This window comes from Streptomyces sp. NPDC043685 (assembly GCF_056436585.1).
Genome location: NZ_JBWKCH010000005.1, coordinates 341,531 through 456,873 on the forward strand (window position 1 = coordinate 341,531; position 115,343 = coordinate 456,873).

93 protein-coding genes and 3 pseudogenes (2 of these 96 running past the window's edge) are annotated in these 115,343 nt (G+C 72.0%); 58 read left to right on the forward strand and 38 right to left on the reverse strand.

The genetic code is table 11. The annotated features are described in order from the left end of the window. Window positions 1–298, forward strand: the 3' portion of a protein-coding gene (locus AC0665_RS18510) for a VOC family protein (protein ID WP_478610388.1). Its footprint begins 95 nt before the window's first position; 298 of the gene's 393 nt are visible here — the last part of the coding sequence; its start codon lies beyond the left edge, outside the window; its stop codon occupies window positions 296–298. On the opposite strand, the gene AC0665_RS18515 is transcribed toward AC0665_RS18510, so the two are convergent. Next, window positions 280–420, reverse strand: a complete 141-nt coding sequence (locus AC0665_RS18515) for a hypothetical protein (RefSeq protein ID WP_478610389.1) — start codon at window positions 418–420, stop codon at window positions 280–282. The two genes, AC0665_RS18510 and AC0665_RS18515, sit on opposite strands and share 19 nt — an antisense overlap. A gap of 337 nt (window positions 421–757) precedes the next feature. On the opposite strand from AC0665_RS18515, the gene AC0665_RS18520 reads away from it, so the two are divergent. Then, a complete protein-coding gene (locus AC0665_RS18520; RefSeq protein WP_478610390.1) occupies window positions 758–1,519 on the forward strand; it encodes a VOC family protein in 762 nt (253 codons plus the stop codon). An 87-nt stretch (window positions 1,520–1,606) separates the two neighbouring features. Next, window positions 1,607–2,659, forward strand: a complete 1,053-nt coding sequence (locus AC0665_RS18525; protein ID WP_478610391.1) for an aldo/keto reductase — start codon at window positions 1,607–1,609, stop codon at window positions 2,657–2,659. A gap of 11 nt (window positions 2,660–2,670) precedes the next feature. On the opposite strand, the gene AC0665_RS18530 is transcribed toward AC0665_RS18525, so the two are convergent. Together AC0665_RS18530 and AC0665_RS18535 are read right to left on the reverse strand one after the other, a co-directional pair. Further along, window positions 2,671–3,132 carry a MarR family winged helix-turn-helix transcriptional regulator gene (locus tag AC0665_RS18530; RefSeq protein WP_363117760.1) on the reverse strand — a complete coding sequence of 154 codons (462 nt, stop codon included), beginning with the start codon at window positions 3,130–3,132 and terminating at the stop codon, window positions 2,671–2,673. A gap of 764 nt (window positions 3,133–3,896) precedes the next feature. Next, complete coding sequence (locus AC0665_RS18535) at window positions 3,897–5,567, reverse strand: FUSC family protein (RefSeq protein ID WP_478705357.1); 1,671 nt, start codon at window positions 5,565–5,567, stop codon at window positions 3,897–3,899. Window positions 5,568–5,713: 146 nt separating this feature from the next. Here AC0665_RS18535 and AC0665_RS18540 point away from each other — a divergent pair, with 146 nt between their 5' ends. The 5 genes from AC0665_RS18540 to AC0665_RS18560 all read left to right on the forward strand — a co-directional run bounded on the left by AC0665_RS18540 (window position 5,714) and on the right by AC0665_RS18560 (window position 9,746). Continuing rightward, entirely contained in the window at window positions 5,714–6,274 is a 561-nt protein-coding gene (locus AC0665_RS18540; RefSeq protein WP_478705358.1) for a DUF5134 domain-containing protein, read from the forward strand. 117 nt (window positions 6,275–6,391) lie between these two features. Beyond that, window positions 6,392–7,327, forward strand: a complete 936-nt coding sequence (locus tag AC0665_RS18545; protein WP_478610394.1) for a M56 family metallopeptidase — start codon at window positions 6,392–6,394, stop codon at window positions 7,325–7,327. 117 nt (window positions 7,328–7,444) lie between these two features. Then, window positions 7,445–8,113 carry a phosphatase PAP2 family protein gene (locus tag AC0665_RS18550; RefSeq protein WP_468637761.1) on the forward strand — a complete coding sequence of 223 codons (669 nt, stop codon included), beginning with the start codon at window positions 7,445–7,447 and terminating at the stop codon, window positions 8,111–8,113. 60 nt (window positions 8,114–8,173) lie between these two features. Continuing rightward, a complete protein-coding gene (locus tag AC0665_RS18555) occupies window positions 8,174–8,863 on the forward strand; it encodes an HAD family hydrolase (RefSeq protein ID WP_468405534.1) in 690 nt (229 codons plus the stop codon). Window positions 8,864–9,059: 196 nt separating this feature from the next. Then, on the forward strand, window positions 9,060–9,746 hold the full coding sequence (locus AC0665_RS18560) for a TetR/AcrR family transcriptional regulator (RefSeq protein ID WP_363117754.1): 687 nt from the start codon (window positions 9,060–9,062) through the stop codon (window positions 9,744–9,746). Here the strand turns inward: AC0665_RS18560 and AC0665_RS18565 are convergent. Further along, entirely contained in the window at window positions 9,734–11,236 is a 1,503-nt protein-coding gene (locus tag AC0665_RS18565) for an LVIVD repeat-containing protein (protein WP_478610396.1), read from the reverse strand. The genes AC0665_RS18560 and AC0665_RS18565 overlap by 13 nt on opposite strands. Before the next feature lie 190 nt (window positions 11,237–11,426). Between AC0665_RS18565 and AC0665_RS18570 the strand changes: the two genes are divergently transcribed. The 3 genes and pseudogenes from AC0665_RS18570 (at window position 11,427) to AC0665_RS18580 (ending at window position 13,133) form a co-directional block, all read left to right on the forward strand. Further along, entirely contained in the window at window positions 11,427–12,080 is a 654-nt protein-coding gene (locus tag AC0665_RS18570; RefSeq protein WP_478705359.1) for a DUF305 domain-containing protein, read from the forward strand. Between the two features lie 87 nt (window positions 12,081–12,167). Next, window positions 12,168–12,318, forward strand: a pseudogene (locus tag AC0665_RS18575) (NF041680 family putative transposase); the annotation flags it as partial. A 302-nt stretch (window positions 12,319–12,620) separates the two neighbouring features. After that, on the forward strand, window positions 12,621–13,133 hold the full coding sequence (locus tag AC0665_RS18580; protein WP_478705360.1) for a hypothetical protein: 513 nt from the start codon (window positions 12,621–12,623) through the stop codon (window positions 13,131–13,133). Window positions 13,134–13,545: 412 nt separating this feature from the next. Here the strand turns inward: AC0665_RS18580 and AC0665_RS18585 are convergent, their stop codons facing one another. Further along, the gene (locus AC0665_RS18585) at window positions 13,546–13,998 is read right to left on the reverse strand and encodes a DUF6214 family protein (RefSeq protein ID WP_478705361.1); all 453 of its coding nucleotides are present in this window, start codon (window positions 13,996–13,998) and stop codon (window positions 13,546–13,548) included. Between the two features lie 148 nt (window positions 13,999–14,146). Further along, window positions 14,147–14,497: an ArsR/SmtB family transcription factor gene (locus tag AC0665_RS18590; RefSeq protein WP_478610400.1), complete on the reverse strand. Its 351-nt coding sequence runs from the start codon at window positions 14,495–14,497 to the stop codon at window positions 14,147–14,149. Between the two features lie 119 nt (window positions 14,498–14,616). Between AC0665_RS18590 and AC0665_RS18595 the strand changes: the two genes are divergently transcribed. Then, window positions 14,617–15,696, forward strand: coding sequence for an NADH:flavin oxidoreductase/NADH oxidase (locus AC0665_RS18595; protein WP_478610401.1), 1,080 nt, complete (start codon window positions 14,617–14,619; stop codon window positions 15,694–15,696). 79 nt (window positions 15,697–15,775) lie between these two features. Here AC0665_RS18595 and AC0665_RS18600 read toward each other — a convergent pair whose 3' ends face one another. Continuing rightward, window positions 15,776–17,116 (reverse strand): extracellular catalytic domain type 1 short-chain-length polyhydroxyalkanoate depolymerase, encoded by a 1,341-nt coding sequence (locus AC0665_RS18600; protein ID WP_478705362.1) that lies wholly within the window; start codon window positions 17,114–17,116, stop codon window positions 15,776–15,778. A 394-nt stretch (window positions 17,117–17,510) separates the two neighbouring features. Between AC0665_RS18600 and AC0665_RS18605 the strand changes: the two genes are divergently transcribed. Next, window positions 17,511–18,302 carry a pectate lyase gene (locus AC0665_RS18605; RefSeq protein WP_468405515.1) on the forward strand — a complete coding sequence of 264 codons (792 nt, stop codon included), beginning with the start codon at window positions 17,511–17,513 and terminating at the stop codon, window positions 18,300–18,302. Window positions 18,303–18,382: 80 nt separating this feature from the next. Here the strand turns inward: AC0665_RS18605 and AC0665_RS18610 are convergent, their stop codons facing one another. Continuing rightward, a complete protein-coding gene (locus AC0665_RS18610; RefSeq protein WP_468637770.1) occupies window positions 18,383–19,141 on the reverse strand; it encodes a PaaX family transcriptional regulator C-terminal domain-containing protein in 759 nt (252 codons plus the stop codon). A gap of 75 nt (window positions 19,142–19,216) precedes the next feature. Between AC0665_RS18610 and AC0665_RS18615 the strand changes: the two genes are divergently transcribed. Together AC0665_RS18615 and AC0665_RS18620 are read left to right on the forward strand one after the other, a co-directional pair. Then, window positions 19,217–20,896: an acyl-CoA dehydrogenase family protein gene (locus AC0665_RS18615; protein ID WP_478705363.1), complete on the forward strand. Its 1,680-nt coding sequence runs from the start codon at window positions 19,217–19,219 to the stop codon at window positions 20,894–20,896. Window positions 20,897–21,033: 137 nt separating this feature from the next. Further along, on the forward strand, window positions 21,034–23,049 hold the full coding sequence (locus AC0665_RS18620) for a HEAT repeat domain-containing protein (RefSeq protein WP_478705364.1): 2,016 nt from the start codon (window positions 21,034–21,036) through the stop codon (window positions 23,047–23,049). A 6-nt stretch (window positions 23,050–23,055) separates the two neighbouring features. Here AC0665_RS18620 and AC0665_RS18625 read toward each other — a convergent pair whose 3' ends face one another. After that, the gene (locus AC0665_RS18625) at window positions 23,056–23,640 is read right to left on the reverse strand and encodes an Rv1733c family protein (RefSeq protein ID WP_478705365.1); all 585 of its coding nucleotides are present in this window, start codon (window positions 23,638–23,640) and stop codon (window positions 23,056–23,058) included. A 212-nt stretch (window positions 23,641–23,852) separates the two neighbouring features. On the opposite strand from AC0665_RS18625, the gene AC0665_RS18630 reads away from it, so the two are divergent. From AC0665_RS18630 to AC0665_RS18645, 4 genes are all read left to right on the forward strand, one after another. Further along, window positions 23,853–25,010 (forward strand): WD40/YVTN/BNR-like repeat-containing protein, encoded by a 1,158-nt coding sequence (locus tag AC0665_RS18630; protein ID WP_478705366.1) that lies wholly within the window; start codon window positions 23,853–23,855, stop codon window positions 25,008–25,010. Between the two features lie 135 nt (window positions 25,011–25,145). Further along, on the forward strand, window positions 25,146–25,823 hold the full coding sequence (locus AC0665_RS18635) for a uracil-DNA glycosylase (RefSeq protein WP_478705367.1): 678 nt from the start codon (window positions 25,146–25,148) through the stop codon (window positions 25,821–25,823). Then, on the forward strand, window positions 25,820–26,806 hold the full coding sequence (locus AC0665_RS18640; RefSeq protein WP_478705368.1) for an N-acetylglucosamine kinase: 987 nt from the start codon (window positions 25,820–25,822) through the stop codon (window positions 26,804–26,806). The genes AC0665_RS18635 and AC0665_RS18640 overlap by 4 nt, the downstream gene beginning before the upstream one ends. Before the next feature lie 110 nt (window positions 26,807–26,916). Beyond that, a complete protein-coding gene (locus AC0665_RS18645) occupies window positions 26,917–27,840 on the forward strand; it encodes a sirohydrochlorin chelatase (protein WP_468405499.1) in 924 nt (307 codons plus the stop codon). Window positions 27,841–27,930: 90 nt separating this feature from the next. Here AC0665_RS18645 and AC0665_RS18650 read toward each other — a convergent pair whose 3' ends face one another. The 3 genes from AC0665_RS18650 to AC0665_RS18660 form a co-directional block, all read right to left on the reverse strand. Further along, window positions 27,931–28,953, reverse strand: a complete 1,023-nt coding sequence (locus tag AC0665_RS18650) for a lactonase family protein (protein WP_468637777.1) — start codon at window positions 28,951–28,953, stop codon at window positions 27,931–27,933. 331 nt (window positions 28,954–29,284) lie between these two features. Next, complete coding sequence (locus AC0665_RS18655) at window positions 29,285–29,413, reverse strand: hypothetical protein (RefSeq protein WP_478705369.1); 129 nt, start codon at window positions 29,411–29,413, stop codon at window positions 29,285–29,287. Window positions 29,414–29,551: 138 nt separating this feature from the next. Then, window positions 29,552–31,051, reverse strand: coding sequence for an FUSC family protein (locus tag AC0665_RS18660; RefSeq protein WP_478705370.1), 1,500 nt, complete (start codon window positions 31,049–31,051; stop codon window positions 29,552–29,554). Between the two features lie 922 nt (window positions 31,052–31,973). Here AC0665_RS18660 and AC0665_RS18665 point away from each other — a divergent pair. The 10 genes from AC0665_RS18665 (at window position 31,974) to AC0665_RS18710 (ending at window position 45,247) form a co-directional block, all read left to right on the forward strand. Further along, window positions 31,974–34,175, forward strand: a complete 2,202-nt coding sequence (locus tag AC0665_RS18665; RefSeq protein WP_478705371.1) for an MMPL family transporter — start codon at window positions 31,974–31,976, stop codon at window positions 34,173–34,175. A gap of 102 nt (window positions 34,176–34,277) precedes the next feature. After that, window positions 34,278–35,456, forward strand: a complete 1,179-nt coding sequence (locus AC0665_RS18670) for a sensor histidine kinase (RefSeq protein WP_478705372.1) — start codon at window positions 34,278–34,280, stop codon at window positions 35,454–35,456. A gap of 13 nt (window positions 35,457–35,469) precedes the next feature. Then, a complete protein-coding gene (locus AC0665_RS18675; protein WP_478705373.1) occupies window positions 35,470–36,147 on the forward strand; it encodes a response regulator in 678 nt (225 codons plus the stop codon). A gap of 643 nt (window positions 36,148–36,790) precedes the next feature. Further along, window positions 36,791–38,722 carry a glycosyl hydrolase 53 family protein gene (locus tag AC0665_RS18680; RefSeq protein ID WP_478705374.1) on the forward strand — a complete coding sequence of 644 codons (1,932 nt, stop codon included), beginning with the start codon at window positions 36,791–36,793 and terminating at the stop codon, window positions 38,720–38,722. Between the two features lie 106 nt (window positions 38,723–38,828). Continuing rightward, a complete protein-coding gene (locus AC0665_RS18685) occupies window positions 38,829–39,815 on the forward strand; it encodes an alpha/beta hydrolase family protein (RefSeq protein ID WP_478705375.1) in 987 nt (328 codons plus the stop codon). Window positions 39,816–39,941: 126 nt separating this feature from the next. Continuing rightward, a complete protein-coding gene (locus AC0665_RS18690) occupies window positions 39,942–41,168 on the forward strand; it encodes a metallophosphoesterase (RefSeq protein ID WP_478705376.1) in 1,227 nt (408 codons plus the stop codon). 273 nt (window positions 41,169–41,441) lie between these two features. After that, complete coding sequence (locus tag AC0665_RS18695; protein WP_478705377.1) at window positions 41,442–42,800, forward strand: lipase family protein; 1,359 nt, start codon at window positions 41,442–41,444, stop codon at window positions 42,798–42,800. Window positions 42,801–43,024: 224 nt separating this feature from the next. Further along, a complete protein-coding gene (locus tag AC0665_RS18700) occupies window positions 43,025–43,501 on the forward strand; it encodes an Lrp/AsnC family transcriptional regulator (RefSeq protein WP_478705378.1) in 477 nt (158 codons plus the stop codon). Window positions 43,502–43,520: 19 nt separating this feature from the next. After that, a complete protein-coding gene (locus tag AC0665_RS18705; protein ID WP_478705379.1) occupies window positions 43,521–44,219 on the forward strand; it encodes an HAD family hydrolase in 699 nt (232 codons plus the stop codon). A 269-nt stretch (window positions 44,220–44,488) separates the two neighbouring features. Beyond that, window positions 44,489–45,247 carry a DUF4142 domain-containing protein gene (locus AC0665_RS18710; protein WP_468405475.1) on the forward strand — a complete coding sequence of 253 codons (759 nt, stop codon included), beginning with the start codon at window positions 44,489–44,491 and terminating at the stop codon, window positions 45,245–45,247. A 281-nt stretch (window positions 45,248–45,528) separates the two neighbouring features. Here AC0665_RS18710 and AC0665_RS18715 read toward each other — a convergent pair whose 3' ends face one another. Further along, window positions 45,529–46,314, reverse strand: a complete 786-nt coding sequence (locus tag AC0665_RS18715) for a LysR substrate-binding domain-containing protein (protein ID WP_478705380.1) — start codon at window positions 46,312–46,314, stop codon at window positions 45,529–45,531. A gap of 58 nt (window positions 46,315–46,372) precedes the next feature. Between AC0665_RS18715 and AC0665_RS18720 the strand changes: the two genes are divergently transcribed. From AC0665_RS18720 to AC0665_RS18735, 4 genes are all read left to right on the forward strand, one after another. Then, window positions 46,373–46,756, forward strand: coding sequence for a DUF5997 family protein (locus tag AC0665_RS18720; protein WP_468405471.1), 384 nt, complete (start codon window positions 46,373–46,375; stop codon window positions 46,754–46,756). A 163-nt stretch (window positions 46,757–46,919) separates the two neighbouring features. Continuing rightward, window positions 46,920–47,066 (forward strand): hypothetical protein, encoded by a 147-nt coding sequence (locus AC0665_RS18725; protein ID WP_478705381.1) that lies wholly within the window; start codon window positions 46,920–46,922, stop codon window positions 47,064–47,066. 38 nt (window positions 47,067–47,104) lie between these two features. Further along, window positions 47,105–47,515 (forward strand): hypothetical protein, encoded by a 411-nt coding sequence (locus AC0665_RS18730; RefSeq protein WP_478705495.1) that lies wholly within the window; start codon window positions 47,105–47,107, stop codon window positions 47,513–47,515. A 290-nt stretch (window positions 47,516–47,805) separates the two neighbouring features. After that, the gene (locus AC0665_RS18735; RefSeq protein WP_468637976.1) at window positions 47,806–48,294 is read left to right on the forward strand and encodes a hypothetical protein; all 489 of its coding nucleotides are present in this window, start codon (window positions 47,806–47,808) and stop codon (window positions 48,292–48,294) included. Here AC0665_RS18735 and AC0665_RS18740 read toward each other — a convergent pair. Further along, window positions 48,260–48,679, reverse strand: coding sequence for a hypothetical protein (locus AC0665_RS18740; RefSeq protein WP_468405467.1), 420 nt, complete (start codon window positions 48,677–48,679; stop codon window positions 48,260–48,262). The two genes, AC0665_RS18735 and AC0665_RS18740, sit on opposite strands and share 35 nt — an antisense overlap. 299 nt (window positions 48,680–48,978) lie before the next feature. Here AC0665_RS18740 and AC0665_RS18745 point away from each other — a divergent pair, with 299 nt between their 5' ends. Together AC0665_RS18745 and adh are read left to right on the forward strand one after the other, a co-directional pair. Continuing rightward, window positions 48,979–50,208, forward strand: coding sequence for an AfsR/SARP family transcriptional regulator (locus tag AC0665_RS18745; protein ID WP_478705382.1), 1,230 nt, complete (start codon window positions 48,979–48,981; stop codon window positions 50,206–50,208). A 157-nt stretch (window positions 50,209–50,365) separates the two neighbouring features. Continuing rightward, window positions 50,366–51,883 (forward strand): aldehyde dehydrogenase, encoded by a 1,518-nt coding sequence (gene adh / locus AC0665_RS18750; protein WP_478608358.1) that lies wholly within the window; start codon window positions 50,366–50,368, stop codon window positions 51,881–51,883. A 63-nt stretch (window positions 51,884–51,946) separates the two neighbouring features. On the opposite strand, the gene AC0665_RS18755 is transcribed toward adh, so the two are convergent. Continuing rightward, window positions 51,947–53,254 carry an RICIN domain-containing protein gene (locus tag AC0665_RS18755; protein WP_478608403.1) on the reverse strand — a complete coding sequence of 436 codons (1,308 nt, stop codon included), beginning with the start codon at window positions 53,252–53,254 and terminating at the stop codon, window positions 51,947–51,949. A 100-nt stretch (window positions 53,255–53,354) separates the two neighbouring features. Further along, on the reverse strand, window positions 53,355–54,785 hold the full coding sequence (locus tag AC0665_RS18760; RefSeq protein WP_468637790.1) for an endo-1,4-beta-xylanase: 1,431 nt from the start codon (window positions 54,783–54,785) through the stop codon (window positions 53,355–53,357). Between the two features lie 665 nt (window positions 54,786–55,450). Here AC0665_RS18760 and AC0665_RS18765 point away from each other — a divergent pair. From AC0665_RS18765 to AC0665_RS18845, 17 genes and pseudogenes are all read left to right on the forward strand, one after another. Then, a complete protein-coding gene (locus AC0665_RS18765) occupies window positions 55,451–56,917 on the forward strand; it encodes a non-reducing end alpha-L-arabinofuranosidase family hydrolase (RefSeq protein ID WP_468405459.1) in 1,467 nt (488 codons plus the stop codon). 111 nt (window positions 56,918–57,028) lie between these two features. Beyond that, on the forward strand, window positions 57,029–57,187 hold the full coding sequence (locus tag AC0665_RS18770; RefSeq protein ID WP_468405457.1) for a hypothetical protein: 159 nt from the start codon (window positions 57,029–57,031) through the stop codon (window positions 57,185–57,187). A 126-nt stretch (window positions 57,188–57,313) separates the two neighbouring features. After that, window positions 57,314–58,102 carry a phosphodiesterase gene (locus tag AC0665_RS18775; protein WP_478705383.1) on the forward strand — a complete coding sequence of 263 codons (789 nt, stop codon included), beginning with the start codon at window positions 57,314–57,316 and terminating at the stop codon, window positions 58,100–58,102. A 234-nt stretch (window positions 58,103–58,336) separates the two neighbouring features. Then, the gene (locus AC0665_RS18780; protein ID WP_468637793.1) at window positions 58,337–59,437 is read left to right on the forward strand and encodes a carboxylate-amine ligase; all 1,101 of its coding nucleotides are present in this window, start codon (window positions 58,337–58,339) and stop codon (window positions 59,435–59,437) included. 388 nt (window positions 59,438–59,825) lie between these two features. Continuing rightward, window positions 59,826–61,610, forward strand: a complete 1,785-nt coding sequence (locus tag AC0665_RS18785) for an N-acetylglutaminylglutamine amidotransferase (RefSeq protein ID WP_478705384.1) — start codon at window positions 59,826–59,828, stop codon at window positions 61,608–61,610. Next, entirely contained in the window at window positions 61,583–63,880 is a 2,298-nt protein-coding gene (locus tag AC0665_RS18790; protein ID WP_478608346.1) for a S9 family peptidase, read from the forward strand. Before AC0665_RS18785 ends, AC0665_RS18790 begins: the two co-directional genes overlap by 28 nt. A 67-nt stretch (window positions 63,881–63,947) precedes the next feature. After that, a pseudogene (locus AC0665_RS18795) lies at window positions 63,948–64,103 on the forward strand (TerB family tellurite resistance protein); the annotation flags it as partial. 323 nt (window positions 64,104–64,426) lie between these two features. Next, window positions 64,427–65,215 carry a polysaccharide deacetylase family protein gene (locus AC0665_RS18800; RefSeq protein WP_478705385.1) on the forward strand — a complete coding sequence of 263 codons (789 nt, stop codon included), beginning with the start codon at window positions 64,427–64,429 and terminating at the stop codon, window positions 65,213–65,215. Between the two features lie 277 nt (window positions 65,216–65,492). Further along, window positions 65,493–66,740 carry a PucR family transcriptional regulator gene (locus tag AC0665_RS18805; protein ID WP_478705386.1) on the forward strand — a complete coding sequence of 416 codons (1,248 nt, stop codon included), beginning with the start codon at window positions 65,493–65,495 and terminating at the stop codon, window positions 66,738–66,740. 189 nt (window positions 66,741–66,929) lie between these two features. Beyond that, window positions 66,930–68,756 (forward strand): AMP-binding protein, encoded by a 1,827-nt coding sequence (locus AC0665_RS18810; protein ID WP_478705387.1) that lies wholly within the window; start codon window positions 66,930–66,932, stop codon window positions 68,754–68,756. Window positions 68,757–68,803: 47 nt separating this feature from the next. After that, window positions 68,804–70,366 (forward strand): tannase/feruloyl esterase family alpha/beta hydrolase, encoded by a 1,563-nt coding sequence (locus AC0665_RS18815; RefSeq protein ID WP_478705388.1) that lies wholly within the window; start codon window positions 68,804–68,806, stop codon window positions 70,364–70,366. Window positions 70,367–70,928: 562 nt separating this feature from the next. Beyond that, window positions 70,929–72,287, forward strand: coding sequence for a glycoside hydrolase family 43 protein (locus AC0665_RS18820; RefSeq protein ID WP_478705389.1), 1,359 nt, complete (start codon window positions 70,929–70,931; stop codon window positions 72,285–72,287). Window positions 72,288–72,393: 106 nt separating this feature from the next. Then, entirely contained in the window at window positions 72,394–74,700 is a 2,307-nt protein-coding gene (locus tag AC0665_RS18825) for a beta-L-arabinofuranosidase domain-containing protein (RefSeq protein WP_478608334.1), read from the forward strand. Between the two features lie 116 nt (window positions 74,701–74,816). After that, window positions 74,817–76,226: a non-reducing end alpha-L-arabinofuranosidase family hydrolase gene (locus AC0665_RS18830; protein WP_468405434.1), complete on the forward strand. Its 1,410-nt coding sequence runs from the start codon at window positions 74,817–74,819 to the stop codon at window positions 76,224–76,226. A 77-nt stretch (window positions 76,227–76,303) separates the two neighbouring features. Then, window positions 76,304–77,950: a glycoside hydrolase family 27 protein gene (locus tag AC0665_RS18835; RefSeq protein WP_478608332.1), complete on the forward strand. Its 1,647-nt coding sequence runs from the start codon at window positions 76,304–76,306 to the stop codon at window positions 77,948–77,950. Between the two features lie 229 nt (window positions 77,951–78,179). Next, window positions 78,180–79,286 carry a ricin-type beta-trefoil lectin domain protein gene (locus tag AC0665_RS18840; protein ID WP_478705390.1) on the forward strand — a complete coding sequence of 369 codons (1,107 nt, stop codon included), beginning with the start codon at window positions 78,180–78,182 and terminating at the stop codon, window positions 79,284–79,286. 393 nt (window positions 79,287–79,679) lie between these two features. Then, window positions 79,680–80,780 carry an AI-2E family transporter gene (locus AC0665_RS18845; RefSeq protein WP_478705391.1) on the forward strand — a complete coding sequence of 367 codons (1,101 nt, stop codon included), beginning with the start codon at window positions 79,680–79,682 and terminating at the stop codon, window positions 80,778–80,780. Between the two features lie 114 nt (window positions 80,781–80,894). On the opposite strand, the gene AC0665_RS18850 is transcribed toward AC0665_RS18845, so the two are convergent. From AC0665_RS18850 to AC0665_RS18870, 5 genes are all read right to left on the reverse strand, one after another. Next, window positions 80,895–83,159, reverse strand: a complete 2,265-nt coding sequence (locus AC0665_RS18850; protein ID WP_478705392.1) for an ATP-binding cassette domain-containing protein — start codon at window positions 83,157–83,159, stop codon at window positions 80,895–80,897. Window positions 83,160–83,182: 23 nt separating this feature from the next. Next, window positions 83,183–84,520, reverse strand: coding sequence for a crotonyl-CoA carboxylase/reductase (gene ccrA, locus AC0665_RS18855; RefSeq protein WP_468637806.1), 1,338 nt, complete (start codon window positions 84,518–84,520; stop codon window positions 83,183–83,185). A 61-nt stretch (window positions 84,521–84,581) separates the two neighbouring features. After that, window positions 84,582–84,917 (reverse strand): antibiotic biosynthesis monooxygenase family protein, encoded by a 336-nt coding sequence (locus AC0665_RS18860; protein WP_468405421.1) that lies wholly within the window; start codon window positions 84,915–84,917, stop codon window positions 84,582–84,584. 48 nt (window positions 84,918–84,965) lie between these two features. After that, window positions 84,966–86,456 (reverse strand): NDP-hexose 2,3-dehydratase family protein, encoded by a 1,491-nt coding sequence (locus AC0665_RS18865; RefSeq protein WP_468637808.1) that lies wholly within the window; start codon window positions 86,454–86,456, stop codon window positions 84,966–84,968. Window positions 86,457–86,667: 211 nt separating this feature from the next. Further along, window positions 86,668–87,492 carry an SDR family oxidoreductase gene (locus AC0665_RS18870; protein WP_468405417.1) on the reverse strand — a complete coding sequence of 275 codons (825 nt, stop codon included), beginning with the start codon at window positions 87,490–87,492 and terminating at the stop codon, window positions 86,668–86,670. Between the two features lie 81 nt (window positions 87,493–87,573). On the opposite strand from AC0665_RS18870, the gene AC0665_RS18875 reads away from it, so the two are divergent. Beyond that, window positions 87,574–88,587 carry a helix-turn-helix transcriptional regulator gene (locus tag AC0665_RS18875; protein WP_363120653.1) on the forward strand — a complete coding sequence of 338 codons (1,014 nt, stop codon included), beginning with the start codon at window positions 87,574–87,576 and terminating at the stop codon, window positions 88,585–88,587. A 27-nt stretch (window positions 88,588–88,614) separates the two neighbouring features. Here the strand turns inward: AC0665_RS18875 and AC0665_RS18880 are convergent, their stop codons facing one another. Beyond that, complete coding sequence (locus AC0665_RS18880) at window positions 88,615–89,265, reverse strand: FMN-dependent NADH-azoreductase (protein ID WP_468405414.1); 651 nt, start codon at window positions 89,263–89,265, stop codon at window positions 88,615–88,617. Between the two features lie 109 nt (window positions 89,266–89,374). Then, the gene (locus AC0665_RS18885) at window positions 89,375–90,088 is read right to left on the reverse strand and encodes a class I SAM-dependent DNA methyltransferase (RefSeq protein ID WP_478705393.1); all 714 of its coding nucleotides are present in this window, start codon (window positions 90,086–90,088) and stop codon (window positions 89,375–89,377) included. Between the two features lie 208 nt (window positions 90,089–90,296). Here AC0665_RS18885 and AC0665_RS18890 point away from each other — a divergent pair, with 208 nt between their 5' ends. Beyond that, window positions 90,297–91,262: an NAD-dependent epimerase/dehydratase family protein gene (locus AC0665_RS18890; protein ID WP_478705394.1), complete on the forward strand. Its 966-nt coding sequence runs from the start codon at window positions 90,297–90,299 to the stop codon at window positions 91,260–91,262. Continuing rightward, complete coding sequence (locus tag AC0665_RS18895) at window positions 91,259–92,377, forward strand: DegT/DnrJ/EryC1/StrS family aminotransferase (RefSeq protein ID WP_478705395.1); 1,119 nt, start codon at window positions 91,259–91,261, stop codon at window positions 92,375–92,377. Before AC0665_RS18890 ends, AC0665_RS18895 begins: the two co-directional genes overlap by 4 nt. Before the next feature lie 83 nt (window positions 92,378–92,460). On the opposite strand, the gene AC0665_RS18900 is transcribed toward AC0665_RS18895, so the two are convergent. The 3 genes from AC0665_RS18900 to AC0665_RS18910 form a co-directional block, all read right to left on the reverse strand. Beyond that, entirely contained in the window at window positions 92,461–93,603 is a 1,143-nt protein-coding gene (locus AC0665_RS18900) for a glycosyltransferase (protein WP_478705396.1), read from the reverse strand. 65 nt (window positions 93,604–93,668) lie between these two features. Beyond that, window positions 93,669–94,472 carry an ABC transporter permease gene (locus tag AC0665_RS18905; RefSeq protein WP_363120647.1) on the reverse strand — a complete coding sequence of 268 codons (804 nt, stop codon included), beginning with the start codon at window positions 94,470–94,472 and terminating at the stop codon, window positions 93,669–93,671. Then, complete coding sequence (locus AC0665_RS18910) at window positions 94,469–95,452, reverse strand: ATP-binding cassette domain-containing protein (RefSeq protein WP_468405407.1); 984 nt, start codon at window positions 95,450–95,452, stop codon at window positions 94,469–94,471. The genes AC0665_RS18905 and AC0665_RS18910 overlap by 4 nt, the downstream gene beginning before the upstream one ends. Before the next feature lie 628 nt (window positions 95,453–96,080). Between AC0665_RS18910 and AC0665_RS18915 the strand changes: the two genes are divergently transcribed. Next, window positions 96,081–96,578, forward strand: coding sequence for a hypothetical protein (locus tag AC0665_RS18915; RefSeq protein ID WP_468405405.1), 498 nt, complete (start codon window positions 96,081–96,083; stop codon window positions 96,576–96,578). 19 nt (window positions 96,579–96,597) lie between these two features. On the opposite strand, the gene AC0665_RS18920 is transcribed toward AC0665_RS18915, so the two are convergent. From AC0665_RS18920 to AC0665_RS18940, 5 genes are all read right to left on the reverse strand, one after another. Further along, window positions 96,598–97,011, reverse strand: a complete 414-nt coding sequence (locus AC0665_RS18920) for a nuclear transport factor 2 family protein (protein ID WP_468405403.1) — start codon at window positions 97,009–97,011, stop codon at window positions 96,598–96,600. Continuing rightward, window positions 97,008–97,997, reverse strand: a complete 990-nt coding sequence (locus AC0665_RS18925; protein WP_468637814.1) for an AfsR/SARP family transcriptional regulator — start codon at window positions 97,995–97,997, stop codon at window positions 97,008–97,010. The genes AC0665_RS18920 and AC0665_RS18925 overlap by 4 nt, the downstream gene beginning before the upstream one ends. 316 nt (window positions 97,998–98,313) lie before the next feature. Continuing rightward, on the reverse strand, window positions 98,314–99,093 hold the full coding sequence (locus tag AC0665_RS18930; protein WP_478705397.1) for an SDR family NAD(P)-dependent oxidoreductase: 780 nt from the start codon (window positions 99,091–99,093) through the stop codon (window positions 98,314–98,316). A gap of 70 nt (window positions 99,094–99,163) precedes the next feature. Then, the gene (locus AC0665_RS18935) at window positions 99,164–100,081 is read right to left on the reverse strand and encodes an MBL fold metallo-hydrolase (protein WP_478608316.1); all 918 of its coding nucleotides are present in this window, start codon (window positions 100,079–100,081) and stop codon (window positions 99,164–99,166) included. Between the two features lie 2 nt (window positions 100,082–100,083). Further along, window positions 100,084–100,551 carry an SRPBCC domain-containing protein gene (locus AC0665_RS18940; protein ID WP_468405394.1) on the reverse strand — a complete coding sequence of 156 codons (468 nt, stop codon included), beginning with the start codon at window positions 100,549–100,551 and terminating at the stop codon, window positions 100,084–100,086. A 254-nt stretch (window positions 100,552–100,805) separates the two neighbouring features. On the opposite strand from AC0665_RS18940, the gene AC0665_RS18945 reads away from it, so the two are divergent. Together AC0665_RS18945 and AC0665_RS18950 are read left to right on the forward strand one after the other, a co-directional pair. Beyond that, the gene (locus AC0665_RS18945; RefSeq protein ID WP_478705398.1) at window positions 100,806–102,074 is read left to right on the forward strand and encodes a beta-ketoacyl-[acyl-carrier-protein] synthase family protein; all 1,269 of its coding nucleotides are present in this window, start codon (window positions 100,806–100,808) and stop codon (window positions 102,072–102,074) included. Continuing rightward, window positions 102,071–103,285 carry a beta-ketoacyl synthase N-terminal-like domain-containing protein gene (locus AC0665_RS18950; protein WP_478705399.1) on the forward strand — a complete coding sequence of 405 codons (1,215 nt, stop codon included), beginning with the start codon at window positions 102,071–102,073 and terminating at the stop codon, window positions 103,283–103,285. The genes AC0665_RS18945 and AC0665_RS18950 overlap by 4 nt, the downstream gene beginning before the upstream one ends. Before the next feature lie 167 nt (window positions 103,286–103,452). On the opposite strand, the gene AC0665_RS18955 is transcribed toward AC0665_RS18950, so the two are convergent. The 7 genes and pseudogenes from AC0665_RS18955 to AC0665_RS18985 form a co-directional block, all read right to left on the reverse strand. Continuing rightward, window positions 103,453–104,664 carry an acyl-CoA dehydrogenase family protein gene (locus AC0665_RS18955; protein ID WP_478705400.1) on the reverse strand — a complete coding sequence of 404 codons (1,212 nt, stop codon included), beginning with the start codon at window positions 104,662–104,664 and terminating at the stop codon, window positions 103,453–103,455. Further along, entirely contained in the window at window positions 104,661–104,918 is a 258-nt protein-coding gene (locus AC0665_RS18960; RefSeq protein ID WP_363120636.1) for an acyl carrier protein, read from the reverse strand. The genes AC0665_RS18955 and AC0665_RS18960 overlap by 4 nt, the downstream gene beginning before the upstream one ends. 99 nt (window positions 104,919–105,017) lie before the next feature. Then, window positions 105,018–105,962, reverse strand: a complete 945-nt coding sequence (locus AC0665_RS18965; protein ID WP_478608306.1) for an aromatase/cyclase — start codon at window positions 105,960–105,962, stop codon at window positions 105,018–105,020. Window positions 105,963–106,015: 53 nt separating this feature from the next. After that, the gene (locus AC0665_RS18970; RefSeq protein ID WP_478705496.1) at window positions 106,016–106,510 is read right to left on the reverse strand and encodes a phosphopantetheine-binding protein; all 495 of its coding nucleotides are present in this window, start codon (window positions 106,508–106,510) and stop codon (window positions 106,016–106,018) included. Between the two features lie 30 nt (window positions 106,511–106,540). Beyond that, window positions 106,541–112,180, reverse strand: a pseudogene (locus tag AC0665_RS18975) (SDR family NAD(P)-dependent oxidoreductase); the annotation flags it as partial. Further along, window positions 112,177–115,125: a type I polyketide synthase gene (locus AC0665_RS18980; protein ID WP_478705401.1), complete on the reverse strand. Its 2,949-nt coding sequence runs from the start codon at window positions 115,123–115,125 to the stop codon at window positions 112,177–112,179. The gene AC0665_RS18980 and the pseudogene AC0665_RS18975, both read right to left, overlap by 4 nt. Then, window positions 115,122–115,343, reverse strand: partial view of an acyltransferase domain-containing protein gene (locus AC0665_RS18985; RefSeq protein WP_478705402.1) — the end only. It continues 831 nt past the right edge of the window; the window shows 222 of its 1,053 coding nt (coding positions 832–1,053); its start codon lies beyond the right edge, outside the window; its stop codon occupies window positions 115,122–115,124. Before AC0665_RS18985 ends, AC0665_RS18980 begins: the two co-directional genes overlap by 4 nt.

Below are 115,343 nucleotides of genomic sequence, written 5' to 3' on the forward strand. Positions count from 1 at the left end.
CCGCGAGTTCGGGACCGGGCCGGAACGCGGCACGGTCTTCTTCCTCGGCGGTGGCTTCCTTGAGGTCTCGGGCCGCGCACAGACGCCCCCGGAGCCCGCCGTACGCCTGTGGTTGCAGGTCGACGACGTGGCGGCGGCGCAGGAGGAGCTGCGGGCGAAGGGGGTGGAGATCGTCCGGCCGCCGGTGAGGGAGCCCTGGGGGCTGGTCGAGATGTGGGTCGCGGACCCGGACGGGACGCCGATCGTGCTGGTGGAGGTGCCGGCCGACCACCCGATGCGCTACCGGCCCGGCATCTGAGACCCGCCCGGGCGGTGCTGCCAGCCCCGGTCGGTACGGGCGAGTTCGCGAAAACCGGCACCGGTGAGCAGGGCGAGCATCGCGGTGTCGGCGGCCCGCTCGTAGGCGACGAGCCGGTCCACGCCGCACAGCCGGAGCCAGTCCGCGGCCCGGGCGAGCAGCCAGTGCTCCAGGCCCGTGCCGTACCGCTCGCGCCGCCACGTGCAGGTTGACCAGGTCGGTCAGCCGGCCGCGGTCGGTCCGGCGGAAGGGGCGCACCTGGGGCGCGGGCATGGGGAACCTCCGGGCAGGGTGAGGGAGCCGGTGGCCGCCACGCGGTGCGGTACGGGGCGAGGGTACGTCGGGCCCGCGGCGGCACACCCGTGGGTTTCCCCGGATGGCAGGGAGCCCCGGGGGCGGCATAGCGTGCTGGAAGGGGTTCCCGGGGGCCCGTCCCCCGCCGCTCGTGGAAGGAACGCCATGAAGCTCGACGCACCGGTGACCGGCGGCCCCTGCTGGACCGAGCTGGGGACCAGTGACCTGCACGCGGCCCAGCGGTTCTACACACGGTTGTTCGGCTGGCGGCCCGAGACGGACGCGCGTCAGAAGGCCGGTGGTTACACCGTCGCGCATGTCGGGGACGCGGCCGTGGCCGCGCTCGCCCCGCTGTACCAGCCGTCGCAGCCGGTCGCGTGGAACGTGTCCTTCGCGGTGACCGACGCGGACGCCACCGCGCGGGCGGTGGCCGAGGCGGGCGGGACGATGCTGTTCGGGCCGGTGGACGTCTCCGAGGTGGGCCGTTTCGCGGTGGCCGCCGATCCGGGCGGTGCCGTGTTCCAGCTGTGGCAGGCGGGCACCTTCCCGGGCGCCGGGCTGTTCAACGCGCCGGGTTCGCTGGGCTGGGTGGAGCTGATGACGCGGGACCCGGACGGCGCGGTGTCCTTCTACACGCGGGTGTTCGGCTGGACGGTCGCCCCGTCGGACCGCTACACCGAGTTCGGCGTCGGCGGCGCGGACTTCGGCGGCATGGTCACGATGGACGACAAGTTCCCGCCCGAGGTGCCGGCGCACTGGCTGCCGTATTTCGCCGTGGCGGACGTGGACGACACGACCGCCGTGGCACAGCGGCACGGCACGGTCCTGATGGTGCCCACCTCCGTCCCCGACGGTCCGCGCATCGCGGTGCTGCGGGATCCGCAGGGGGCGATGTTCGGTGTGTACCGGGCGGGCGACGAGACCTGAGACGACGGTGTGACCGACCGGCCGGCTTGCGCTGGAGTGCGCTCCAGCTCCTAGCGTCTCGCGTACGACCTGCCTGAAGGGACGAGAGTGCGTTACACACTGTTCGGCAAGACCGGTCTGCGCGTGAGCGAGCTGAGCCTCGGCACGATGACCATGGGCGGTGACGGGGGCTGGGGCACCGGCAAGGAGGTCAGCGCCCGGATCGTCGAGGCCTACGCGGAGGCCGGGGGCAATTTCGTCGACACCGCCAACAACTACACCGGCGGCGGTTCGGAACAGCTCCTCGGGGAAGTGCTGGAGGGCCGGCGCGACACGTTCGTGCTGGCCAGCAAGTACACCTGCGGGATCCGCGACGGTGACGTCAACGCCGCGGGCAACCACCGCAAGAACCTGGTCCAGTCGGTGGAGGCGAGCCTGCGGCGGCTGCGGACCGACCGGCTGGACGTGCTGTGGGTGCACGCCCGGGACAACTTCACACCGGTCGAGGAGGTCATGCGGGCCCTGGACGACCTCGTCCGCACGGGCAAGGTGCTGTACGTGGGTGTCTCGGACTGGCCCGCCTGGGAGATCGCCCAGGCCAACACCCTGGCGGAGCTGCGGGGCTGGACCGCGTTCGCCGGTTCCCAGCTGCGCTACAACCTGCTGGAACGCACCCCCGAGCGCGAACTGCTGCCACAGGCCCGGGCGTTCGATCTCGCGGTCCTGGCGTGGGCCCCGCTGGCGGCCGGGAAACTCACCGGCAAGTACCGCAGGGGTGAGACGGGGCGGCTGGAGGGCGCGGCCGGGGACGCCGACCCCCGTGAGGAGGCGGTGATCAGCGCGGTCCTGGAGATCGCCGAGCAGGGCGGCTGGAGTCCGGCCCAGGTCGCGCTGGCCTGGTTGCTGGCCAGGCCGGGCAACGTGGTGCCGATCATCGCCGCCACCAAGGTGAGCCAGCTCGCCGACAATCTGGCCTGCGTCGACGTCCGCCTCGACGCGGACGCCCTGGCCCGGCTCGACGAGGTGAGCGCGGTGCCGCTCGGCTTCCCGCACGACTTCGTCCGCGAGCCGGCCGTCACCCGGAACATCTACGGTGACCGCTGGGCGGCCCTCGACGATCGCCGCTCCACGCATCGCCGGACGGTGCACGAGGTGCTCTGAGCGGTGTCCTTTCAGGTCCGCAGTCCGCCGAGGCGGCCCTCCAGCTGGGTGAGCAACGTGCCGAGAAGTGCGGCGAGTTCACCCTGCTCGGGGCCGTCGAGGCCGGACAGCACGGCTGTCTCGTAGGCGAGCTGGACCGGCAGGAGGCCGTCGACCAGGTCGCGTCCGGCGTCGGTGAGGCGGAGGTGGACGACCCGGCGGTCACGGGTGTCGCCGCGCCGTTCGACCAGACCGCGCTCGCTCAGCTGCCTGAGGCGTTTGGTGACGGCGGCCCCCGAGGAGAAGGTCTCGCGTGCCAGTTCCCCGGGGGTCAGCTCGTGCCCGGTGCGGCGCAGCGCGCCCAGCAGATCGAACTCGGGCCTGCTCAGCCCCGCCCGGCGCAGGGGGGCGTCCTCGGCCTGCTGAAGGAGAGCGGCACAGCGGTTGATCCGGCCGATGACCTCCATCGGCCCGGTGTCGAGCCCGGGATGCACGGCCCCCCACTGCCGGACGACAGCGGCGACGGTATCCCCCCGGCGCCCGTCGCCCGGCCCGGCTCCGGCAGCCGACCCGGCCCCATCACCACGCCCCTGCGCCCCCTCGTCCGAACCCTGCCCTTCCTCGAACGGGACACCACCGCCCGGTTCGGCTCCGGCAGCCGCCTCGGACCCATCTCCGCGCCCCTGCTGCCCCTCGTCCGAGCCCTGCCCGTCCCCGACCGGGGCACCACCGCCCGAACGGCCCCCGGCCGCCGCCTCCGAACCCTCGCCCTGCGCCGGCGACTCGTCCACGCCTGGCCCGCCCCCGACCGGGGCACCTCCACCGGGGTCGGCTCCGGCAGCCGCCTCGGCCGTGTCTCCACGCCCGTGCGCCCCCTCGTCCGAACCATGCCCGTCCCCGACCGGGACACCACCGCCCGGTTCGGCTCCGGCAGCCGCCTCGGACCCATCTCCGCGCCCCTGCGACCCGTCGGCCGGGCCTCGTCCGGTCGCTTGGGGCTCGTCGGCCGCCGTCTCGGAGTCTCCTCGGTGTGTCTGCGCCCCTTCACCCGAGCTCCCTCCGGCCCTCCGGGGCGTGCCGGTCACCGGCCGGGCGGCCGACGCGGCTCCGGCCGTTCGGGCACCGTCCGCGCCATGCCCCCCGGTCGTCGTCTCCGCGTCGGCCGCCGCCCGTGCCTTCGCCACCGGATCCGCCTCGCCCCCCGGCTGCGGATTCCGCCCCGCGTCGCTCCCCGCGGGCGATGGTCCTTGGGTCGGCGTCATGGCCGTGCGTCCTCCGTTTCGATGGCCGGGTCCCGGTCCGGGAGCAGGCCCTGGCGTCGGGCCGTCGCGGCGAGCGTACGGTGTCCGGCCTGCTCGGCGAGCACGACCCGCTCCTGGGGCAGAGCCCGCTGCCACCATTCGCCCGCGGCGGCGTCGGCGGTGGCGCGCAGGTCGGCCAGGGCGACGGCGAGGCCGCGGCGGGCGGCTTCCAGAGCCGCGGTGCCGGGGTCCGGCCCGGCGAGAAGGCGTGCGGCGTGCTCGCGGGCCCGGTCGGCGGTGGCGAGCGCCCGTTCGACGCGATCGCCCGCGCGCCGGTTGGTGACGGCCACGGCCGCCGCGAACCCGACGAGCGCGCCGATGAGGGTGTCCACGACCCGCTCCGTCATCAGCGCCGCGGGCTGCTGGTATCCGCCGAACTCCGTGATGAGCAGGGCCATCGGCGTCACGCAGACGCTGCCGAGCCAGTAGTTCCGGCTGATCAGCGCCTCCGCGCCGAAGCTGAACGCCAGGCAGCACAGCACGAGCGCCGCCGGGCCCAGGTGCGCCAGGGGCACGACGGCCAGGAAGACGAGCACCCCGACGACGTTGCCGACGACGCGCTGGACGGCCCGGTTCCACGTCAGGGAGAGGTTCGCCTGGTAGAGCGAGGCGGCGGTGACCAGCGCCCAGTAGGGGCGGCCGACGCCGAGGGCGAGGGAGGCCCAGCCGGCCAGCGCGCAGCCGAGCGCGGTACGCACCGCGAGCGGGGTCAGCGGGCCCAGCCGCGCCCAGGCAGACCGGGTGGCGTCCACCCCGAACAGTTCATCGGCCGCCGCGTCCGGCAGCCCGGCCTCGGGAACGGGCCCCGTGCCGCGCAGCGAGCCCGCCCACGCGCGCAGTCGGCCCGCGTCGGCCTCGCCCGGCGCCGCGAGGGCGACCTCCGCGCGGACCACGAGCCGTTCGAGGGCCCGCCGGGTCCGGGACGGGGCGCCGGTGGACAGCAGCGACTGCCAGGCGGCCTGTGCGGCGGCGTAACCGGCGGCGCGGGTGCGGGCGTGCCCCTCTCCGGTGCCGCCGGTGTCGGCGTGCGCGGCGGCGGCCGTCAGAGCGGCGGCGGTGGCGCGGCGCTCGGGTCCGTGCGGCCGGACGAGCGCGGGCGCCATGCAGACCAGCCAGGCCCAGGCACCCGCCGCGGCGGCCATCGCCAGATGTCCGGGCACCTGGGCGAGGGTCTGGGGCGCGAACAGGGAGGCGGAGCTGACGAAGGTGAGGACGACATGGCCCGGCGGCCCGATCCGGCTGGCGTCGCACAGGACCTTCTGCGCGGCGGCCAGCAGCGCGCCGACGGCGACCAGGACGACGGCGTGGTGGGTGAGCGAGGCCGCGACCAGGGCCACGCCGAGGCCGCCCAGCATGCCCAGCACCACCCGCATGAGGGCTCCGGCCCGGGCGGCGTAGGGACGGTTGTGGGTGTACAGGGCGCACAGGGATCCGGCCATCGCGTACATCACGAGGTCGAGACGGCCGTGCGCCATCAGGGTGAGCGCGGGCGGAGCGATCGCCGCGACCACGCTCAGCGCGGGTTTGAACCAGATCTCCGAGGGCCTGCCGAGGCGCAGCACGCCCGCCGTCGGAAGGCGCCGGGCGGACGGGGAAGCGGGGGCGGGGGTGGTGGGCGCACTGCTCATGACGCAACGTTAACAAGTGTTTTACTCGTAAAGCACCTTGCTGACCTGTGTTCTCCGTCGCATGCTCCCCGTGTACATCCCTGCGCTCGCGTGCGCGCCGCAAGGCCCGGGCATCGAATGACCGACCGTCGAACGGGGAGGTACGCGTGCACGGACCGGCTTCGTCCGGCTGGCTGCTGGTGGCGCTCTGCGCGGTGACCGGCGCCTACTGCCTGGCGCGGATGCGCAACGGCGCCGAGGAGCAGCGCAGCGCCGCCGGCGGTGAGGCGCTGATGGGTTTCGGGATGGCCGTGATGGCCGTCCCGGCGACGGTGTTCAGTCCGCCCTGGTGGGCCTGGCCCGCGTACGCCGCGGTGTTCGGGGCGGCGGGCGTGCACGCGCTGTGGGCGGCGCGGGCGGGCGCCCACCACCTCCACCATCTGGTGGGGGCCGCGGCGATGGTCTACATGTCCGTCGTCATGGCCGGCTCCCCCGGGCACACGCACACCTCGGGCGGATCGGGAGTCCCGCTGCTGACGGGTGCGCTGCTGCTCTACTTCGCCGGGTACGTCCTGCTGACGGGCGTCCGCCTGGTGCCGGTCGCCGCCGTCGCCGGGGGCGGGGGCGGGGGCAGGGGTCCCGCCGGGTGGGGCGATCGGCCGGAACTGGCGCGGGCGTGCCGGTTGTCGATGGGGATCGCGATGGTGGCGATGCTTCTCACGCTGTGAGCCGCAGCGGCCGGCGTACCCGGCGGGCGGCCGGCGTACCCGGGGGATCCGTTGCCTGCGTCACTTCGACGGCATGAGCCGTACCGCTGAGCGGGGCCGCGCTCATAAGCTGCCCTCATGATGCTCACCGCCGCGCTGTTGCTGCTCGGCGCCCTGACCGCCGTCGTCGCCCCCCGGCTGCTCGCCCGGGCGGACTGGCCGGACCGTGAGCCGGTGGTGGCGCTGTGGATGTGGCAGTGCGTGGTGGCGGCCGTCCTCGTGTGCTGCGCGCTGTCGATGACGCTCAGCGCGGCGGCGGCCTGGCACGCGGTCGGCGGGCACCTCTTCGCGACGGCCCCGCGCACGGTCGTCAAGGCCTACGCCCTCGGTACGGCGGGTCCCTGGGCGGCGACCACCGCGGTCGCGTTGGCCGGCGGCGGGCTGTGGAGCGCGGCGATGCTGGTCCGCGAGATCGGCCGGGCCCGTTCCCGGCGCCGTCGACGGCGTGCCGATCTGCTGGTCCGGGCTCCGCTGCTGCCGGGCGAGGTGGCCGTCTCCGGCCGGCTCGTCGTCCTGGAGAGCGAGCGGCCCGACGCCTGGTGGCAGCCCGGCACTCCCCCGCAACTGGTCGTCACCACGGCCGCGTTGCGCCGGCTGAAGGGACGGCAGCTCGACGCCGTCCTCGCCCACGAGCAGGGCCATGCCCGGGCGCGGCACGACTGGCTGCTGAACTGCTCCTCGGCTCTGGCGGGCGGCTTTCCCCAGGTGCCGGTGTTCGCCGCGTTCCGCGACGAGATGCACCGTCTGGTCGAACTCGCCGCCGACGACACGGCCTCGCGCCGCTTCGGGCGGCTGACCACGGCCCTGGCGCTGGTCGAACTCAACGAGCACCGCGGCGTCTTCGGCCCGTGCCCGGCACCGCAGGCCCATGTCCCGGCCCGGGTGCACCGGTTGCTCACTCCCCCGGACCGGCTGACCGCCGCCCGCCGCCTGCGGCTGACGGCGGCGGCCGCGCTCGTACCCGTGGTGCCGGTCCTGCTGGCGTTCGTGCCGGGACTGCGGGCGCTGGGGTGACCGGGGGCTGCCGGCCGCCCTCCGGTGGACGCGGCACGGCTTGAGCATGTCGCCCCCGGCGACGGAAGATCGTGCCCGTACTGGATCCGGACCCCCCGGTTCGGCGAGGATCGCTGTATGCACACCTCGACCGTGGACTCCCCGCCCCGTCCGCAGCACCGCGGCACCGCCGGTCTCGCCGGCGCCCTGGCCCTGGGCTCGGCCCTGCTGCTGATCCTCGTCGCGGCCAGATGGAGCCCGTTGATCAGCGCGGACGGGGACATCGCCGCCACCACCCACCGCTGGGCGGTGGACGAACCGGTCCTGACCCAGGTGTGCCGGATCCTCACGGACTGGGTGTGGGATCCGTGGACGATGCGTCTGCTGTGCGCGGCCGTCGTCGTGTGGCTGGTGGTGCGGGCGGCGGCGCGCTGGACGGCGGTGTGGCTGGCGCTTGCCGTCGCGCTGGGCACCCTGCTGCAACAGGGCCTCAAGGCCGCGGTGGACCGCCCGCGGCCGGTCTGGCCCGACCCGGTCGACTCGGCCCACTATTCGGCGTTCCCGTCGGGCCACGCCATGACCGCCACCGTGGTGTGCGGGCTGCTGCTGTGGCTCCTGCACCGCCACGGCGTCGGCCGGGCCGTGTGGCGTTCGGCCCTGGCCCTGGCCGTCGTCTCCGTGGTCGGGGTCGGGCTGACCCGGATCTGGCTCGGCGTCCACTGGCCGTCGGACGTGCTGGGCGGCTGGCTGCTGGGCACGACGGTGGTGGCCGCGGCGGTGTGGGCGCACCGGCGCTGGCAGCCCTGAACTCCCAGCCGCCTCACGGATCTTGCCTCGCGCCCCGGGAGGGCCTCGTAGGATCGCCGCATGACCGCCGTGCTCTTCGACTTCTCCGGGACCCTCTTCCGCGTCGAGTCCACCGACTCCTGGCTGCGCGGTGCCCTGGCCGGGTCCGATGTGCGGCTCACCGAAGCCGAGTTGACCGCCGCCGCGCTGGCGCTGGAGTCGGCCGGGGCGCTGCCCGGCGGCGGTGCCCCGGCGCGGGTCCCGCAGGACCTGGCCGACACCTGGCTGATCCGGGACCAGAGCGCCGATCTGCACCGGGCCGCCTACACCGGCCTGTCCCGGCAGGTTCGGCTGCCCGATCCGGCGCTGCACGACGCGCTGTACGACCGCCACATGACCCCGGCGGCATGGGCCCCCTACCCGGACGCCGTCGAGGTGCTGCGCGGTTTGCGGGAGCGGGGCGTCCCCGTCGGGGTGGTCAGCAACATCGGCTGGGATCTGCGGCCGGTCTTCCGCGCGCACGGCCTGGACCCCTACGTCGACACGTATGTGCTGTCGTACGAGCACGGCATCCAGAAGCCGGACCCGCGGTTGTTCGCCGCGGCCTGCGAGGCGCTCGGCGCCGATCCGCGCAGGACCCTCATGGTCGGTGACGATCGCCGGGCGGACGGTGGCGCCCGCGCCCTGGGGTGCTCGGTGCACTTCGTGGACCACCTGCCGGCGGCCGACCGGCCGGACGGACTGCTGCCGGTCCTGGATCTGGTGAGCTGATCCGGGGACGCCGTCCGGCGACGGACACCTGCCACACAAGTAGCCTGAGGCCACTACCAGGGCGGATTGCTCGCCCGCCTCGGACGATCCCCCGCGTCGCCCGAGGCAGACGGCATCACCGGCCCAGACCTGACAGGTCGTGGCCGGACGCTCTGAGTATAGTTGGCTGGCAGCCAGTCAACACAGGAGTTGCAGCATGTCTCCGCGTAGCGCCTCGGTCAATGAAGAGTTGCGGCGGCGTTCCCGGGAGCGGCTTCTGCAGGCGGCGGTCGAGCTGGTCGGCGAGCGGGGCTACGACGCGACCACACTGGGCGACATCGCGGACCGGGCGGGATCGGCCCGTGGCCTGGTGTCCTACTACTTCCCCGGCAAGCGCCAGCTCGTGCAGTCCGCCGTGCACCGGCTGATGCACCGCACGCTGGAAGAGGCGCTGGAGCGGGAGCCTCGCACCGAGGACGGCCGGGAGCGGATGGCCCGGGCCATCGACGCGATCCTCGGCCTGGCCCGGGACCGGCCCGTGCTGATGCGCCAGCACATGGCCGGGATCCTTCAGGCCGAGGGATTCATGCAGTGCCCGGAGCAGCGGCGGCTGGCCGAGCTGCTGCGGGACACCATGGCCCGGCACGGCTCGCCGGACGTCGACAGCGACTACCCGATGATGCGCGCCCTGCTGATGGGTGCCGTGTACGCGGCCCTGGTGCCGGGGGTGCCGATGCCGGTGCCGGTGCTGCGGGCCGAGTTGTTCAAGCGCTACCGGCTCGACTGGGAGCTGGGCCTCCCGCCGGAGGCCGGAGCCGCCGGCGGGAGGTGTGACAAGGATCTGTCGCGGTTCTTTGCGACCGGGGCCGCACCGGAGTGCGACCCGCGGGATCAGTCGAAGTAGTCCGGCTGCGTCTGCACGTTGAGCTCACGCTGGTGCACCCGGCGGGCCGGGTCGGTGCGCCGGTCGTCGATCTTCAGGACGTCGAAGCCCCGGGCGATCTCGTTCGAGTAGATGTAGCCGTTGTAGTAGTACGCCGACCACGAACCGCCCGACTTGATCACGTCGGTGGTCAGCGGGCCGCGGTCGAAGTAGGCGATCTCCTTCGGGTTGGCCGAGTCGGTGAACTCCCAGACGGAGACGCCGCCCTGATACCAGGCCTGGACCATGACGTCCTTGCCCTTGACCGGGATGAGCGAGCCGTTGTGGGCGACACAGTTCTCGGTGTCCGCCTGGTGACGGGGGATCTTGAAGTAGCTGCGGAAGACGAGCTTGCGCTTGTCACCCTTGCCGACGATGTCGTAGATGCCGTCGGCGCCGCGGTTCGGACCGATCTCCGCGTTGCAGGTGGCCGCGCCGCCGCCGCCCAGCTCGTCGGTGAAGACGACCTTGTTCGCCTTCTGGTTGAAGGTCGCCGAGTGCCAGAACGCGAAGTTGACGTTGTCCTGCACGCGGTCGATGACCTTCGGGCGCTCCGGGTCCCTGATGGAGAACAGGATGCCGTCGCCCATGCAGGCGCCCGCGGCCAGGTCCTTCGACGGCAGCACGGTGATGTCGTGGCAGCCGGTGGTCTTGGAGACGCCCGGGTTGGTGGGTCCGCCCGGGTTGCCGCCGCCGTCCGGTCCCTCACCTGGGAACAGCACGGGGAAGCCGACGACCTTCGCCTCCTCGGGGGCGTTACGCGGCACCTTGATGACGGAGATGCCGTCGTGCGGCGGCTGGCAGTCGGGGTAGGCGGCGTTCGGCGAGTACGAGGAGACGTACACGTAGACGTTGCGCCGCTCGGGCACCAGCGTGTGGGTGTGCGAGCCGCACGCGGTCTCGACGGCGGCGACGTACCTCGGGTTGCGCTTGTCGCTGATGTCGAAGACCTTCATGCCCTCCCACGAGGACTTCTCGGTCGCCGGCTGGGTGGTGCTGGAGCAACTGCTGTCGCTGCGCGAGGAATCGGTGGACAGGAACAGCAGGTCGCCGGAGACGGAGATGTCGTTCTGCGAGCCGGGGCACAGCACCTGGGCGACGGTCTTCGGCACCTTGGGGTTGCTGATGTCGAAGATGCGGAAACCGTCGTAGTTGCCCGCGAAGGCGTACCTGCCCTGGAAGGCGAGGTCCGAGTTCGTGCCCTGGAGCACGTCCTTGGGGACGTGGGCCAGGTGCCGGATGTTGTCGGAGTGGACGATCTCGTCCTGGCCGGGTATCTCGCCGCTCTGGATGGCCTCACGGACCTCGGCCTGAGCACTCTTGGAAACCTTCTTCGGCGCGGGCGGCGCGTCCCCCGGGTCGGGGGTGGCCACTGCCGGGGCCGCCGTGAGGAGCGCGGCCAGCAGCCCGCCGGCGGCAGCCACAACTCCTACGCGTCTGCGGCGTGTTCTGCGGTCGTTCAACAGGATCACTGTTTTCCTCCCTGGTTCCGTTCACTGCGGAACGGTTCACGCACCACGCAGTATCGTCTTCGCCATGCACATACCAACAGGGGGCAACAGAACCGCAATGAAGTTTCCCGATCAATGACCCGCGGAAGCGTGCCAGTACGTCGTCCGCAACACGAGGTGTGTCCCAACCCGCCTGCCACAGGAGGTCGTTGTGCTCTTCCGCCGTGCGTCTCGGGCGTCCGCCGTCACGACAGGGCTGGTCACCCTGGCCGTGCTCGCGGTCGGAGGCTGTGACTCCGGTCCGGACCGCAAGCCGGCCGCCGCGGACGGGCCCTCCGTGATCGCCCCGGGCCAGCCCGGCGAGGCGAACCGCACGCTGTCCGCCAAGGAGGCCGCGGACGCACGCGAAGAGAACGACTCCCCCAACTCCGCCGACGTCTCCTACGTCCGCATGATGATCGAGCACCACACCCAGGCCCTGGTGATGACCGAACTCGCCCCTCGGCGCGCCGGGTCGAAGGACGTGAAGCGCATCGCCGAGCGCATCGCGGCCGGCCAGAAGCCCGAGATCGAGGCGATGAAGGGCTGGCTGAAGTCGTACGGCAAACCGCTGAAGGCCGAGCGGCACGAGCACGCCACGATGCCCGGCATGGCGACGCCGGCCCAGCTGAAGAAGCTGCGCGCCGCCGACGGCAAGGCGTTCGACCGCCTCTTCCTCACCTTGATGACGACCCATCACCAGGGCGCGATCACCATGGCCACCGACGTGAAGGGGCAGGGCAACAACGTCCGCGTCGAGGAGATGGCCGACGAGGTGATCGCACAGCAGACGAGCGAGATCACCCGGATGCGGAACATGCTGTGAGCTCGTTCTTTTTCTTCTGATCTCGAACGGTGTCCCGACCGAGGTCACTCACCTGGGCATTCACCGGACATGAGGGCGGCCTTCATCTCGTTCCTCAGGAGGTTCGATCTCGAGCACACCTTCCGGTTCGGCAAGCAGACTCCCGGCTGGACCACCCCGAAGGTCCGTACTCCCGAAACCGCGGACCGTTGGACCTGGCTCGTGGTGGTCGCCCACACCCAACTCCGTCTCGCCCCCGCACCCCGCTACGACGTCGGCAAGACCGTCAAACGGCCCGAGACTCTCAAGGCCATAGCCAGACCTGGCCGAGCTTGGCAGAAAAAGAACAAGCTCACGGCGGTCGAAGCTTCACTGCCATACGTCCGGGTGGTTTACCCAGCGCATCCGCCGATCTACCGTAAGCACCCCATTACGCTCACTGTGTATCCAATTTGGCCACCCTAAGTGACAGAGGGAGAGGGATGCGCGCGATCCCGCAGGCCGACTGGCGATTCGCGCCTCCCCTTTCCGGCCATCAAGGATAGACGTGAGGAGATCTCTGTGAATTCCATACTGAAGAAGGCACTCGCTTCCCTCTCGACAGGGGCGGTAATGGCCCTCGGTATCGTTTCCGTAGCGGCCTCACCTGCAGTTGCTGTCGAGCGATGCGAGCACCAATCCACTCGCTATGACCGGACAGAGTACTTCACCGACTTCGACTTCTGCATCCAGGCGGATGAGGGCGAGGTGAAGGTTTCGATCGAGAACTTCACCTGCTTCCAGAGGGGTGCGCGTTTCAGGGATCTCCCCAATCCCTGTAAAGTCACCGGAGGCATGGTCCAGACACTGAAGAACGGAATCAGTAGCTACAACAGCCCGATGCCACTCGGGTACACCAACGACCTCCCTAGACATTGGGAGGCAAGCCTCCCGGGGTGCGAAGACGGAGACTTCGTCAAGGCATTCATTGACGACCTTCACGTCTCCTACGAGTATGGCGATATTGCCGGGAACAGGTGGTGGCACGAGGTCGCCTATCAGACGGCCTTCGTGAACGGCGGCGTCCGCTGCTGAACCGATTCCCTTGAGCCCGGCATGCAGGCAGATGCAGGCAGAGGACGGCTTGGACGAGACCTCGTTCGGGGCACAGTTCGAGATCAGAAGACAAGCTGAGCTTGTTTTCATGGTTCGGCGTCGAACGCTGCTCGAACTTGGCCGGCTTTCCAGCGCTTCCGGTCGGAGCTGTGCGCGTGTCTGAAGGGACCAAGCCCCGGCTCCGCGACTCGGAAGCGGCCGACCGGTGGACGTGGTTGCTAAGGGCTGTTGCGGATCACGCTCTTCGGCGTCTTCGTTCTGCTCACGGCGCTTCCGCTTCGGCGAGCGCTGGCGTCCGGTGGTGACGTCGATGCCCGCGTTCCGTCTCCGGCCGAGGCAGGATGACGCGCCAGTGCGCCGGCCCGGCCGGGCGTCCTGCCAGGGGCCCGGTTCAGCGTCGAGCGCGGCGCGGTGACAGCAGACCCGCGTCCCTGGCCTGGCCGATCAGCCTGAGGCAGGTGCGACGGCTGTGCCCGGTCGCGCCCATGACGGCGAGGACCGGGTCGGCGCCCTCGCGCTGGGCCGCGCGGTACTCCTGCGCCACCCGCCGCCGCCCCTCCGCGCCACGCGGCCAGGCGGGCCGGGCGCGGCGCCCCTCGCCCTCACGGCCGTCGGGCCCCTCACCGCACGCCTCGGCCATCGCCTCCTCGATCCAGTCGGCGAGCACGGCCAGGTCGTCCAGGCACAAGGCGGGCTGCGCGCGCACCTCCTCGACGCAGACACAGCCGCCGCCCACGACGGCCAGCGCGTCGACGCGGGCGCCGTCCGCGAAGGCCAGCCGGAACTCGAACCACCGGGTGGCGCCCTCGTTCTCCCGCACTTCCCACGCGGGGTGCACGGACACCGCGCCGTCCGCCGGAGAGCGATCAGAAAGATTCAGAAAGGAGGCTTCCAGCACACACGGAACGTAACCGCATGATCACATTCCCTACAGATCAGACACGCACCCGAGCCCGTACAGCACCCTGTCAGCGGAGCGGGCCGGTGCGCCGTCACTCGCCGAGACGGGCGGCCTGGCGGGCGGCGGCCTCGAGGAGGGCGTCCAGCAGCCCCGGGAACAGGTCGTCCAGGTCGTCCCGCCGCAGCCCGTTCATCTTGGCCGTGCCGCGGTACACCTGCCGGATCACCCCGCTCTCCCGCAGCACCCGGAAGTGGTGCGTGGTGGTCGACTTGGTGATCGGCAGGTCGAAGTGCGAGCAGGACAGTTCACCGCTCGCACCGGCGAGCTCTCGCACGACACGCAGCCGCATCGGATCCGAGAGCGCGTGCAGCACTCCCTCCAGCCGGATCTCGTCACGCGCGGGATGCGGCAGGTCACGACTGCTGACGGCGGGGGACGTCACGGCGGCTCCACTTCCTCGGGAACGTCCATGGTACGAGAACCCTCGTAGTTTGACATCCACCGTACTACGATGCCTATCGTACGAGTCGACATCGGCCCCGTGAACGAATGGAGTCCGCCGTGACCGCGCTCTTCGAGCCCTGCACCCTGCGCGAGCTGACGATCCCGAACCGCGTGTGGATGCCCCCGATGTGCCAGTACTCGGCGGCGCCGGAGGGCCCGGAGACCGGGGTCCCCGACGACTGGCACTTCGCGCACTACGCCGCCCGCGCCACCGGCGGCACGGGCCTGATCATCGTCGAGGCCACCGCGGTGTCCCCGCAGGGCCGCATCTCCCCCTACGACCTCGGCATCTGGAACGACACGCAGGTCGAGGCGTTCCGCCGCATCACCCGCTTCCTCGCCGCGCAGGGGACGATTCCGGCCATCCAGCTGGCACACGCCGGCCGCAAGGCATCGACGGACCGCCCCTGGACGGGCGGCGCCCCGGTCGGCCCGGACGCCCACGGCTGGGACGCGGTCGCCCCGAGCCCGCTGGCGTTCGACGACCGGCACCCGACCCCGGCCGAGCTGACTGTCGATCAGATCGAGGACATCGTCGGGCAGTTCGCGGCGGCGGCCCGCCGCGCGCTCGCCGCCGGCTTCGAGGTCGCCGAGATCCACGGCGCCCACGGCTACCTGATCAACGAGTTCCTGTCCCCGCATTCCAATCACCGCACCGACACCTACGGCGGCTCGTACGAGAACCGCACCCGCTTCGCCCTCGAAGTGGTCGACGCCGTACGGGAGGTGTGGCCGGACGACAAGCCGCTCTTCTTCCGCGTCTCGGCCACCGAATGGCTCGACGAGGGCGGCTGGACGGCGGACGACACGGTCCGCTTCGCCGCCGACCTCCGGGACCACGGCATCGACCTGCTGGACGTCTCCAGCGGCGGCAACGCCTCCGGTGTCAGCATCCCCACCGGCCCCGGCTATCAGGTGCCCTTCGCCGCCCGGGTGAGGAACGAGACGGGCCTGCCGGTCGCCGCGGTCGGGCTCATCACCGACGTCGAGCAGGCCGGGAAGATCCTGGCCAACGGCGAGGCGGACGCGGTCCTGCTGGGCCGCGAGCTGCTGCGCAACCCCTCGTGGGCACGGCTCGCCGCCCGGGAACTCGGCGCCGAGGTGCGGGTGCCGGACCAGTACCACCGCTCGGTCTGATCCGGCACACGCAGAGGCGCTCCCCGTCGTCCCCGTGCACGACGTACCGGAGCACGTCGTCAACCGGTCGCGCACGGCGTCAACCGGTCGCGCACGCCGTCCCGTTGAGCGTGAACGCGGCCGGAGCCGCGCTGTTGCCGCCGTGAGCGGCCTGGTAGCCGATGCTCACGCTGGCACCCGGCGCGATGGTGCCGTTGTACGAGACGTTGGTGGCGGTGACCGACCCTGACGCAGGCGTGTACGTGGCGCCCCAGCCGCCCGTGACCGTCTGCCCCGCGGGCAGCGTGAAGCCGAGCTTCCAGCCGTTGACGCCGGTCGTGCCGGTGTTGGTGATCGTCACGGTGGCGGTCAGGCCGGTGTTCCAGGCGTTCACCGAGGCCGTCACCTTGCAGGCGCCGGGCTGGGGCTGGGGAGCCGGGCCGGAGCCGTCCAGGCCGAAGAAGGTGAGCGCGCGGGACGCCATGCCCTGGGCGTACAGGTTGTGGCCGACGCCCTGGAGGCTGATGGCCTCGACGGGGGCCCGGTCACCCGTACCGCCGTAGCGGGTGCGGACCCAGCCGGACTGGGGGGTGTCGGTGGTGGTGGGCGTCTGGCCGACCCCCTGCACGTCGGTCCACTGCTTGATCTGCTCCCCGAAGTTGGGGTAGCGCAGCACGTCGTCCTCGGTGCCGTGCCAGATCTGCATCCGGGGCCGGGCGCCGGTGTAGCCGGGGTACGCGCCGCGGCCCAGGTTGCCCCATTCCCTCGGGGTGCGGGTGACCGTGCCGCCCGCGCAGGCGCTGTTCCACTCGGAGCCGTCGGTGGTGGCGAAGCAGCCGAACGGGACACCTGAGAAGGCGGCGCCCGCGGCGAACACGTCCGGGTAGTCCCCGAGCAGGACGTTCGTCATCATCGCCCCGGAGGAGATGCCGGTGGCGAAGATCCGGCCGGTGTCGGCGTTGTAGGTGCGAGTGGTCCAGTCGATCATCGACTTGATGCCGACCGGGTCGCTGCCCCCGCCGCGGCGCAGGGCCTGGGGCGATGCGACGTCGAAGCACTTGCTGCTGCGGGTGACGGACGGGTAGAGCACGATGAATCCGTACCGGTCGGCCAGCGTGTCGTACTCGGTGCCGTTGTACATGTCCGGGCCCGAGCCGGTGCACCAGTGCACGGCCACCACGACGGCCGGCTTCGGGGTCACGCTCTCCGGCACGTACAGGTACATGCGCAGGTTGCTCGGGTTGGTGCCGAAGTTCGTGACCTCGGTGAGGGCCGCGGCGGGTACGGCCCCTTCCCGGGCGGAACCGCGGGCGGGCCCGTCGGCGGCGGCCGCGGGTGCGGTGAACGCGGTGGCCGCGAGCAGCGGCAGCAGCGCGGCGACGAGCGCGAGGAGCAGCGACCGCCGGGGTCTCCTCGCCGTGCGGTGGGGGGTGGCAGTCACATCCGGTTCCTTCCGTCGTGGGGCGCGGTGTCGAGGAACGTCGTACGGGCGGCTCGGCGATGCGTCGGCCCGCCTCGGGGGATGGTGGCATGGACATGGCTGCCATGGAAGCGCTCCCACAGCCAGTCCGGGGTTGTCGGCGGTTTGACGAGACCTGGCCGAATACGTTCTGCGCGAGGCGTTGACTAGAAAGCGCTTGCGGCCTACGTTCCGTTCAGCAGTGTGACCGCAGGACGCGAGTGGGCCGCGTTCGTCGTGGATGGCGAACAGGATGACGGACGTCATTCATGTACGTGATGCACTCGCCCCCACCCGCTCCCTGCAACCCCCCACGGAACGCACGACCACCGGAAGACCCGACCCCATCCACCCCCACGACAGAAGGAATCGGGACATGACTTCTGCGACACGTCCGCCCGCCCGCCGCAGGCGCGCGACGACCGGCGCGCTGGCCACCCTCGGCCTCACGCTTGGCATGATCATGACCACCCACGCCTCCACGGCGAGCGCCGCCACCTGGCCGACCCCCAACGGCAGCCAGGGCACCTCCTCCACCATCTCCGTGTCCGGCACCAAGGACTACGGGATGAAGCGCTTCTACGGCACCGGCAGCCTGGCCGGCGACGGCCAGGAGGAGGGCCAGGACCCGATCTTCAAGCTCTCCGACGGCGCGGTGCTGAAGAACGTCATCCTCGGCGCGCCCGCGGCCGACGGCATCCACTGCGAGGGCAGCTGCACGCTGCAGAACGTCTGGTGGGAGGACGTCGGCGAGGACGCCGCCACCTTCCGCGGCGGCAACGGCGCGACCTACCAGGTCATCGGCGGTGGCGCGAAGAAGGCGGCGGACAAGGTCTTCCAGCACAACGGCGGCGGCACCCTGACCATCTCCAACTTCGCGGTGCAGGAGTTCAAGACGCTCTACCGCTCGTGCGGTGACTGCTCCACGCAGTACACCCGCAAGGTCAACCTCAACACCGTCGACGTGACCGGCACCGGCTCCACCGCGCGGCTCGTCGGCATCAACGTCAACCGCAACGACGTGGCGACGCTGCGGAACATCACGATCCGCAACGACTCCGGCCGCAAGGTCGTCCCCTGCCAGAAGTACAACAACAACACCGCCGTCGGTTCGGGGCCCGACAGCAAGAACTGCCTCTACTCCGCCTCGGACATCACCTACCGGTAGTCCCGGGCGGCCCCCGGTTCCCCCCACGGTGAAGGCGGCCGTGCGCAGTGCCCAGGCGGCGCCGCGCACGGCCGCCGGCGTCATGTGCCGCGTACGCGCGCGTGCACCGCCCCGATCAGCTCCCGCCGGTAGTCGGTGTAGGCGGCGCGCAGGTCGGCGCCCGGCCAGTCGGCGGGCAGGAGGCCGGGCGGCAGCACGGGGTCGGCGAGCAGGTGCCGCACGACGGCGGCGAAGGCGGTCAGACGGTCGGCCGGGCGGGAGGTGCCGGCGATGTGGGCGAGCAGGGCCCGGGCCGTGCCGGACCAGTCGCCCAGCGGCCACAGGGTTTCGGCCAGTTCGCGCGCGGGCCGGTCGGGGCGGGCCGTGTAGCGCTGGACCACCTGGTCCAGATCGCCGGGGAGGGCGCGGCTCAGGTTGTCCGGGCGCAGCCACACGCCCTCGCGCAGTTCGGCCAGCCGCAGGCCGGACAGCCGGGCGCGCAGGTCGGCCCGTTCGGCGGGCCCGCGTCCCGTCGCGGTGATCACGACCATCTCCCAGTCGCCGTCCCACGCGCGGGTGCGTGGGCGCACGGCGTCGTCCTGGCGGCGCTGGCGTTGCAGCAGCCGGTCGCTCAGGCGGTAGCCGCCGTCCGTGCGCCGCAGGTCACCGGCGGCCACCATCCGGCTCAGCGCGGCCCGCAGCGTGGAGCCGCCGACGTCGAAGCCCTCCAGCAGCCGCACCAGCTCCCGCGCCGGCAGCTCCGGGGGATGCGTCCCGAGCAGCAGGCTCAGCACCACCGACCGGGCGGACAGCGGGCGCAGATCGAGCGCGCCGGACCGCGCCGGGACGTTCATCGGCATGGTCACGTACTGTACGCGGCACCCGTCTGTGTTGCAGGATTGCTGCGGCCGCAGGAGGAATGCAACACTCGCGGCATGGTCTCGACACCGGACGGACAGCAGGTGCGCGGCGGACCCGCCACGCACGAGGTCACCAATCAGGCCCCGCCCCTCATGCCCTACGACGCCTCCGACGACACGGCCCTGCTGGAGGGGCTGCGACGCGAGGGCGCGGGATGGGCCGAGGAGGACCTGCGGCGGCTCGGCCGGCAGGCCGGCAGCATCCAGGCGCAGGAGTGGGCCGACCTGGCCAACCGGCACGCACCGGAGCTGCGTACGCACGACCGGTACGGCAACCGCGTCGACGAGGTCGAGTTCCACCCCGGCTGGCACCACCTGATGCGCACGGCGATCGCGGAGGGACTGGCCGCGTCGCCCTGGACGGACGACCGGCCCGGCGCCCATGTCGTCAGGACGGCCGGCGGACTGGTGTGGGGCCACACCGAGGCCGGGCACGGCTGCCCCACCTCGATGACCTACGCGGCCGTCCCCGCTCTGCGCCGGCAACCGGAGCTGGCGAAGCTCTACGAACCCCTGCTGACGAGCCGGGAGTACGACCCCGCCCTGCGGGAGCCCACCGGGAAACGCGGGCTGCTGGCGGGCATGGGGATGACCGAGAAGCAGGGCGGCTCCGACGTCCGGACGAACACCACGACGGCCACGCCGACGGCCGAACCCGGGATGTACACCCTGCGCGGGCACAAGTGGTTCACCTCGGCGCCGATGTGCGACGTGTTCCTCGTGCTGGCCCAGGCACCGGGCGGGCTGTCGTGCTTCCTGGTGCCGCGTGTACTGCCCGACGGCACCCGCAACACCTTCCGCATCCAGCGGCTCAAGGACAAGCTGGGCAACCGGTCCAACGCCTCCTGCGAGCCCGAGTTCGACGGGACGGTGGCCTGGCTGGTCGGCCCGGAGGGGCAGGGCGTGAAGACCATCATCGAGATGGTCAACTGCACGCGGCTGGACTGCGTGATGATGGCGGCGGCGCTGATGCGCAAGTCCCTCGTGGAGGCGGGGCACCACGCCCGGTACCGCAGCGCGTTCGGCGCGCGGCTGGTGGACCAGCCGCTGATGCGCAACGTCCTGGCCGATCTCGCGCTGGAGTCCGAGGCCGCCACGACGCTCACCATGCGGCTGGCCGGGGCGGCCGACCGGGCGATCCGCGGGGACGAGGCCGAGGCCGCGTTCCGCCGGATCGCCACCACCGTCGGCAAGTACTGGGTGACCAAGCGGGGCCCGGCCTTCACCGCGGAGGCTCTCGAGTGCCTCGGCGGCAACGGGTACGTGGAGGACTCGGGCATGCCCCGGCACTACCGCGAGGCTCCGCTGCTGTCGATCTGGGAGGGCTCCGGGAACGTCAACGCGCTCGACGTGCTGCGGGCGCTGCGCCGTGAACCGGACACGGCACAGGCCCTGTTCGGTGAGCTCGCCCTCGCCCGAGGGGCGGACGCCCGGCTGGACGCGGCCGTGGCGCGGCTGGAGGCGGGACTGTCCGGGGCGTCGCAGACGACGGCACGCCGGCTCGTGGAGCAGATGGCCCTGACACTCCAGGCCTCGCTCCTCGTGAGGCACGCCCCGCCGGCGGTCGCCGACGCGTTCTGCGCGACGCGGCTGGGAGGCGACTGGGGGCACGCGTTCGGGACGTTGCCGGATTCGGCGGGCCTGGACGCGATCGTGGAGCGGGCGCTGCCGGGCGAGGGGCGACGCGGGGTCTAGGCACCGCCGGTCCGGGCGACTCGAACTCAAGCCATCGTGCGCACAGTTCGCGCACAGTCATCTCCCGATTCCGCTTCGTTGTCGGTGCCGTGGTGCAGACTCCCCGTCAGGTGGCACTTCGCCCGGGGGAGGACAGCGTGTTCAGGGGGATCGACGAGGTCGACTGGGCCTCGCTGCGGCATGCGTACGGCAGCGCGGAGGACGTGCCCGGACTGCTCCGGGGACTGGCCTCCGCCGACCCGGCCGAGCGGCAGACCGCGCTCGACGGGATGTACGGCGCCGTGCACCACCAAGGCGATGTGTACGACTCGACGCTCGCCTGTCTTCCGTTTCTCCTCGCGCTCGCCGTCCGCGAGAAAGGGCGCGACCGGGCCTCGGTGATAGAGCTCCTCGTCAGTATCGGCGGCTTCGAGGGCGCCCGCGACGACCTCGCGGCGAGGGCCGGCGCGGCCCTGCGCGCGCGTGCCGACGTCTTCGTCCGGCTCGCGGCGGACCCCGACGCCGCCGTGCGCCGGGCGGTGCCCGGGGCGCTCGTGCGCTTCCTCGACCGGCCGGCGCGGGTGCTCGCCCTGGTGCGCGAGCGGCTCGCCGTGGAGCGGGACGACCGGGTCCTGATCGCGCTGGCGGAGAGCCTCGGGCTGTTCGCCCGGCGGTACCACCCGGCCGACGCCGCTCTCGCCGCCGAGGCGGCCGACCTGCTGGCCGCGCTGAGCGGGCCCCCTCACGGCCCGGGGCTCCGCCTCGCCGCGCTCGGCCAGCTCGCTTCCTGCGCTCCGGAACGGCTCGGCGCCGATCTCGTGCCGACCGCGGTCCGGCTGCTCAGGGACAGATCCGCGCGACGGGCGCGGTCAGGACGCCGGTACGACGGTCCGGGCCCGGACACGCTCGCCGGACGGCTGCGGCGGCTGCGGCCCTCGGACGAGGAGGGCTCCCGGCTGCTGCGGACCCTGCACTCGGCGCTCGGAGACCGGGTGGCCGACCGGGTCGCCCTGCTGTGCGGGCAGTTGACCAGCCCGGATCCCCTCGACCGGTGCAACGGCGTGTGGATGTCGGCCGGGCTGGTACGCGAGTGGCGTACGGGCCACACGGAGCCGGTCACCTTGCTGGGAGCCCGGCTGGGCGCGGAGGAGGGGTGGGTGCACGACGCCGCGGTCGCCGTCCTGGCGGAGCTGTTCGAGCTGGCCGCGCCCGCGGCGGACCCGCTCCACACGCTGGTCACCTGTCGTCCCGGGCTTCGCATACGGCACGGGGAGCGGGGTGCGAGCGCCCTGGGCGGCCCGCTCAAGGCACTCGCCCGGGCCGGGGACGCGCGGGCGGTTCCCCTGCTGGCCGAGGTGCTGGCCGGTCCCGTCGTCCCGCACGACGTGGGGCTGGTGATACCCCACCTGGGCCGCGCCGCCGTGCCGCTCGCCCCCATGTTGCGGCGACGGCTCGCCCGTGTGCCGGTCGGCGCGCCCGACACGTACGAGCGGGCCGTGCCGCTGCTGTCAGCGCTCTCCGCACTGGGCGACGCCGAGTCCGTGCCGGTGATGTCGCGGCTGCTGCGCGGCCTGCCGGACGGGCTGCGGCGGCGCGACGCCGTCATCGAAGCGGCGGTGCGCGCCTTCGGCGCGTTCGGCAGTGCGGCGCGCGAGGCGGCACCGGAGCTGCGCGGGCTGCTGGAGACCGGCTGCGCGGTCGCGGCGGCGGACGCGCTGTGGTCGGTCACGGGTGACGCGGATGCCGTGCTGCCCGTGCTGCTCCGGGAGCTGGCGGCCCCCGGCAGCGATCGGCGGCGACGCGCGGCGGCCGTGCTGGGAAGACTGGGGCCGGTGGCCCGGCCGGCCGGGCCCGGGCTGCGTGCGGGGACGCGCTCCGCCGACGCCTGGGAGCGGGTCACGGCCGCGTGTGCGCTGTGGCGGACCGCGGGGGAAACGGAACAGTGCCTTCCGGTGCTGCGCTCCGCATGGGCGGACCACCCGCGCACACGCCGGACGATCGCCGGGTGCGTCGCGGCCCTGGGACCGGCGGGAACACCGCTGCACGACCTGCTCCGAGCGGAGCTCGCCTCCCCCCGGCGGCATCTGACCGCCCCCGGAGGCCAGGGCGTACGCGCGGACCTGGACCTGCTGCGGACGTGCCGGCAGGCCCTGTCCGGAGAGGCGCACCGGTAGGCGGCGTCACCCCGCCGTGCGTCCCCACATCGGGCCGAAGCGGGCCCACTCGACGTCCCACCGGTCGATACGGCGACGCTCCAGGCGGCTGCGCAGGGCACGGCCCGCGACCAGGGGCACGGCCGCGGCGCACACGCCCGCCGCGCCTCCGGTCAGCCAGGCCCGTACGCGGGCCTGGGCGACGGTGACGGGCCGGGTGACCTGGCGGCCGTAGGGGTCCGTCCACACCGTGACCGGGGTCCCGGCGGCGCTGTCGGCCGGCACCCGTAGCCGGCCCGAGTGCTCGGAACCGTCCGGGGCGTTCCACCGCGCCGTCGCCCACACCCGCTCGGCACGGGACGAGGGGGCGTTCCCGGCGGCCGTCCCCGGAGCGCGTTCGGCGAGCCGTGCCGCGACGGGGCGCCACGCGGCGCGCTCCCGGGCCAGCCCGTCCTCGACGGACCGGCTCACCGCCGCCCCGGCCGCCGCCCCGAGGAACACCGTGAGCAGCCACACGCCCAGCACGACCCAGGCCTCCAGCCGGTCGGCGCGGCGCTTGAGCGGATTGCGCCGCCAGCGCCACAGCCACACCCCCGGACCACGTAACGCCATCGAGGCCTCCTTCTCACGAGCCCACGGCCATCCCGCCGCCTTCCCCCATACGGACGGCGGCGCCGGGATGCTCACCGCACCTTTCCGGCGGGGCGGTCCCCGCCCGCCTCCGGCCCGCGCGAGCGGCTTGCCGATGCGGGCCGCGAGGCCGCCGGAACATCTCGCGACACCCCACTGACCTGCGGCGGAGCAGCTTCCGGGGGTGACTGTCAGTGGTCGGGTGCAGACTGGCCGGTGTCCGGGACGAAGGCGTCGACGACGACGCCGCGGAGGTGATCGGCATGACCGAGGTACTGCTCGCCGTGGGCACGCGCAAAGGCCTGTTCATCGGGCGCCGGCGAGGTGATGGCGCCTGGGAGTTCGACGAGAGCCCCTACTTCAACGCTCAGGCCGTGTACTCGGTCGCCATCGACACCCGGGGCGGGACCCCTCGGCTGCTGGCCGGCGGCGACAGCGCGCACTGGGGGCCGTCCGTGTTCCACTCCGACGACCTCGGCCGGACGTGGACCGAACCGGCCCGCCCTGCGGTCAGGTTCCCCAAGGAGACGGGGGCGTCCCTGGAGCGGGTGTGGCAGCTGCACCCGGCCGCCGCCGAGCCGGACGTGGTGTACGCGGGCACCGAACCGGCGGCGCTGTACCGCTCGGAGGACCGCGGGGAGACGTTCGATCTGGTCCGGCCGCTGTGGGAACACCCCACCCGGTCGAAGTGGGTGCCGGGCGGCGGCGGTGAGGGACTGCACACCGTGCTCACCGACGCGCGCGACCCCAAGGCGGTGACGGTCGCCGTCTCGACCGCCGGTGTGTTCCGCACCCTCGACGGCGGCGCGAGCTGGGCGCCCTCCAACTCGGGTGTCTCCGCGGTGTTCCTGCCCCACCCGAACCCGGAGTTCGGCCAGTGCGTGCACAAGGTCGCCCGGGACGCGGTGACCCCGGACCGGCTGTATCTGCAGAACCACTGGGGTGTGTACCGCAGCGACGACGCGGGCGCACAGTGGACGGACATCGGCGCGGGCCTGCCGTCCACCTTCGGCTTCGCGGTGGCGGCGCATCCGCACCGGGGGGACACGGCGTACGTGTTCCCGATCAACGCCGACGCCGACCGGGTCCCCGCCGACCGCCGGTGCCGGGTCTACCGGACCGCGGACGCGGGCAAGAGCTGGGAGCCCCTCACGGCGGGGCTGCCCGGGGAGGACCACTACGGCACGGTGCTGCGCGACGCGCTGTGCACGGACGACGCGGACCCGGCGGGCGTCTACTTCGGCAACCGCAACGGCGAGGTGTTCGCGTCGGCGGACGACGGCGACAGCTGGCGGCAACTCGCCTCGCACCTGCCGGACGTGCTGTGCGTGCGGGCCGCACGCGTCGGCTGAGCCGCAGATGGCACGGGGGACGCGGCATGGGGCTCGGCGTGGGGCCGGGCGGGGCACGAGGCGCGGGGCGCCGTGGCTGGACAGCCTTGGCCACCGGTTGATCGCCGCTGCCGGCACGGCAGTAGGGTGACGCCCGTGGCACCACGACCCTTGCATGAGATCGTCGAAGCGGGCTGGGCGAAGGCCCTGGAACCGGTGGCCGAACGCGTCGCCGCGATGGGGGACTTCCTCCGCGCGGAGATCGCCGCGGGACGCACCTACCTGCCGGCCGGGCCGAACGTCCTGCGCGCCTTCCAGCAGCCCTTCGACGACGTACGCGTCCTGATCGTCGGTCAGGACCCGTACCCGACCCCGGGACACGCGGTGGGGCTGTCGTTCTCGGTCGCGCCGGACGTGCGGCCGCTGCCCGGCAGCCTCATCAACATCTACCGCGAGCTCAACAGCGACCTGGGGCTCCCCCAGCCGTCCAACGGCGACCTCACGCCGTGGACTCGGCAGGGCGTGCTGCTGCTCAACAGGGCCCTGACCACCGCCCCGCGCAAGCCGGGTGCCCACCGGGGCAAGGGCTGGGAGGAGGTCACGGAGCAGGCGATCCGGGCCCTGGCCGGGCGCGGCAAACCGCTGGTGTCCATCCTGTGGGGTCGTGACGCCCGCAATCTGCGCCCACTCCTCGGCGATCTGCCCTCCGTCGAGTCCGCCCACCCCTCCCCCATGTCGGCAGACCGGGGCTTCTTCGGCTCCCGGCCGTTCAGCCGGGCCAACGACCTGCTGATCCGCCAGGGCGGCCAACCGGTGGACTGGCGTCTGCCGTGACCGGGGTGTCGGAGGGCTCCGGCTTCCTCGCCGTGGACTCCGGCGGTTCCGGGCTCCGGGCCGTGCTGGGGACCGCCGAGCGCGGTCCGCTGGCCCGGGTGGCGTCCGACGAGCCGGTGCGCACGGGCGAGCGGGGCATCGACCCCGGGCACTTCATGGCCCAACTCGTCGGTCTGGTCCGCGCCTTGGCCGCCGAGGCCGGACCCGTGCCGTTGACCGCCGTGGCCGTCGGCGCGGCCGGTCTCGCCTCCCTCGGTGACGGGCTGCGTGCCGAACTGCCCGGCGCCCTGGCCAGGGAATGGGGCGTGCGCAGGATCGCGCTGGCCGCCGACGCCGTGACCGCGTACGTGGGTGCGCTGGGAGCACGCCCGGGCGCGGTCGTCGCGGGCGGCACGGGGCTGATCGCGGTCGGAACCGATCTGACGCGCTGGCGGCGGGCGGACGGCTGGGGGCATCTGCTCGGTGACTGCGGGGGCGGCGCCTGGATCGGCCGGGCCGGTCTCGAGGCGGCGCTGCGCGCCCATGACGGGCGCGAGGACGGTTCACGCCTCCTGCTGGCCTGTGCCGAGGAGGTGTTCGGACCGGTCGCGGGGCTGCCCGGCGCGCTGTACCCGCGCCCGGACCGGCCCGCCGTCCTGGCCTCTTTCGCACCCCGCGTGGCCGCCTGTGCCGGCGAGGACCCGGTCGCCGCGGGCATCCTGCGCGCGGCCGCCCGGCACATGGCCGACTCCGCGGCGGCCGTGTGCCCCGCCGACGGCGAACCCCGTGTGGCCGTCACCGGCGGTCTGTTCAAGCTGGGCGACCCCCTGCTGGGTCCCCTGGACGCGGAACTGGCCCGGCGGCTGCCGCGGGCGCGGCGGGTACCGGCCGAAGGCGACCCGCTGGACGGCTCGGTGCGCATCGCGACCGCATTGAGCACCGGTTCGCTCATGCTGCCGGCCGACCCGAGGATGCTGTCCGTGACCACCCGGCCGGGTGATTGATCCGACGATACCCAGCCCGTACGTAACTCATCAGACAAAACAGGACGGATACCGCTCACCTGCACCCTCCCCGAACAGGGGAACCCAAGAAGCCAGTAACATGCGGCGCCATGAGTTCCCCCACTGGGCCCGCGGATGGCCTGCCCGTACGAATGCCGCGCCCCCGCCAGCCCGGACGGCATCGCCGTCCCGAGCCGCTGGTCGCTCCCGAGGGCGCGCCCGCGCTCGTCCTCGCCGTGCCGGGGACGCCCAGTAGCGCCACGCGCAGCCTCGCCGAGGAGGTCGTGAGCATCGCCCGCTCCGAGCTGCCCGGCCTCGACGCCCGCATCGGGTACCTCGACGGGGACAACGCGGAGTTCCCCTCGCTGCAGGCCGTGCTCGTGCGCGCCGCCGAGGAGCGCACGGCCCGTTTCGAGCAGGCCCGCGCCGCCGGCATGGACGTCAAGATGCCCGACGGCCCCGTCGCCGTCGTCGTGCCGCTGCTCGCCGGCCCGGACAGCGCGCTGCTGCGCCAGGTCCGCCAGGCCCTCATGGAGAGCCGTGTCGCCGCCGAGCTGACCGACGTCCTCGGTCCGCACCCGCTGCTCGCCGAGGCGCTGCACGTGCGGCTGTCCGAGGCCGGTCTGGCCCGGGCCGACCGCGCCCGGCTGTTCACCGTGGCGACCGCCGCGGACGGCATCATCCTGGCCTCCGTGGGCGGTGACGAGGCGGTGCAGGCGGCCGGGATCACCGGCATGCTGCTCGCCGCGCGCCTGGCGGTGCCGGTCATGGCGGCGGCCCTGGACCAGGAGGGCTCCATCGCCTCCGTCGCCGAGCAGCTGCGCTCCTCCGGCTCGCACCAGCTGGCGCTCGCGCCGTACCTGATCGGCCCGGAGATCGAGCAGGGGCTGGTCGAGGAGGCCGCGAAGGAGGCGGGCTGCTCCGCCGCCGAGTCGCTCGGCCCGTACCCGGCGATCGGCAAGCTGGCCCTGGCCAAGTACACGACGGCCCTGGGCATCGCGCCGCAGCAGGCGCAGAGCATGCCGGTCCGCTGACGCGGGACGTGGACGTACCGAGGAAGGCCCGCTCCGGGTTCGGAGCGGGCCTTCTCGCCATGGGGGGAGTGCCGGCCCTTCGGCTCTCCGCTAGCGCAGGACCACGTACGACGCGGCGGTCACTCTGATCGAACCGGCGCGCCGGGGGACGCCCGTGCGCGGGTCGACGGCGAACCAGGTCACGTCCCCGGAGCGTTCGTTCGCGACGTACAGGAAGCCGCCGGAGGCGGTGAGGGCGCGCGGCCAGTGGCCGCCGCAGGGCACCGTGGTGACCAGCCGCAGTTCCTCGCCCTCGACGGCGAGCACGGACAGGACGTCCTCGCCGCGGGTGGCGGTCCAGACGAAGCGGCCGTCGGGCGAGGTGACGACGCCCGACGGGTAGGCGTCGCGTGCGGGAGCGCCGGGCAGCACCGGGACCTCGGACAGCGGCGTCAGGGCGCCTTCCGCGGCGTCCCAGCGGCAGACGGTGACCGTGGGGCTCAGTTCGTTGACGACGTACGCGTGCGAGCCGTCCGGGTGGAAGGCCAGGTGCCGGGGCCCCGAGCCGGGGCGCAGAGCGGTCTCCCGGTGCAGGGCGAGGGCGCCCTCGGTCAGCGTGCACACCCGCACCGAGTCCGTGCCGAGGTCCACGCTGACGGCCCAGCGGCCGCTCGGGTCGGCCTGCACCTGGTGGGCGTGCGGCCCCTGCTGACGGGGCGTGTGCGGTCCCGCGCCGCTGTGCCGGAGCACGCCGGAGGCGGATCGCGCGAGAGTGCCGTCGGGGCGCACGGGCACAGCGGTGACGCTGCCGGAGCCGTAGTTGGCGGTCAGGACGTGACCGTCGAACAGGCTGAGGTGCGTCGGACCGCTGCCGTCGACCGGCACGGGGCGCCCGGCCGGCTCGGGCTTGTCGCCGTTCACCCGGTACGCGGCCACCGCGCCGTCGGGCGTCTCACTGACCGCGTACAGCGTCCCGCCGTCGGGCGAGAGCGCCAGGCAGGAGGGGTCAGGGACGGCGTTCACGCTGCTCAGCACGGTCAGCGCCCCGCTGTCGGCGTCGACCTCCGCCATCACGATCCCGGGGCCGCCGGCCGCCGTGAACGACCCGATGAACGCCCGCCTGCCGTCCGCCACCGCTGTCCCCTCTCGCCCGCACCGCCCGGAAAGACCGCGCAGCCGATCATGCGCGGTCTAGACCAAGCGGTCAAGGGCGGGTCGCCCGGTCGGACCCGGGCGAGGCGCAGGGCGGGTCCGCATGGGGCAGGCCGTCGGCGTGCGGCGTGATGTCCCTGCCCCCGATGAGGGCCTCGACGGCGGCCTCCACCCGGCGGCGGGTCGTGGCGAGGCGGACGTCGTGAGAGGCCTCCGGGTCGCCGTGACGGCGACCAGGCGGCGAATCTCCCGGGCGCAGCCGTCGGGGAGGGCGAGCAGGTGCCGAGCTCGCCGCGTAAGGCCGGCATCAGGTTCAGCCGTGCACGAGGGAGGAGACCGGGAACCGTACCCGGGCGACGAGCTTCTCCAGCTCCGCCACCCGCTTGCGCCACTGACGGAAGGGCGCGGCGCCGGAGAGGATGCCGGGTGTCCAGTGCGTCATCGGTTTCAGCTGCGCCCAGCGCCGGGTCCGTGTCCGCCGCACCCCCCTGCGCCGCGCGGTCTCGACGGCGCAGGCGTGCACACGGCACAGGGCGCGCCGGATCCAGCACCGCGCCGTAGCGCCGACGCTCTGCCCCGCTCAGGAACGGGCAAGCGGAGGCCGCTGGGACGAACCGAGCGGCATCGCCAGAGCCGACAGTGCCTTCTCCAGGCCGCGCAGATGCGCGAGGGCCGACTCGATCTCGTCCCGCTGAGGCAGCTCGCCGGTGGGGAGCGCCACCCGCCTGCGCCCCAGGTCACCGGCCGTGAGGGCTTCCACCGCCGCCTCGACGCGCCAGCAGGCAGCGACAAGCCGGGCGTCGTGCGACGCGACCGGATCGGCGGCGACGGACACCAGGCCCCGCACTTCGCGGGCGCAGTCGTCGAGCAGTTCACTGACCTGCCGGGCACGGGCCTTGCGAGCGCGGAAGGGGGTGAGGGGGTGCATCAACGGGGCGAGTGCCATCCGTACCCGGCCGAGCAGGAGCTCCAGTTCGGCTGCGTGCGGGGCGGGGTCGCTCTTCGGGTCTCCGGCCAGGCGAGCGGCCGCTTCGGCGGTGGCCGCGTGGACGCAGTGAAGGGCGAGCCGGATCCACGCGTCGGTCGTCTTGTGCGTGGTGACCGGCAGGACGAGGACCACGGCCAGCGCGGCACACAGCGCGCCCACGCCGGTCTCCGCCAGACGCAGCCCGAGCAGGCCGGGGTCCAGCACGCCCAGCAGGCCGTAGAGCAGGCTGACCATGACCGTCACCGCCAGCATCATCCAGGTGTAGGAGACGGGGGCGGTGTAGAAGATGCCGAAGACACAGCCGGCGACCAGGAGGGCCGTCGGCGTGGGCGCGCCGTGCAGCGGGATGGCGACCGCCAGGCCGACGACGATACCGATCACGGTTCCGCAGACCCGGCGGAAACCGCGGACCAGAGTCTCGCCGCGCGACGTCGTGTTGACGAAGATCCACCAAGTGGTGCCGACGGCCCAGTACCAGCGCTCCTCGGAGAGGAACTGCCCGACCAGGAGGGCGAGGGCAGCGGCAGCTGTGGCCTGGAAGGCCTGCCGGGTGGTGGGCCGTGCCCATCCGGTGCCCGGCAGGACCGGCGGAGCCGCCGCGGGTGGGGTGCGACGCTCGATGGGCCAGAGCACGAATCGCGTGGCGCCGGCCGCGCAGAGGGCGAGACCGACGGCGGTGTACAGCTCGGGCAGCTGAGCGGGGACCGCGTGCAAGAACTGCGTGACGAAGAAGTTCATGAACGCGAAGATCCCGAGCGCGTGGCCCCGCGGACCCCAGCGCCGGGCGTAGACCCCGCAGAAGACGACGGCCAGGAACGCGGCGTCACGGGCCGGGGTGATGCCGTGCAGTGCGGTGGCGAGCGCCAGCACGGGGAACCCGGCCACGGGCAGCAGGGCGGTGGTGATCCGCTGGTCACGAACGGTCGCGTCGGTGACCGTGAAGAGGGCGAGCAGTGCCGCGAGCCCTCCGGTGATGGATGCGGTGAGCGACAGCCCGCAGAGTTCGGGAACGGCGACGGCGGCGGCGACACCGATGACAGCGCGGGTCGCGTTCCGCAGCCTCGAGCGCCCCGGGTCCGGAGCCACGAACATCCTCTTCACGGCGGTGCGCCGCCCCCCTCTCGGTGGTACGTGCCCTGTCCACGTGCCGTCCCGGGTGGTGGACGGCAAGCGGACACGACTGCGGCACCGCGGTCCGGACCCGGCCTCGTCGCCGTCCGGCGCTGCGCGGCGCCGCAAGTACATGGATAGGGCAAAGATAACCATCCGAGGGCCCAGTGGCTCCACTGCCCCGCATTCGACTGCGCCAATGGCTCAGTGGATCGAGGTCGATGGAGACCGATGGTCGGCCAATGGATCAGGCCGGGGCCCGGAGGGCACGCAAGGGCACCACAGTCACGCCGCTTCTCACCCGTGCGCGTCACCCAGGATCCGCAGCGCGCGTTCCAGGTGGCGGCGATCCACCGGCGACAGCGGCCGGAGACGTGGGTGCGCAGCTGGGACACGTGCCTGGTCAGGGCGCGGTCCAGCGCCTCGGCGCCCTTGTCGGTCAGTACGGCGAGTGCGGCCCGCCGGTCGTGCGGATCGGGGTCCCGGCGGATCAGCCCTTCCTTCGCCGGTCGGCGAGCCGCGTGAAGCCGCCCGAGGAGAGGTGAGCGGCGCGCCGTCCCCGGGCCCGGCTCGGCCTGCACCCCGGCCGCTGATGCGGACGCAGGCGGTGAGCTGCCCGCGGGCCGAATTCTTCCGCCACGCCGACCACGCCGGGACCAGCGACCGGCCGCAGCACCGAAGGTCTTGAGCGCAGCACGGCGGCGCCCACGGCCCCGGCCGGAACGTGCGACGCGTGTCCGGGCGGGGCCGTCGCCGGCATGCCGTGGCCGCCCTCTCTGCTGCGATCGCAGTAGACGAAAGTGTCTGCATACGGCCGACGACGAGAGGCCGGAGAACTGCGAGCGTCGGGGTGGGTCGTTGTGACCGGCCCGTACGCATGGCAGATCCCTGGAAAGGCTCGTCGATGTCCCCTCTCGCCCGCTGGTGCCACCGGCACCGGCTCGCCGTCGTCCTGCTCTGGGTGGGCTTGCTGCTCGCCCTCGGTGCCGGAGTCGGTGCGGCCGGCAACGCCTTCGGCAACAGCCCGATATCGCAGGACACCGACTCGGCCAGGGCGACGGCCCTGTTGCAGCAGGCCTCCGACAGCGCCGCGGGCAAGAGCGGCCGGATCGTCTGGCAGGTGAACGGCGCCGAGGCCAAGGTCACCGGGCCCGCCGCCGAGCAGGCCATGACCGGCGCCCTGGAGGACGTCGCCGAGGCACCGGGTGTCGCCTCCGTGACCAGCCCCTACACGCCCGAGGGCAGGGCGCAGGTCAGCGAGGACGGCAGGACGGCCTACGCCACGGTCGCCTTCGAGCAGGACGTGTCCGACGCGCAGATCGACCACGTCAAGGAACTCGCCACCGACCCCGAGTCGGGGAACCTGCACATCGCGCTGAACGGGCAGGCGTTCACCGTCAACCCCGAGCCCAACGCGGTCGCCGACGCCATGGGCATCGTCCTCGCCTTCGTCGTGCTGCTGTTCGTCTTCCGGGCGGTCTGGGTGGCCGCGCTGCCCATCATCACGGCCGTGGTCGGTGTCGGCACCTCCGCGGTCACGGTGATGCTGCTCAGCCACGTCATCACGCTCTCCGACACCACGCTGACGCTCGGTTCGCTGATCGGTCTGGGCGTGGGCATCGACTACGCGCTGTTCATCGTCAACCGGCACCGCGCCAACCTGATGGCCGGCATGAGCGTGGCCGAGTCGGTCGCCAAGTCCCTCAACACCTCCGGCCGGGCCGTGGTGTTCGCCGGTCTGACCGTCGTCGTCGCGCTGCTGGGCATGCTCACCCTGAACGTCGGCATCATCAACGGCATGGCGATCGGCGCGGCCGTCACCGTCGTCCTGACCGTGCTGGCCGCCATCACCCTGCTGCCGGCGCTGCTCGGCATGATCGGCCCGCGTGTCCTCAGCAAGAGCGAGCGCCGTGGGATGGCCGGGCTCGGCGGGCAGCGCTCCTCGGGCAGGGCCGGGCTGTGGGCCCGGTGGGCCGAGCGCGTCCAGGCACGGCCCAAGACCCTGGGTGTCGTCGCCCTGGCCGTGCTGGCGGCACTCGCGCTGCCGACGCTGTCGCTGCGGCTGGGCGCGTCCGACGACGGCAACCTGCCCGCGTCCTCGACGAACCGCCAGGCGTACGACATGATCGCGGACGGTTTCGGACCGGGCTTCAACGGCCCGCTCGTCCTCGCCGTCCAGGCCCCCACCGCCGCCGACAAGGCGGCCCAGGCGGAGCTGGTCACCGCTCTGAAGCGGGTCGACGGTGTCGCCGGTGTCGGCGCCGCACCCATGAAGGAGGGGCGGACGGTCGGCGTGATCTCCGTCGTCCCGACCACCTCACCCCAGTCCGAGGCCACCTCCGACCTGATCCACCACCTGCGTGACGACGTGATCCCCCAGGCGGAACGCGGAACGTCCCTGAAGGTCTACGTGGGCGGAGTCACCGCGAGCAACGACGACTTCGCCTCCGTGCTGATGGGCAAGCTGCCGGTGTTCGTGCTGGTGATCGCCGTGCTCGGCTTCCTGCTGCTGACCGTTGCCTTCCGCAGTCTGCTCATCCCCGCCGTGGGTGCGGTGCTGAACCTGCTCAGCATCGGCGTGGCCTTCGGCGCGATCGTTGTGGTCTTCCAGTACGGCTTCGGTGCCGGACTCCTCGGGCTCGGTGCCGCGGGGCCGATCGAGTCGTTCGTGCCGATCCTGGTCGTCGGCATCATGTTCGGCCTGTCCATGGACTACCAGGTCTTCCTGGTCAGCCGGATGCGTGAGGAATGGGCGCACACCGGTGACAGCCGCCGCGCGGTCCGGGTCGGGCAGGCGGAGACCGGCAGGGTGATCGCCGTCGCCGCCACCATCATGGTCTGTGTCTTCGGCTCCTTCGTCTTCGGCGGCATGCGCGTCATCTCCGAGTTCGGCGTCAGCCTCGCCGTCGCCGTGGCCCTCGACGCCCTGCTGATCCGCATGGTCGTCGTCCCCGCGCTCATGCATCTGTGCGGACGGGCCAACTGGTGGCTGCCCCGCCGCCTGGACAAGGCCCTGCCCCATGTCTCGGTGGAAGGCCCCGCCGACGAGCCCCCGCACCCGCCGCACGCCGTGCGGGAGCCGGAGACCACCGGCCTGGCCCGCTGACCGTCAGCGCGACGGACCCACATCGCACGCGGGCCGGTGGAAGGCGGGTGACCTCACCTTCCACCGGCCGGCGCCGCACAGAGTGAGGGAAGGGAACTGCCCATGGTGTGGCGACAGTGGCCGGCCCGTCATGACCGGATCGCGGACGCGCTGCCCGCGGTACCGCTGATCGTGATCGCCACGGCGGCGACGGCCGTCGGCGGGAACGACTGGCACGCGCCGCGTTGGCACGAGGTCGTGTGGACAGCGCTGTCGTGCATGCCCTTGGTTCTCCGGAGCCGCTGGCCGCTGGGGGTCGCCCTGTTCACGGTCGCGGGCGACCTGACGCTGATGGCCGTCGCCTCGCACATCGCGCCGACCCCGGCGGCGAGCCTGATCGCCCTGTACACCCTCGCCGTGCACGGCAGCCGGCGCACCGTGTGGAGCGTCGGTGTGGCCGCAGCGGTGGCGATCACCGGTGTCTACGCCGCCACCCACGCCGAGTCGTTGGTGGCAGGGGCCAGCCTGCTGCGCTTCGACGCCGTGCTCGCCGCCACCGCGCTGGGCCGGGCCGTCCGCAGCCGACGTGAGAATCTCGCGGCGGCCAGGGAACGCGTCGAGCGTGCCGAGCGCACGCGGGAGGAGGAGGCCCGGCGCCGGGTCGCGGAGGAACGCGTGCGCATCGCCCGCGATCTGCACGATGTCGTCGCCCACCACATCACCCTGGTGAACGCCCAGGCCGGTGTGGCGCACCATCTCATGCGCGCCAACCCCCACCAGGCGTACGAGGCGCTGGCCCACATCAAGGACAACAGCCGCGCCGCTCTCGACGAACTCCGCGCCACCGTCGGCCTGTTGCGCCAACCCGATGACGCGCCGGGCTCACGGGCCCCCATCCCTCGCCTGGCGGATCTCGACCGCCTGGTGGGCGGCTTCCGGGCGAGCGGGCTCGCCGTGTCCGTGACCCGGACCGGGGATCCGTCCCCGCTGGCGCCGGCCACCGAGCTGACCGCCTACCGGATCATCCAGGAAGCCCTCACCAACTCCCACAAGCACGCCTCGGCGACCCGGACCGAAGTCGTCCTGGACTACGGGCCGCACGCGCTCCGGGTCACCGTGACGGACGACGGACGCCCCGGCGCGTCCAAGGGCACAGGCACCGGCCACGGGCTGATCGGCATGCGCGAACGAGCCCTCGCCACCGGCGGCACCGTCACCGCGGGGCCCCGGCCGGAGGGCGGCTTCCAGGTCTTCGCCGAGCTGCCCCTCCCACTCGCCCCCACCCTGCCCGACGCCCCGTGAGGAACCACCCGTCATGCCGATCCGCGTCCTGCTCGCCGACGACCAGGCCCTGCTCCGGGGCACCTTCCGGCTCCTGATCAACGCGCAGCCCGACATGAACGTCGTCGCGGAGGCATCCCACGGGCGGGAAGCGGCCCGGCTGGCCCGGTCCGAGCGCGCCGACATCGTGGTCATGGACATCCGGATGCCCGAGGTCGACGGCATCGAGGCCACGCGGCTGATCGCCCAGGACGAGGATCTGGCCGGAGTCAAGGTCCTCGTCCTGACCACCTTCGAGGAGGACGACCTGGTCATCGAGGCCCTCCGGGCCGGCGCGAGCGGCTTCCTGGGCAAGGGGGTCGAACCGGCCCAACTGCTCGACGCCGTCCGGCTGGTGGCTGCCGGAGAGGCACTGCTCTCCCCGGCAGCCACCAAGGGCCTCATCGCCCGCGTCCTCGCCCACCCCTCCCCCGGCGACCTCGTCGACGCCAAGCGACTGGCCACCCTGACTCCCCGGGAACGTGAGGTGATCACGCTGGTGGGCACCGGCCTGGCCAACGACGAGATCGCCGAGCGCCTCTTCGTCGCCCCGGTCACCGTCAAGACTCACGCCAACCGGGCGATGGCCAAACTGGCCGCCCGCGACCGGGCCCAACTCGTCGTCATCGCCTACGAGACCGGCCTGGTACGCGCGGGAGAACGTAAAGGCTGAGGCACCGGCCCGGCCGTCTCCCCCGCGGGACGGTGGGCAGCCCGGGGCCTGTAATCGGTCACAGCCACGGCCGACGACCGATGGTCTTCACCTGTTTTCGTAGGGATCGAGGCACAGAGATTGACAGATGAGAGTCCCGCCGCGACTCTTTCTGTTATTCGCGAGGTGTGGGAGCGTTCCCAGTCACGAGCCGCACAACGCCTGGATCGCATGCATCGCCCCCGCCGCCTCGGGCCCTTGTTCCTCCGCATCACTGGTGACAGGAGGCATCTCGATGGGCACGACGTTTTACCTGACCGGCAGGACTCCTGGAGCCTCGCCGTCCTCCGGCCGGACTCGCGGTTCCGGAGCGTGGCCGACTACCGGACACGCACTCCGTCGACGTACACGGCCGACTCCTGGAAGCCCTTCGCCAAGGCGTTGACGGCTGCGGCCGGTGTCGCCGACGACGCCTCGGCCACCTCGTCGGAGGTCGCCGCCGCGAAGACGAAACGATCCGGCCGGCCGGCGGCAACGGACGCCTGTTCGTCGACGGCCTCGGACTCGTCAGGACCTCCATCGGCACATCACCGTCGTCCGGGCAACGGCAGGAGGCAGCGCTCGCGCCCGGCCCCCACACCAACCGGTTGAACAGGAGGAAGGCATGAGCACCAATCGTCCGGCCCATGTCGCAGCGGGCGTGACGACCGTGGCCACCGTGGTCTGCGCCGCCCTGCTCATGGTGCCCGCTCCGGCCCGTGCGACCTACGGAACCGCGGACATCAAGCCGATCGAGAGCAACATCGCTGCCAAGGAGTGGGCCTCGGCGACAGCCGGCAACGGCTCGTCGAACGCCGGACTTGCCATCGACGGTGACCCGGCGACGTCCTGGTACCCCGGTCGTGGCGGCGCGCGGCAGTGGCTCACCGTCGACCTCGGCGGGCGCTACGACAACCTGCGTAAAGTCAAAGTGGCGTTCCCGGACCGTGGCGTGGCCTACCGGTACGTCGTCGAGGTCTCATCCGACGGTCGCCGGTGGAAGACCATCGCCGACCAGTCCCGCAACCGGACCATGGCGCGCGGGGCGGTCCACCTGTTCACCCGGCCGGGGACGCGCTTCGTCCGACTGACCTTCACCGGTGCACCGGGCCGCGCCAGAGCTGGTGTCAGCGAGCTCCAGGTCTTCAACTACCTCCGCGACGACCTCACGCTCGGCGCCGATCTGTCCTGGATGGACGATGTCCAGGACCGGCAGTACTGGGTCGACCCCCTGGCCGCGGAACGGGGCGCCGGGCCCCATCTGCTCGACGTGGCCGAGGACCGCGGCATGCGGCACACCCGGCTGCGGATCTGGAACGAGCCGCGCGACGAGAGCACCGGTCGGCCGACGCCGATTCCGCGTCAGGGCCCGGAGCGCTCACTGGTCTCGGCCAAGCAGATCAAGCAGCGGGGCATGGGCCTGGGGATCGACTTCCACTACGCGGACTCATGGGCCGACCCAAGCAAGCAGCCCAAACCGCGTGCCTGGGCCGAGCTGGAGTTCGCGGACCTGTCCCAGGCCGTGTACGACTTCACGGCCGACTATCTGAAGCGGTTGATCCGGCAGGGCACCGCGCCGGAGAAGGTGGCCATCGGCAACGAGATCATCAACGGCTTCCTGTACGGCAGCGAGGCGGCGCACATCGGCACGACGAGTCCGCCGTACTTCGTCGACCAGGCCGATGTCTACCAGTCGCAGCCCGGCGGTGGCCTGCTCTGGCGGTACTGGCAGTCGACCGACCCGGCGGAGCGGCAGCTCTACGACCAGGCGTGGGACCGGTTCACCACGCTGGCAGCGGCCGGGATCAAGGCCGTCCGCGACGCGTCACCGGCGTCCGAGGTCGAGATCCACGTGATCGTCGGCAAGGACAGACTCGCCAAGACCATGGAGTTCTGGCACCAGTTCCTCAGCCGGGTGAAGGCCAAGGGCCAGAACCCTGATGTGCTGGCCCTGTCCTACTACCCGGAGTGGCACGGCTCGCCCGAGGCGCTGGAACACAACCTGAACACCATGGCCACCACCTTTCCCGGCTACGAGATCGACATCGCCGAGACCGCCTACCCCGCCTCGGGCGGCGACGGCTCACCGCTGCCCAATTCGCCCTTCCCGCGGACGATTCAGGGCCAGGCCGATGCCGTCCAAAGGGTCTTCCAGGCCGCCAACGACGTGGTCGACAACCGAGGTTCTGGGGTGCTGGTGTGGGAGCCGGGCGGCTATCAGCCGATGTTCCGGGCCGTGCCCGGACTGGCGAACACCTGGGAGCCGCACGCCTCCATCGACGTCTTCAACGCCAGCCGCGCCCAGCACATCCTCCAGGACACCGTCCACACCACCGCCGTGGTGGGAACAGCCCCGAAGCTGCCGCCCTCCGTCCGCAGGCTCAGCACCGCCGACGACACGATCGGCGATGTCCCCGTCCGCTGGCAGCCGTTGCCACCGGGCGCGACCGACAGGCCGGGCGAGGTGACGGTCACCGGGACGACCGGCTCAGGACCGGTCACCGCGGTCATCGACGTCGTTCCCGGGCGCGGCGAACACGACGTGACCACGCCATAGCCCGGCGGTCCGCGGCGACGTCCGGGAGATCCGGCCGCCTGCGCCCCGGACCGCCCCACCAGTAACTCCCCCCATCCCCCCACCCCCTGCACCCAAGGAGTCATCCATGAGCATGCGACGACGGACCTTCCTCGGCTTGAGCGCGGCGGGAGCGACGGGCGCAGGTCTGTCCCTGCTCGGCGCGGGACCGGCACCCGCCGCCGGGCCGCTGGGCACGGCGCCCACCACGCCGTTCGCGGTCGGCGTGCGCCGCTACAACTGGACCCGGGGCAGCCGCCCGTGCACCACCTACGTCTACTACCCGGCCACCGGCACCGCGGGAGGGAACCCGGTGCCGGACGCCCCGGTCGCCGGCGGAATCTTCCCCCTCTACAACATGACCCACGGCCTCGGAAGCAGCCCGCAGAACTCCCTGTTCATCATCCGGGCCCTGGCCTCGGCGGGCTTCGTCGTCCCCGCCCCGCACTTCAACCACAACTTCAACGACGTCAACAACGGCAACACCTGCAGGGACGTCTCGCAGATCATCACCAACACCCTCGCGCTCAACGCGAGCGGACCGCTGGCCGGGCACATCAACACCGGCATCGGCGTCGGTGTCGCGGGTCATTCCCTGGGCGGCATGGTCACCCACGGTCTGCTGACCTCCTGGCCCGACAGCAGGATCGTCTCCGCTAATCCCCAGTCGTGCGTGGACATGGGCAACCCGTCCGGCTCGGTCTCGGCCAAGGTCCTGTTCGTGCACGGCGACCGGGACTCGACCACGAAGTACTCCTCGGCCCGGCAGGCGTACGCGGAGATGAACTGGCCCAAGGCGTTCCTCACCTTCGTCGGCGGCAGCCACACCAGCTTCTGGAGCGACCAGCGCTTCCCGAGGACCGTCGTCGACTGGGCCCGCTGGACCATGTACGGCGACACCGCCGCCCGGGACCGCCTCCCGGCTGACGCGTCCGGGTCCAACACCAGGTGGGAAGCCCGGCTGGGCGCCTCGCCCGGTGCCCCGGGCGCCTCCGTCCTGCCTGCCCGGCACGGCGGCAAGGCCGCCGAGATCCACAACGCCTCCACCGCCGCCGGCGCCCGCCGCCGCGCCTGACCGGCGCGTGTCGGGGTACCGCTCGGACAGCGGGGCGGGCGGTACCCCGGCGTGAGGGGGCGAAGATCTCCTGGAGGTCGACCGGATACAGTGCGCGAGACGGCGACCCGCTGAGGGAGGAGAGCCGTGACCGACACCAGCGACACCCGGCCCACCGAGGGCGCGGCACCAGCGCCGCGGCGGAGCCGGCTGTACGTCGTAATGCGCTTCCTCCCCCTGGTCGCCCCCGTTCTGCTGTGGGCCGTGCCCTGCTGGGTGCTCCTGCACGGCGGCCAGCACTGGCCACCGCCCGTCACGCTGCTCGGCACCGCCCTGTTCGCCCTCGGCCTCGTCTGCATGCCGCTCGCGATGGCGCGCGGCCACGGCCGGCGCCAGCAGGACCGGGCGGCGATCATCGGTGACACGCTGCTGGGCATCAGCTGGGTCCTGTTCACCTGGTCCGCTCTGCTCGGCGTCCTGTTGCGGCTCGCCCTGACCGTGTTCGATGTCGGCGAGAGCCAGGACCGCGCCCGCATCGTGACCTGGACCGTCCTCGGCGTCGCCGCCGTCCTGCTCGTCTGGGGATACGCCGAGGCCCGCCGTGTGCCGCGCGTGCGCCGACTCGACGTGCGACTTCCCCGGCTGGGCCCCGGGTTGGACGGGTTGCGTGTCGTCCTCGTCACCGACACCCACTACGGCCCGCTCGATCGCGCCCGCTGGTCGGCGAGGGTGTGCGAGACGGTGAACACGCTGGATGCCGATCTGGTCTGCCACACCGGCGACATCGCGGACGGCACGGCCGCACGCCGCCGCGCCCAGGCCACGCCCCTCAGCACTGTGCGAGCCACCCGGGCCCGGGTCTACGTCACCGGCAACCACGAGTACTACAGCGAGGCCCAGGGCTGGGTCGATCTGATGGGCGAACTGGGCTGGGAGCCGCTGCGCAACCGCCATCTGCTGCTCGAACGCGACGGTGACACCCTCGTGGTCGCCGGCGTGGACGACGTCACCGCCGAGTCCTCCGGCCTGGCGGGCCACCGCGCCCATCTCGCCGGAGCCCTGGACGGCGCAGACCCGGACCTGCCCGTCCTGCTCCTGGCACACCAGCCCAAGTTCGTCGACCGGGCGGCAGCCGCCGGCATCGACCTCCAGCTCTCCGGCCACACCCACGGCGGCCAGATCTGGCCGTTCCACCACCTCGTCCGCATCGACCAGCCCGCCCTCGCCGGCCTCAGCCGCCACGGCTCCCGCACCCTCCTCTACACCAGCCGCGGCACCGGCTTCTGGGGCCCGCCGTTCCGCGTCTTCGCCCCGAGCGAGATCACCCTGCTGGTGCTCCGCAGCACGCACCGGCCCACCGCGTCAGAGCACTGACTGCCGCCGTACCGGCCCACCGCCTGACAGCGCTGACTGCCGCCGTACCGGCCCACCGCCTGACAGTGCTGACTGCCGCCGTACCGGCCCACCTCGTCACAGCGCCGACGCCCCGCCGCGCCGGGCGGGGAGGCGCGCCGACGCGCTCACCACGCCACGGACTTGCTCCGGCAAACAGTTACCCGACCGTAACTTGGAGAGGTGTTACCAGTGGTAACTACCGGTGCTAGTTTTTCGCGCAATCAGGCACCGCAGCAGCACGAGGAGTGAGCCGTGAGCCGATACCGAAGCCGTGCGCGTTCCACCTCCCACCGTCTTGCCGCCACCGCGCTCGCCACTGTGGCCTGCGTCTGCGCCGGCGCGACCACGGCCGACGCCTCCGCGACCGACACCGGACCCGTCGTGTCCCGGGGGGTCGCCATTCCGGCCTTCTACACCCCGCCCACTCAACTGCCCGCCGCCAACGGTGCGTTGATCCGGCAGGAGCCCCTCCCCCTGGGGCTGTCGCTGCCCGGTCTCGACGGCCGCCCATTGCCGGGCACCGCCACCCGGCTGATGTACAAGTCCACCGACTCCGCCGGCCGAGCCGTCGCGGTCACCGGCGCCTACATCGAGCCGTCGGCGAAGTGGCAGGGCGACGGACCCCGCCCGCTGGTGGCAGTGGCCTCGGGGACCATGGGCCAGGGCGACCAGTGCGCGCCCTCGTTCGCCCTGCAACACCCCCTCACGGTGAACGGGCAGACCCTGTCCGTCGCCTACGACAACCTGGCGATCTACCGTCTCCTCGCCACCGGAGCGGCCGTCGTCGTCACCGACTACGTCGGCCTGGGCGCCACCGACCGTCTGCACACCTATGTCAACCGCCTGGACGAGGGGCACGCGGTGCTGGACGCCGTGCGCGCGGCGCGCGCCCTGCCCGGCACGTCCCTCACCTCCGGCTCCCGCGTCGGCCTGTACGGATACAGCGAGGGCGGCGGTGCCAGCGCCTCCGCGGCCGAACTCCAGCCCACGTACGCGCCCGACGTCCACCTGGCCGGCACCTACGCGGGCGCGCCGCCCGCCGACCTGACCGCCGTCATGAAGGGGATCGACGGGAGCGCCCTGGCCGCCGCCCTGGGCTGGGCGATCAACGGCTTCGTCCAGGCGTACCCCGACATGCGGGACGTCGCCGAGGCGAATCTCAACGACGCCGGGCGCAAGGCCCTCGCGGACGCCTCGACCATGTGCGTCGGCGAGGCAGTCATCCGCTACGGCTTCGCCCGGAGCAGCGCGTGGACGACCAGCGGCAAGTCCGTCGCCGAGGTCATCGCCGACGAACCGCGCGCCCGGGCGGTCCTCGACGAGCAGCGCATCGGGACGCTCAGGCCGGGCGGTCCTGTCCGGGTGAGCACCGGCATCCAGGACGACATCGTTCCGCACGCCCAGGCCCGTCAACTGGCCGTGGACTGGTGCCGCGAGGGCGGCGAGGTCACCTACAAGGCAGTCGACCTGCCCAACCTCGGGGACAGGATCCTCACCAACCACCTCGCTCCCCTCATCGCCGACCAGGAAGCGGCGATCTCCTGGCTCACCGACCGCCTGGAGGGCAAGCCGGCCGCGTCCAACTGCTGGACGATGCCGTTCCAGCGCTGACCGGGACCGGGCCATCCGGCGGCCCGCCCCTCCCCGCCCCCTTCACCGCACCGGCCGTGAGTTCACCGAGAATGGCGCGGCGGCATCCGCAGCGCCATGGACTCGCCTGCCCCGGCATCCCGGGGACCACTGGCTCGACCGCGCCCTTCTAGACTGGCCCATTGGTACTGCCGGAGCGGCTGGGGAGCCCCCTCGGCAGAGCCAGTGGACGAGGAGGACGTGCCATGGCCGTGGACGAGCTCGACACCCGCATCCTGCGGTTGCTGCTGGAACAGCCGCGCACGAGTGTGCGCGAGTACGCCCGGGTCCTGGGGGTCGCCCGCGGCACCCTCCAGGCCCGGCTCGACCGGCTGGAGCGTGACGGTGTGATCACCGGCACGGCACCGGCCCTCTCCTCCGCCGCGCTCGGGCACCCGGTGCTCGCGTTCGTGCACATCGAGGTCACCCAGGGCCATCTCGACGAGGTGGGCGACGCGCTGGCGGCGGTGCCGGAGATCGTCGAGGCGTTCTCGATCACGGGTGGCGGGGATCTGCTGGCCCGGGTGGTGGCCCGGGACAACGCGCACCTGGAGGACGTCGTGCAGAAACTGATCAGCATGCCGGGGGTGGTGCGCACCCGTACCGAGGTCGCCCTGCGCGAACGGGTCTCCCACCGGATGCTGCCGCTGGTGGAGTCGATCGGGCGGTCGGCCCGCGGATGACCTTTGAGAGCATGGCGCCATGAGCAGGCTCCGCGGAACATCGGTCATCTTCGACCTCGACGGAACGCTCGTGGACAGCGAGCCGAACTACTACGAGGCAGGCCGGCAGACGCTCGCGGCATACGGCGTCCATGACTTCACCTGGGCGGATCACGAGCGGTACGTCGGCATCAGCACGCAGGAGACGGTCGCGGACTGGAAGGAGCGCTACCGGCTGCCCGCCTCGGTGGACGAACTGCTCGCCGCCAAGAACCGCCGCTATCTGGAACTGGCCCGAGGCGGCACCCGTGCCTACCCGCAGATGCGCGCCTTCGTCGAGCTGCTCGCGGCCGAGGGGGTGCCCTTGGCCGTGGCCTCGGGATCGTCGCCGCAGGCCATCGCGGCGGTGCTGACCGGGACCGGGCTGGACGCGCATCTGCGCACGGTGGTCTCCGCCGACGAGGTCGCGCACGGCAAACCGGCTCCGGACGTCTTCCTCGAGGCGGCCCGCAGGCTGGGGGCCGCCCCGTCCGACTGCGTCGTCCTGGAGGACGCGGCCCCGGGCGCCGCCGCGGCGCACGCGGCCGGCATGCGGTGCATCGCGATCCCGTACGTCCCGGCCCAGGCGGGCGCACCGGAGTTCGCCACCGCGGACCTTCTCCTGCCGGGCGGCCACGAGGAGTTCACGGCGCGCTCCGCGTTCGACTGGCTCGCCGCCGGCCCGGCCGGGCCGGCCTGAACTCGCGTCTCCCCACTCGTATCGGCACCGGACCTGTTGCCCACGATCACCGGCAAGGCCGAACACCTCGCGCCGGCCAGGCTGTTCGGCCTGGACCGGCTGACCGACGCGTGCGCCGCGAACACCGAAACGGGGACAAGGTGGTGAGCACGGCGGCCGCGGCCTCGCACCGGCCCTGAACCTTCCAAATTTTTCGCGGCAGCGGTGATTGTTTCGCCCCTGCCATACGTACCTCCTGGTGTTGGGCCGTTCATATCCCAGGAGGCACGATGCGCATCTCGCGCAGCACGGCAGGAACCGCGTTCGTGGGCGGTGCGATGATCCTTACGCTCACCGCGCTCGCCTATCCCAGCATGCTGGGCGTGCAGAACGCGGCTTCCGGCCAGGACCGCATCATCGCCAACACTCAGTGGGGCCCGCTGAGCGAGGCGGACCGCGACTTCGTGGTCCGCGTGCGCGCGGCCGGCCTCTGGGAGTACCCGCTGGGACAACTGGCGATGCAGCGGGGCACGACGCCGGCGATGAAGGAAGTGGCCAAGCACCTGCTCGTGGGGCACGGCCGGCTCGACGCGTCCTGCCGCAAGGTCTCCACGGACCTGGGCATCACCCTGCCGAACGAGCCGTCTCCGCAGCAGCAGCAGTTCGTGGCGACGGCGGAAGGCAGCTCCGGCAAGGAGTTCGACTCCACGGCCGTGACCATCATGCGCGTCGCGCACGGAGGTATCTTCCCGACGATCGCCAAGATCCGGGCGACCACCCGGAACAGCCTGGTGCGGGAGCTGGCCGACCAGACCAACGACACCGTGCTCGACCACATCACGGTCCTGGAGAAGACCGGTCTGATCAATCACGAGCAGGTGGCCTTCCAGATCACCGCCCCGCCCAAGCTGCCCCAGGATCAGACGACGCCGCCGCCTCCGCAGCCGGGTTCGCCGGTCCGGGTGCTGCCGATCCCCGAAGACCTGAAGGATCTGCAGACGGTCGCTCCCAATCCGTCCTTCGGCGCGCCGTCTCCGTCTGCGGGCTGAGCGAAGGCGGCGGGCGCCGGGCGGAAGGCCACGGGCGTCGGGCAGAGGGTCAGGGGAACCGGCCGGGAGGTCAGGGGCGCCGGGCGGAGGTCCAGTGGCATCGGCCGGAAGGTCAGGGGCGCCGGGCGGAAGGCCACGGGCGTCGGGCAGACGGCCGGGGAGATCGGCCGGAAGACCAGGGGCGTCGGGCGGAGGGCCAGGGCCTGAAGGCCCGCGCGGCGGGCGGGTGAGCGTCCTCGCTGTCGGCCGTCCGCCCCGCGCCGGGGCGAGTGGGACCGGTTCTAGGACCGTCGGCGGGGCCTGCCCCGCTTGCCGCCCTTGGCGGTGGCGCCCGAGCCGCCCGTGCGCCGGTTCGCGCCCTGCTGCTTGGCCCCCGCCGGCTTCTTCCGGGCTCCGCCCTTCTCCGTGCGCCCGGACTTCTCCGTGCGCCCGGACTTCTCCCGCTCGGGAGGCTGCGGGCGGCCCCGCGTGCTGTTGACCGTGCGGCCGCGGACGATGCCGATGAAGTCCTCGACCTGGTCCGTCTTGGCGTCCTCGGGCCAGGCGAGGACCACGCTCGACTCGGGGGCGTCCCGCAGCGGCCGGTGCGTGAGGTCCTTGCGGTGGTGCAGGCGGGCCAGCGACAGCGGGACGACGAGCACGCCGATGCCGGCCGCGACCAGTTCGACGGCGTCGGCCGTGGTGGCGGGACGTTCGAACGCGGGCCGCCCGGGCAGGGTCTCCCAGTCGAGGACGTCGTCGAGGGGGTGCAGCACGATGTCGTCGGCCAGATCCTCCGGCGCCACCTCGTCGACGGCCGTGACCAGGTGGTCCTTGGGCACCACCACGACGGTCTGCTCGGTGTAGAGGGCGATGGCGCTGAAGACCGTACGGTCCACGGGCGTACGGACGAGGCCCGCGTCGGCGTCCCCGCCCAGCAGCCGCCCGGCCGCCGCTTCCGCGGGCACTTGCGTGAGAATCAGCGGGACATCGGGCTGCCGCTCGTTCCAGACGCGCACCCATTTGTCGGGCATCACCCCGGGGACGTAGGCGAGCCGGAACGAGGGGGTTGCATCCGAGCCTGTCACCTCGCCAGGTTACCGGCCGTGGTCGGGGGGCGTGCACACGCTCGATACGCTGGACGGCATGACGTCGCACCAGAGCACCCAGACGATGAAGCCCGCCACCGCGGCGAAGAAGCTGGGTGTGTACCTCGAGGCCACACCCGCCGAGTTCCGTGAGGGTGTCGTCTCGCGCGCCGAGCTGAACGAGCTCCAGGCGAACCCGCCGCAGTGGCTGAAGGACCTGCGGCTCAACGGCCCGCATCCCCGGCCCGTGGTCGCGGCCAGGCTCGGGGTCTCCATCGCGGGGCTTGCCCGCGCGGGCGTCACCGAGCCCCTCACCACCGAGCAGATCGAGGCGCTGAAGAAGGAAGCCCCCGAGTGGCTCGAGCGGGAGCGCGCCACGCAGGCGGAGGTCCGCAAGGAAGCCGCCCGGATCAAGAAGAAGAACACCGAACGCCAGAGCTGACCTCCCCTTCCGTCATTTTCGGACGGCCCCCACCGGATGACCCGGTGGGGGCCGTCCCTGTTTGCAGGGGCTTTCAGGGCCTCGTGTGGCCTCGGTGAAACGGAACGGCCACCTGCGGCTCCGGTTCCGGCAGCGCCCGGGCCGGCGAAACGACACCGCGCTGATGGGCAGCTACCAGGCCCAGGGCCTGCTCAAGCCGGTCACTCCGGCCTCCATCGCCGGCCATGACGAGATCACCGTCAAGTCCTGGTCCTCCACGGTGGGCCGCGACGGCAGGCACTACGGCATCCCGCCTCCCGTCGGGCCATGACCCTGTTCGTCCGCTAGGACTGGCGCGAGAAGCTCGGCCTGCCGCGGCCGAGGACCTGGCAGGACACCCTCGCCCTAGCCAAGGCCTTCGCCACCCGCGATCCGGACGGCGACGGCAGGAAGGACACCCACGGGATGGTCGTCCCGGGCAGCGCCCAGAACGGCTACGTGGCCTGGTGGGGAGCCAGTCACCTGCGGCAGGGCGGGGTCCGGATCCTTCAGAAGGAGGGGTCGGGCTATCGGCCCGCCATGGACTCGCCGGCCGCCCTGCGCACCGTCACCTGGTTGAAGGAGAACCTCTTCTGCGGAGACAACGGTGTCATCCAGCCCGGCGCCCTGACCTCCGTCACCGCGAACACCACCAACTTCCAGGACGGCAACGCCGGGATGTACCTCACCGGCCCCTACAACATCTCCACGTTCGACAAGGCGCTCGGCAAGGAAACGTGACCCGCGTGCGCCCCTCGCTCGGGAGGGGCGCACGCCCACGTTGGTGGCCGCCTCCGCCGGAGCGGCCGGACGTGCGCGAAGTTGATCGCTCCCTTACGCGGCGACACCGCCGAACGCCCTCTTTCGACCGGGGCGGGACCGACCCAAAACGCCAGACCACGCCACCCCTTCCGGCGCGTAGAAATATCTACCAGCATGGCTACGGCCGGGCGGCACGCGGAACCCGCGGGTCACCGGCTCCGTTCAGCACGCGCCCGACCGCGGCGCCGCCGACTGTCCCTGGGGTGGCCATGCAGAGCGTCATGTGGAAGCAAGCCGTCGAGTGGCTCGCCGCGGCCGCCACGGACCCCAAGGAGTGCAAGCGCGAGTGGGACTACGGCGCGGGCACGGTGCTCGTGCAGGCCGGGCGGTACTGGGACGTGCTCAGCGTTCCCGACCGGCTCGGCCTCCTCGCGCTGGACATCCTGTGGCGTGACCCGTTGAAGGTGCCGGGCCCCACACTGGTGGACTGCGCCGCGCGAAGAGTGGGGTTCTTCCTGCCGCCGGACCCGGTCAGCGAGTGGGTCGGTTTCGGGGTGCGTCACGTCGGGCGGGGTTCCTGGGTCGCCGTGCCGCCGCCGTACCGGCCCGCCGGGCGCCTGGAGTGGCTCGTCCCGCCGGACGGAACCGGCACCCTGCACACGCCCGGCACGCTCGAAACGGCCCTGCGAGAGGCCAGCGGCACCCTCGCGGTGCTGGCGCCGGTCAGCGCGGAGCCGGTGGTGACGGACGGCTGGTGAGACGGGCGCCGGACGAGGGAGTCGCCGGGCCCGCGTGACGGCCGGGCGCGGGGCGGGTGCCGGCGGGGGCGGCCGGGCCGGGGTGCCGGCCGGCGGACGGGTGGGGAATGTGCGCGGGGTGCGGGGCGGCGGGGACGACCGGGCCCAGGTGCCGGCCCGCGGTCCACGAGGTGACGGCGGTCCAGGTCTCGCTCTCGGCCGGCGCGGCGAAGGACACCCACTGACCGTCGCGGTGCTCCGGGACGGTGTGCCCCCTGGCCTCCCACTCGGCGACCAGCGCCGCGTAGATGGGCGGATGTCCCGCGTATCCGCTGGTGAGTTCGGCGTACGAGCGGGGCGCGGCGTCGTTCCCGGGAAGGCGCCGAGCGGTCTCCGTGCTGTCCATGCCAGGAAAACGCGGGGTCGCGCACCGGTGGTACGCGGGCCGGGCGCCGTCCGTCGGGTCGAGTGAACGCGTCACCCGTACGGCGGCGTGCGGACACCGGACAAACATCCAGTCAGGCGGTCGCCCGTTCAGGGCGGAGGGCGATTCCCGGCCGACCCGTCACTTCCCGGCCAGGGTGTCTCCCCCGACCCGCCCCGGCGAAGGTCGCCGCCGGGTTCGACGGGATTCTCGACCGGGGCGGGCGCATCCGGTAACACTGACCTGACGCCGGGAAACCGGCACGACGGCAGGGAGAGGCCATGTCACAGCGCCCTGACCTCCGGCAGCGCAGGGCCGTGCTGGAGCACGAGTGGTCCCGGTGGGTGCCGCGGCTGAGCGTCCCGGGCGCGCAGCCGGGTGTCACCGCGACGCTGCGCGACGAGGTGACGCAGTCCTGGGCCCGGTCGCTGGGCAGCGTGGACCCGAGCAGGGACAGCGCCCCGGTCACCGACGGCGGCCAGGTGCACCGGCGCTGGACGTCCTCACCGCTGTACCGGCCGGTCACCGAACTCTCCGGGGAGTTGCACAGCATCGCCGAGGACGCCGGGTTCGTCACCGCGGTCACCGACGAGTCCGGCACCATCCTGTGGACCTGTGGCGGTCCGACCATGCGCCGCCGGGCCGAGCGGGTCAACTTCGCGCCGGGCGGCCGCTGGGACGAGCAGGCCATGGGCACCAACGCGTTGTCCCTCGCCCTGCGCACCGGCCGTCCCAGCTCCGTCTTCTCGGCCGAGCATCTGGTGTCGGCCCTGCACGGCTGGGTCTGCTACTGCGCCCCGGTGCACGGCCGGGACGGTCGCGTCCTCGGCGTACTGGACCTGTCCACGACCTGGGACCGCTCGCATCCCCTGGCCATGTCCACCGTCCGCACGCTGGTGTCGACGATCGAGGCCCGGCTGACCGCGGAGGTGCCCCGCCCGGGCCGGCTGCGGCTCACGTGTCTGGGCTCCGAACGGGCCGTGCGCGAGGGGCAACCCCTCCCCCTGCGCCCCCGCCAGTTGGAGATCCTCACCCTTCTCGCCCTGGAACCCGCGGGCTTCTCCCCCGGACGGCTGCGCGCGGCCCTGTACGGCGACCGGCCGGTCACGTCCTCGACCTTCAAGGCGGAGATCTCCCATCTGCGCCGGGCGCTGGGCGGCGCGATCAGCCCCCGCCACTACGCCCTCACCGCTCCCGTGTCCTGCGACGCCGCGGACGTCCTGCGCGCGCTGGAGCAGGGCGACACGGACACCGCCCTGCTCCGCTACGGCGGCCCGCTCCTGCCCCGGTCCGAGGCCCCGGGCATCGAGGAGTGGCGCACCCGTCTCGAGGTGGCGGTACGCGAGGCCGTGCTGGCGAGCAGCCGCCCGGAACACGCCCTGCGCCACGGCGAACGCGCGCCGTACGACGCGGAGATCCATGAGCACGCGCTGCGGCTGCTCGCCCCGGACGACACGCGCCGCGCGATCGCGGCGGGCCGGCTGACGACAGCCCTGCGGGACTGGGACTGACGTGTTCTTCGGGACTCGGTGCCGAGATGCCCTGGGGGAGCCGGGTCGACGGCACGGCATCGCGCGCCAACCTCGCGCCAACCTCCCGGAAGCACAGTGGGGGCCGTCACGACGGCACGGACCGTCACCGCACCGCCCTTCACCGAGGAGAGCCGCCATGGTGTACGCGCAGCCCGGAACCGACGGCAGCATCGTCACCTTCGCCCGCCGCTACGACAACTTCATCGACGGCGACTGGACCGCGCCCGTCGAGGGCCGCTACTTCGACAACCCGACCCCCGTGACGGGCAAGACCTTCTGCGAGGTGGCCCGTTCCAGCGCCGCCGACGTCGATCTCGCCCTGGACGCCGCGCACCGGGCGGCCGAGCGGTGGGGCCGCACGTCCACGACGGAACGCGCGAACATCCTGAACCGGATCGCCGACCGCATCGAGCAGCACCTGGAGAAGATCGCCGTCGCCGAGACCTGGGAGAACGGCAAGCCGGTCCGCGAGACCCTGGCCGCCGACATCCCGCTGGCCGTGGACCACTTCCGCTACTTCGCCGGGGTCGTCCGAGCGCAGGAGGGCAGCATCGCGCAGATCGACGAGGACACCGTCGCGTACCACTTCCACGAGCCGTTGGGCGTGGTCGGCCAGATCATCCCCTGGAACTTCCCGATCCTGATGGCCACATGGAAGCTCGCCCCCGCGCTGGCCGCGGGCAACTGCGTCGTCATCAAACCGGCCGAGCAGACTCCGGCCAGCCTGCTCTACGTCATGGAGCTGATCGCCGATCTGCTCCCGCCGGGTGTGGTCAACGTCGTCAACGGCTTCGGCGTGGAGGCGGGCAAGCCGCTGGCGTCCAGCCCGCGGGTGGCGAAGGTGGCGTTCACCGGCGAGACGACGACCGGCCGCCTGATCATGCAGTACGCGAGCGAGAACATCATCCCCGTCACCCTGGAACTGGGCGGCAAGAGCCCCAACATCTTCCTGCCCGACGTCATGGCCGCCGACGACGACTACCTGGACAAGGCCGTGGAGGGCTTCGTGATGTTCGCCCTCAACCAGGGCGAGGTCTGCACCTGTCCGTCCCGCGCCCTGATCCCCTCGTCGATCTACGACGACTTCATGGCCCGCTGTGTCGCACGCACGGAGGCCATCGTCGGCGGCGATCCGCTGGACCCGGCCACGATGATCGGCGCGCAGGCGAGCAACGACCAGTACGAGAAGATCCTCTCCTACCTCGACATCGGCAGGAAGGAGGGCGCCGAGGTCGTCACGGGCGGCAACCCCCGTGTCGTGCCCGGCCTGGAGGGCGGCTACTACATCGAGCCGACCGTCTTCCGTGGCACCAACGACATGCGCATCTTCCAGGAGGAGATCTTCGGCCCGGTCGTCTCGGTCACGACGTACGACTCGGTCGACGAGGCCCTGAAGATCGCCAACGACACCCTGTACGGCCTCGGCGCGGGCGTCTGGACCCGCGACGGCAACATGGCCTACCGCCTGGGCCGCGAGATCAAGGCAGGCCGGGTCTGGACGAACTGCTACCACGCCTACCCGGCGCACGCGGCGTTCGGCGGCTACAAGAAGTCCGGGATAGGCCGCGAGAACCACAAGATGATGCTCGACCACTACCAGCAGACGAAGAACATCCTCTGTTCCTACAGCCCGAAGAAGCTCGGGTTCTTCTAGTTCGCCGGACGTGGAGGGAGTGGAGCCGGGATCGTCCCGGCTCCACTCCGTGGTGCGTGGGTCTCACTGGAACTGTGCGAAGAACCTCCAGATCTCTGCCTTGGTCCAGGTGGTGACGCCGCTTTCGCCGGAGGAGCCGTCGACCGGGCCGGGCATGTGGCCTCCGTCGAACGCGGCCCACTGGACCGGGTATCCGGCACGGCAGCCCGCGTAGGTGGTGGTGATGTGTGTGCGGCTGCCCGGCGCGGGCTCGCGCGGGCTCTGCGGGGTGCAGCCGTTGTTGCTGACGAACTTGTCGCGCAGGGACCGTCCTTGCCCGATGTTGAGGACGTTGTCGCTGACGCCGTGGATTCCGAAGTAGGCGATGGGCTGGTTGCCGCCGCTGCACCCGCTGATCTGAGCGCCGGAGATGACGGCCACGGCCCTGAAGACGTTCGCCCGGCTGCACGCGAGTGCGTAGCTCATGCCGCCGCCCCAGCTGAATCCCGTGGCGAAGCGCTGTGCCGGGTTGACACAGAGGCCGCCCTCGATGCGCCGGATCATGTCGTCGACGAAGGTGACGTCCTCACCGCCCGAGTTGGCCCAGCCGTTGCCGAGGCCCTGCGGAGCGACGAGGATCGCGCTGTTGTTCGACTGCTCCTGCTGGCCGTAGTAGGACCAGGCGCTGCCGCTCGTGCCGCCCGAGGCGACCTCGCCGGCGGTTCCGCCCCGCCAGTGGAACGCGAAGATCAGCCGGTAGGGGCGGCTGTTGTCGTAGTTGGCGGGAACCCTGAGGATGAAGCTGCGGCTCTTGCCGCCGCTCTGGATCGTGTGCGTACCGCTCGCCAGGGTCGGGGCGCTGCCGCATCCGCCGCCGCCACCCCCACCGGACGACAGTTTGACCAGCTGCCATTGCTGGTTGGTGCCGCCCCAGTCGGAGTACTGGACGACATTGCCGCCGTCGGCGGTGGAGGCTCCCTGCACCTCCACCGCCTTGCCGCTGGTGCGGTTGATCAGCCGGACGTGGCCCGCCTCGGAGTCGGCCAGGCGGAACTGCTGGTTGCCCCCGTTGTGGTCGGCCCACTGCTGGATCGCGGCACCGTCCGCGGTCGAGGAGCCGGCCACGTCGAGGACCTTGCCCGAATGCCGGGCCTTGAGGCGGTAGAAGCCGTCACCCGAGGCCACGAACTGCCACTGCTGGTGGGCTCCGTCGTTGCGCGTCCACTGGCCGAGCCGCGCGCCGTCGGCGGTGGACGCGCCGGAGACGTCCAGCGCCTTGCCGCTGTTGCGGTTGACCAGGACGTACCAGGCGTTGGGGTCCACCGTCGCCGCCTCGGCGGGCGTCGGTTTCACCGCGACGAGCATGCCGATCGCGAGGGTCGCCGCCACCACCGCGGCGATGCGGGACCACCAGCGATGTCGTCGCACAGGAGCGGGGGAAACCGCACCGTAGGTCTTCATCGATTCGCCCCTTCGTCCGTGACGGGTCCCATCAGCTGCGGGTCCAGCGCTGGTTGGCGCTGTTCGAGCAGGAGGAGAGCTGGATCAGGGTGCCGTTGGCCGTGCCGCCCGAGACGGCGTCGAGGCAGAGGCCGGACTGGACGCCGACGATGGATCCGTCGGAGCCGAGGCGCCATTTCTGGTTGTCACCGCCCCAGCAGCTGTAGATCTGGACCTTGGTGCCGTTGCCGGTGCCGGCGGCGTCCAGGCACTTGTTGCCGTAGACCGTGAGCTCGCCGGCGGCGGTGTACGTCCACTGCTGGTTGGTGCCGTTGTGGCAGTCCCACAGCTGGACCTGGGTGCCGTCGGTGGTACTGGTGCCGGGCACGTCCAGGCAGCGGCCCGAACCGACGCCTTTGATCGTTCCGGAACCCGCGGGGGGCGTGGTGGAACCGCCGTTGAGCGCGTTGAGGACGGCGGTGTAGGCGGGCTTCTTGCTGCCGTTGCCGTTGAACAGCAGCGGCGTCTGGTCCGCTCGCCAGGAGTCGGTGTCACGCACGCCCCAGACGGTGATGCCGAGGCAGCGCGGGACGGCCAGGCAGTCGTTGGTCACAGCGGCGTAGGTCGAGGCCGGGGCGCCCTGGATGTCGAGCTCGGTGATGGCCACGTCGACGCCGAGGGCGGCGAAGTTCTGCAGAGTGGTGCGGAAGTTGCTGTTGTAGGGGCTGCCACTGTTGAAGTGCGACTGGAAGCCGACGCAGTCGATCGGCACGCCGCGCTGCTTGAAGTCCCGGACCATGGCGTACATGGCCTGGGTCTTCGCCCAGGTCCAGTTCTCGACGTTGTAGTCGTTGTAGCAGAGCTTGGCGGCCGGGTCGGCGGCGCGCGCGGTGCGGAAGGCGACCTCGATCCAGTCGTTGCCGGTGCGTTGCAGGTTGGAGTCGCGCCGGGCTCCCGAACTGCCGTCGGCGAAGGCCTCGTTCACCACGTCCCACTGGGCGATCTTGCCCTTGTAGTGCGCCATGACGCCGTTGATGTGGTTGATCATTGCCTGGCGCAGCGCGCTGCCGCTGAGGCTCTGCATCCAGCCGGGCTGCTGGGAGTGCCAGGCCAGGGTGTGGCCGCGGACCTTCTTGCCGTTCTGCACCGCCCAGTTGTAAACGCGGTCGCCGGCGGTGAAGTTGAACTGGCCGCGCTGTGGTTCGGTGGCGTCGATCTTCATCTCGTTCTCGGCCGTCACCGAGTTGAACTCACGGGCCGCGATCGACGTGTACGCCGAGTCGCCCAGCCTGCCCGAGGCGATGGCGGTGCCGAAGTAGCGGCCGCTCTGCGCCGCGGCGGCGCCGAGGGTGTTCTCGGCCGCCTGTGCGGTCGGTGGCGTGACCAGCGCGACGAGCGTACTGAGGACGCCGACGACCAGCGCCAGCAGCAGGCCGCGGATCTTCCGGCGGACGACCGGTTCGGGAAGGGCGTAGGAGCCCATGACTGTGCCTCCAGGGTAGGCATCGAGGAAGGACCGAAGGGCAGGACGGCGCCCGGCCGGCCGTCGGGCGGCGTTCGGCGGGCGGCGGCGGGGTCTCGGCACAGGCATGGGCACTCCATCGCGGCTCAGCCGGGGGCCCGCCACGCGGCGTCGCGTACCTCTTCGACTGCGCGAAGAGCCAGGAGCGCTGGTGCGGACCTCACCGGAACGAAACGGGGTGGCGCGGGTGCTCGGGGCGCGGATCCGTCGTGCGGCTGTGTCTGGATCTGCCGTGCGGCACGGATTGCTCAGGGGTCGGCTTGATGGTTCGACATCTCGAACCACGGCCGCCTCTTCGACAGGGATGATTGAGGCGTTGACGATGCATCGTCAACACCCTCCGCAGAAGAATTTTTCGGTTTTCCGCCCGAAACTTTCCGGGACCTCGGCGAGCCGCGGACGAACCTCTGGCTTCATCCGCCAGCAGGAGTCAGGGTCCCCCCTGAGCCATGTGCTGTTTGTGGACAGTTCTGCGACAGCCCTTGACCAACTGGCCCCACATTCCTAGCTTGTGGCGTCGAAGCATCCGGGAAATCTTCGAAACATTCGAGATCCGCTGCCCGGCCCGTCCGCTCCTCGCTTCATCGGGCCACTTCACCCCCCACCCACTCGAAGGAGGCCCTCCGATGTGGTCTCGCCCTTCCCCGATCCGTCCGAGACGCTTGCTCGCCGTCCTGGCGCCCTTATTGCTCGTGGCCACCTTCCTCGGCGCCCAGCCCGCCGGTGCGGCGACGGTGGACCCCAACGCCTCGTATGTGCTGGTCAACCGCAACAGCGGCAAGGCCCTGGACGTCTACAACCTGGCGACCGGCGACGGCGCCCGCATCACCCAGTGGACCAGGAACGATCAGGCCCAGCAGCAGTGGCAGTTCGTCGACTCCGGGGGCGGTTACTACCGCATCAAGTCCCGCCACTCGGGCAAGGTGCTGGACGTCCACAACCAGTCCACCGCGAACGGCGGCTCGATCGTCCAGTGGACCGACCAGAACGCGACCAACCAGCAGTGGCGGCTGGCCGACAGCTCGGACGGCTACGTGAGGCTCATCGCACGCCACAGCAACAAGGCCCTCGAAGTCCAGGGCGCTTCGACCGCCGACAACGCCGAGGTCGTCCAGTACGACGACTGGGGCGGCGCCAACCAGCAGTGGCGACTCGTCAAGGCCGGCAGCACCGACCCCGGCTCGTGCGCGCTGCCGTCGACATACCGCTGGACATCGACGGGCGCCCTGGCCCAGCCCAAGCCGGGGTGGGTCTCGCTCAAGGACTTCACCGTCGTCCCCTACAACGGCAAGCAACTCGTGTACGCGACCACGCACGACACAGGGACGCGTTGGGGTTCGATGAACTTCGGCCTGTTCACCAACTGGTCGGAGATGGGCTCGGCGAGCCAGAACGCGATGTCGAACTCCACCGTCGCGCCCACGCTGTTCTACTTCGCGCCGAAGAATATCTGGGTGCTCACCTACCAGTGGGGTGGGACCGCCTTCTCCTACCGGACGTCGAGCGACCCCACCAACCCGAACGGCTGGTCGTCCCCGCAGGTGCTCTTCTCCGGAAGCATCCCCGGCCCGGGAACAGGACCGATCGACCAGACGATCATCGGTGACGGGACGAACATGTACCTGTTCTTCGCCGGTGACAACGGCAAGATCTACCGGGCCAGCATGCCGATCGGGAACTTCCCGGGCAGCTTCGGCGCCTCCTCGACCGTGGTGATGAGCGATTCGACGAACAACCTGTTCGAAGCCCCGCAGGTGTACAAGCTCCAGGGCCAGAACCGCTACCTCATGATCGTCGAGGCGATCGGCGCGCAGGGCCACCGCTACTTCCGCTCGTTCACGGCCACCAGTCTGAACGGCTCGTGGACACCCCAGGCCGCGACCGAGAGCAACCCCTTCGCCGGCAAGGCCAACAGTGGCGCCACCTGGACCAACGACATCAGCCACGGCGAACTGATCCGTACCGGCCCCGACCAGACCATGACCGTCGATCCCTGCAAGCTGCAACTGCTCTACCAGGGGCGCAGCCCCTCCTCCGGAGGCGACTACGGCCTCCTGCCCTACCGTCCGGGGCTGCTGACTCTGCAGCGCTGACGGCGTGAGACGAGTCCGGCTCCGGCAGCGAGCGGGCGGCATGGGCTCGCCGTTTCCGCTCGCCGCACAGGGGAAGTCGGGAGGCCCGTTCGACGGCGTGAAGGAGGGACCATGAGCAGTCCTGAAGCCGAACGCGAGCCCGACTCCCCTTTGGAGCGGGAAACCGGTGAACGGGACGTCCACCCGGAGGAGGAGGGACGTCCGGCGCCGGACCCGTCCGGCGGCGAGGCCGCGGACACACAGGAGGCGTCCGGCGAAGACACCGGATGACCACCCACCGAGGTGCCGACGGCGGCGCCGATCGTGGACGGGGCCGTGCCGCGCGCACGGACCGGTTCACGATCGGCCCGCCTTCTCTGCGTCGTACGAGTGGCCGGTGGCCGGACAAGGAAGCACATGGTGGCAGAGCGGACGGCCCGGTCCGTGGCGGGCGCGGCGGCACCTGCCGACGCACCGGCGGCCTCGGGAAAGCGACGACGTCCGATGCCGGGGTCCTGGGCCGCCGCCGTCGAAGCCGGGTTCCGCCGCCTGGCCGGGATGCGCGCGGCCCCCGCGCTGCATCCCCGGGGGCTGACCTGCGCGGCCGAGCTGGAGGTCGTGGGCGACGGGACCACGCCATGGCACGTGCCCTGGCTTGACGCACCCGGACGGTACGCCGCCACGGTGCGTCTCTCCCGCGCGGCCGGCCTGCCCAGGCGGCTTCCCGACGGGCTCGGGCTCGCCGTGCGCGTGCAGCACGCCGACGGTGCCGACCGCCCTCTCGACCTGCTCCTCACCAGCAGCGGGCGGGGCGGCATCACCAGGCGTGTGCCGCTGCCGCGCGCCGACGCACTGGGTGGCCCCTACTCGAGTCTGCTCTCCTACCGGGTCGGCGGCCGCCACCGCGTCCTGGCCGCCTTTCCCCGCCGTACCGCGCAGGCGCCGGTGCACGGCGACCCGGAGAGTCTGAGGCGGGCGCTGACCGCCGGACCGCTCCTGTTCGACCTGTGCGCCGGGACCTCCGACGGCTCGTGGCGCCCCTTCGCCGTCCTCACGGTCCGCACCGCTTCGCCCCTGCCGCGGCACGAGAGCCTGGACTTCGACATCTACGCGCACAGCGTGCCGGGCTTCACTCCCGGCAGCGCCCTGGCCATGACCCGCCGCGCCGCCTACCGCGGCTCCCGAGCGGGCCGTCGGCGCGCCTGATCCCCCGGCAGTACCGCTTCACCGAGTGACGGCGGGGCGGGGTCGTGACGGTCGGCACCGGGCCTCCGCCTTCGCATCATCGGCGCCGCACCTCCTCAACCGTGTGGGGTTTGTGACGAGGCGGTTGCGGCACTCGGTGTCAGCCCCAGGGCGCGCCTCGTCGAGGCGTCTTGCACTGCGAGGGCGTCGGAGGATCGCGAGCCGGTGCGGCCGCGAGGAAGCAGAGGGCGGTCGATGACGACGATCGGCGTGGAAGAGGAGTACCTGCTGGTGGACCCCATCGCGGGGTTCCCGGCGCCGCTGGCGGAGAAGGTCTGCATGGCGGCCGGTGCGGCGCCGTGCGTGGGTGACCAGGAGGTGCAGTCCGAGCTGCTCCAGGCGCAGGTCGAGGTGGCGACGCCGGTGTGCGGAACACTCGACGAGGTCGGTGGGCATCTGCTGCGTCTGCGGCACGCCGTCGGGGCGGCGGCCGAGGAGCACGGGTGCCGGATATCGGCCTGTGCGACGCCACCGCTGCGCGACGGGCGGCCGGTGGCGGTCACCGACCGCGCCCGCTACCGGGCCATGGCCGCGCAGGCTCCGCAACTCGTCGCGGAACAGCTGGTCAACGGCATGCACGTGCACGTCGGTGTGCCCGGCCGGGAGGCCGGTGTCGAGGTCCTGAACCGTATCCGGCTGTGGCTGCCGGTGCTGACGGCGATGTCGGTGAACTCCCCTCTGTGGGACGGTCACGACACCGGGTTCGCCAGCTGGCGCACGATGATCTTCAACCGCTGGCAGGTGGGCGGTGTGCCTCCGGCGTTCCGCGATGCCGCGGACTACGAGCGACGGATCCAGCAGCTGGTGGAGAGCGGTCTCATCTCGGACAGCGGCCAGGTGTACTGGCAGGCGCGCCTGTCCGAGCGGTATCCCACGGTCGAGGTGCGCTGCGCGGACGTCCAACTGCGCGCGGACGAGGCGGTCCTGTGCGCCGGGATCGTCCGGGCTCTGGTGCAGACCGCTCTCGCCGAGGCCACCGCCGACCGGGTGCCCGCGGCGGACTGCGCACCGGAACTGCTGCACGCCAGCATGTGGCACGCGGCCCGGTACGGCCTCGGGGACACGTTGATCGACCCGGGCGACGGGCAGCGGCGACGGGCCGGGGACGTGCTGTGCCGGCTCCTGCGGCATGTGGCTCCGGCGCTCGACGCGTCCGGTGACACCCGGCAGGTCACGGCTCTGGTCCACCGGCTGCTGCGCGACGGCACCGGAGCCGACCGGCAGCGTGCCGCCCTGGCGGAGGGCGGTCTCCCCGCGGTCATGGACCTGATCATCGACGAGAGCACGACTCCCTGACCGCCCGGCACGGCGACCACCCCACCCGGTGAGCGAACCGGCGGTGCTGAGCGAACGGCGTTGCTGAACGAACGGCACAGTGCGTGAACGGCACGGTGACCGGGCGGCACCGCGACCCCGCCAGGCGTCACCGAGCGTGTGCGAAGTCCTGGGGCCAGTGGTACAGACGGTGACGCCCGGCTTAGCCGCTCATGGTCGGGGAACCCAGAAAGACGGCACGGAGCCATCACAACCGCCCGGTGCCGGGGTGGGTCCTCGGGGAGATGCCGCCCCCTGGGAGAAAGGGTTTTGTCATGTCTCGCAGAACCGTCCGGGTCCACACCGGAGGAGGCGCGTCGGCAATCCGGCCGGGCGTGTCCGCCGGTACGCGACAGGGAGGCGGGCTGCCATGTGCGGGCTGAGCGGGGAGGTCCGCTTCGACGGTGGCCACCCCGACGTGGCGGCCGTCGAGCGCATGAGCGGCCGGCTCGCCGCCCGCGGACCCGACGGGGAGGGCACCTGGACGCAGGGCGCGGTCGCCCTGGGACACCGGCGGCTGAAGATCATCGACCTCTCGGACCAGGGAGCCCAGCCGATGACCGACGCCCGCAGGCGGGTCACCGGCGTCTTCAACGGCTGTGTGTACAACTATCCGGAACTGCGCGAGGAACTGCGCGCACTCGGATACCGCTTCACGTCCACGTCGGACACCGAAGTGGTGCTCAACGCCTACCTGGAGTGGGGAACCGCCTGCGTCGAGCACTTCCGCGGCATGTTCGCCTTCGCCGTCGTCGAGCACCGCACCGGCCGTGTCGTCCTCGCCCGCGACCGGCTCGGGATCAAGCCCCTGTACCTGGCACGGACGCCGGGCCGGCTGCGGTTCGCGTCGACGCTGCCCGCCCTCCTCGCCGCAGGGGATGTGGACACCTCGCTCGACCCGGTGGCCCTGCACCACTACCTGAGCTGGCACGCCACGGTCCCGGCGCCGCACACGATCCTCAACGGCGTGCGCAAGCTGCCCCCGGCCACCGTGCGGGTCGTCGAGCCGGACGGCACCCACCAGGACCACTGCTACTGGCAGCCCTCCTACACCCGCCGGCCCGAGCACGCCGGCATGGGCACGGACGAATGGCGTGACGCCGTGCTCGAGGCGCTGCGCACGGCCGTGCGCCGCCGGATGGTGTCCGACGTGCCCGTGGGTGTCCTGCTCTCCGGCGGCCTGGACTCCAGCCTGATCGTCGGGCTGCTGGCCGACGAGGGCCAGCGCGACCTGATGACGTTCAGTGTCGGGTTCGAGTCGGAGGGCGGGGAGCAGGGCGACGAGTTCGCCTACTCGGACCTGGTGGCACGCGAGTTCGGCACCGACCACCGACGGCTCATGGTCCCCTCCGACCGGGTGTCCACGGCTCTGGACGGCGCGATCGCGGCCATGAGCGAGCCGATGATCAGCCACGACGTGGTCGCCTTCCATCTGCTGTCCGAGCAGGTGTCCAAGGAGGTGAAGGTCGTCCAGAGCGGGCAGGGCGCCGACGAGGTCTTCGCCGGTTACCACTGGTATCCGGAGCTGGCCGGTGTCCCGCGCGAGGACGAACCCGAGCAGTACGCCGCCACCTATTTCGACCGGCCCCACGACGACCTCGCCGGCATGCTCCGCCCCGACCTGCTGACCCGCGACGACGTCTCCGGCCGCTTCGTCCGCGAGCACATGGCCGTTCCGGGAGCCGAGACGGCGCTGGACGCGGCCCTGCGGCTGGACACGCATGTGATGCTCGTCGACGACCCCGTCAAGCGGGTCGACAACATGACCATGGCCTGGGGCCTGGAGGCCCGTGTGCCGTTCCTCGACCACGAACTGGTGGAGCTGGCGGCGGCCTGCCCACCGGAGCTCAAGCTGGCCGACGGCGGTAAGGGCGTCCTGAAGGAGGCGGGCCGCAAGCTCCTGCCCCACGAGGTCGTCGACCGTCCCAAGGGCTACTTCCCGGTCCCGGCCATCATGCATATGGCGGGCCCGGTGCTGGAACGAGTACGGCAGGCGCTCGAGGCACCCGAGGCGAGGCGGCGCGGCCTGTTCCAGGAGGCGTACGTGGCCCGCCTGCTCGCGGCGCCCGACGAGCACCGGACCAAGCGGGGCGCGAACGCCCTGTGGCAGATCGCTTTGCTGGAGATATGGCTGCAGACGCACGGGATCACGTGACCGACGGCGAGGGCCTGCGGACGGGGTACGGCCCCGCCCCCCGGCTCGCGCCCTCCGGGACGCTCGGTTCCGCGCCCGTGCCGCCCCCGGGCGGCCGGGCGGTGGAGCGGTCCGGCGCCGCCTGCGACGCCGCGCCCGCTCCGGTGCTGCTGCCCGGTGCGGGCGGGCCCCAGGACGCGGTGACCCGGCTGCGCGCGCACGGCTGCTGGTACCCCTCCGCCGACCCCGACGGCACCGAGGCGGCCTTCATCTGCGACCGGGGCGGCGTCCCCCAGCTCTGGGCCGGTCCGGTCGGCGGCGAGGAGGTACGTCTGCTCGACTCCTCGCCCGACCCCGTCACCGAGGTGTCCTGGTCGCCCGACGGCCGCTGGATCGCCTACACCACCGCGCCGGGCGGCGGTGAGCACTCACGGGTGCTGTGCGTACGGCCCGACGGCACTGGACGCCGCATCCTGGCGGGCGCCGACCCGGCCAGTTCCGCCCATCTGGGGTGCTGGGCGCACGACGGCTCGGCCGTCGCCGTCACCGTCGCGGCTCCGCCGGCCGCCGTGTCCCCGTTCGCGGGGCGGACCCCGACCGGCCTCGGCCCGCCGGACGGCATACTCGCCGGGGCCCGTCCGGCGGCCGACTGGGCGGACCGCGACGGTCGTGCGACGCTCCTCGGCGCGACCGCGTACGACGGGGCACCGGGGGCCGGCGGGGCGTCGTCGGCGTACGCGACGGCCGCCGGGGCATCGTCGGCGTACGCGACGGCCGCCGGGGCGGCGGAGGCCGGGGACCCGTTCGCCGCCGCCCCGGCGGCCCGGTCCGGCGGAGGCCTGTCGGTCTACCTGATCGACCCCGACGGCCTCGCCTCCCCGGTGTTGCTCACCACGGAGACGCACGCCGCCTCCCTGCGGGCGTGCGACCTCAGCCACGACGGCGCGCTCGTGCTGCTGCGCCGCGGGCCGCGCGGACGGCGGGAAGCCGTCGTACGGCGCACCGCCGACTCGGCGACCACCTTCGCGATGCCGGTGGCCGACGGCGACCCGTGGATCGGCCGGTTCTCCCCCGAGGGACGGACCCTGTGGCTGCGCAGCAACGCCGATCGCGAGTACGCGGCGCTGCTCGAAGTCGCGCTGGACGCCGGCGGTGCGTCGCGCGACGTGTCCGTCGCGGCGGAACGGGAGGGAAGCGACCTCGAACTCCTGGCCCTGGCCCATGACGGCCGCACGGCCGCACTGGCGTGGAACGCGCAGGGCGCGAGCGAGCTGGAGCTCGTCGAGACGTTCCCGGCCGGGCAGGCCGCGGACAGCACGGGTCCGCCGAGGCCCCTCGCCCTGCCCCACGAGGTCGTCACACGCGTGACCGCCGCAGGCGCCGGGCGGCTGCTGCTCGCACTGTCCGGGTCGCAGCGCCGGCCGGGCGTCTGGTGGGCCCACGAAGGCGTGTCCCTGCTGCGCACCCCGTGGTCGGCGAAGGACGCGGACGCCGTCCCGCCGGGCCGGCCGCCGGTGCGCCCCGTCCCCCTGCGGCTGACGGCACGGGACGGGCTGCCCCTGAGCGGCTGGTACTACAGGGCGCCCGGCCGCTCCCCCGGCGAACCGGCACCCTGCGTGATCCACCTGCACGGCGGTCCGGAGGAACAGGAACGCCCGGTGTTCAATCCGCTGTACCACGAGCTGGCCGGAAGGGGTCTGGACGTCTTCGCCCCCGATGTGCGGGGATCGTCGGGGCACGGCCGGTCCTTCGTCGACGCCGACCTCGGCGCCGGCCGGTTCGCCGCGCTGGACGACGTCGCGGACTGCGCGGCCCACGCGGTCACGGCGGGTCCCGCCGATCCGACGCGGCTTGCGGTCATGGGCCGTTCGTACGGCGGCTATCTGACCTTCGCCTCGCTCGTGTGGCACCCGGACCTGTTCCGCACCGGCGTCGCGGTCTGCGGCATGTCGGACTTCCTCAGCTTCTTCGCGGGCACGGAACCGTGGATCGCGGAATCGGCGGCGCACAAGTACGGCCACCCCGAGCGCGATCGCGAACTGCTGCGCGCCCTGTCGCCGATGAGCCGCATCGACGCGTTGCGCGCCCCGCTGCTGGCCGTGCACGGCGAGCACGACACCAACGTGCCTCCGGGCGAGTCACGGCAGTTCGTCCGGGCCGCGCGCGAACGGGGCGTACCCGCCGAGTTGTTGACCCTGCGCGACGAGGGGCACGACTTCCTGCGTGCGGACAACCGGCGGCTCTTCCGCCGTGCCGCGGCGGACTGGCTGGCACGGCACCTCCACGGGTGAGCCCGGCATATCTTCCACAGTGCTGTAGAAGATGCCGACGCCCCCGCTTCGAGGCGAATCTCGACAATCCAAGGCGAGGGAGAAGCCCGCCGAGGCACGGGCCGTCATCCAGATCGGCATCGAAATCGGCGGCGCCGACGGCGACTTCGACACGGACGAGCGGGCCGTGGTCCGCGAGGCGTGTTACGCCCTGGACCTGCCGCCGCACGAGTTCGACCTCTGATCCACCGAAGGCGTGGCCGGCGACCGGCCCGGGTGACGGGCGGACGAACGAGCGGGCGAACGGGCCGGCGCGAGGTCGGCCTCAACCCCGGCGCACTGCGGGCGACTTCGGCTCCCGCGCAGCGTCACCCACGCGAACCGTGCACCTGCTGGAGGACGGCGACGCCGCGGTGCTCGCCCCCGGGCGTGAGCACCCGGGGCGGCCGTCCGGCCACCGCCGGGCAGCAGGATTGTCCGTGATCGGTAACAGACGGATCCGGAAGCCGCCTTCCGCCCTCTTGCCGTGTGAGCAGGCTCCACGGCGACGGCGAAGGAACGGAAGACATGGTGCGAAGCGGCGGACGGGGATGGTACGCCACGGTGCTGGCGGCGGCGCTCGGGGTGACCGCGGTGGCCGGCCTGACCTCGTTCTGGAACGCGCAGCTCGACTCCACCGACGGGCGGCCCGGTGAAGCGGGCGTCTCGGCGCCTCCCGCCCGTTCGCAGCCCAAGGACCCCGCTGCCGGGGCCGTTTCGGCGGCCATCGCGCACGCCTCGGACAGGGGCGCCCGCGGCGTCAACATCACCATCGACGACGGGCCGGACCCTGTCTGGACCCCCCAGGTGCTGCGGGTGCTGCGGGAGAACAGGGTGAAGGCCACCTTCTGCATGGTGGGCACGCAGGCCCGCGCGCACCCCGACCTGGTCAAGGCGGTGGTGGCGGCCGGGCACCGGCTCTGCGACCACACGGTGTCGCACGACGTCACCATGGACCACCGGTCCGAGGGGTACCAGTCCCGGCAGATCATGGACGCCGCCCGCATGATCACCGAGGCGTCCGGAGGTGTCCGCCCCCAGTACTACCGGGCCCCCGGAGGCGCCTTCACCCCCTACAGCCGTCACCTCGCCGCGTCGCACGGGATGCGCCCGCTGGGCTGGAACATCGACTCCAAGGACTTCGAACGCCCCGGCACCGAGGCCATCGTCACCACGGTCGAGGACGAGATCTCCAACGGCCCCACCCTCCTCTTCCACGACGCGGGAGGAGACCGCTCGCAGACCGTCGCCGCCCTGCGGGAGCTGCTGCCGTGGCTGAAGCAGCGCGGGTACTCCTTCGGCTTCCCCGTGCGCTGAGCCATTTCCGCCGGTCGGGATGCTCCCCGGTCGGGACGCTCCCCGGGCGGGACCCACCTGGGGTCCAGCGAGGGCGTCGAGGCCGACCCCGGCTTCCGCCCCGGCGTGGGGCGACTGCGGCACGAACGCCTCGCAGCGGCGGTTCGTCACGCTGCTCTCTGCGGCCGACAGCGTCATGGCTCGCCTAGGGCCTGTCGTTTGGATCAGGTCGGCGTCGCGGAGAGGCGCAGTCACTCTCGGCCGACCTGATCCAAACGACAGGCCCTAGGCTGAGCCCGTGACGCGCCCACCAGGTGAGGTGGCCACCCTCCGCGAGGTGGCCGACGTTGTCGCCGCTCAGCGGCTGTCGCTGGCCGAGGCGGCTCTGGAGGCCATGCGGGCGGAGATCCCCCGTTACGCCGCCCTCGCGGACGAAGCGCTGCTGGCCGACGTGGTGGCTCACGTGACGGAGGCGATCGACGCGCTCAGCGTCAGCCTGGCCCGCGATCGACCGGTCACGGATGAGGACGTGGCGTTCGTCCGCCCGCATGCCGCGCGGCGGGCCCGGCAGGGTATGCCCCTCGTCGATTTCATGCACGCGCTGCGCATCGCGCACCGCGTGATGTGGGAGGCGATCGCCGACTGGGCGGTGCGCACGACCGGCGGACGTGACGTCGCGCTGGAAGCGGGCGGACTCGTCATGGAACTGATCAACCGGGGCAGTACGGTCGCGGCCCGGGCCTATCTGGACGAGGAACAGTTCCTGGCCGTGGAGGGCGACCGAGTGCGTCGGGACCTGCTCGAAGACCTGATCGCCGGTCGGGAGCCGGCACCGGGACCACGGCTGACCGCGGCCACGAAGGCCGGGCTGCATCCCGATACGTCGTGCGCCGTGGTGGTCGCGGTGCCCGTGGGCCCCGTCGGCGACGCATACGGCTTCCGTTCCGCCGCCTCGCTTCTCGGGCAGGCCGCAGGGGACCCGGCTCGTGCGCTGACCGTGCTGCGGCAGGACGAGATCGTGATCGTGCGGGCGCTGCGCGACAGCGCCCGCGGCGTGGCCGGGGAACCCGTGAGAACGGCCTGGCGAACCCTCGCCGACCAGGGGACACGGCTGGCGGTGGGCATCAGCACGCGGTACGACACCGTCCTCGATCTGGGCAAGGCGTACCACGAGGCCGTCTCCGCGCTGGGCACTCTTCCGGCGGAGGGTGGCCTCATCTGCCTGTCCGATCTCAGCGTGCTCGACTACCTGACCCTGCGAGCGGACGAAACCGCAGCACGGATCGTGCCGACGGCGCTCCGCACCTTCGTCACCGAGGACTCCAGGGCGGACGGCACCCTGATCAGAACCGTGGAGGAGTATGCGGCCAACGACATGAACGTGAAGGCCGCGGCCCAGCGACTCGGTGTCCACATCAACACCGCACATCACCGTCTGGCTCGTGTCGAGGAACGGACGGGGCGCGACCTGCGCAGGCTCGTCGACCTCCAGGAGCTGCTGATCGCGATCAGACTGTTCGGGGGCGGCTCCGGCACCGTGGTGTGATCCGATCACAGTGCGGCGGCCGCATTGTTGGGCGTCATGCCCGATGCCCTGGGCGCCACGGATGCCTAGCGTTGCCGTCGTCGAACCCGCGCGCTCACGCCGCGACTTCGCCGGTGCCGCCGTATCCGTGCGCGCCGGGCCTGTCGAACGTGGGTTCCGGTACGAGCCGATCGACGGGAACTGATCCAGATGACCCACCCCGCCCCCGTACCCGCCACGCTCTGCGATGCCTTCCAGCGCACGGCAGCCGTCGCACCCGACACGGTGGCTCTGCGCACCGTGGGCGCGACGCTCACCGTGACCTGGCGGGCCCTCGCCGAGGATGTGCGCCTTCTGGCGGCCGGACTGGCCGGGCTGGGAGTCAGGCGTGGTGACACCGTCGCGCTGATGATGACCAACCGGGTCGAGTTCTTCCCCGTCGATCTCGCGGCCCAGCATCTGGGCGCCATCCCGTTCTCCGTCTACAACACCCTGCCGGCGACTCAACTCGCCCAGGTTCTGGGCAACTCCGGAAGCAGGGTGATGGTGTGCGAAGCCCAGTACCTTCCCGTCATCCGGGCATCCGGCGTGGCCGTCGAGCACCTCGTCCTGGTGGACGGCGACGAGGCGACGCCGGCGGAAGGCACCCTCAGCCTGGAAGGTCTCCGCACCCGGGGCCGGGCGAACACCGCCTTCGACTTCGACGCGACCTGGCGCTCCGTCCAGCCGGACGACGTGCTCACCCTGATCTACACCTCGGGAACGACCGGCCCTTCGAAGGGCGTGGAGATCACGCACGCCAACCTGCTCGCCCAGGCCGCGGGAGTGGCACGAGTACTGGGCTTCCGCTTCGGCGACCGGACCACCTCCTACCTCCCGTCCGCCCATGTCGTCGACCGCTTCACCTGCCTGTACGCCCAGGCCATTTTCGGTGTGCAGGTCACGGTCGTGCCCGACATCAAGGAGATCGCCAAGGCCCTGCCGGACTGCCGGCCGACCATCTGGTGCGCCGTCCCCAGGGTCTGGAACAAGATCAAGCAGGCCGTGGAGCTCGGCATCGAGAGCGAGCCGGACGCGGCCCGGCGGCGGGCCGTCCAGGAGGCACTGGAGACCGGCCTCAGGCGTACGCGCCTCCTCCAGGCGGGCAAGCCGGTCGCTGACGAACTCACCGCCGCGTACGCCACGGCCGACGCCGGCATCCTGTCGGCCCTGCGGTCCCGTCTGGGGCTGGACCAGGTGCGGTGGGCAGTGACCGGCGCGGCGCCCACGCCGCGGTCGACCCTCGAATTCTTCGCGGCGCTCGGCGTCCCCGGCTGCGAGGGCTGGGGCATGTCCGAGCTGAGCTGCTTCGGTGCTGTCAGCCCACCCGAGCAGGCACGGTTCGGCAGCATCGGCAAACTGCTGCCCGGCCTGGAAGCACGCCGGGCCGCCGACGGCGAACTCCTGGTCCGCGGCCCGGCGGTGACGAAGGGTTACCGCAACGACCCCCACCGGACACGGGAAGCCTTCGACCGGGACGGCTGGTTCCACACCGGCGACGTGATCGTGTCCGACGCGGACGGCTACCTGACCATCGTCGACCGCAAGAAGGACCTGATCATCAACGAAGGGGGCAAGAACATCTCGCCCGTCACGGTCGAGACGGCCCTCGCCACCGCCAGTCCCCTGATCGGCACCGCTGTGGCCATCGGCGACAGCCGCCCCTACATCACCGCACTGCTCGTCCTGGACGCCGAGGCCGCAGCGGCCTTCGCCGCCGAGCACGGACTGCGGCCGGACCCTGGTGCGCTGTCCCGTTCCCTCCTGCTGATCGACGCTTTGAAGGCCGCAGTGGCCGAGGGCAACAGCCGACTGGCACGCGTGGAGCAGGTCAAGCGCTTCCGGGTGATCCCCGCGTACTGGGACGGGACGAGCGATGAACTCACCGCCACCTTGAAGCTCAAGCGGCAGAAGGTCGCCGAGAAGTACGACGCTGACATCGCCGCACTGTATGCCGACCCGATTTCCTCCGACATCCACGAGCCGGCCGACCGCTGACCGGCGCCATCCGCACAGCCAAGAAAGAAAGAGGGAGGTGAGCGGGCATGAAGGTGAAGCCTTCACTCGGCAGCGCCGAGCACGCACCATCCCCGCGAGGCCCGGTCCGACACCGGCTCGCGATCTCCGCGTCCCTGATCCTGGCGGCCGGGCTCTGCGCCATGCCGGGCCATGGGGCGAGCGCGGCCACCACCGTGGGGTCCGGCCGGCCGGTCCGGTCCTGCGAGAGCCTCACGGACCTGCGGTTCTCGGACGGCACGACGGTCACCAGCGCCTCGCGGACCACCACCACTCCGGCGATCTGCAACGTCGAACTGCTGGTTCCCCAGAGCATCCACATGCGCGTGTCACTGCCCGTCGACACCTGGAACGGGCGTTTCCAGGGCGTGGGAGGTGGTGGCTTCGACGGCTCCGTCCCGGACACGGTGAGCGCGGCGAAGACCGGTTACGCCGCCGCGGGTTCCGACTCGGGTCATGCCGCCGACTCCAGCGACGCCTCGTGGGCCTGGTCCCCGACCGGCATGAACTCGCCCCTGATCCATGACTTCATCTCGCGTGCGCTGCACGAGACGACCGTCAAGGGCAAGGCCGTCACCCAGGCGTTCTACGGCACGTCGCCCAACTACTCGTACTGGAACGGCTGTTCCAACGGCGGCAGGGAAGGTCTCCAGGAAGCGCAGGTCCAGCCGCGCGACTACGACGGCATCCTGGCAGGTGCGCCGGCGATCCAGGCTGACCGGTTCCTCCCGGCGGCGATGTGGCCCCAGGTCGTGATGCACCAGCTCGACGACTTCGTGCCCTCGTGCAAGTTCGACGCGTTCGACAAGGCAGTCACAGCCGCGTGCGACAGTCGGGACGGCGTGACCGACGGTGTCATCACGGACCCGCGGACCTGCCGTTTCGACCCCACCTCGCTGGTCGGCACCGTGACGCCCTGCGGCACGATCACGGCCAAGGACGCGGCGGTGGTGAAAAAGATCTGGGAGGGGCCGCGACGCCCGGACGGTACCCGCCTCTGGTACGGAATCCTGCCTGGCGCCTCGTTCGCCAGACTCGCCGCCACCGCGAACGGTGACGGAGCCCCGACACCCCTCGCGTCGGGCTGGTTCACGTACTGGCTGGCGAAGGACCCGTCCTTCGACTGGCACCGTCTGACCATGGCGAACTTCACCCGCCACTTCGACCGGTCCCGCCAGGAGTGGGGCCCCGTGGTCGGCACGGACGACCCCGACCTGAGTGCCTTCCGTGCCGCCGGCGGCAAACTGCTCCTCTGGCACGGCCTGGCCGACCAGCTGATCCCTTCGCAGGGTACGACCAGCTACTACGAGCAGGTCACCGCCGCGATGGGCGGCAGGGCGAAGACCGAGCAGTTCGCCCGGCTCTTCACGGCACCGGGCGTGGGCCACTGCCGGGGCGGGTCCGGCGCCGCCCCGGCCGACCCACTGGCGGCCCTGGTGAAGTGGGTCGAGCAGGGCAAGGCCCCCACCACGCTGCTCGCCGAGAACGGGTCCATGAGCCGGCCGCTGTGCCTGTGGCCGGCCGTCGCCCGCTACGACGGACACGGCAGCACGAACGACGCCGCCAACTTCCGCTGCACGGGGCGCCGGTGACGCGCTGAGCGTCTCGGCCGGTGGCCAGCCGCTGGAAGTCGACAAGGAACCCCCAGGTCTCTCACCTGGGGGTTTCATCGTGGCACCGGCAATAGACATCGCGTGCTCACCTGGACGGCGCCCTCGGAGCACTTACTTGGGCCATGTCCTGCGGTCAGGTGGTTGCGGGAATTCCGCTCGTCGCGGTGGTTGTTCGACACCGTGAATTCACTGACGCCGTTCATGCAGTGAGTGGGGGGTTTCGACCAGACGGGCCGCCGACTTGGGACCGGTGCGAGGGGTCTTCCTGCCGACACAAGAAGTGTCCAGTAGTGTGAACGTGGGTCACGTCCGCGATATGGAATGGCCGCAGAACGGACAAGACCTCGCGGGGAGTTCAGCGTGCGCGACGGCACGGCCACCCGGCCGTCCGGGTGCCCCGAGCCGCACCGGAAACCGAACCCGTCGGAAGCATTGACGCACCCACGTCCCATACCTATCTTCTGCTCGAAGTACCGCACGCAGTCCGGTATTTCGAACAACCTGAAGCGTCAGGGCAGTTCACGCAGAAATGGGACGAGCGTTGAACAGAACCCTCAGGGCGGTCCTCGCCGTCCTCACCTCGGTGGCCGCCCTGCTGGGCCTCACCACCGCCCTCGCCGGTGCGGCCGGAGCCGCCCACCCGCCGGCGGGGCAGACGACGCGGTACACGATGACCGCGTTCACCAACAGCAGTGAGTCGAACATGTACGTGTACGACTCGCCGGACGCCACCGGATTCACGTTGCGGAAGGGCCCGGCCTTCACCCCGCCTTCCGGTCTGATCCGAGACCCCAGCATCTTCAGGCACACCGACGGCTTCTACTACCTCACCTACACCACCAACTGGACCGGGAACACGATCGGTTTCGCCCGGAGCACCGACCGAGTGAACTGGACGTTCCTGTACAACCACACGATCCCTGTCAGCGGGCTGACCCGCACCTGGGCGCCCGAGTGGTTCGTCGACACCGACAGCAGCGTCAACGTCATCGTGTCCCTGACGTCGGCGAGCACCGCGACCCACTTCACGGCTTACAAGATCACGGCGACCAATTCCGCGCTGACCGCCTGGTCCACCCCCACCCAGCTGGCGGGTATCGGCCCGAACTACATCGACACCTTCGTCGTCAAGGTCGGTTCCACCTACCACGCGTTCACCAAGAACGAGACGACGAAGTACATCGAGTACGCCACCGCCTCCAGCCTCACCGGCCCGTACACCTTCAAGAGGACCGGCAACTGGGCGGGCTTCGGCGACTGGGTCGAGGGCCCGGCCCTGGTCCGGCTCGACAACGGAGGCTGGCGCATCTACTACGACGGCTACCGCGCCGGGAAGTACTGGTACAGCGACAGCTACGACAACTTCGCCACCTGGTCCACGCCCACCGAGGTGCCCGGACTGTCCGGCCTCATACGCCACGCCACCGTACTGAAGGAGACCGTCTCCGGTGGTGTCACCCTCCCGGCCGACACCACTCGGTCCCTCCAGTCCGTCAACTTCCCGGGCCGCTACGCCGTAGTGCGCTCCGACAACCTCGGCTACGTCGACCCGGTGACCTCCTCCAGCAGCACCGCCGTCAAGCAGAGCGCCACCTTCACCGTCGTGCCCGGACTCGCGGACGCCAACTGCTACTCCTTCCGCGACTCCGCCGGACGCTATCTGCGGCACTGGGACTACCGGATCCGCTTCGACAGCAGCAGCGGCACGGCCGTCTTCGACAAGGACGCCACCTACTGCGCCCGTCCGGGCGCGAGCGCGGGTTCGGTGCGCCTGGAGTCGTACAACTACCCCGGCCGCTACCTCCGCCACTACAACTACGCGCTGCGCCTGGACCTCTACCAGGACACCGACACCTTCCGCGCCGACAGCTCCTTCACGCTGGTCAGCCCCTGGGCCTGATCCGCCCCACTCCCCCGCGGGCACAGCCCTGCTGTTGCCCCGTCAGGCGCCAAGGCCTCACCGCGTGGATACGCCCGCATGTCCCGCCCTCACCGAAAGGTTCACGATGTCGTCCTCCATCAGCAGACGGCGCTTACTGCAAGCAGTGGGGGCCACCGCCGCCGCCTCCGCCACCGGATCCTTCGTCTGCGGGTCCCCCGCCCACGCTGCCGTGCCCCCCGCGAGGGCCGACATCGGAGTCTTGGCGCACCCCTTCGCGCTCGACCAGGTCCGGCTCACCGCGAGCCGCTGGCTGGACAACCAGAACCGCACACGGGACTACCTGCGGTTCGTCGATGTCGACCGGCTGCTGTACAACTTCCGCGCCAACCACCGGCTGTCCACCAACGGCGCTTCCCCCAACGGTGGTTGGGACGCGCCCGACTTCCCCTTCCGCACCCATGTGCAAGGGCACTTCCTGACGGCATGGGCACAGCTGTACGCCGTGACCGGGGACACCGTCTGCCGGGACAAGGCGACCCGCATGGTCGCGGAGCTGGCCAAGTGCCAGGCCAACAACAGCGCCGCCGGCTTCAACGCCGGGTACCTCTCCGGCTACCCCGAGTCCGACTTCACCGCTCTCGAACAGCGGACCCTGAGCAACGGCAACGTGCCGTACTACACCATCCACAAGACCCTCGCCGGGCTGCTGGACGTATGGCGCCACATCGGCAGCACACAAGCCCGTGACGTGCTGCTCGCCCTGGCAGGATGGGTCGACCTGCGCACCGGCCGGCTGAGCGCTCAGCAGATGCAGGCCATGCTGGGCACGGAGTTCGGCGGCATGAACGCCGTGCTGACCGATCTCCACCAGCAGACGGGCGACGCGCGGTGGCTCACCGTCGCCCGGCGGTTCGACCACGCGGCGGTGTTCGACCCGCTGGCGGCCAACCAGGACCGGCTCAGCGGACTGCACGCCAACACCCAGGTACCCAAGTGGATCGGGGCCGCCCGGGAGTTCAAGGCGACCGGCACCACCCGCTACCGGGACATCGCCACCAACGCCTGGAACTTCTGCGTCGACTCGCACACCTATGCCATCGGCGGCAACAGCCAGGCGGAGCACTTCCGCGCCCCGAACGCGATCGCCGGTTACCTGAACAAGGACACCTGCGAAAGCTGCAACACCTTCAACATGCTCCTCCTCACGCGTGAGTTGTTCGCCCTGGACCCGAACCGGGCCGCGCTGTTCGACTACTACGAGCGGGCGTGGCTGAACCAGATGATCGGCCAGCAGAACCCGGCCGACCCCCACGGCCACGTCACCTACTTCACCCCGCTCAACCCGGGAGGCCGGCGCGGTGTGGGTCCCGCGTGGGGCGGCGGCACCTGGAGCACCGACTACGGCACGTTCTGGTGCTGTCAGGGCACGGGCCTGGAGATGCACACCAGGCTGATGGACTCCATCTACTACCGCAGTGACGACACGCTGATCGTGAACCTGTTCGTGCCCTCGGTGCTCACCTGGTCGGAGCGCGGAATCACGGTCACCCAGACCACGACCTACCCCGTCGGCGACACCACGACCCTGCAGGTCACCGGCAACGTCAGCGGGACCTGGGCGATGCGCTTGCGCATCCCGGGCTGGACCGCGGGGGCCACCGTCAGCGTCAACGGCACGCGGCAGGACATCGCCACCACGCCCGGCAGCTACGCCACCCTGACCCGCTCCTGGACCTCCGGCGACACGGTCACCGTCCGCCTGCCCATGCGGGTCGTCATGCGAGCGGCCAACGACAACGCGAACGTCGCCGCGATCACCTACGGTCCGGTGGTCCTGTCCGGCAACTACGGCGATTCCACGCTCAGTTCCCTCCCCACGCTGAACACGTCCTCGATCAGACGGACCAGCAGCACGTCGCTCGCCTTCACGGCCACCGCCAACGGCTCCACCGTCAATCTGGGCCCGTTCCACGACGCGCACGGCCACAACTACACCGTCTACTGGAACGCCGGCGGCACCGTCCGTCTCACCAACGTGGGCAGCGGTCTCGTGCTGGGCATCCAGGACATGTCCACGGCCGACGGCGGCCGCGCCCTCCAGTGGCACGACTCGGGCACCGCCGACCACGACTGGCACATGGTCGCCGATGGAAACGGGTTCCGCTTCCGCAACGCCCACAGCGGCAAGGTGCTCGGCGTCCTGAACATGTCCACGGACGACAACGCGACCGTCCTGCAGTGGTCGGACAACGGCACCGCCGACCACCGATGGACACTGCTCGACCAGGGAGACGGGACGTACAAGATCCGCAACGAGCACAGCGGCAAGTTGCTCGCCATCGCGAACAACTCCACCGCCGCCGGCGCGTTCGCGGTCCAGAGTCCGGACGACGGCACCGCCGACAACCGGTGGCGCATCGTGAGGATTTGAGTCCCGCTCCGGAAGCAGACGGCCGCTCTCCCCCTTCTGTCTGCTCGACAGCTCGACCCTTGTTCGGCATGACGAACAAGGTGAACAGAACCGCTCACTCAAGGAATGAGACCCCCATGCGCAGACGTGGTTTGAGCCGCAGGCACGTGTCAGTCGTGCTCGCGACCCTGCTCGCTTCGGCGGCGACACTCGTCGCCGACCCCGCCCAGGCCGCCACCACGAGCACCGTGCGCGGCGCCGGTTCCGGGCGGTGCCTCGATGTAGCGGGCGCCAGCCAGACCGATGGCACGAACGTGCAGATCTGGGACTGCCACGGCGGGACCAACCAGCAGTGGACGCTGACGGACAACAACCAGCTCACCGTGTACGGCAACAAGTGCCTGGATGTTCCGGGCCACGCCACCACGGCCGGTACCCGGCCGGTGATCTGGTCCTGCAACGGCGGAACCAACCAGCGGTGGCGGGCGAACGCCGACGGCACGATCGTCGCCGTGGAGTCCGGGCTGTGCCTGGACGTCAGCGGCGGCGCCACGGCCAACGGCACGGCGGTGCAGCTCTGGAACTGCAACGGCGGCAGCGGCCAGAAGTGGACCGGCCTGTCCGGGACGCCGACCACATGTGCTCTTCCGTCGACGTACCGGTGGAGTTCGACGGGTCCGCTGGCACAGCCGTCGAACGGCGCGGTGGCGCTCAAGGACTTCACCACCGTGACGTACAACGGCCAGCACCTGGTCTACGCGACCGTCTCCGACGGATCGTCGTGGGGCGCGATGACGTTCCGGCCCTTCACGAACTGGTCGGACATGGCCTCGGCCGGCCAGACCAGGATCAGCGGGTCCGCGGTGGCGCCCAAGCTCTTCTACTTCGCGCCCAAGAAGATCTGGGTGCTGGTCTCGAACGGGTGGGGCACCGCCTGGCCCTTCACCTACCGCACGTCCAGCGACCCCACCAACCCCAACGGCTGGTCCGCGCCGCAGGAGCTGTTCACCGGCAGCCTCCCCACCGGCGGCCCGATCGACCCGACCGTGATCGCCGACGACCAGAACATGTACCTGTTCTTCGCCAACGACAAGGGCGGCATCTTCAAGTCGACCATGCCGATCGGGAACTTCCCGGGCAGCTTCGGCTCGTCGTACACGACGGTGATGACCGACACGGAGAAGAACCTGTTCGAGGCGCCGGAGGTCTACAAGGTCCAGGGCCAGAACCAGTACCTCATGATCGTCGAGGCCCGGGGTGCGACTGAGCACCGATTCTTCCGCTCGTTCACGGCCTCCAGCCTGAACGGTCCGTGGACCCCGCAGGCCGCCACCGAGTCCAACCCCTTCGCGGGCAAGGCCAACAGCGGTGCCACCTGGACCAACGACATCAGCCACGGTGACCTGGTCCGCAACAACCCCGACCAGACCATGACCGTCGACCCCTGCAACCTGCAGTTCCTCTACCAGGGCAGGGACCCCAAATCGGACGGCACCGACTACCTGAAGCTGCCGTACCGGCCGGCCCTGCTCACCCTGCAGCGCTGACCCGCGCGCACCTGAACACCACCTCATGAGCGGCCCATCAGGCCCGCACAGCCACGCGGGCCAGGAAGGAACCCCCCATGGTTTCCCTGCACAGACGACTATTGCGTCTCCTCACGGCCACCGCGCTGACGCTCACCGCCTGCGTCACCGCCTCCGCCGGCCCGACCGCCGAGGCCGCGCCGGGCAGCCCGGCGCTCACCCCGCCCCTGGGCTGGAACAGCTGGAACAGCTTCGGGTGCGGGATCACCGAGGCGCAGGTCCGCCAGGCCGCCGACGCGATGGTGTCCACGGGCATGAAGGCCGCGGGTTACCAGTACGTCGTCGTCGACGACTGCTGGTTCGACCCGCAGCGTGACGCGGCGGGCAGCCTCCGGGCCAACCCGACCAAGTTCCCCAGCGGCATGAAGGCGCTCGGGGACTACATCCACGGCAAGGGCCTGAAGTTCGGCATCTATCAGGCTCCCAACGAGAAGACGTGCGCCCAGGGCGTGGGGACCTACCCCGGCGCCACCGGCAGCAAGGGCCACGAGGCCCAGGACGCCGCCACGTTCGCCTCATGGGGCGTGGACTACCTCAAGTACGACTGGTGTTCCGGCAGCGGCACCCTCAACGAGCAGATCGCGCAGTTCACGACCATGCGCAACGCCCTGCGTGCCACCGGCCGCCCGATCGTCTACAGCATCAACCCCAACAGCTTCCACTCCCCCACCGGCGACAAGTACGACTGGGGTGAGGTCGCCGACCTGTGGCGGACGACCGAGGACCTGCTCGACATCTGGCAGAACAACAACACCAACAGCTACCCGATGGGCGTCGGCAACGTCCTGGACGTCACCGCGCCGCTGGCCGCGCAGTCGGGCCCGGGAAACTGGAACGACCCCGACATGCTGGTCGTCGGCCGTCCCGGTCTGTCGCTGACCGAGTCCCGCTCCCACTTCGCCCTGTGGTCGCTGCTCTCGGCCCCGCTCATGGCCGGCAACGACATCCGCACCATGTCCGCCGACGTGAGCGCGATCCTGCGCAACCCCCGTCTGCTGGCGGTCAACCAGGATTCACTGGGCGCGGGCGGGCGCAGGGTGCGCGACGACGGCGACACCGAGGTCTTCGCCAAGCCCCTGTCCGACGGCTCGGTCGCCGTGGGCCTGTTCAACCGGGGAGGGGGCACCGCGACCATCACCGCCTCGGCCGCGCAGGTCGGCCTCACCGGAGGGTCGTTCACCCTCACCGACCTGTGGACCGGTGCCACGTCGAGCACGTCGGGGCAGATCTCGGCGAGCGTCCCGGCGCACGGTGTCGCCGTGTTCAAGATGACCGGCGGCAGCCCGCTGGCCTCCACCACCGCACGCCTGCGCGCCACCGGGTCCGGCCGCTGCCTGGACGTGGACCGCGCCGCCACCGCGGCCGGGTCGGCGACGCTGATCTGGGACTGCCACACCGCCGCCAACCAGCTCTGGACCACCTGGGCCGGAGGCGAGATCCGCGTCTACGGCGACAAGTGCCTGGACGCCGCCAACCAGGGCACCTCCAACGGCACACGGGTCGTCATCTGGCCCTGCAACGGCCAGAACAACCAGAAGTGGACCAGGCAGACCGACGGGTCGATCCGCAACGTCCACGCCGGGCTCTGCCTGGACGCCCAGCAAGCAGGGACCGCCAACGGGACCCCGGTCGTCCTGTGGACCTGCAACGGCCAGAACAACCAGAAGTGGACCACACTCCCGTAACCCGCCACCCCTGACACCGCGCGGGCAGACGCCCGAGCGGTGTCAGGGCAGCCCCACGACAGCGGACCGAGCTGCGGGGCCGCAGGCCGTGATGGCTTTACTGGTTCGACCTCTCGGAACACGGCTTCGGCGGACCACGGCCCCCGTCCGGCACCGACGGCCGCGCCTAGAAGCTGTCCGGCCGGGCGGCGGTCAGCCGCGGCAATCACTCGAAGAAGAGAGGAACTCCATGAGAAGGTCTTGGATTCTGCCCCTGATCACGCTGGTCACCGCCGCGTTGGGAGTGACAGCGGGAGGTGCGGCCCCTGCCTCCGCGGCCCCCACCACGCCCCTGCGGGTCATGCCGCTGGGTGACTCCATCACCTGGGGTGTGGGCAGCAGTACGGGCAACGGCTACCGGGGCCCGTTGTGGGACAAGCTCGCCGCGGACGGCCATCCGCTCGACTTCGTCGGCACGTTGCGGGGCGGTTCGATGTCCGACCCGGACAACCAAGGCCACTCGGGATACCGCATCGACCAGATCGCCGCACTCGCCGACGCCTCACTCACCCGCTACCGGCCCAACGTCGTGACGCTGCACATCGGCACCAACGACCTCAACACGTCCTACGAGGTCTCCACCGCCACCGCCCGGCTGAAGTCGCTGGTCGGCCAGATCACCGCCGCCGCCCCCGACGCGACCGTCCTCGTGGCCTCACTGGTCGTGTCCACCAGTGGCTCGGAGGAGCGGTACCGGGCCGCGTACAACCAGGCCATCCCTCAGATCGTCAGCGAGGCACAGACCGCGGGCAAGCACGTCGCGTACGTGGACATGAGCAGTCTGACCACGGCCGACCTGGCCGACGCCCTGCATCCCAACGACTCGGGCTACCGGAAGATGGCCGACGCCTTCCACCGTGGCGTCCAGGCCGCGGACAGCGCCGGATGGCTGAAGAACCCCGCCCCCGCTCCTGCCCGCGTCCAGTCCGGTGTGGCCGGCAAGTGCATGGACGTCAAGGGCGCCGGCACCGCCGACGGGACCGCCGTCCAGACGTGGAGCTGCGGCGACAACGCCAACCAGTTCTGGTCCGCCTACACCGACGGCACGCTGCGTTCCATGGGCAAGTGCCTCGACGCCGCCGGCGGGGCCACCGCCAACGGCACCAAAGTGCAGCTCTGGTCCTGCCACGGTGGTGCCAACCAGGTGTGGCAGCCCTACAACGGTGGCTACCGCAACCCCGCCTCCGGCCGCTGCCTCGACGTTCCGGGCTCCTCCACGACCGACGGCACACAGCTGGTGCTGTGGGACTGCAACGGCGGCTCCAACCAGAAGTGGACCACGCTGACCGCCGGATGACCCGCTCCCGGAATCCGAACCCTTTCCGGGCGCGGATCGCGGGAGAAACCCGATGGCGGGGGGCACGGAAGGGACCGGCTCCCGCTGTGGCGCCGGGCGCTCCCGGCTCGCGGCGACCTTGTGCGTCTGTGACGACAAGAGAGCGGATCCGGCCAGTTCGTGGCCGGATCCGGGCTCCACTGTCGAACAGCATGCAAGGCGTCGCTGGGGGCGAGCTGGTCGAGGGTCCCCGGCCTGGGCAACGGCGCCGTGGTCGTCGCCGACCGCTCCTGGCACGGCGCCCCTCGGCACGCTGCCGGTGAGCCCCGGCCACCGGTCAGGCCGGTACCGGCCTTCGGGGGAATTCCGGGCCGGCCGCGCGCTCCGGTGGCCGCGGAGTGGTACGGGCATGAGATGCCGACTCCCCCCGATCCCTCCGTCTCGGCCCCGCCCTCGCTGAACGACGCCGAGTCGCGCGTGCCGGGTGTGCTGCGGACCGCCGCCGCGTACGCGTGGCGGCTCATCGCGGTCGGCATCGTCGTCCGGGTCGCGTTCTCCGTGCTCGGGCAGTTCCACCGGGTCGCCGTCGCTGTCTTCCTCGGGCTCGTCATCACCGCGGTGCTGCGCCCCGTGGCCGGTCTCCTCGCCCGGTACCTGCCCCGGCCGCTCGCGGTCGCCGTCGCGTTCATCGGCGGCATCGTCCTCGTCCTCGGGGCGCTGGCCCTGGTGGGTGAGACCGTGGCGGACCAGCGGACCGGGCTGCGGAAGGAGTTCGTGGCGGGGATCGACCGGATCGAGCACCGGCTGGAGGAGCCCCCCTTCCGGCTCCCCGCGGACGCGTTCGACGATCTGCAGTCCCGGATCGGCAAGCTCCTGTCGGACCACCGCTCCACCCTCATCAGTACGGCGCTCAGCGGTGCGAGCCGGCTGGTGGAGGTGCTGACCGTGCTCGCGCTGGCCCTGTTCTGCGCGGTCTTCTTCACGCACTCCGGCGACACGCAGTGGCGGTGGTTGTGCGACCAGCTCCCCGACAGGGCCCGGCGGCGGTTCACGACGGGGGCCATGGCCGCCTGGCGGACCTTCACCGGGTACACGCACGGCATCCTGCTGGTGGCGGCGACCAACGCGGTCCTCGTGGGCATCGCGCTGTTCGCCCTCGGGGTGCCGCTCGCCGTGCCGCTGGCCCTGCTGGAGTTCCTGGCCGCGTTCATCCCCTTGATCGGCTCGCCCATCGCCCTGGCCATCGCGGCGGTCGTCGCCCTGGCCTCGAAGGGACCGCTCATCGCCCTGGTGGTCGTGGCGCTGATCGTGGTCATCGGCCAGATCGAGGGCCACCTTCTGCACCCCATCGTGATGAGCTGGGCCGTACGGCTGCACCCGGTGGTGGTGGCCTTGGCGGTGGTCGGCGGGGCGGTCGCGGCGGGGGTGATCGGTGCGGTGGTGGCCGTACCGCTGGTGGCCGTGGTGTGGTCGGTGTACCAGGCGCTGCGGGGTGGCGAGGCCGAGCCGGCGTGAGGGGGGCTTTCGGTCCGGCTGGGAGTGACCCGCCTGGGCCCGCGGTCCGCTCGACGCGTCTCCGGCTCGCGCCGTGATGCCGCCCGGGCCGGCATCACGGCGGGAGTCGTCCGGTCAGACTCCGCAGTACTGGCGCAGATACGCGCCGGTGACGGAGGCGTCGGCCTTCAGCAGTTCGCTCGGGGTGCCGGTGAAGACGACCTCACCCCCGTGCTTGCCGCCGTCCGGTCCGAGGTCGACCACCCAGTCGGCCTGCCGTACGACGTCCAGGTTGTGCTCGATGACGACGACGGTGTTGCCGCGGTCGACCAGCCGGTTGAGCAGGGCGACCAGGGTGTCGACGTCCGACATGTGCAGTCCGGTCGTCGGCTCGTCGAGGACATGGACGGCGCCCGTGCGGTGCAGGTGGGCGACCAGCTTCAGCCGCTGGCGTTCACCGCCGGACAGCGTGCTCAGCGGCTGGCCCAGGGTGAGGTAGCCCAGGCCCACGTCCAGCAGTCCGGTCAGCTTGTCGTGCACCTCGCGCTCGTGGAAGAACGCCACGGCGTCCTCCGCGGACATCTCCAGCACGTCCGCGATGGACCGGCCGCGCAGCGTGTGCGCCAGCACGTCTTCCTTGAACCGCCGGCCCTCACAGGCCTCGCAGCGCGTCCGCACCGGATCCATGTAGGCGAGCTCGGTGACGATCTCACCGCGGCCCTTGCACTCGTCGCAGGCACCGGCCGAGTTGAAGCTGAACAGGGAGACCGGCGTCTTGGTCGCCTTGGCGAACAGCTTGCGGATCGCGTCCATGATGTCGAGGTGGCTTGCGGGGGTGGAGCGGGAGGACGCCTTGATGGGCGACTGGTCCACGAAGACGGAGTCGGGGTGGGCGGCCATGAAGGCCCCGGCCATCAGGGAGCTCTTGCCCGAGCCCGCCACACCGGTCACCGCGGTGAGCGTGCCGGTGGGGATGCTCACGGAGACGTTCTTCAGATTGTGCAGGCTTGCGTTCTCCACGCGCAGTTCACCGGTCGGCTCACGCACCGGCTCCTTCACCCCGCCGATGGCGCGCAGTCCGGCGCCGGTCGGGGTGTCGGCCTGGCGTAGGGCGTCGAACGACCCCTCGAAGACGACTTCGCCGCCGTGCACACCGGCCCCGGGCCCCATGTCGACGACATGGTCGGCGATGGCGATGACGTCCGGGTCGTGCTCGACGACCAGGATCGTGTTGCCCTTGTCGCGCAGCTCGCGCAGCATGTCGTTGAGCCGGCCCACGTCCCGCGGGTGCAGTCCGGTGCTCGGCTCGTCGAACACGTACGTCATGCCGACGAGGCTGCCGCTGAGGTGGCGTACGGTCTTCAGGCGCTGTGCCTCGCCGCCGGACAGGGACGTCGTCGCGCGGTCGAGGGAGAGGTAGCCCAGGCCGACCGTCTCGATCCGCCGCAGGGCGCTGACCACGCCCTCGGCGATGGCGCCGGCCACCGGGTCGTCGATCGCGGCGAGGACCTCGATGAGGTCGCTGACCTCCATGCGGGTCCAGTCGGCGATGGTGTGGGACCCGGCCCTTGCCTCAAGGGCCACCGGGTTCAGGCGGGCTCCCCGGCAGGCCTCGCACTCGCCCATGGTGATGAACCGTTCGACGTTGGCCCGCCCTCGCTCGCTGAGGGAGCTCAGGTCGCGTTTGAGGTTCGTGCGGCTGAAACGCGCCACGACTCCCTCGTAGTTGAGGGTCGCCGTGCTGTTCGCCGTGCTCACCGTGACCTTGCCGCCGCTGCCGTACAGCAGCATCTGCCACTCGTCGTCGGTGTAGTCGCACAGGCGCTTGGCGTTGTCGAAGTGGCCGGAGTTGGCGTACTGCTGCCAGTCCATGCTCCCCACCTTGTGGGTGGGGAGCTGGATGGCGCCCTCGTCCAGGGACTTGGAGCGGTCGAGCATGCGATCCACGTCGACGCGGCGTGCCTGGCCGAGCCCGTCGCACTCCGCGCACATCCCCTGGGGGTCGTTGAAGGAGTACACGGACGGCGGGTTGTAGGGCGTTGCCAGGCGGGAGAAGAGCACACGCACGCTGGAGTAGATGTCGGTCATCGTGCCCACCGTGGAGCGGGCGTTCCCGCCGACCGGCTTCTGGTCCACCACGACGGGTGAGGTCAGGTTGGCGATGACGTCTGCGTGCGGCCGCTGGTACTTGGGCAGTTGGTTGCGGATGAACCAGCTGAACGTGCCGTTCAGCTGCCGCTGCGCCTCCACCGCGATGGTGTCGAACACCACGGAGGACTTGCCCGAGCCCGACACGCCCGTGAAGACGGTGATCTTGTTCTTGGGCAGTCGTAAGGAGACGTCCTTGAGGTTGTTCTCGCGGGCGCCGACGATGACGATGTCGTCTTCTGTGTTTCGCATGCGACGGTGTACCGGAAGGCCTTTCAGGTCATCGGGACGGATGGTCGGAAGGGGTTGAGGACGGTGGGGCCGATCGCCCGGCGCCGCTCGGGGTCGGTGACCCCGAGTCCTTCGCGCGGCGCGAGACACAGGACGCCCACCTTGCCGGTGTGCTGGTTGAGCTGGACCCTGCGGGCCGCCTCGCCCACCTCGTCCAGGGAGTGCACCTCGGACAGCACGGGCACGAGCTTGCCGAGGTCGAACAGCCGGTTGCACTCGGCCTGTTCCATGAGGTTGGCGGCGTGGCTGCCGACGACGCGCTTGGAGTGCATCCACAGGTAGCGGTTGTCGAACTCGTGCTGGTAGCCGGTGCTGGAGCCGCAGGTGACGACGGTGCCGCCGCGCCGCAGCACGAAGACGGAGAGCCCGAAGGTGGCCCGGCCGACGTAGTCGAAGACGACCGCGGGGTCCTCCCCGACGGCCTGGCGGACGGCGCGTCCGAGCCGCTTGCCCTGGGCGATGATCTCCTCCCCCGTGCCACCGCCGCCCAGCCCGAGTTCGGTGCGGTCCAGGACCACGTCGCAGCCGAGGGCGCGCACCGCGCGGGCCTTGTCGGGTGAGCCGACCACGGCGACGGGGATGCCGCCCGCCTGCTTGACCAACTGCACCGCGAAGGCACCGAGGCCGCCGGCCGCGCCCCAGATCAGCACGACGTCGCCGAGCTTGATCCGGGCGCCCTTGTCGCTGATCAGCATGCGGTAGGAGGTGGCCGCGGTGAGCATGGAGCTCCCGGCCTCCTCCCAGGTGAGGTGCCCCGGCTTCGGCAGCAGCTGGCTCGCCTTCACCACGGCGTAGTGGGCGAGGCCGCCGAAGTTGGTCTCGTAGCCCCAGATGCGCTGGCCCGAGCCCAGCATGGCGTCGCCGTGCGTCGCCGGTTCGTGGTCGTCGACCTGGACACAGCTGACCACCACGTGGTCGCCGACGGCCCACCGGGCGACGGCGGCGCCGGTGCGCACCACCACACCCGCCGCGTCCGAGCCGACCACGTGGTACGGCAGGTCGTGGCGCGCCGCGAAACCGCCCTGCCGGCCGAGGCGGCCGAGGAAGCCGAAGGTCGGCAGGGGTTCGAAGGTCGCCGACCAGACGGTGTTGTAGTTGATGGCGCTCGCCATCACGGCCACCAGCACCTCGTCCGGGGCCGGTTCGGGCAGGGGCACGTCGTCGACGCGGAGCGTTTTGCGCACGTCCTTGTCGTGGACGCCGGTGAAGGTCCCGGTGTCCTCGGCCCGCAGGCAGGCGGCCCGGTAGCTCTTCGGCAGGGGGATGTCCAGCAGTTCCTCGGCGGGGGCGTCCGCCAGCACCGCCGCGCTCAACTCGTCCACGGGCACCGCTCCTTTCGTCTCATCGGCCGGTCGGTGGCGCCGGCGCCTGCGCGCCGGGATGTCATGCCGCCGGTGTCCCGTCGCCGAGGTAGCGCTGCCGCTCGACGTACAGTTCGGAGCTGCTCTCGGCCAGCTGCCGCAGCTCCTCCACGTGCTCGCGGAAGCCGGGCCGGGTGACGGCGGCCCGCAGGGCCGGGGCGTTCTCCCAGCGCGCGATGTTCACGTAGCGCTGGGGGTCGTCGACGTCGCGCGACAGGGTGTAGCCGAGGATGCCGGGCTGCACCGTCATGAACTCGGCGACGCGGGCGAACGCCTTCTCGAAGGCGTCCGGGTCGCCGGAGACGGTGAAACGGTTGACGAACGTGACACTTCCCGCGCGGTCTGCCGGAGCGGCCATGGTGGTCTCCTCGTGAGGTCGGGGCGAACGCTGAGGTCAGAACGGTGGTCAGTGTCGGGACGCGGTCTCGAGGTCCGGTCGAAGTCCGGCGGACAGGGCGTGCAGGCAGGCGACGAGGCTGCGGGCCTCGACGTTGAGGTAGTGGCTGTGGCAGAGCAGCTCGGACAGCTGCGCCATCGTCACCCACCGGTAGCCGGGCCGCGGGGTGTCGTGCTCGTCGCCGGTCTCGACGACGACGTAGCGGTTGCGGGCCCGGTGGAACCGTCCCCCTTCCTCGGCGAGGACGGTGTCGAAGCGGATCTGCTCCGGCCGGGCGGAGAGCACCTCGGTCAGGTAGGGGGGCCGTGCGGCCTCCGGCAGTACGTCGTAGTTGGACGGTGTGCACTGCACGGTGGGGGCCAGTTCGGCGGTGTCGACGAACCCGGGCTGGGCCTTTGCCTGCACGAGCAGGTGCAGGACGCCCTCGCGTCGCCGTACGAGGAAGGCGCACACGCCCTGGTCGCACGGCTCGATCAGGGGCTGGGACCAGCTGCGGACCTCTCGCCCCGCCGCCGAGACCGTCACGCCCATCACGCTGAAGAAGGCACCGTCCTCGTGCACGATCCGGCCGTCCACGAGCCGCCACCGGTCCACCTCGCGCAGCGGGACGGGCAGGACGCGGTCCTCGCGTCCCGACCGGATGCCGCTCAGCCAGCCGAGCAGTTCCCTGGTCTCCTGCCGGTCGTCGGCCCCGGGCTCGCAGGACCGGACCAGGGCGGCCGTGAAGGGGTCCGGGGCGGGCCCGCCGTGCAGGTCGGACAGACCGGCGGCGGCGAACGGCAGGCAGGACAGCACGGTGCGCGCGTCCATGTTCACCAGGTCGTCCACGGCCAGGAGCCGGTGCAGCTGCCCGAGCGTCAGCCAGCAGAAGCCGTCCAGGGTCTCGACGTCCTCCGTCACGAGCACCACCATGTTGCGGTTGCGTTTGCGGTAGAACCAGGCGCCCTGTTCGGACTGGCGGACGTCGGCGAGCACGTGGTGGCGCGAGGTGTCCAGGAAGTGGTCGAGGTAGGGCACGCGGCTGCCGCCGTGCACCCGGGTGAAGTTGCTGCGGGTCGCCTGCACGGTGGGTGACAGCTGAAGCCCGCCGGGGTTGCCCGGCTCGTTCTTGGCCTGCATCAGGAAGTGCAGGACGCCGTCGAACTCCTTGGCGAGGATGCCGAGCACGCCCACTTCCGGCTGGTCGAGGATCGGCTGCCGCCACCGGCTGACCGGCGCCCCCGGAGTGTGCACCTCCAGCCCGGTCACGGCGTAGAACCGCCCCGACTCGTGGCGCAGGTCGCCGGTGGCCGGGTCGGTGCGCCAGCCGCTGAGCGCGTCGAGGGGCACCACCCCCACCTCCATCGCGAACCGCCGTCCGCAGTCGGTGAACCAGTCGTGGAAGGCGTCCAGGTCAGCGAGGTGACCGGAGGTCGCCAGGGCGGACCGTGCGATCCGCAGGGAGGGGGAGTCCCCGGGGGACTCCGGTCGGCGTGCGGCCGACGGGACGGTTGCGGTCAAGGCGGACTCCCGAGTGCCTGATGGCCCGACAGGTCGTCCGCCACGGTGGTCAGGGCTGCTCGACGATGCCCACAGCGATGGTCGAACTCGCGGGCACCGGCGCGGAAGGGGGCCGGGCGGGCGGGGGATTCCCGCCCGGCCCTGTCCGGATGCGGTGCCGGACGGCCGACGTGCCGTCGGTACCGCGCGGCGCGCTGTCCTCGCGCCGTGGTCAGCCGCCGAAGGCGGCCCGGTTCTCCCGCACCCACTGGGCGAAGGTCCGGGCCGGCTTGCCGGTGACCTTCTCCACCGTCGGCAGCACGGTGTAACCGGCCTCCGGCGGGTTGGTGCGCATCATGATGAAGAACTCGATGTCCTCGTCCGAGTAGCCCTGTTCACGCCACTGCCCGACGATCTCGTCCCGGGACAGTTCGACGTAGCGCACCTCGCGGCCGAGGACCTCGCCGATGATGCGGACCTTGTCCGGCGGGGTCAGCGCCTCGGGGCCGGTGAGCCAGTACTCCTGTCCCGCGTGGCCGTCCGCGGTCAGGGCGACGGCGGCGACCGCGGCGATGTCCGCCTCGTGCACCATGGCGCTCTTGGCCTCCGGGAACGCCTCGCGGACCACGCCCTCGGAGGTGACCGACTCGGCCCATTCCAGCGCGTTGGACATGAACTCCACCGGCGAGAGGTGGGTCCACTCCAGGCCGCTGGCCTCGACCGCCTCCTCCAGGGGGCTCTTCTCCACGTCGCCCTTGAGGACGGTCACCCGCCGCACCCCGGCCTTGCGCGCCAGTTCGGCGATCTCCACACCGTTGGTCAGCGGGGAGAAGTCCTCGCCGGCGAAGCTGATCAGGTGCGCGGCGGTCACGCCCTCGAAGGCCTGGGCGAGGCTGGAGGTGTCCGCGAGGTTTCCCGCGACGGCCTCCGCGCCGGCCGGGAGGTCGGCCTTCTGCGGATTGCGGGTGAGCGCGCGCACCTGGTGCCCGGAGGCGAGCAACTGCTCCACGAGGGGACGTCCGACGTTGCCCGTGGCACCGGCTACAAGAATGGTCATGGGGGGTCTCCTTCCGTCTGGGAACGACGTTAGGAGCATTCGCGGTCACCTATTGACCGCCATTGATGTCAAACTCTCGCCATGTTGGAAACCTCGGCCCGGCTGCTGCGTCTGCTCGGACTGCTGCAGACACAACGTGACTGGTCAGGACAGGAATTGTCCGACCGGCTGGGCGTCAGCGCGCGCACCATCCGGCGCGACGTGGACAAGCTGCGCGCCCTGGGCTACCCGATCAACGCCATCGGCGGGGTGGGCGGCGGGTACCAGCTGGGGGCCGGTGCCTCTTTGCCGCCCCTGCTGCTCGACGACGAGGAGGCGGTCGCCGTGGCGGTGGGACTGCGGACGGCGGCGGCGGGCGCGGTCACGGGCATCGCGGAGACGTCCGTCCGGGCCCTGGCCAAGCTCGACCAGGTGCTGCCGTCCCGGCTGCGCCATCAGATCAACACGCTCGGCGCCGCCATGGTCACCATGCCCACCCCGGGGCGCACGATCGACCCCTCGGCGCTCAGCGCGATCGCCTCGGCCGTGCGGGACCGGGAGCGGCTGCGGTTCGACTACGTCTCCTACGACGGGGAGCGCACGGTGCGCGACGTGGAGCCGTACCGGCTCGTGCACGACGCGCGGCGCTGGTATCTCTTCGCGTGGGACACCCAGCGGTCGGACTGGCGCAGGTTCCGCGTCGACCGGCTGGAGCTCAAGGTGCCCACCGGTCCCCGGTTCACCCCGCGGCCGCTGCCGGACGAGGACCTGGTGAGCTATCTGTCGACGGGGCGCACCACGGCCCAGTACCGCTACCGGGCCGTGCTGACGATGCGCGGCTCGGCCACCGAGGTGGCCGACGAGGTGCCGACGACGCTGGGCACGGTGGAGCCCATCGACGACGAGTCGTGTCTGCTGCGCATCGGCTCGGACAGCCTGGACCATCTGGCGGTGTGGGTGGCCGCGTTCGGGTTCGACTTCGTGGTGCACGAACCGGACGAGCTGGTGCAGCGGCTGCGGACGCTCACCGGCCGGCTGCACCGGGCGGCCTGGCCGGAGAGCGACGAGTGGGCCGGCAGCGTCCGCGACCCGGCGGCCGGGGAACGGCCCGCGTGAGGGCGTGCCTCACGCGGCCGCCCTCGGTCAGGCGCGGGCCGGCACCGCGGCGGTGACCCGGGCGCGTTCCGCCACCGCGCCCTCGGCCTCCCGCAGCGAGACGGCCGCCTTCTCGTGGTCGGCCGGGTCTTGGGAGGTGAACGGGGCCACGGTGTGCGAGGCGGTGATGATCTCCAGGTCGTAGCCGAGGACCTGCCCGAGCACCGTGCGCAGGTACGGCGCGCAGTGGTCCATCGCGTGGTCGGCGGAGCCGGGAGCGTAGTCGCCGCCGTAGGCCAGGATCACGGTGGCCGGGCGGCCCGCCAGGGGGTTGGCGGACGGGTCGAAGGGCAGGGTGCGGCCCATCAGCAGGGACTGGTCGAACCACGCCTTGAGGTGGGAGGGGATGGTCCAGTTGTGCATGGGCGCGCTGATCAGGAGCGCGTCCGCGGACAGGATCTCCTCGACGAGTTCGTCGTGCAGCGCGGCGGCGGTGCGCTGGGCGTCGGTCTCGGGCGCGTTGAGCAGGGTGTGGACCCCGTCGGCGTCCAGGTGCGGCAGCGGGGTCGCCACCAGGTCGCGGTGGGTGACGTCGCCGTCGGGCAGTTCCTTGGCCCAGGTCTCCCGGAAGAGCCCGGCGAGCCGGCGCGAGACGGAGTAGGGCGAGGGCGAGGAGTCGATGTGCAGCAGGCGGGCCACAGGCCACCTCTCATGAGGATCGGTGAGCGCCCGGGTGCGGCGCTCGGCTGGAGGCATGGTCCGGTGCGGCGCTCGAACCCGGTCGGAGCGCTGCTTGCGCCCCTCCGGGTCACGCGCGCACGCCGATGAACAGCCCGCGGCCGGAGAGCACGCCCGGTACGTACTCGGGCCGCAGTCCCGCCTGCGTGAAGGCGTGCTCGTACTGGTCGCGGGTGAAGAGCATCGCCCGGTGGACCTCGGTGACGTGCCGGACGCCGCCGTCGGGCGAGGCGATCAGGTAGTGGACGCTCATCCGGGAGGCGTCGCCGTCCCGGACGGTGTGCGCGACCCGGGCGATCGTGGTGCCGTCCGAGTCGATGACGTCGCTGGAGACCCAGCGGTCGACGTAGGTCTCGGGGAACCACCACGGCTCGACGGCCACGACTCCCCCGGGTACGACGTGCCGGGCGAAGCACCGCAGGGACTGGCGCAGTTCCTCCACGGAGCCGACGTAGCCGATGGAGGCGAACAGGCAGGTCACCGCGTCGAAGGTGCGGCCCAGGTCGAAGGAGCGCATGTCGCCGGTGTGCAGTGGGATGTCCGGCAGGTCGGCCCGGGCGATCTCGAGCATGGGTTCCGACAGGTCGATGCCCTCGGTGTGGCCGATGAGTTCGCTGAACGGCCCGAGGTGTCCGCCCGTGCCGCAGGCGACGTCCAGCACGCTGGAGGCCCCGGGCAGCCTCCGGCGGACCTGCTCGGCGACGAGTTCCGCCTCCGCGGCGTAGTCCTTGCCCCGTGCGGTGTGCTGCGCGTGGTAGATCTTGGCCGAGTCGGCGCCGTACATGATTCCTCCGTTGCCGGGCGGTGAGGTGTCCTTCTGACTCCCGGCAGACTCCCCGCTGCCCGTCGAGCGCCGCTGGAACCCGGCCGGGGCTTGAGCGAGTCGCGATCGAGACGGTCCACGATGCCCTCGGCACGCCGTTCCCGGTGGTGGGACAGGACCGCACGGGCACCGACCGGGCGACGGCACAGGCAGCGGAAGGAAGGACACCATGTCCGCGAACGGCAGGGTCGTCGTCCTGGGCGGTACGGGCTTCCTCGGGCGCCATGTGTGCGCCGCCCTCCACGAGCGGGGCCTCGAGGTGGTGTCCGTGGCCCGCGGGGCACCGGCCGACCTCCCGCCCTGGCGCTTCCTCGCCCTCGACCTGGTCACGCTGCCTCCGCGTGAACTGGCCCGGGAGCTGGGCGGGACGGGGGCCGGGGTGGTGGTCAACGCCGTCGGCAGCATCTGGGGGCGGCGGGAGGACCAGATGTGGGAGGCCGCCGCGGTCCCCACCCTGCGGCTGCTGGACGCGCTCGCCCTGCTCCCGGCACGTCCGCGGCTGGTGCATCTCGGTTCGGTGCTCGAGTACGGCCGGATGCGGGAGGGCAGTTCCACCACCGCGGTCACCGAGGCCCGGCCGACCAGCGCGTACGGCCGGGCCAAACTCGCCGCGACCCGGGCCGTGCTGGAGCGGTTCCGCAGCGGCGAACTGACCGGGATGGTGCTGCGGATCAGCAACATCGCCGGGCCGGGCAGCCCGGACGTGAGTCTGCTCGGGCAGGTGGCGGGACAGCTCCTGGAGGCCCGGGGCGGTCCGGCGGTGATCCGGCTCGACCCGCTGCTGGCGCACCGCGACTACGTCGACGTCCGCGATGTCGCCGAGGCGGTGGTGGCCGCCGCGCTGTCACGGCGGTCCGGGGAACTGGTCGACGTCGGCAGCGGCGAGAGCACCTCCGTGCGGGCGCTGGTCGACCTGCTGATCGAGCGGAGCGGGCTGCCCGCGGTCGTGGAGGAGCACAGCGGGACCGGGAGACAGCACTCCACCGAGACCTGGTCGCGCGTGGACACCGGTCCCGCGTGGCGGTCGCTCGGCTGGCGGCCGCACAGGCCGCTGACCGAGGCGGTGGAGGCCTATTGGCGTGAGTTCACCGAGCGACGAGACGTCGCGACGCGAAAAGGAGAGCCGTCGGCATGACGACTTATGTGTGGGACTACCTGCCGGAGTACGAGGCGGAGCGCGAGGATCTGCTGGACGCCGTCGAGACGGTGTTCCGTTCCGGCAGGCTGGTCCTCGGGCCGAGTGTGGCGGGCTTCGAGGAGGAGTTCGCCGCGTACCACGGCAGCGCCCACTGCACCGGCGTGGACAACGGCACCAACGCGGTGAAGCTCGCCCTCCAGGCACTGGGCGTGGGTGCGGGTGACGAGGTGATCACCGTGTCGAACACGGCGGCACCGACGGTGGTGGCCATCGACGGCGCGGGCGCCACCCCCGTCTTCGTCGACATCCGCGAGTCCGACTTCCTGATGGACACCGATCAGGTCGCCGCGGCCGTCACCCCGCGCACCAAGGCGCTGCTGCCCGTACATCTGTACGGGCAGTGCGTCGACATGGCGCCGCTGCGGGCGATCGCCGAGCGTCACGGCCTGGCGATCCTGGAGGACTGCGCGCAGGCGCACGGTGCCCGGCACCACGGCCGGCTCGCCGGTTCGCTGGGGGACGCGGCCGCGTTCTCGTTCTATCCGACCAAGGTGCTCGGCGCGTACGGCGACGGCGGGGCGGTGCTGACCTCCGACCCGGACGTCGACGCGGCGCTGCGGCGACTGCGCTACTACGGCATGGAGAAGACGTACTACGTGGTGCAGACGCCCGGGCACAACAGCCGCCTGGACGAGGTGCAGGCCGAGATCCTGCGCCGCAAGCTGCGCCGGCTGGACGCCTATGTCGCCGGCCGCCGGGCGGTGGCCGAACGCTACCGCGAGGGGCTGGGCGACCTCGCCGGACGGGGGCTGCTGCTGCCGTCGGTGACGGAGGGCAATGATCACGTGTACTACGTCTACGTGGTGCGCCACCCCCGCCGGGACGCGATCATCGAACACGTCAAGCGTCACGACATCGCCCTGAACATCAGCTATCCGTGGCCGGTGCACACCAACTCCGGTTTCCGGCACCTCGGTTACGAGCGCGGTTCCCTGCCCGTGACGGAGCGGCTGGCCGACGAGATCTTCTCGCTGCCGATGTACCCGTCGCTGCCCGCCGGCCTCCAGGACAAGGTGATCTCGGCGGTGCGCGAGGCCGTACTCAGCATCTGAGCCCCGGCCGGACGGCCCTTGAACGCGATGGTGCCCGCCCCCTTTCGAGGGGGCGGGCACCATCGCGTGGGAAAGGTGCGGCGTCAGACGAGAGCCTCGATCGCCTTGACCACCTCCGAGGGGGCGGGCAGCCCGGCGATCTCGTCCGCGAGGTCGCGGGCGCGCCGGCGGTAGGAGGAGTCGGACAGCATCTTGGAGATGTCCGCGGCCACCTCCTCGGGCGGCTCCTGATGGGAGGGCAGGGTGAGCGTCGCGCCGAACGCGTCGACCGGGCGCAGGGGGATCGCCGAGGCCAGGATCTCGGGGAGGACGAGCTGCGGCACCCCGGCGCTCAGCAGGGTCATCACGGTGACGCCGCCACCGTGGTGGACCGCGAGGTCGAGGGTGGGCGCGATCACGTCGAGGGGGACGAACCCGGCCTTGATGTGCGGGTAGGCCTCGCGGATCTGCCCGGCGAGCGGCTCGCCCGTGGCGACGACGACCTCGATGTCGCCGGCGTTCAGGAGCGGGTTGTCCAGCAGGGGCCGGAAGAAGTCCATGCCGAGCGCGGGGATGAAGGCGCTGCGCGAGCCGGAGGTGATGAGCACGCGGGGGCGGTCGCCCTTGGCGTACATCCAGGGTTCGAGCGGTATCTGCGGGTTGCCCGCGGTCCAGCGCATGGCCTGGGCGGGTTCGGCGTGCTCGGGTCGCACGCTGGGCGGGGTGATGTCGACGAAGAGGCTCGCGTCGGGGATCGCGTCGAGGCCGAACTGCTCCAGTTCAGGGCGCAGTTCATCGGTGGCGCCCTGCCAGTCGACGTCGGTGCGGTCGTAGATGGCCCAGGTGTGGCGCACCAGGGGCACGCCCAGTTTGTGGGCGACGAGCGGGCCGGCCAGGTTGTACTCGCCGCCGATCACCACGTCCGGCCGCCATGCCTCGGCCAGTTCGAGGGTGCCCGCGAGGCCCGCGGCGGACAGCCGGGCGAAGCCGCGTCCCGCGAAGTCCATCTCGTGGGCCTCGCCCGTGGGCATGGGCAGCCAGTTGCCCTGCCGGTCCTTGAGCATGGCGTCGGCCATGCCCATGGCGGTCACGCCGCGGGCGGGCAGACCAAGACCGGTGATGAGGTCGAGGTTCTCCTCGGGGGCGGCCACGATGACCTCGTGGCCGGCCGTGCGGGCCGCGGAGGCGAGCGGCACGCTGGCGTGCACGGGCGCGGCACCTCCCCCGGCGACGAACAGGAATCGCATGCTTCTCCTTCGGATCGTCCGGGGACCGCCGGCCACGGCGGGTGCCGTGGCCGGCGGCCCGCCGTTCACTGGCTCACGGCCTTCTTGTAGCGCTGGACGGCCAGCGGCACGAAGATCGCGAGAATCAGCGCCACCCACAGGAACGAGGCGAGGACCGGGTTCTGCAGGGGCCACACTTCGGGTTCGGGCCGGCCCGCCGGGATGTTCCCGAACAGTTGCCGGCACGCCTCGACCACGGCCGAGACGGGGTTCCAGTCCGCCACCACGCGCAGGACCGCGGGCAGTCCCTCGCTGGGCACGAACGAGTTGGAGATGAAGGTGAGCGGCAGCAGCACCATGAGCATGGCGTTGCCGAGCACCTCGGGCGACTTCGCCGTCAGACCGATGGCCGCGGTGATCCAGGAGGCGGCGTAGGCGAAGAGGAACAGCAGCAGGAAGGCGATCGCCGCGTCGACGAAGCCGCCCCGGATCCGCCATCCCATCAACAGGCCGGTCAGGGACATCAGCACGATGACCAGCAGGTTGTTGACCGCGTCGCCGTTGGTGCGGCCGACCAGCACCGCCGACTGCGAGATGGGCAGTGAGCGGAAGCGGTCGATCAGTCCCAGCTTCATGTCATGGGCGATGCCGACGCCGGTGTTCGTGGCGGTGAGCAGCATCGTCTGGGTGAGGATGCCGATGACCATGAACTCGCGGTAGTTGGAGCCGTAGACGTCGATCGCGCTGCCGAAGACGAAGCCGAACAGCAGGGCGAAGGCGATCGGTGCGGCGCTGGCGAAGACCACGATGTCAGGGTTGCGCAGGTTCTTGATGACGTTGCGCTTGGTGAGGACGACGCCGTCCTCGAGGGCCTGGCTCAGGGCGCTCACTTCACTTCCTCCTTCGCACGGCCGTCGGCCTGTTCTCCGGTTGCCGGCCGTTCGGTGAGAGCGAGGAACACCTCGTCCATGCTGGGCCTGCGCAGCGTGGTCCCCACCAGGCGCACCTGGGAACGGTCCAGCAGGCGCACGCTGTTGACGAGGGCCTCCGGTCCGTCGGAGACGGGCACGATGACCCGGTTGTTCTCCTCGTCGACCGAGGTCTCGCCGCCCTGGGCGATGTCCTGGAGCAGGGTGCGGGCCTGGGCCGCGTCCGAGGCGCTGCCCACGGTGATCTCCAGGCGCTCCCCGCCCACCCGGTCCTTCAGTTCGTCGGGGGTGCCCTCGGCGATGACCTTGCCCTGGTCCATCACCGTGATGCGGTCGGCCAGTTGGTCGGCCTCCTCCAGGTACTGGGTGGTGAGCAGCAGTGTGCTGCCGCCCCGCACCAGCTCGGCGATGACGTCCCACATGGCCATCCGGCTGCGTACGTCCAGGCCGGTCGTGGGTTCGTCGAGGAACAGCACCTGGGGGGTGGAGACCACCGCGCAGGCCAGGTCGACCCGGCGGCGCATACCGCCCGAGTAGCCCTTCACCGGCCGGTCGGCGTCCTTGGTCAGGCCGAACCGCTCCAGCAGTTCGTCCGCCCGTTTCTTGCTCGCCGTGGCGCCCAGGTGGTACAGCCTGGCCACCATCTGCAGGTTCTCCCGGGCGGTCAGGTCCTCGTCCACGGCCGCGTACTGGCCGGACAGGCCGATCAGACGGCGCAGTTCGGGTGCCTGGGTCAGCACGTCGAGGCCGGCCACCGTGGCCCGGCCCGCGTCCGGGCGCAGCAGGGTCGACAGCACCCGTACCGTCGTGGTCTTGCCCGAGCCGTTGGGGCCCAGCAGTCCGTGGACCGTGCCCTCCCGCACTGTCAGGTCGAATCCGTCCAGTGCCGTGTTGGGGCCGAAACTTCTCCTCAGCCCCTCGGCGACGATCGCGTTCGTCATTGCTCCTCCCTCACCCGCGTGGCGCGAGCTCGCATTGGTGCCCCGACGGCTCCGCCAAGGCGCTCACACCGTAGGACCGATCGCGGACAGCTTTTGTCCGCCGTAGCCGGGTGCCACGGGAAACCGTCGTCTTCCGCGGGATCGGGCGGTTCACATTCTCGGCTCAGCGCACTGGACAGCGAGTCGAATAACGCCGGATCCGGCGGCGAGTGGAGGCGGGTGCCGCCTTAGCCCGTCGGCCGCTCATGCCCGGTCGGGCTTTTCAGCCGGGCAAACAGAAGGTAATGCAACGATCAAGCAGAAAAATTGGTTCCGATCTCCTCCGCGACGGCAGGAAACCCGGGGAATGACCGGTGATCCGGCCAGAAAGCGCGTGCCGGACGTCCTCGCAGGGCTGCCGGAAGCGGCTCGGGGGCGGCGGGGAGAGCGCCTGCCGCGGCCGGGCGCGCGCGGGGTGCCGCCGGTCGAGGCGCAATCCAGCCGGTCCTGAGCGCCGGGCCCCACGGTGTCGGCACCGCGTCACGGGCGCACACGGGCCGGCCACCGCCGGCCCGCCGTCCGTGACCGGTTCCGTCCACCTCTTGCCGCAGCATCGGTCCGTCACGGACCGGGAAACGGATGACTGACGATGAGCCGGAGTCTCGGTGCCCTCACCCTCGTGGGCGCGCTCGCCCTCGTGCCCCTTCTCCCGTCGGCCGCGGGAGCCGCCGAGGCCCCCGCGGCGGCGCCCGTCGCCGCCGTCGCGCAGCTCAAAGCGGCTCCCGTGGGCGTGTGGGACGGCTCGGTGAGTTTCCCGGCCGGGGAGGTGGAGGCGCGGATGTCGTTCCGGGCGAACGGCACACTGTGCCTGATCGCCCCGCCCCCCGGGCCCGACGGGGGCGTCGAGGGGCAGGGCACCTGGCGCACCACCGGCCGCAACACCTTCACCTTCACAGTGAAGGAACGGTTCTTCGATGGCGCGGGGAACACCACGGGCTATCTGCGGGCCACCCACCGGGCCACCCTGCGCGGCGACCGCTTCACCACGGTGGGCGAGGGATCCTTCCACGATGCGGCCGGGAACGAGCAGGACTCGTTCCCCGTGACGTCCCAGATGCGCCGCGAGAGTCGCGCGGACGCCTGCTGAGCCGCCCGGCCCGCACCGGTCAGGCCGCCGCGGGCCGGTCCCGCAGCAGCGTCCGGGACCGGGTGCGCAGCCGGCCGTCCACCCGGACCAGCACGTCCGTCACGGCGTAGGTGGACTCGAAGCTGACCTGGCCTTCCTTGTCGGTCAGCGTCACCAGGGAGCCGTACGCCACGGTCAGCGTCCCGTCGTCGCCCTGCTCCATGCGGTAGTTGTCGTTCCAGTGCCGGACCACGACCTCCCGGTACCGGGGCAGGGCGGCCCGGGCGTGCTCGAGCAGCGCGCTCCTGCCCTCCAGCTTCTGCCCCCGGTGGACATGGTGCGTCACGCCGTCCTCGGTGAACGTGTCGGCGTATCCCTCGAGGTCCAGCGAGTCCAGCAGGGCCATCTGCCCCGCGTAGAAGCGCAGCACCTCCACGTAGAGATCGGTGCTCACCGCTGCCATCCGTTGCCCCCTGTCCTGGTCAGGTGTCCCGTCCCCGCCGCTTCGCCGGCGGGGACGCCGCTCGTCTCCTCGTCACAGCCCGCTCCCGGCACCACCGCGACCGGAACGGCCTCGGCGCGCGCCGGCCGCCGGACCGGTGGTGGCGCCTCCAGGTCGAGTTCGGAGCGCAGCACCGCCCGCTGCAGCCTCTGCAGCCGGACCGACGGCTCCACGCCCAGCTCCCGGTTCAGGGTCTGGCGCAGGTTGCGGAACACCTCCAGCGCCTGTGACTGCCGCCCGGCCCGGTAGAGCGAGACCATGTGGTGGGCGCAGAGGTTCTCGTGCATCGGGTGCTTGGCGGTCAGCACGGTGAGTTCGCTGAGCACGGCGTTGTGCCGGCCCAGCCGTATGTCCGCTCCGATCCTGTTGTCCAGGGCGATGAGCCTGCTCTCCTCGAGCCTGGCCACCTCGATGCTCAGGGGCATGCCCACCCGCACGTCGGCGAGCGCGTGCCCCTGCCACTGGTCCAGGGCCCTGCCCAGGTGCCGCGAGGCGGCCTCGTAGTCACCGCGCTCGATGGCCTGGTTGCCCGCGTCCACCAGCTGTTCGTAGACCCAGACGTCGACGTCCTCGGCCGCGACATCGAGCAGATAGCCGTCGAAGCGGGTGACCAGCACGTCCTTGGCGCGGGTCGGGGCGTCGGCCGGCAGGGCCGAGTCGATCAGCCTGCGCAGCTGGAGAATGTAGGTCTGCAGTGTGGTCCGTACGCTCATCGGCGGGCGGTCGCCCCAGAGCTCCTCGATGAGCGCGGGCACCGAGACGATGCGTCCGGCGCTCAGCGCCAGCATGGCCAGAACCTGACGGGGCTTCGCGGCGGTTGGTGTCACCGATCGGCCGTTTAAGGTAGCGTTCAGCTCTCCCAGAAGACGTATGCTCACTAATTCCCCCAGTAAAGTGCAGCTCCACGGATGGTCAGACCGCGGGACGGTGCCGAGCACTTGCACGTTTGGCCACGTCGTGGCACCAGGCGCTGTATGAGATCGATCAGGCAACCCCCCGTCATTACCTGCGGCAGCGACGACCGTCAGCCTATGTACGCCTTGTCAGCTCGGTCAACCAATCGACCTTGGCGAACAATGCGTCACCGACGATCGGATTCCTTCCTAAAACCGTGCTGGAATATTCATCAGCCAACTCGAATCTGACTCGATCGAGGTTGCCGTCCAGCGGGAAACTTGACATGTGCGTACCAAAACGGAAGGGCCCGCCCCCGGTTCCTCCAGGTGCGGGCCCCGCGGCGTTCGCCGACGCGCCTCAGTAGTTCCCGAGCCCGCCGCACACGTTGAGCGCCTGTGCGGTGATCGACGAGGCGGAGTCGGTCACCAAGTAGCCCACCAGCCCCGCCACTTCCTCCGGGGTCGCGTAGCGGCCCAGCGGGATCTTGGCGTTGAACCGGTCGAGGACCTCCTGCTCGGTGATGCCCCAGTGGGCCGCGTAGCCCTGGCGCACCCGGACGGCCATGGGGGTCTCCACATAGCCGGGGCACACCGCGTTCACCGTGATGCCGCGTTGGGCCAGTTCGAAGCCCACGGACTTGGTGAAGCCCACGACACCGTGCTTGGACGCCGTGTACGGAGCCGCGTACATGACGCCCTGCTTCCCGGCGGTCGAGGCGATGTTGACGATGCGTCCCCACCCGGCCTCCAGCATGCCGCCGGCCCGCAGCACCTCCTTGGTCACCCGGAACACGCTGGTCAGGTTGGTTTCCAGCACGTCGAGCCAGAGATCCTCGTCGAGCTCGGCGATCTCCCCGCCGCCGCCGCGGCCGGCGTTGTTGACGAGGATGTCGATCCGTCCGAACCGGGCGGTGGCGGCCGCCACCGCGGCACTGATCTGCTCGCCCGAGGTGACGTCACAGGACGTGCCCTCCGCCGTGCAGCCGGCGTCGCGCAGTTCCTCCACGACCTCGGCGACCTTCTTGCCCTCGCGCGCGCAGCCGAAGACGGCGATGCCCTGGCGGGCCAGCGTGCGGGCCGTGGCGAGCCCGATCCCGCTGCTGACGCCCGTGATGAAGGCGGTTCGCGCACCGGTCATGTTGTTCTCTCCTTCTCGTCAGCACGTCAGCTCGTCGGACGGGCCCGACGGCTCGTCATGCGGCGCCGGTTCAGGCGGCGCAGTGCGGCAGACCGCCGTGGAATTCGGCCATCTCCCGCAGGGAGGCGGCGACGTCGACGCGCTCCCCGGGCGCGAGCCCGTCGAGCTCCGCGTAGGCGCGGTGCAGATTGCCCACCAGACGCTCGGCGTCGACGAGCGCGGCGAACGGCCCGAGGTCCGCCTGTCCGGCCGTCTCCAGGACCGTCCTGCCCTGCCGCTTGCCGTCCTCGGCCAGCCGCCGCAGCCACCGCAGATACGCCTCGGTGGCGTCGAGGACCTCCGGCCCGCCCGCCGGGCCATGGCCCGGCACGACGAACCGGGGCTGGAGACGGCGCAGTTCGGCCAGAGCCCGCAGGGAGCCCTCGACGGAACCCATCAGGACGTAGGGGGTGACACCCGACCAGGCGACGTCCCCGGTGAAGAGCACACCGCGTCCGGGCACCCACGCGACCACGTCGCTCGCGGTGTGAGCCGGCCCCACCCGGGACAGCTCGACGGTCAGCCCGCCCAGCCGCAGCGTGAGCCGGTCGGTGAACGTCGTGTCGGGCAGGGTCAGTTCGGGCTCGCCCCAGTCCACGTCCGGCCAGATCCCGCACAGGGCGAGTCCCGCCTCCGCCATGTCGGAACGGGTCTGCTCATGGGCGATGACGGTGGCACGCGGCGCGAACTGGTCGTTGCCGAAGACGTGGTCGCCGTGGAAGTGGGTGTTGACCACGGCGTCCGGGCCGCCGGGGACGACACGTTCCACGGCCTCGCGCAGCCTCAGCGCCCGGGCCCGGGTGGCCGCCGTGTCGATCAGCACCGCCTGTCCGCCCGCCGCGATCAGCCCCGCGTTGTTCACGCACCAGCCGCCGGGCAACTGCTCGTAGACATGCACGCCTTCGGCCAGCTCGCGCAGTGCCGGGGGCGCCGCCGTCCCGGCGGCCACGGTCAGACCACCTCCGAGAAGCGCTGGAGCGTCTCACCGGGGCTCGGGCCGTCCAGTGCCCGGAAGATGCGCTCCGCGTCGGGGCCGTGCTTGTCCAGCCGGACGTGCGCGAGCTCGACCCGGGTGCGGCCGGGTCCGGCCGGAGTGAAGACGACCTCGATCTCGCTGGCCCGCTCGTCGTCCGGCACCGACTGCCACCGGCCGTCCACCCGCCAGGTCAGGCGCAGCCCGTGCGGGGGGTTCCATTCGAGGACGGTGCCCCAGTCGATCTCGTTGCCGTTCACGTCCCACTCGTAGTAACGGCCGCCTTCTTTGGGCTCCATGGCCAGACCGGCCCGGGGCTCGGACAGCAGCACGTGCGAGGGCGGCCACCAGTCCGCCATTCGCTCGGTGAACACCTCGAAGCAGCGCCGGGGGTCGGCCTCGACCTCGACCCACTTGCGCACATCGGGAACGGAACCGTGCGGCATGAACTCTTCCTTCCGCCGGGTGCAGGAGTGTGCCGCCACCGTCATCGGGCCGCCTCGACCTCGTGTGGAGCACGGCTCGAACCCCCCGGGCCCGCGCACCGGCGCGTGGCGCGTTCCAACGCCACTGGACCGTGAGTCGAGGACCGCGGCGCAGGCTGGCGCTCGCGCACGGTCCGTCCGTCCCCAGTGGTGCCGCGAGCGGCACGAGCGACACCGGCCCGCGCCATCCGACTCATTCACCGCGAAGGAGCCCCATGGCCCGAAGGGCAGTCATCACCGGAATCGGCGTCGTCGCGCCGGGAGGGATCGGAACCGAACCCTTCTGGCAACTCCTCGTCGAGGGCAGGACGGCGACCCGTACGATCACGCAGTTCGACGCCAGCGGACACCGCTGCCGCGTCGCGGCCGAGTGCGACTTCGACCCGCTCGCGCTCGGTCTGACCCCGCAGGAGGTGCGCCGCACCGACCGGGTCTCCCAGCTCGCCATGGTCGCGGCCGGCGAGGCCCTCGCCGACAGCGGTCTGGAGATCGACGGTGCGCTGGCCGAGCGCACCGGAGTGGCCCTCGGCAGTGCCGTGGGCGGCACCACCACCATGGAGCGGGAGTACTCCGTGCTCTCCGAGGGCGGCCGGAACTGGGTGGTGGACCCGTCGTTCGCGGTGCCCCACCTGTACGACTACTTCCTGCCCAGTTCCATCGCCGCCGAGGTCGCCCGCACCACGGGCGCCCTGGGGCCCGCCTCGGTGGTGTCCACCGGGTGCACCTCCGGCATCGACTCGGTGGGCTACGCGGCGGAGCTGATCCGGGACGGCGAGGCCGACGTGATGGTCACCGGCGCCACCGACGCGCCGATCTCGCCCATCACGGTGACCTGCTTCGACGTCATCCGGGCCACGTCCGCGCGCAACGACGACCCGGCGACCGCGTGCCGCCCCTTCGACCGGACCCGCACGGGCCTGATCCTCGGCGAGGGTTCGGCCGTGCTGGTCCTGGAGGAACTGGAGCACGCCCGGCGGCGCGGGGCGACGATCTACGCGGAGGTGTCCGGGTACGCCGCGCGCTGCAACGCGTACCACATGACCGGGCTGACGGCGGAGGGCAAGGAGATGTCCGAGGCCATCGACCTCGCCCTGGCGGAGGCGCGCGTGGACCCGGGTGCGGTGGACTACGTCAACGCCCACGGCTCCGGCACCAAGCAGAACGACCGGCACGAGACGGCCGCCGTGAAGCGCAGCCTCGGCCGGCACGCCTACGAGACGCCGATGAGCGGCATCAAGTCCATGATCGGCCACTCGCTCGGCGCGATCGGATCGCTGGAGATCGCGGCGTGCGCCCTGTCCATGCGGCACGGCGTGGTCGTCCCGACGGCCAACCTGCACGAGCCGGATCCCGAGTGCGACCTGGACTACGTGCCGAACACCGCCCGGGAGAAGCGGCTGGACGCGGTGCTCACGGTGGGTAGTGGTTTCGGAGGTTTCCAGAGCGCGATGGTGCTCACGAGTCTGGAGCGGACCGCAGCATGACCAAGGACGTCGTTGTCACGGGTGCGGACGCCGTCGCACCGAACGGAGTCGGCCTGGAGACCTACTGGGCCGCCGCCCTCAAGGGCGTGTCGGCGATCCAGCCCATCAGCCGGTTCGACGCCACCGGTTATCCGGTGCGGCTGGCCGCCGAGATACCCCCGTCCGACGCGGAGAGCGCCTTCCCAAGGAAGCTGGTGCCGCAGACCGACCGGCTCACCCAACTGGCCATGATGTGCGCGGACAGCGCGCTGTCCGCCGCCGGGGTGGACCCCGCGGAACTGCCCGAGTTCGGCGCCGGGGTGGCCGTCTCCAGCGCCAGCGGCGGTCTGGAGTTCGGCCAGCGGCAGTTGCAGCAGCTGTGGGGCACCGGGTGGGAGTCGGTCAGTCCCTACATGTCGTTCGCCTGGTACTACGCCGTCAACACCGGGCAGATCTCCATCCGCAACGCGCTGCGGGGGCCCAGTGGGGTGGTCGTCTCGGAGCAGGCCGGCGGCCTGGACTCGATCGCGTTCGCCCGCCGGAGGGTGCGCCGCGGGACGCCGGTCATGCTCGCCGGCGGCTTCGACAGCGTGCTGTGCCCGTACGGCGTCTCGACCGTGTCCGTGGCCACCGGGGTGAGTCGCGCCGGCGACCCCGAGCGGGCCTTCCTGCCGTTCCACTCCTCGTCCTCCGGGTTCGTGCCCGGGGAGGGCGGGGCCGTCATGGTGCTGGAGTCCCGTGCGTCCGCCGCCGAACGTGACGCGACCGTGCTGGGTTCGGTGGCCGGCCACGCGGCGGCCTTCGACCCGGACCCGTCTGGCTCCGGCGGCGACGGGCTGGCGCGGGCCGCCCGCGGTGCGCTGGCCGATGCCGGGCTGCCGCCCGAGGCCGTCGACGTCGTGTTCGCCGACGCCGCCGGCAGCCCCGACCTCGACCGGGCCGAGGCCGACGCGCTGACCGCGCTGTTCGGTGCCGGAGGGGTGCCGGTGAGCACGCCCAAGGCGCTGGTGGGACGGCTGATGTCCGGGGGCTCGGCCCTCGACGCGGTCACGGCCCTGCTCAGCCTGCGCGACGGGCTCGTCCCGCCCGTGCCCGGCGTCGCGCCGGACGAGGTGGACCCACGGGTCGACCTGGTGGTCGGGGAGCCCCGTGGCGGGGAGTTCCGCACGGCGCTGGTGCTGGCGAGGGGACACGGGGGCTTCGCCTCGGCGATGGTGCTCACCGCGTCCTGAACACGCACGGGCCCGGGGCCCGGCTCGTGTCTCGAGCCGGGCCCCGGGCCTTCACCGGTCGGGCATGCGCGCCGCGCGGGCTCCGCGTGATGCGGGGTGCTTCGGGCGACGCGGGGCGCTTCGGGCGACGCGGGGCGCTTCGGCGACGGGGCGCTTCGGGCGGAGCCTCAGCGCCGCTTGCCGGTCGGTACGACGTACCGCGTGAACAGCAGTTCCCGGATCACGTCGTCGCCGCCCTCGACCAGACCGACGTAGCGCAGGTCGCGGACCAGCTTTCCGATGGGGTGCTCGTGGGTGTAGCCGAGTCCGCCGAACATCTCGGAGCCGATGGTCGCCACCTGCCAGCCGGCCTGACCGCAGTACATCTTCGCGGCCAGCGCGGAGCGCAGGGTGCCCACCCGGTACAGGGCCACGGCGGCGTCGCCCCCGGCCAGGTAGCCGTCGAACTCCTCGGCGGCCGAGCGGCACTGGTTGCGCATCACGTCGATCAGCATCTCGATCTGGCCGAGCTTGCCGGCGAAGACCGCGTTGCGTGCCAGCGGGGCGCCGTGCACCCGTTTGGACCCCGCGTACTCCATCGCCAGGTCGCGCACCCGGCGGGCCATGCCGATGGCGGTCGCCGCGATGAGGATGCGGCTGGCGTTCAGCCCGATCTCCAGCAGCCGCAGTCCGTTGCCGGGCAGACGGTGGTCGGCCGGTACGACGCAGTCGCGCAGGGCGACCCGGTAGGTGGCCGAGCCGCGCATGCCGACCATGTTCCAGCGCTGGGTCAGCTCCACGCCCTCGGTGTGCCGGGGCACCAGGACCACGCCGAAGTCGGCGTCGTCGGCGGCGTCCCGGGCGACGACCAGCAGCAGGTCGGCGGCGTCGGTGTTGGTGGAGAAGTACTTGTCGCCGGTGACGATCACGCTGTCCCCGGCGCGGCGGCAGGTGGTCGTGATGCGCCCGAGTTCGCTGCCGGCCTCCTCCTCGCTCGCGAGGATGCCGAGGACGCCGCCGTCTTGGGCCAGGCGTTCCAGGTGCGGCCTGGTCAGGGCGTCGGCGCCGGAGAGCTGGAGCATGGTGGTGCCGAGCACGGACAGGAAGGAGCCGAAGGCGAAGCCGGCGTCCCCGTAGGACAGTTCGGAGACGACGTCCACGCTGTCCCGCAGGGAAAGGCCCGGACCGCCGTACTCGGCGGGGATCCACCAGTTGGCCAGCCCCGCCTCGGCCAGGCGGACCGAGGCGGGTGTGGGGACGGGCGGGAGTGTGTCGAAGTACTCCGTGGCCGGCAGCACCTCGGCGTGCACGAACGCCCGGACCCGTTCCAGGAGGTCGGCGGCCCGCGCCCCCGTGCCGGGGGACGCGGGGTGGACCGACGCGGGTGAGGCCACGGTCACGCCGCCTGGGTCAGACGGCGGTTGAAGACGTCGAGGAAGTCCTGGGGCGTCTCGAGAGCGGAGGCGTCGTCGTCCCCGAGCTTGACCTGGTAGTGCTGTTCGAGCGCGCTCGTCGTGGCGATGACGGCGAGCGAGTCGAAGCCCAGGTCGGCGAGGGGGGCGTGGAGGATGTCGCCGGACAGGTCGATGGTCTCGTCCTCGCCGACGGCGCGCAGCAGGAATCCCTTGAGTTCGTCGATGGTCAGTTCGGCCATGGGGGCTCTCCTCGGGTGTGGTTCTCGGGTGGTGGGGTGCGGCACGGATTCCGTGGGCGGGCCGTGCGGGTTCGGGTGACGACCGGCGGTCCGGTCGGGTCAGCGGCCTTCGGCGAAGGCGCGCGCCCGGGCCAGGGTCGCCCTGCTGTTGGAGCTCAGGGAGTGCTGTACGGCGTCCCGGGCGGCCTGGAGGGTGGCCGGGGGTGCGGGAAGGGCGGCGATGCCCTCGGGATCCAGCAGCACCTGGTGGCGGGCGGTGACCCGGACCATGCCGTCGGCGGCCTCCTCCACCAGCCACTCGCCGTTGTGGGCGCGCAGCACGGGCGGCAGCTTGGTCTGCTTGTAGACGATCTGCCGCTGCGGGACGCAGACCCGCCCGGAGACGGTGGTGTGCACGGAGCCGTCCGGCGCGCGGGTGTCCATCTCCATGTACTGCAGGCCGGTGACGTTCTCCCGCAGGTCCAGCCGGACGACGTGGGCGAGCCGGTCCGGCCATTTCGCCGCGTCGTAGAGGAAGTCGTACACGTCGCCCGCCGAACCGGCGATCAGCTCGGTGTCGGAGAAGTCCAGCAGGAGGTCGTCCTCGCTCCCGGCCCGCTCGGCCGCCAGGCGCAGATGGTCCAGTTCCAAGACGCTGTTGGTCTCGACGGCCGCGGCGATGCGGGCCAGTGCGGCCGGGTCGTCGCCGACGGCCCGGTAGTGGTGGTCCAGGACCACCGTGCACGCCTTGTCGCCGCGCTCGCGGACCTCCCACCTGCCGCCCATCGCGGCCACCGGGTCGGCGGGTTTCGTCTGTTCGAAGCGCACGCTGCGCGCGGCGGGGTCCAGACGGCGCCGGGACTCCCAGGTGCGCACCTCGCCGTGGGCCACGGCCCAGATGCGGATGTGCTCGTCGCTGTCGTCGCCCCGCGTCCGTTCGGCGCGCACGGTGGGCGGGAAGTACAGCGGCCACAGGCGCACGTCGGAGACGACGCGGTACACGGCGTCCGCCGGTGCCTCGATGTCGATCCGGTGCGTCACCTGCGTCGGCTCGGTGTCGCTCATGACGGGCTCTCTCCTCACCATCGGTGTGGTCGGGCGCGGTGGGGGCGGCGGGTTCACGCGGTCGTGGCCGGTGCGGTGGCGGGGTGTTCGCCGGTCCGCGCGGCGCGCATGTACGCCGCGAGCGCCTCGGGTGTGGGGTTTTCGAGGACCGCCTCGGCCGGCATTCGCAGGCCGGTGGCCGCGTTGAGCCGGTTGCGCAGGTCCACGCTGAGCAGTGAGTCGAAGCCCAGCTCCTTGAAGGAGTCGGTGGGCCGCACCGTCACGGCCTCGGTGTAGCCGAGGACTTCGGCGGCCTGCGCGCACACCATGTCCACGAGGTTCTGCGTGGAAGGGCCGCCGGGGCCGGCCGCGGCGGCCGGCCGGGTCGCGCCGGATGCGGCGACCGGGGCCGACGGGCCGGGCCGGGGCACGTCTCGCAGTCCCCGGAAGAGGGCGGCGGCGCGGGTGCCGGGACGGATCCGCTCGGGCACGGGGCTGAAGGCGGCCACCGCCGGCCGGGGCGAGGCCACGGCCTCGTCGAGGAGCCGCAGCGCGCTCCCGGTCGTCATGGGCGCGATGCCGATGGCGGCGAGAGCGGCCACGTCCGCGTCGGTCAGATGGGCGGTCATGCCCGTCCGGTCCTCCCACAGGCCCCACGCCACGGAGGTCGCGGCCAGCCCCTGGGCCCGGCGGTGGTGGGCGAGGGCGTCGAGGAAGGCGTTGGCGGCCGCGTAGTTGGCCTGGCCCGGCCCGCCGATCACCCCGACCGCGGAGGAGAACAGCACGAACGCCGACAGATCGAGGTCCCGTGTGAGTTCGTGCAGGTGCCAGGCGGCGTGCGCCTTGGGTGCCAGCACCGCCCGCATGCGGGCCGGGGTCATGCCGCCGATCAGTTTGTCGTCGAGCACACCGGCGGTGTGGAAGACGCTGCCCGGGGCGTGTTCGGCGATCACCTTGGCGAGCGCGTTCCGGTCGGTGACGTCGCAGGCCAGGACGTGTGCCGTGGCGCCGAGTCCGGCACAGTCCGCCACCAGCTCGGCGGCACCGGGTGCGGCGGGTCCGCGGCGGCTGAGCAGGACGACATCGCGAACGCCGTACGCCGTGACGAGATGACGGGTCAGGACGGCGCCCAGGCCGTCGGCGCCCCCGGTGACCAGGACGGGGCGGCCGGTGTCGAGGGTCCGGGGCATGGTGAGGGCGAGCTTGCCGTGCTGCCTGGCCCGGCTGAGCATCCGCAGCGGCCGCTGTCCCAGACGGACGTCCCAGGTGCGCAGCGGCAGGTGGACCAGGGCTCCGGAGCGGAACAGCGCGATGAGCTCGTCCAGCACCTCGCCGATCCGCTCGGGGGCGACGCCCAGGATGTTGTACGCCTGGTAGCCGATGCCGGGGTACTGCTCCTGGATCCGGCCCGTGTCCCTGATGTCCGTCTTGCCCATCTCGGCGAAGCGTCCGCCGGGGGCCAGCAGGCGCAGGGAGGCGTCGACCGCCTCGTTGGCGAGGGAGTTGAGCACGACGTCCACGCCCCGGCCGGCGGTCACCTCCCGGAACTCGTGCTCGAAGTCGAGCGAGCGGGAGGACGCGATGTGGTCGTCGGGCACGCCCCACTCGCGCAGGATGCCGTGTTTCGCGGGCCCCGCGGTGGCGAAGACGTCGGCGCCGAGATGGCGGGCGAGCTGGAGGGCGGCGAGGCCGACGCCGCCGGTGGCGGTGTGCACGAGTACCGACTCGCCCGGCCGGACGGCGGCGACGTCCACCAGGCACTGGTAGGCGGTGATGAACACGATGGGGACGCTCGCGGCCTGCGCGTCGCTCCAGCCGTCGGGAACGCGCCGGACCATCCGTTCGTCGGCGACGGCGACCGGCCCGAGGGAGCGTTCGAAGACACCGAAGATCCGGTCCCCCACCGCGATGCGGGTGACCTCGGCCCCGACCTCCGTGACCACTCCGGCGCCCTCGCTGCCCATGGTCTTCTCGGAGGCGACCAGTCCCAGTCCCACGGCGATGTCACGGAAGTTGAGGCCCGCCGCCCGCACCTCGACGCGGATCTCCCGGGCACCGAGGGGCAGGGTGGCCTCCGGGTGCGGGACCAGCGCCAGACGGTCCAGCGTGCCCTTGGCGGTGACGTCGAGGCGCCAGGCGGAGTGGCCCTGCGGCACGGGCAGGCCCCGGTCGTCCGCCGGCCGCAGCCTCGGCACGTGGACCCGGCCCTGACGGATCGCCGTCTCGGGCTCCTCCAGGGCGAGGGCCGTGGGCAGGGCGGCCACGGAGGCCGGGTCGTCGTCGAGGTCGACCAGCTGGAAGGCGCCGGGGTGTTCGGCCTGCGCCGCCCTCACCAGTCCGCCGACGGCGGCCGCGGCCAGGCCCGGCAGGGTCTCGCTGCCGGTGACGTCCACGGCCCGGCGGGTCACCACGGCCAGGCGGGACCGGGTGAACCGGTCGTCGCCGAGCCACTGCTGGAGCAGGTCGGTGACCTCTCCCGTCAGCCGTTCGACGGTGGCGGGCAGCGCCTCGCCGCCCGTCCGCGGCACCTCCGGGTGGACGACCAGGACGGGCGGCACCGTCGTGGGCAGCGTCTCCAGGTCCGGGAAGTCCCGCCCGGCTCCCAGACCGGGGGCCGCCAGGCTCGCCCAGTCGGGCAGCGGGGGCAGATCGTCCACGGCCGCGCGCTCCCAGGCCAGTTCCAGGCTCGTGGCCCCGTCGTCGGAACCGTTGGTCGCCGTCAGGGGCCGCAGGACGAGCGAGCCCACCGTGGCGACGGGCCGGCCCTTCTCGTCCGTGCAGGACACCGAGAGCTCTGTCCCGCCGCCCGTCGTGCGCACCCGGAGTGTGCGGGCCGTGGTGGCCGGCAGGGTGACGTCACGCCAGGTGAAGGGGACGTTCAGCTCGTCGCCGGTGCCGAGGAGCGCGGCGTGCAGGGCGGCGTCGAGCAGCACCGGGTGCGCGGTGGTGTACGGGCCGCCGGGCGGGTCCTGGTCGAGGGCCACCTCGGCGTACGTCTCGAGGCCGCGTGTCCAGGCGCGTCGCAGGCCGCGGAAGGCGGGCCCGTAGTGGTAGCCGCGCCGGGCCAGCCTCTCGTAGGCGTCGGCCGGGTCGAGCGGTTCGGCGTCCCGGGGCGGCCACACGGTGTCGTGCGGTGCCGGGGGGACCGTGCCGTCGGCGGGGGCGAGGACGGCGGTGGCGTGTTCCGTCCAGGCGGTTTCGTCCGGGGCGCGGCCGTGCACCGAGGCGGCGCGGCGGCCCGAGGCGTCGGCGGGCTCCAGCATCACGCGGATCTCCACGGAGCCCTGTCGCGGGACGGGCAGCGCCAGCCCGACGGTCAGCTCCTCGATCCGGGGGCAGCCGACGGCGGTCCCCGCCCGCGCGGCGAGGGACAGCAGCGCGGTGGCCGGGACCAGCGCGGTGTCCCGTACGACGTGATCGGTCAGCCAGGGCTGCCGGGCCGGGTCGAAGGCGGCCGACAGGACGGTCCGGCCGTCCGGCAGGGACACGGGTCCACCGGCGAGGGCTGCGGCCTCCGGGGCGGCCGGCGGTGCGCCGGTGACCCAGTACCTGCTGCGGCTGAAGACGAAGCCCGGCAACTCGATCCGGCGGCCCGCGGGCTGGACGGAGGAGAGGTCCGCCGGCACACCCGAGGCCTGGGCCGCGGCGGCCGAGGCGAGGAACTGGCTGAGCCCGGTCCCCCGCCGGAGCGAGCCGATGACCGTGCCCCGCACGCCGGCGGAATCGAGGATGTCGGTCAGGGCCATCGTGAGGACGGGGTGGGGGCTGATCTCCAGGAACGTGCGGTGCCTGCGCGCGACGAGCCGTTCCACCGCGGTCCTGAAACGCACGGTGCCGCGCAGGTTGTCGTACCAGTAGGAGGCGTCGAGGACCGTGGGGTCGACGGCCTCGCCGGCCAGGGTGGAGTACACGGGTACGGCGGAGGGGCGCGGCAGGACGCCCGTCAGCTGCCGGGCGAGGGGCTCCTTGAGCACCTCGACGGCCTCGGTGTGGGAGGCGTAGTCGACGTCGATGCGGCGGGCGTCGACGCCCGTGCGCGCGCAGGCCGCGAGCAGCTCGGTCAGCGCGTCCTGGGGTCCGGCGACGACGGTGGCGCGCGGGCCGTTGAGGGCCGCGATGCCGATGCCGGCGGCGCCGCCCACGGTCTTCAGCAGGTCCCGGGTCTCGTCGGCGCCCAGCGGTACGGAGACCATGCCTCCGGTGCCGGCGAGGGTGTGCAGGGCCTTGCTGCGCAGTGCGACGATCCGGCAGGCGTCGGCCAGGCTCAGCGCGCCGGCCACGTGCGCGGCGGCGATCTCGCCCTGGGAGTGGCCGACGACGGCCGCCGGGCGGACCCCGACGCTCTCCCACAGCCGCGCCAGCGACACCATCACGGCGAACAGCGCGGGCTGGACGACGTCCACCCGTTCCAGCGCCTGACCGCGCAGCGCGTCCTGGAGCTGCCATCCGCAATAGGGCAGGAGCGCCTCGGCGCACGCGGCCATGCTGTCGCGGAAGACCGGGGACTCCTCGCACAGCGCGAGTCCCATCTCCCGCCACTGCGAGCCCTGCCCGGGGAAGACGAAGACCGGGCCGGTGGAGTCGCGCCGGGCCTCGCCGCCGAGCACGGTCGGGGACCGGTAGGTGCCCGGGACGGCCGGGACGGCCTCGCCGCGGGCCAGCCGGTCGAGCCCGGCGCGCAGGTCCTGTGCCGTGTCGGCGACCACCGCGGCGCGGTGGGTGAAGCGGGTGCGGCCGCGCAGGACGTGGGCGACGTCCTGCGGCGCCGTGCCGGGAGCCCGGGTCAGGAAGTCGGCCAGGGCGGACGCCTGCCGGCGCAGCGACTCCGGGTTCGGGGCGGACAGCTGCCACACGAAGGGCCCTTCGGCGGTGCCGGCCCCGGTCTCGGGCTCGGTGTCGGCCTCTTCCAGGACGAGGTGGGCGTTGGTGCCGCTGATCCCGAAGGAGGACACGGCGGCCCGCCGCGGCCGCTCGCCGCGCGGCCAGGGGCGTTCCTCGGTGAGCAGGGCGAGGCCGCTGTTCTCCCAGTCCACGTGCGGGCTGGGGCGGTCGGCGTGGAGGGTGGCGGGCAGCACGCCGGCCCGCAGGGCCTGGACCATCTTGATCACGCCGCCGACCCCGGCGGCGGCCTGGGTGTGTCCCAGGTTCGACTTCAGCGAGCCCAGCCACAGCGGGGACCCGCCGGTGCGTCCCCGGCCGTAGGCCGACGCCAGTGCGCGGGCCTCGATGGGGTCGCCGAGCGGCGTTCCGGTGCCGTGCGCCTCGACCGCGTCGATGTCGTCGGGTCGCAGGCCTGCCGCGCGCAGGGCGCGGTCGATGACGTCCTGCTGGGCCGCCATGTTCGGTGCGGTGAGCCCGTTGCTGGCACCGTCCTGGTTGACGGCGCTGCCGCGGATCACGGCGAGGACGCGGTGGCCCCGGGCGACGGCGTCGGGCAGGCGTTCCAGCAGGAGCAGGCCGGCGCCCTCGGACCACGCCGTGCCGTCGGCGTCGGCGGAGAAGGACTTGCACCGCCCGTCCGGTGAGAGGCCGCCCTGCCGGCTGAAGTCGATGAACATGCCCGGGGTGGGCATCACCGCGACCCCGCCGGCCAGGGCCATGTCGCACTCCCCCTGGCGCAGCGACTGCGCGGCCAGGTGCAGGGCGACCAGGGACGAGGAGCAGGCCGTGTCCACGGTGATGGCGGGGCCGCGCAGCCCGAACCAGTAGGCGATGCGGCCCGATGCCACACTCGGGGTGCTGCCGGTGATGCGGTAGCCGCCGGCGCCCTGGTTGTCCTCGTGCAGGCGCGGCCCGTACTCCTGGGCCATGGCGCCGACGAAGACACCGACGTCGGCGTCGGCGAGCGACTCGCGTGACAGTCCGGCCCGTTCGAAGGTCTCCCAGGCCACTTCGAGGAGCACGCGCTGCTGCGGGTCCATGCCGGCCGCCTCGCGCGGTGCGATGCCGAAGAACTTGGCGTCGAACAGGTCCGCGTCGTGCAGGAAGCCGCCGTGCCGGGTGCTGGACGCGGTGGTGGTGTCGGCGGTGGGGTCGTCGGCCGCCGCGACATCCCAGCCGCGGTTGTCGGGGAACTCGGTGATCGCGTCGCCGCGCGAGGCCACCAGGCGCCACAGGTCGTCCGGGGTGGTGACGCCCCCGGGGTAGCGGCAGCCCATGGACACGATCGCGATCGCGTCCTGCTCGCCGTGCGGAGAAGCCGGTTCGCGGTTCATGTGTGCAGCAGGCCTTTCGGTCAGAGCGGCGTGTCCGCGCGGAACGCCTCGATCAGCGAGGCGGGGGTGGGCCGGTCGAAGAGCAGCGTGGTCGGCAGGGAGCGGCCGGTGATCCGGGCGAGGGTGGTGCGCAGGGCCACGGCCATGCGGGAGTCCAGTCCCAGCTCGCTGAAGGAGCGGCCCACGTCGAGGTCGGCGTCCGGGCCGAGTCCGAGGGCCTGGAGCGTGCAGGTCACCACGAGGTCGAAGGGGTCCCCGCTCCACCGCGGGGCGGCCGGATGGGCCGGTGGCGGTGCCGGCGCGTCGACGGTGTCGAGCCAGTGGCGGCGCCGCTGGAACGGGTAGAGGGGCAGGTCGACGCGCCGGGCGGGGCCGCCGAGCACGGCCTCCCAGCGCACCGGCAGGCCGGACACATGGGCGCCGGCGGCGGTCTCGGCGATGCCCGCGGCCTCCTCCCGGGTGGCCATCGGGGCGCTGAAGCGTTCCGTGCCGTACCCGACGGTCTCCGCGGCGAGCGTGGTCAGCGCCCGGCCCGGCCCGATCTCCACGAAGAACCGGGCGCCCAGCCGGTGCGCCGTGGTGAGCGCGGGGCCGAACCGCACGGGCGCGCACACGTGGTGGACCCAGTAGTCGGGGTCGGCGAACCGACGGGGATCCACCAGCTCGCCGGTGACCGTGGAGACGATCGGCGGGCCGCCCGGGAGCCTCCAGGTGAGGCCTTCGGCGACGGACCGCAGGCCCTTCTGCACGGGGGCCATGAGCGGCGAGTGCCCGGCCACGGAGACCCGGAGCCGGCGGGTGCGGCGGCCCAGGTCCTCGAAGTGGGCCGCCGCCTTCAGCGTGGCGCTCTCCTCGCCGGACAGGACCACGGACCGGGAGCCGTTGACGGCGGCGATCCCGACGAGCCCGGGGGTGCGGTCCACCACGCGGCGCGCCTCGTCCTCCTCGGCCTGTACGGCCACCATGACGCCGCCGGGCGGCAGTTCGGCGATCAGCCGGGCCCGGTGGGCGACCAGGCCGGCCGCGTCCTCCAGGGACAGCGTGCCCGTGAGGTGGGCCACCGCGATCTCGCCGAGCGAGTGACCGATCAGCAGGTCCGGCACGATGCCGAAGGACTCCAGCAGCCGGTACAGCGCCACCTCGACGGCGAACAGGGCGGGCTGCGCGTGCTCGGTGCGGTCCACCTCCTGCCGCTGCCACATGGCGTCGGCGAGGTCGGCGCCCAGCACGGGTTCGAGCCGGGCGCACACGTCGTCGAAGACCTGGGCGAAAACCGGGAACTCCTTGTACAGGCCCTGTCCCATGCCGAGGCGCTGCGCGCCCTGCCCGGCGAACAGGAAGGCGGTGCGGCCCTCGCCGCGCAGTCCCTGGACGAGGCCCCTCTCGCCGTCGTCGGGCGAGCCGTCGGCCAGGGCGCGCAGCCGCTGCGCCAGTTCGTCCCGGTCCGAGGCGATGACACCGGCCCGGTGGGCGAACGCGGTACGGGCCGTCGCGGCCGTCCAGGCCAGGTCGGCGAGGGCGAGCGGCCGGCCCGGGTCGGCGACCGCGTCGGCGAGGTCGCGGGCCCTGGCCCTGAGGGCCTCGGGTGCCGGGGCGGACAGGACGACGGGCACGGCCGAGACGGCGGCGCCCGGCCGCACGGGACCGGCCGGGGCCGGTGCCTCGCCCAGGACCACATGGCAGTTGGTGCCGCCGAGGCCGAAGGAGGAGACCCCGGCGACACGCGGCCGGTCCTGCGCGGGCCAGTCCCTGCCCCGGTCGCACACCCGCACCCCGAGTGCCTTCAGATCGATGGCCGGATTGGGGGTACGGAAGTTGAGGCTGGCCGGGAGCCGGCGGTGGAACAGGGCGAGCGCGGTCTTGATGAACCCGGCGATGCCGGCGGCGGCCTCCAGGTGCCCGATGTTGGTCTTGACCGAGCCGACCAGCAGCGGCCGGTCGTCCGGGCGTCCGTGCCCGAGGACTCCGCCCAGCGCCGCGGCCTCGACGGGGTCGCCCAACGCGGTGCCGGTGCCGTGCAGTTCGACGTAGGACACCTCGGCGGGTGCGACGTGGGCCTGCCGGCAGGCAGCGGCGAGAACCTCGCGCTGCGCGGCCTCGCTGGGCGCGGTCAGCGCCGTCCGGTCGCCGTCGCTGTTCATCGCCCCGCCCAGCAGGGTGCAGTAGACCCGGTCGCCGTCCGCCAGGGCCCGGTCCAGGGGTTTGAGGACCACGACGCCGGCGCCCTCGCCGCGGACGATGCCGTCGGCCCGGGCGTCGAAGGTGTGGCAGCGGCCGCGGGGCGACAGGGCGCCCAGCGCCTCCACCACGTCGTCGCCCTCCGGGGTGAGGTTGAGCTGCACGCCGCCCACCACGGCCGCGGCGCACTCGCCCCGGCGCAGCGCCAGCACGGCCTGGTGCAGCGCGGCCAGGGACGAGGACTGGCCGGTGTCGACGACGAGACTCGGGCCGGTGAAGCCGTGGAAGTGGGAGATGCGGTTGGCCAGGAAGGTCCGGCCGGTGCCGGTCATCGTGTAGGCGGAGGGCAGTGCGCCGCCGGTGCGGCTGAGGAACGCGTACTCGTCGGAGCCGGCGCCGACGAAGACGCCGACGGGCCCGGACGACAGCTCGCGCGGGGTGGTGCGGGCGTCCTCCACGGCGTGCCAGGTGAGTTCCAGGAGCAGCCGCTGCTGCGGGTCGAGCGCGGCCGCCTCGGGGGCGGGCACACCGAAGAACCCGGCGTCGAACAGGTCGACGTCCGGCAGGTAGCCGCCGGGGCGGCGGCCCGCGCGGCTGCCGGTGCCAGGGGCGATGGCGTCCTCGCCCGCCAGCAGCAGCCGCCAGAACGCGGCGAGTCCGTCCGCCCCGGGGAACCGGCACGCCATGCCGACGACGGCCACCGGGGTGTCGCCGGTCCCGGCCTCCGGCCGTTCCCGGCGAGGGGACCCTGCGGCCTCGGGGCCGCGGTCGGTGTCGCGTGCGGGGCTCATGGCTTCCTTCCTGTCTCGGCGGCCGTGGACGGGCGCGATCCGGCCGCGGCTCCGGCGGGTACGGCCGGACCGGACAGCACGCACCAGGCCTGCTCCACGGACCGGATGTCGGCCTCGTCGCCACGGGCGCGGTCGGGCAGCAGGGTCAGGACGGCGCTGTGCCCGCCGGCGAGCGCGCGCTGCCGCCTGGCCAGGGTCGCCAGGCTGTTGCCGGGCCC

What these genes read in the sequence shown, in the direction of transcription:
- AC0665_RS18520 (WP_478610390.1), top strand. Translation starts at nt 758, where the DNA reads ATGAAGCTCGACGCACCGGTGACCGGCGGCCCCTGCTGGACCGAGCTG.
- AC0665_RS18535 (WP_478705357.1), bottom strand. Translation starts at nt 5,567, where the DNA reads ATGAGCAGTGCGCCCACCACCCCCGCCCCCGCTTCCCCGTCCGCCCGG.
- AC0665_RS18545 (WP_478610394.1), top strand. Translation starts at nt 6,392, where the DNA reads ATGATGCTCACCGCCGCGCTGTTGCTGCTCGGCGCCCTGACCGCCGTC.
- AC0665_RS18550 (WP_468637761.1), top strand. Translation starts at nt 7,445, where the DNA reads ATGCACACCTCGACCGTGGACTCCCCGCCCCGTCCGCAGCACCGCGGC.
- AC0665_RS18555 (WP_468405534.1), top strand. Translation starts at nt 8,174, where the DNA reads ATGACCGCCGTGCTCTTCGACTTCTCCGGGACCCTCTTCCGCGTCGAG.
- AC0665_RS18560 (WP_363117754.1), top strand. Translation starts at nt 9,060, where the DNA reads ATGTCTCCGCGTAGCGCCTCGGTCAATGAAGAGTTGCGGCGGCGTTCC.
- AC0665_RS18605 (WP_468405515.1), top strand. Translation starts at nt 17,511, where the DNA reads ATGACTTCTGCGACACGTCCGCCCGCCCGCCGCAGGCGCGCGACGACC.
- AC0665_RS18610 (WP_468637770.1), bottom strand. Translation starts at nt 19,141, where the DNA reads ATGCCGATGAACGTCCCGGCGCGGTCCGGCGCGCTCGATCTGCGCCCG.
- AC0665_RS18615 (WP_478705363.1), top strand. Translation starts at nt 19,217, where the DNA reads ATGGTCTCGACACCGGACGGACAGCAGGTGCGCGGCGGACCCGCCACG.
- AC0665_RS18625 (WP_478705365.1), bottom strand. Translation starts at nt 23,640, where the DNA reads ATGGCGTTACGTGGTCCGGGGGTGTGGCTGTGGCGCTGGCGGCGCAAT.
- AC0665_RS18645 (WP_468405499.1), top strand. Translation starts at nt 26,917, where the DNA reads ATGAGTTCCCCCACTGGGCCCGCGGATGGCCTGCCCGTACGAATGCCG.
- AC0665_RS18655 (WP_478705369.1), bottom strand. Translation starts at nt 29,413, where the DNA reads ATGACGCACTGGACACCCGGCATCCTCTCCGGCGCCGCGCCCTTCCGT.
- AC0665_RS18660 (WP_478705370.1), bottom strand. Translation starts at nt 31,051, where the DNA reads ATGTTCGTGGCTCCGGACCCGGGGCGCTCGAGGCTGCGGAACGCGACC.
- AC0665_RS18665 (WP_478705371.1), top strand. Translation starts at nt 31,974, where the DNA reads ATGTCCCCTCTCGCCCGCTGGTGCCACCGGCACCGGCTCGCCGTCGTC.
- AC0665_RS18670 (WP_478705372.1), top strand. Translation starts at nt 34,278, where the DNA reads ATGGTGTGGCGACAGTGGCCGGCCCGTCATGACCGGATCGCGGACGCG.
- AC0665_RS18675 (WP_478705373.1), top strand. Translation starts at nt 35,470, where the DNA reads ATGCCGATCCGCGTCCTGCTCGCCGACGACCAGGCCCTGCTCCGGGGC.
- AC0665_RS18680 (WP_478705374.1), top strand. Translation starts at nt 36,791, where the DNA reads ATGAGCACCAATCGTCCGGCCCATGTCGCAGCGGGCGTGACGACCGTG.
- AC0665_RS18685 (WP_478705375.1), top strand. Translation starts at nt 38,829, where the DNA reads ATGAGCATGCGACGACGGACCTTCCTCGGCTTGAGCGCGGCGGGAGCG.
- AC0665_RS18700 (WP_478705378.1), top strand. Translation starts at nt 43,025, where the DNA reads ATGGCCGTGGACGAGCTCGACACCCGCATCCTGCGGTTGCTGCTGGAA.
- AC0665_RS18705 (WP_478705379.1), top strand. Translation starts at nt 43,521, where the DNA reads ATGAGCAGGCTCCGCGGAACATCGGTCATCTTCGACCTCGACGGAACG.
- AC0665_RS18710 (WP_468405475.1), top strand. Translation starts at nt 44,489, where the DNA reads ATGCGCATCTCGCGCAGCACGGCAGGAACCGCGTTCGTGGGCGGTGCG.
- AC0665_RS18720 (WP_468405471.1), top strand. Translation starts at nt 46,373, where the DNA reads ATGACGTCGCACCAGAGCACCCAGACGATGAAGCCCGCCACCGCGGCG.
- AC0665_RS18725 (WP_478705381.1), top strand. Translation starts at nt 46,920, where the DNA reads ATGGGCAGCTACCAGGCCCAGGGCCTGCTCAAGCCGGTCACTCCGGCC.
- AC0665_RS18735 (WP_468637976.1), top strand. Translation starts at nt 47,806, where the DNA reads ATGCAGAGCGTCATGTGGAAGCAAGCCGTCGAGTGGCTCGCCGCGGCC.
- AC0665_RS18740 (WP_468405467.1), bottom strand. Translation starts at nt 48,679, where the DNA reads ATGGACAGCACGGAGACCGCTCGGCGCCTTCCCGGGAACGACGCCGCG.
- AC0665_RS18745 (WP_478705382.1), top strand. Translation starts at nt 48,979, where the DNA reads ATGTCACAGCGCCCTGACCTCCGGCAGCGCAGGGCCGTGCTGGAGCAC.
- adh (WP_478608358.1), top strand. Translation starts at nt 50,366, where the DNA reads ATGGTGTACGCGCAGCCCGGAACCGACGGCAGCATCGTCACCTTCGCC.
- AC0665_RS18760 (WP_468637790.1), bottom strand. Translation starts at nt 54,785, where the DNA reads ATGGGCTCCTACGCCCTTCCCGAACCGGTCGTCCGCCGGAAGATCCGC.
- AC0665_RS18765 (WP_468405459.1), top strand. Translation starts at nt 55,451, where the DNA reads ATGTGGTCTCGCCCTTCCCCGATCCGTCCGAGACGCTTGCTCGCCGTC.
- AC0665_RS18770 (WP_468405457.1), top strand. Translation starts at nt 57,029, where the DNA reads ATGAGCAGTCCTGAAGCCGAACGCGAGCCCGACTCCCCTTTGGAGCGG.
- AC0665_RS18775 (WP_478705383.1), top strand. Translation starts at nt 57,314, where the DNA reads ATGGTGGCAGAGCGGACGGCCCGGTCCGTGGCGGGCGCGGCGGCACCT.
- AC0665_RS18780 (WP_468637793.1), top strand. Translation starts at nt 58,337, where the DNA reads ATGACGACGATCGGCGTGGAAGAGGAGTACCTGCTGGTGGACCCCATC.
- AC0665_RS18785 (WP_478705384.1), top strand. Translation starts at nt 59,826, where the DNA reads ATGTGCGGGCTGAGCGGGGAGGTCCGCTTCGACGGTGGCCACCCCGAC.
- AC0665_RS18790 (WP_478608346.1), top strand. Translation starts at nt 61,583, where the DNA reads ATGGCTGCAGACGCACGGGATCACGTGACCGACGGCGAGGGCCTGCGG.
- AC0665_RS18800 (WP_478705385.1), top strand. Translation starts at nt 64,427, where the DNA reads ATGGTGCGAAGCGGCGGACGGGGATGGTACGCCACGGTGCTGGCGGCG.
- AC0665_RS18810 (WP_478705387.1), top strand. Translation starts at nt 66,930, where the DNA reads ATGACCCACCCCGCCCCCGTACCCGCCACGCTCTGCGATGCCTTCCAG.
- AC0665_RS18815 (WP_478705388.1), top strand. Translation starts at nt 68,804, where the DNA reads ATGAAGGTGAAGCCTTCACTCGGCAGCGCCGAGCACGCACCATCCCCG.
- AC0665_RS18825 (WP_478608334.1), top strand. Translation starts at nt 72,394, where the DNA reads ATGTCGTCCTCCATCAGCAGACGGCGCTTACTGCAAGCAGTGGGGGCC.
- AC0665_RS18830 (WP_468405434.1), top strand. Translation starts at nt 74,817, where the DNA reads ATGCGCAGACGTGGTTTGAGCCGCAGGCACGTGTCAGTCGTGCTCGCG.
- AC0665_RS18835 (WP_478608332.1), top strand. Translation starts at nt 76,304, where the DNA reads ATGGTTTCCCTGCACAGACGACTATTGCGTCTCCTCACGGCCACCGCG.
- AC0665_RS18840 (WP_478705390.1), top strand. Translation starts at nt 78,180, where the DNA reads ATGAGAAGGTCTTGGATTCTGCCCCTGATCACGCTGGTCACCGCCGCG.
- AC0665_RS18845 (WP_478705391.1), top strand. Translation starts at nt 79,680, where the DNA reads ATGCCGACTCCCCCCGATCCCTCCGTCTCGGCCCCGCCCTCGCTGAAC.
- AC0665_RS18850 (WP_478705392.1), bottom strand. Translation starts at nt 83,159, where the DNA reads ATGCGAAACACAGAAGACGACATCGTCATCGTCGGCGCCCGCGAGAAC.
- AC0665_RS18860 (WP_468405421.1), bottom strand. Translation starts at nt 84,917, where the DNA reads ATGGCCGCTCCGGCAGACCGCGCGGGAAGTGTCACGTTCGTCAACCGT.
- AC0665_RS18870 (WP_468405417.1), bottom strand. Translation starts at nt 87,492, where the DNA reads ATGACCATTCTTGTAGCCGGTGCCACGGGCAACGTCGGACGTCCCCTC.
- AC0665_RS18875 (WP_363120653.1), top strand. Translation starts at nt 87,574, where the DNA reads ATGTTGGAAACCTCGGCCCGGCTGCTGCGTCTGCTCGGACTGCTGCAG.
- AC0665_RS18885 (WP_478705393.1), bottom strand. Translation starts at nt 90,088, where the DNA reads ATGTACGGCGCCGACTCGGCCAAGATCTACCACGCGCAGCACACCGCA.
- AC0665_RS18890 (WP_478705394.1), top strand. Translation starts at nt 90,297, where the DNA reads ATGTCCGCGAACGGCAGGGTCGTCGTCCTGGGCGGTACGGGCTTCCTC.
- AC0665_RS18895 (WP_478705395.1), top strand. Translation starts at nt 91,259, where the DNA reads ATGACGACTTATGTGTGGGACTACCTGCCGGAGTACGAGGCGGAGCGC.
- AC0665_RS18900 (WP_478705396.1), bottom strand. Translation starts at nt 93,603, where the DNA reads ATGCGATTCCTGTTCGTCGCCGGGGGAGGTGCCGCGCCCGTGCACGCC.
- AC0665_RS18910 (WP_468405407.1), bottom strand. Translation starts at nt 95,452, where the DNA reads ATGACGAACGCGATCGTCGCCGAGGGGCTGAGGAGAAGTTTCGGCCCC.
- AC0665_RS18915 (WP_468405405.1), top strand. Translation starts at nt 96,081, where the DNA reads ATGAGCCGGAGTCTCGGTGCCCTCACCCTCGTGGGCGCGCTCGCCCTC.
- AC0665_RS18930 (WP_478705397.1), bottom strand. Translation starts at nt 99,093, where the DNA reads ATGACCGGTGCGCGAACCGCCTTCATCACGGGCGTCAGCAGCGGGATC.
- AC0665_RS18940 (WP_468405394.1), bottom strand. Translation starts at nt 100,551, where the DNA reads ATGCCGCACGGTTCCGTTCCCGATGTGCGCAAGTGGGTCGAGGTCGAG.
- AC0665_RS18945 (WP_478705398.1), top strand. Translation starts at nt 100,806, where the DNA reads ATGGCCCGAAGGGCAGTCATCACCGGAATCGGCGTCGTCGCGCCGGGA.
- AC0665_RS18950 (WP_478705399.1), top strand. Translation starts at nt 102,071, where the DNA reads ATGACCAAGGACGTCGTTGTCACGGGTGCGGACGCCGTCGCACCGAAC.
- AC0665_RS18960 (WP_363120636.1), bottom strand. Translation starts at nt 104,918, where the DNA reads ATGGCCGAACTGACCATCGACGAACTCAAGGGATTCCTGCTGCGCGCC.
- AC0665_RS18965 (WP_478608306.1), bottom strand. Translation starts at nt 105,962, where the DNA reads ATGAGCGACACCGAGCCGACGCAGGTGACGCACCGGATCGACATCGAG.
- AC0665_RS18970 (WP_478705496.1), bottom strand. Translation starts at nt 106,510, where the DNA reads ATGACGACCGGGAGCGCGCTGCGGCTCCTCGACGAGGCCGTGGCCTCG.
- AC0665_RS18980 (WP_478705401.1), bottom strand. Translation starts at nt 115,125, where the DNA reads ATGAGCCCCGCACGCGACACCGACCGCGGCCCCGAGGCCGCAGGGTCC.